Raw genomic sequence first — 94,341 nt, 5'->3', positions numbered from 1 at the left:
CTTGGTTAACATAATCACCATCCAGTTTTGTTAAAACTGAATGATACCAAGTGGATCAATTTTCAATTGGTGTTAGTGGATCATTTTTGCACTGGTGGTGACAGGTATGGCTTACCCGCCTTAAAATATCTTTCACGTTATTTATATCGTGGTGTTTTAGCCGATAAAGACATCATAAAAATTACCGACACAGACGTGACATTTAGGTATCAAAGTGCCCAAGAGCAACGCTGGAAGCAAAGGACCTTACCTGTTCTCAAATTCTTATGGTTGATATTGCAGCATGTCCTTCCGAAAGGATTACAACGCGTGAGGGATTATGGTTTTTTACGAGGTAATGCCCGAATATTACGATGGAAAATCCAGCTATTATTTATACCTAATTTAGCTTCATCATTTCCCGAATCAAGTGTCTTACGGAACAAAGCCTTTCGGCTTTGACCTTGCTGTCAGCATGAAATGTCATGCGTTGGGATCAGTCGAACGAGTTAGCCGAAAGGCTAAAATATAAAGATAATGGCGACCACTATAGAATGGAGAGTCAATCAAAGAAAGAAACCAGAAATAGAATCTAAACAGCTGATAGTATTGAATTTTAATATTGTCAGGGTTAAGGTCGCCTAAAGAAAAGCAAGATCCAATACCTACCTAAAAATATTATCGACCAATTTACAATAATAAGCAGCTTCGGGCTTGTTCAACACCCAGATAAGGTGTCGGCTGCGCGACACCTATCCTTATTTGTTATGTGCGTTTTTACAACTTGCGACCTAAACGCTTTTCAATCTGACGCCTTTCCCATTTTGCACTAAAGAGATTAAATACTTCAAAGGCGTTTAAACCATGATTTATAATTCCTATTCCCCAACCCATTGCTGGCCACCAAGCCCAAATATAGCTTGAATCGGTTAATAAGTTTATTGCGAATAGTAAACCTATTACCAACACGTATGTCATTAGGTGTGAGTAAAACCCTTTGATAGCCCTTACTTGGTCAATAACTGTTTGCTCTTCGTCGGTGATTCTTACTTCATTTGTCATTTCCTGCTCCTGCTGAAGTTCTGAGACACTTGTTTCAAAGACAGCAGCTAAACATTTTAGTGACTCTAGACCAGGCTTTTGACCTCGCTCTATTCTCTGAATAGTACGAATGCTCAAGCCACTTAAGTCAGCCAATTGCTCTTGGGACCAACCGCGTTTTAGTCTGAGTTTTCTTATAATCATTACGAAAATCCTTTCTGCTGTACCGACTTAGAAACTAACAATATCCTATCAAAGAAATAACGTCACGAACGCGACACGTATATGACAATCTAAATATTTCAATAAGTTACAAAAGCACATAACGCTAAGCTCAGCCGCAGTTTGTAAGTTGATTTTTTGTGGAATACTTTTGCGCAGCAAAACCACAAAAAATCAACTTACAAACTGTCGAGCACACGAAGTGTGCGGTGCTGCAGCGCCTTGTTAGAGTTTTAATTACCTTTTTTTGCCTGTTCCATAGCTTCCTGGAAGCCTAGCCCATGAATCAAGCATGTCTATTTTTTTAGGTTTCGCCTTTTTTTTCTTTTGTTCAGTAGACTTTTTGGTGTTTGCAGGCGCTATAAATTTAGTTTCTTCTTTTGCTGGTGTTGTTGACTTTGTAAAAATAACAATTCCATTTCCAGATTTAAATTCAAAGCCGCAACGAACACAAAAGAACTTTATAAGGCTTTCATGTGAGCGTGTTCCTTTGAATAATTTAAGTATATTATCTATGTTGGTTTTGTCTCCGTGCTGGACTGCATGAAGAGCACAATATTCCAATATTTCAGAAAATAATTGCGACTTTACGAGTTCATTAAGGTCAACGAACTCTTTAAATTTTGTATTCATTATCCGGTATAGTAAATTCAATTCTTCCTTCATATCAAATAACTCTACCATATGTTTATAAGTTGCGACGCTTTACTCTAACGCCGCGTTAAGCGGACAAAAATTGTGGGTTATAATGTGTAGCGAAGCGAAACGTAACCCACTGTTTTTGTTCCGTTTAAACGCCTTGTTATGCCTGATATTGCGCTAACTTATGAATACCTTTTTGTGAACCTTTAACAAAGTATTTTTTACCCAAAACATCTGTTAAATAGTACTTTTTATAAGTTAAACAACCCTGATTTGTGTCGTAAAGCTTTGTATAATCATCGTGCTTAATACGATATTCATAGATTTCAGCATCATTTAACCGTATGCCTACATCATGGACAAACCCACTTGAAAAAAGAGATGGAATGCCATTTTCGTCAAAAACTATAGGTTCATCTTTCAAAGCCCAAGAGCTTGATGACTTTCTTGAAATATAACCACAGAGCTCGGAAAGGAATATTGGTCTTTTCCCAGTGTTTACAACATATATTCTCAAAAATGGAGGGGGATTATCAAGATTTTCAGATTGATCTTTAGAGCAATCGTAAACAACCTTGCAAAAGACTTTCACCTTACTTTTATCTCGATAAATCGAATACACACTAGCAAGTAAGCTGACACTTGAAATCAGTAAAGCAAACCATGGTAAAATATGTGTAAAACTCATTAACTTACCTCATTAGGCATAACGCCTAAATAAATGGCTTTTAACAGTGATAACCCAAACTTAAATACAACACAAAACCAGCCAAACTGTTAAAAGTCCATTTGATTTACTTGTTATATATTTTTTGAATAATTTAGCTAAACCTGCCAGTTAAAATAATGTTTGAAACTATAACTGCAACACTACCACAACGTAAACCAAAACCTGATTAACAGGAATTAATACAAAACTGAGTTTTAAAAACTAATGGTTAAATGCATACCAAACCAAAAGAATTACACACCAAGTTGTTTGAAATACACAAATACCCAGAAACAATTAAAACAGAATTAGTTGTGGTATATAACGCCCAATTAAATGAGCGCCTTGATTAACTTACAACGCATACAAAACTCCGAACCAAAAATGCCAAGCTTTATGCGTCCATTTAAATTGTTTGTTATGTCACGTTACTAAAAACGAGGACCATACCCGCCTTCAGGATAAGGAAGATGTTTATTAACACACCGCATAAATAGTAAATATTTCTCAACTGACTCATTAAATTCATCTTTATCACCAATAGAACGATCTTTATAAGAATGAATTGCATTACGTCGTTGTTGTACTAACTCAATATACGGATACCATTCTTCACCAAACAGATCCTTTTTTCTTATAAATTGCTTTAGATTTTCTAAAGTTAATGAATCTGGATCTACTTGTTCTCCTTTGCGGATTATTTTGTTGAGATCACTCGAATAGTCTTCATAATAAACACTTAGAAATAATTTTAGTGTACCTTCAATTAAAGCGCCTAAGTTAGCCCACGCAAGAATTAAGTCACCGTCAGAACACTCTGAATCAAAATTCCATTTTAATAATGTTTTTGATAATGATAATTGCCTATCCAGTCGTGATTTAGACATTAAGTCTGCTGCAGAATCAGGCGCCCAGCCATGACAATTACTCCAAAAATTTGCTAATTGTTCATTACCTGAAATGATGCTTTCAACGTTTGATGTATGCATATTTAATCCTAGTGACATAACGCCGCCAACACGCGCGTATTTTTTGTGGAGCCGCAGGCGCAACGAAAAATACGTCGGGGTGCTTGGCCTTGTTAGCTTTCATTTTTTGCAATAACTATTAACTGCTTGCGCCACTCTGATACTAAATTTGTGATTTTACTATAACCATAGTCAGCCTCAATCAGTTGCTGCACATCATTAATTGGAAACTCTCCTGTTACAGAGAATGCCTCCAAAACTTTAGTTGTATAATTTTCAGGCCAATCATCACCCCACTCATCTCGGTGTTTGAAATAATTAGCGGCTGAATTAACTAGCTCTATCAAAGAGTAGTTTTGTGCAGTTATATTATGAACTTTATATGCGGCCTCTTTAGTTAGAGTGCCAAGTCCTAGGCTCTTTCTAATTTCATTAATATCTCTAAGGCTTCCGATAAAATAAGCTTGAGCTGCAACAAGTAAAGAACCATAAAGAACTTCTCCATACTCATTCATCCACAACCCATCAAACCCTGGCTCCTGCCGATTTCTTTCAAAGAGCTTTTCGATACCTTTATTGATTGTATCCTCTACATCCATCAAGGGGCCGATGCCGTAATCTGCTTCATAAATATTCACGGTGCCTCCTTGAAAGCTAACGCCCAATTAAGGGGTGAACAACGCCTCCACCCAAACCTAAAACATTGTGCCATAAACACTAAATTTGAAGTAGAAGCAAAAATGCCGAGCGTTGTGAATCCCTCTTAAATTGCTTGTTATGTCACTTCTCGAAGTCAATACCGACTGCCTCATTAAGAAGCTGATAAAATCGCTCTTTACCATATTCTCTTTGTTTAGAGATAAATTCATCGGGTAGTATGTAATTAGTTGTCAGATATGGTGCATATTCAAATTTTATACCTCCAACACTAACTGGATTTCCCCACTGAAGTTTTTTATGAATCTCTTCTAAACGAGAACTAATAGTATTTATTGTATCTTCATGGTCATCAATCAACGGAAGTCTCGCTAGATTTTCACTTAACTCTCTAACGAACCATATATCAAACTCTTGTTCATTCTCAGTTGAGTACACTGAAAAAAAAGCTATACACGCCGCTAACATTGAGAGCACTCGATATTGGCTAGTGGGGTAAGTTAAACTTGTATTATTAACAAATACTTGATCATTTAGAGAAAAAATAGCATTGATTATAGTTTTAGGTTCTATTCCTTTGTTTTCATTATTTAGATTATGTTTTTGCAGTAAACCATGCATACTTTTACCAAAAGTCATCAGTGTTAAAGCTATTTGTGCGCCAAAAAAATCAGCACGAGATTCAATAGATACACTATCTAATTTCTCTTTGTCATTATGCATGTGGTGAAAGCTAATAAAATGTGCGATTTCATGTGAAATAATAAATAAAACGAACAGAAACCGTTCTACGTTATCAATTTCAAAATTACACAGATCATTAGAAAAGCATACTCGCGCTTGATCACCAACACTACGAACAGCTGCAATTGCTAGGTCACTACAATTTAACTCATATTTCATAGTAAACTCAACTTCATCATAGAAGAAGGTATCAGTATCTTCCATGGCTGAGATAATAAGGTTTTTAGCCAACATACTTTATTATTTCCTCTTGTGACATAACGCCTCGTTAAGAGGCTAAAAATTGTTGGCTAAAATGTTGAGGAACGAAAACAGCCAACTGTTTTTTGTCCTTTTAAACGACTTGTTATGCGTTTTTTACTATAATTTCAATATCTTGAACTTCACTTGCTTCAGGTTCTTCAAAATACTGAGTAACATGGTGAAACATTTCTTCCGTATCAAATGCAGCCCTTGATGGTTGTTCAATACTTCTTTGTGCGATCTGTTTTAGACACAATGCATTGTTTACTTTTAAGTAAATAAGCTCAGCTTTTGACTCCGCTTCAATAGATAAACTATTAAACCATTTTCTCTGTCTCTTTGTATTGGCTGGAAAGTCCATAACCACACTTGTTCCAGTTCTTAATATATTTTGGACATGAATCTTTATTAAAGGTCTTAGCAGCCCTGAAAATTTAATATAATCATCAAAAGATGTAACTTGATCAGGGTAAAGCTTTGCTAGCCATTCGTCTTCAGAAATAAGCACAGCATTGCGCTCAATCGCAACTGATTTAGATTTAGTTGATTTTCCTGCACCCATCTTACCGCAGAAAAAAATCAAAGTACCTCGATGTGCCATGAAACCTCCTGAACGCATAACGCCCAAATAACGGGCTAATAACGCTAAGCTAAGTGGCTAACAAACTTACCACCCAACCCAATTTGAGCACCTTAATCACAAAACTAAACCGAACTGAAAATGCCGAGCGTTTGTTAGTCCGTCTTAAGCGTTTTGTTAGTTTGCTACCGCGATAAACCAAAGGTTTAGCGCCAAGGTGCTGAATTGACTACCAAACTACTGGCTTTGAACGCAGATGTAAAATTGAAAACTACAAATATCAAATTCACACAACAAAACGGGCTTGGCTAAGAAGATTTTCATAGATGCCGACAACCGCAAATGCAATTTTCAATGCTCACACTTAACTTTCAAAACCAAAGAAGCAGCGCGCAAGAACATTGAGAAATGAACTTTACTAACACGGAAGAAATGAGTAACACAGAAGCTAATTAACCGAAAAACAGGCTACGCGAGATGCCTATTTCGATGAGAAGTCTTTGGGAAATAACAGGTGTATAGCTAGAACGAAGAACCCAGCTTTTAGACCAAAACGCTTTTCTGCCCTTTGCAAACTAACGCCCAATTAAGGGGTGAACAACGCCTCCACCCAAACCTAAAGCATTGTGCCATAAACACTAAATTTGAAGTAGAAACAAAAGTGCCAAGCGTTGTGAATCCCTCTTAAATTGCTTGTTAGCCGTACATTGCCCAACGGAAATACGGACGCTGACCATCCATACGCTCGACTTCTGCACCTAACTTTTTGTAGAACTCGTGTGCTCTAGTATTGTAAGGGCTAGCAGTCCATGAAATGTGAGAAGTTAACGACTCTTCAGCAACCATTTTCAAAGCATGCATAAGTTCAGCACCGTACCCCTTTGAGCGATTCTTACCAACAACTAGAAGGTCATCAAGCCAAATAGACGGCTCACCACGAAAGGAGGAATAACGATAATGAAATAAGGCGAACCCCTGAACTTCGCCATCAACCTCCAATAACAAAGCGTGAGCAAACGGACAATCACCAAATAAGGTTCGTTCAATCTTCTGTTTAGTCGTGGAGATTTCGCCGTCGAACCCTTTCATACTTCGGTCAAACTCTGCTTTGTATCCAATGAGTTCTAACAACTTACCGGAGTCTTGCTTGATCGCTTTCCTTACGTTCACTTTGTTCTCCATAACTAAAATTTGTGCTTGTCGGCTAACGCTTATTAGACGGAATCAATCCACCTATCCAATCCGTCTAGTTTTTATCACGCATTAGGTTAACACAAGCTTTTATTTCTAAAACAAGCATTTACTTTGGTGGAGCTTGTGAACATACGGAAACTATCCATCTAGCCTAACGATCCAAAATAATGATATAAAACAGGCTATGCACACAGGTATTTTGGTTACTTACCCAAAACAGATAGATGCAGCCTAATCGCTCATTTTTTGGTTATATAGTAGGTCATCAACTCGCTTATATAACTCATCGAATGTCTCATTGGGTAACATTTGAGCCACAGCTGTAGCAATAGAAACATTGACACCAACATCATCTATAGCGCGACTTTTCACAACTATGCTTAACCGTTCAGAGATGCTTTCAGATTTATCTATATCTAGATTCGGAAGAACAACTAAAAACTCATCACCACCCATGCGGATACAGAAATCAACTGAGCGAGTATATAACTTTAAGCAATTTGCGATATGTTGAATCGCTTTATCCCCAACTTGATGTCCATGCGTATCATTAATTTCTTTAAATTTATTGGCATCAATAGCTATCACACAAACAGGTGATTTATTATGATTAAATTCATCAATAATACCGATAACTTGCTCATCCAATATCCGACGATTATATAAACCTGTCATTGAATCATGCGTTAACTGCTCGCGTAGTTTGATTTTTTCTTTATTATTCATCTGATTATAAGCCCAACCAATATGAAAAATGACAGATAAAAGGATTAAAACACAAAGCAGAGGAAATAGCTGAATAACAAAATATGATACGTCATAATTAGCGATTAATTGACCAACATATGAAATATCATATTGGTAATCAAAAACACCTAAAAATGAATATTTAGCATTACTTACAGGGACAAACACCTCAGAATGATGGAACAAAAAGTTAACTTGAACCGATTTTTTTATATCTGGGTACAAGTGGATGATATTTTGCAAATCATTTAAAGTTAAATCTGTGCCCATATCGGCAAAATGTACACCTTTGCTATACAAGGGTGTCATCACTGAAAACACGTCCGTGTTCCCCAGTAAATTCGGGTACGGTAAAGTAAAAAAGTAACCTGCTTTTTCTAAATCTTTTTCATAATGACTTTCCAACCCAGCTCGAAATCTTTCTGGTGAGATCAACCCATCAGTTAAGAAGCGTACTCGACTAGAGTGATTGCGAATATTAGATGTATAAACATATTGATATTTATAATTGGTCACGAAGTGGTTATGAAACAGATTTGCCTTTCTGAAATTATTCCAAATCTTATCTACAATCAAAAACCGTTTACTATTTTCTAGAATTTCAACTGGCGGCTTTCCATATCCGATCAAGGTACCGTTGGCCGCTACACTTGGGTAAACACCTTGGTTAAAGCCATACTCGTTACGATCAGCATAGTAATGAATATCATCGCTATTGAGCCCATTAAGGTTTATATCAATATCATATTGATTCTCTAAAACAGACTGTGCATATTGAGCATCTGAGGCATTATCTTCAGCGATCTCTTGTAACGTTCTAGCAAATCGAGAAAACGTAGAATCTAAATAATCTTTAGACTTTGTTATTTCATAAGAAATACTGGAAAGTAAAATTCCAATGATAATAGAGACATTTACCAAAAAACGAAGAACAAACTTATTTTCCATTTCCATTATTCCAAACAAACATCATCTATTAGACAAAGAGAATCAAGCGGCATTAGCATACTCTCTATTTAATAGCGTGAAAAATTTAATTAATCTCAACACACCATATAGAACAAGTATTCATAATTAATACAAAAGCCATATACACAATCGGAATTAATATAGCCATTAGCATTCAAAAAAATTATGGGTGTGGCTAATTAAATATAATTCATCTATTTACATAAACGTTAAATCTAAAGCCTGATTCATCAATGCTCGGAAATAGCACAGCATTACCGCCTTTAATGACTAAATTTCTACTACGTTTTCCCTGGCAATGATAGAATCTCCGCATCAGAATTATCGAGAAACTCTATGTTTATCCATCATGTTAACGGCATCGACTGGCTGGTGATTACCGCTTTTGAAGAACTGAAAACTCTATTTATAGAAGAAGCAGGTGCGATCCCCTTATGCTTTTCTACCGCTAGCGAATTGAGCCTAATTGATCAAGCCAAGCGCACTTATGGATATTTACCTACACTCAGCGGCGTAATCACCGATACAGGCACTTTTCAACGTCAGGATAACGAAGAAGATTTTAACCCACAGCTTGCCTGCCTAGTTGAGGGACGTGGTCGGGTGTTTATTTATCACGGCGGCTTTGTGGCTTTTGTGGATGACGAGCAAACTTGTATTACCCGAATGGACTGAAAATTATTCAGTAAGTTGACATTGGTGAATTGGCATCCCTAACCGTTCATCCGCAAGCGTTTCATTTGTTAATAGAGTGCTTATTGAATGGGGCTCTATCCTCGCTTCATTGATGTAAAAGATTCTGAACTACGCTCCTTCGTCGCTATCCAGAATGACAACTTCTAGAGCAGAATCATGATTGAATAACAACAACCAAAGCCCACTACTCCCAAATCAGTACACGACTATATTCTTCTTAATCAACCTGATCATTTTATCTAGCTCTTTCTTCACACTTTCATCCAATGCAAACCCCATATTGATTCGAATGCAGTCTTGATATCGATTCGATGAAGTGAATAAAGGCCCGACTCGAATATCCAGTGTTTCATCCTGAACGGATTCTTTAAATTGAGTAATGTCCAGGTTTGATACTTGTATCCATAGCACTAAACCGCCATCGGGCTGAGTGACTCGGCTGCCTTCTGGTAAGTGTTCAATCAAGTAATTTAGATACTCTTGGTACTGTGAAGCCAACCGATAACGAAGATGTTTTAAGCGTTTTGTATAAGCTCCTGAGTCAATAAAATCGGCAATCGAAAATTGAATCAAGGTAGGTACACCAAACGACCGCTTGAGGATTAAATCGAGATAACGCCCCGGTCGACACCAACCGACACGATAACTTGGTGATAAAGTTTTCGATACCGAGCCGCACCAAATCATATAGCCATGCATATCGTAATAACTGGCTGGTAATGGCATTTGATTATGATGTGACAATTCAAGGTACACATCATCTTCAATCATTGGGATTTGATATTGGTTAGCAAGGTTTGCCAGTTGTTGTTTTTGTCGCATCGACATGGTGATACCTTGCGGATTCATGTGCGTGGTACAAAATAAACCGGCTTGTATCGTGCCAAGACGCAAGTGTTCTTCAAGTTGCACCAGATCGATGCCATCATTTAGCGACGGAATCTCAAGAATATTCAATGACAATTGAGAAAGAAGATCCAATAAGCCATCATAACAAGGAGAACTAACCGCCACGGTATCACCCGCTTTGGTACAGGCTTCTAGCGCTATTTTTACCGCATCGATACAACCATGCGTGACCACTAATTCATCTGAATTTAAACCAAATCCATTATGAGTGAAATGGTTAGCTAACGCCTCACGCAGAACTTTCTCACCTTGTAATTCTGGGTAATCTTCTATTTTTTGAGCAGAGCGTTTCATGGATCGCCTAAAACTATTCTCTAGCGCCGTACGAGAATCTTGATCTAATGACGACCGGGAACGTCCTAAAGGGCCAGATAACTTAGGGCTAGAAAAACGTTGTGGTGCTAACGTTGAAACTGAACTAGTAAAAGGATGCCATTCTGGAGATTGAATTTCACTTTGTTGCGAAGAAACATAAAAACCCGCTTGTGGTTTAGAGATAAGCCAACCTAAAGATTCCAACTCTTCATAACAATTCACTGCCGTCGATAAGCTTATATTATGCTGACGAGATAATTGACGCAGCGACAACATGCGATCGCCATACGACAACTTTCCTGTTTGAATATCCACAATAAACTTTTCTGCTAGCTGTTTGTATTTCGCCATGCGCTCTCGTTCCTTATATGCTCTAGGCTGCCATATGATCTAAGGTTCATATGTTCTAAGGTGCAACTATTAAATTGTACCTATAAATTATCATAAAATTGTATCTGTACCCTTTCAATATAACAAGACACACTGTTTGTTCATCACATATGAAAGGAATCAATATGAAAACCAGAGACATACTCATCACCGTGCTCGTCATGGCTATTTGGGGATTTAATTTCTCCATGATCAAACTTGGGGTTAACGATGTTGACCCATTATTGGTGGCCGCTTCTCGCTTCTTATTTGCCACCTTTCCTATTATTTTCTTTATCCGAAAACCGAATGTGCCTTGGCGCTATTTACTTGGCTACGGCATTGTTTTTGGAACGGGGATTTGGGGAATGGCATCAACATCCATCACCTTTGGCTTATCCTCAGGAATGGCGGCAGTGTTATTGCAAATCGATGTGATCACGACCGTTTTCGTTGGTGTTTGGCTGTATAAAGAAACCATTTCCTCACGCATGCTCAGTGGGATTTTGATTGCTTGCGTTGGGATCATCGTCTCGATTATTTATACCAATGGTAATGTCAGCTTGGCGGGAACCGCATTTATTTTAGTGTCTGCCATGTGCTGGCCAATTGCAGGTGTAATCATGAAGCAATCTGGTTGTAAGTCCCCTTTTGCGTTTAATGTTTGGGGAATGTTATTCGCTCCAGTGCCTTTGGTGGCTTTAAGTATTCTGATTAATGGCTTTGATGTTTTAGAGATCACTTATCAACATTGGAATTCAAACACATGGATTTCAGTACTATTTCAAGCCTACCCAACCACGGTCTTTGGTTACTGGGTTTGGAATAAAATGATCTTACAATACCCAATGAGCCAGCTTGCACCTTTAACCTTATTAACCACGGTGTTTGCTTTATTAAGCGGTTACATATTATTTGGGGAATCGCTCTCAAATGCACAATGGATCTCGTGCAGCGCATTTTTAATTGGGATTGCTTTAGTGATCATCAAACCTAAGAACAAAGCAGTGAATCTAACTCAACCTATTAAAAGCCCGCATTAGATTTCTTGCTTATTGTTCGTTACTGCGGCTTCAAGTAAGACGTGATATAAATTCCGCCTATTACCAACATCACATGGTAATAGGCTCACCTTTTATTAGCTTTATTTTTTACTCATCGAAGCCATCATCACACTGATAAAAATAATGCCACCGCCTAGCATTTGGATCATCGATAAAGATTCGTTTAGCCAAATAACGGCAAAAATAGCGCCAAACATCGGTTCGCTACCCATAAGAAGAGACACTTTAGTCGGTGATAATTGGCGTACGGCATGATTTTGGACAAAAAAAGCAAATAAGGTGCAGCACAAAACCATATAGATAATGATCAACCAAAAATCGGAAGATGTCGGCAGTGAAAGATCCACATTATGACTGAAGATCATCACGCAGATTGCACTGGCGGCGACAACAAAAGATTGAACACAAGTAAGAGTGATGTTAGATATCTGTTTACCTTGAGTGATTTTTTTCGTCGTAGTTACCATTACCGCCCTCAGCATCGCAGCGACTAAAATAAAGTAATCACCTCGATTTAACTCCATCTCAACGCTATTTGAACTTGTTAATAAGAAAACACCGATAACACTTGATATAATAAGCATAAACAATGTCTTACTGATTAGTTTTTTATTCATACACATTTCAAGTAAAGCCGTAAATATCACTGACAAGCTAATAAGAAATGCAGCTTTACTCGCTGACGTATTAAACACACCAGCGACTTCAAATAAGAAAATTGTTGCCAGAATAATTCCTGTTGGCAGCGCTACTTTCCAATCTTTACTGCGCCCTATTTGTGCATCTCTAACCGCTATAGGAAGTAATGATAGAAATGTGATCGAAAACCGTAAGGCAATAAACATCATTACCGACGTATACACTAGAGCTTGCTTGGTTAAGCCATAACTGGTTCCCCAAAAGATGGCCACTAATAACAATAAAATCTCTAATGTGGGAAAAGAAAAGTGCCTTCTTCCACCTTTATTTAACGTTTGTTTTTTTACTGCCATATCATTCATAACGAATCCTTTCATTTATCTTGCTGACTTCACATTGAAGACCACCATATTTTGACAGGACTAGTATCAATGAGTAACTTAACCGTAACAATATGGTGATAAAGCAAAGGATAGTTGCGCTGTGAACACAAATAGAATCATGCATTTAATGCCAGAAATGGCCACTTTCGTCACTATTATTGAAGAGGGAAGTTTTTCAAAAGCAGCAATAAAACTGGGCGTAATGCCATCATCAGTAAGTCGTTCAATCAGTAAATTAGAAACCCAGTTGCAACAGAAGTTAATCGAAAGAACCACGCGTCAATTGCGTTTGACCTCCGTTGGAGAAGAAGTATTTCAACTTTGTCTTGATATGCTTAACTCAGCCAAACAGGCGGTGAATGCTGCACAGTCAAATCAAAATGATGTATCGGGTGACTTGAGTATTGCTGCCCCTAAAGCCTTATCTCGTCAGATTCTAATGCCCATAATATTGGCGTTCATTAAGCAATATCCCAATGTGTCATTGAAATGGAAAGTAGCCGATCACTACATTGATCCCATCGGCGGCGAAGTCGATGTCGTTATCCATATTACAGATAAGCCAGTGGAAGGTTTAGTGGCAAAAAAATTAGGATCGGTGAAAAGAGTTGCTTGCGCTAACTAAAATAAAAACGCCAACCGTGATACCGAAATTCACGATTGGCGTTATATTTTGATGTAAACAAATAAAATATAGATATTAAAACGTGTAGCTTACATCGTTCTTGAGTATTAGAATCTTATTTTAACGATTACTTAAACTTTGCAGCTTCTAATTGAAGTTTATTTAATTCTTGCTCATCTTCTGTGATTTTATCTTGGTATTTCTTAATTTTATCGGCTTTATTATCTTGCATTGCTTCTTGTAAGTCAGCTTTATGCTCTGCCATATCTTCTTGTGTATCTTTGATGTCATCGAAAAGATCAGACTGTAAACCCTCATCTGTACAATGCAGTTTTGCTTGTTCTAACGCTGTATTTAAACCGGCTTCTTTATCTTGATTATCATGCAGTTTTGCCATTTCAAGTTGAGTTTCAATATTACAAATTTTAGCTGCACAACCTACTTTTTCACTGCAATCTTGAGCCCAAGAAATACCACTGGTTACTGTCAACATTACCGCTAATATGCCTTTATAAACTTTCATTTTGATTCACTCTCTCTATAATTATGTCGTTGATAAGTATAATCCACCTCACTAATATCCCCAAAATAATTAACGTTGCAGTAAGGCGACAAGCAAGTGACATGAAATGGCTAATATTTTGTTTTAATCTGAAAGTAAGCTAATATTCACGCCCGCTAAATCTAGCTACCAATTGGAGTTTTTATGTTTTCTGGCAACCCTCAAAAAAAATACGGTTCAAAGCCCTCTCATCAGCAGAAACGCACTCCAAGCAGAAACGGAAAACCTCAGCATAAAAATAATCCAAGTACTGAGGCCAAACCCGCGGGCTTACATCCAAATAACCTGCATCATGGTCGTTATGATTTCAATGTATTAGAACAAGCTCATCCAGCCTTAATACCTTATGTAATACTAAATCCACATGGTGATCGCTCGGTTAACTTTAGCGACCCTAAAGCAGTACTAGCCTTAAATGAAGCGCTATTAAAAGCTTATTACGGTTTAGATTTCTGGCAGATTCCACCAAACCATTTATGCCCACCGATCCCAGGTCGCGCTGATTACATTCACTATTTAGCGGATTTATTAGCCGAAGAGCAGCAATTACAACTCGATGAATTACAGTCTACATCACCCGATCCTGAAGACGGTGAATCCGAACCTCGCGGCAATTCAAATCGCGCGCCAGTAGTTCTCGATATTGGTACGGGCGCGAACTGTATTTACCCGATCCTTGGCACTACATCTTATGGTTGGAAGTTTGTTGGTACCGATATTGATCCCGTTTCAATTAAATCAGCACAATGGGTGATCAAAGCTAATAAAAATCTGAATGGCAAAATAAAGCTACGCTTACAACAAGACAAAGCGTCTATTTTCCATGGTGTTATTAAGCCACAAGATCAATTTATGATGACCATGTGTAACCCTCCCTTCCACGCATCAATGGAAAAAGCGAAAGAAGGCAGCCTGCGTAAAGTGAATAACCTAAATAAAGGCAAATCTGCACCATTAAAATCAAGCGAACAACCGGTGTTAAACTTCGCGGGCACGGAAAATGAGTTATGTTATGAAGGCGGTGAAATTGCCTTCTTAGAAAAAATGGCCAGCGAAAGCACCCAATTTGCTTTGCAAGTTACTTGGTTCACGACCCTAGTTTCTAAAACTGAAAACGTGGAAGCATTACGTGAGATCCTACAAAAATTGGGCGTAAGAAAAATCAAAGTGGTTCCAATGGCGCAAGGACATAAAGTAAGTCGTTTTGTGGCTTGGAAATTTTAACTAGCCTAACGCATTACAAACAATACTGCCCTTAAAATCACAAAAAGCTTACCGAATGAGAGTTCAGTAAGCTTTTTTCCGTTTCATGCGGACTATTTAATCTGAATTCTGGATAATTTAGATTACTGCTTATCTACTTTGACAAAAATAACAGTCAAGATAAACGATAAAACAAATACGCCTATAACCCCTAATATTGCTTGAATAAAGTTCTGTGTGCCGCCCGCTAAATAAGCCGGCAAACTAAACACTGATGAAAGAATATAGCTGGTTAAGTGAGTATCCATCGTGACGGATATCGCTCCAAAAATCCCCGTAGCTAAACTTGCGGTGAACAGTGCTTTAGTGTACTTAGTCAAAACACCAAACAAAGCAGGTTCTGTGATGCCTAAAATGGCAGTAACACCTGAACCAATGGTAACGGACGATTGCTCTTTTGACATGCTCTTACGCTGCTTATACCAAAGGGCGAACGTTGCACCAGCAATACTCATGTTTCCTAAGCACATGATTGGCATTAATAAATCTTTACCGTAAAGGGCAAAGTTGTTCAAACTAATTGGCGTCATACTGTGGTGAATACCAAACACGATGGTAATAGGTCGAGTTAAACCAAAAATGAAACCCGTTAATGTTGGAGAGAATTCTAAAAGCGAGCTTACGATCCAACCTGCCCCATTGCTCAACCACATTCCCGCCGGAGCGACAAACGACAGCACAAGAGTAGCAGTAACAGAGAATGCCAATAATGGCGTAATAACTGGCTTAGCTGAAGATGGAACCAGTTTATCTACCATTGGGGTTATTTTTGATAATACCCATACGGCTAAAATCGCAGGAACAATTGCGCCACCATAATTTAGTAACTCAATAGGAACAACGCCAAAAACACTCAACTCAGCCGTACTACCTAGATCTTTAAGCTGCGCAGCCCTTTCCAATAACTTAGGTGCTAGCATTGCCGAAGCAACCGCTAGAGCTATATATTCATTAACTTTAAAAATCTTTGCTGCGGAGAAAGAAACCAACATTGGTAAAAAGAAGAATACCGCAACAGAAATCGATCTAAAGAAAAATACCGTATCCGATGATTCAGAAATAACGTCAGTTGCAATCAGGCCTGACAACAAGCCCATCAGCATACCAGCACCCGCAATAGCAGGAACGACAGGGCCAAAAATGCCAGCCACAATACGCATGGCATTTTGGAACAGTTTTCCGTTATCCTTATCGGTAACACTCTCATCGGTAGCCGAACGGATCCCTGCTAATTCGTTGTACCATGCCTCTACTTCAACACCGATAACGACTTGAATTTGTCCTTGAGCAAGCACGACGCCTTTCACGCCGTTGATGCTTTCTAATGCTGCTTTATCGACAAGAGATTCATCCACCAACTTAAATCGTAAACGCGTCATGCAATGAGTAATGCTAATAATATTTTCATTACCACCCAATGCATTTACTAAACTTTCTAAATGCTGGCTAAGACTATTTTTTTTAAGAGAAGCAGTATCATTGATACTCATCTTTTTTTCTGTCAATTCCATCATATCGTCCGTGTTTTTTATTATTTATGCCGCTCATCTTATCGAGCAATAATATAAATCCAATAGACAAAATAGTGATAGACATCACGCAAAGCATCTAAAAATATTAATTTTCAACTCATTTCATCAATTGGTCTGTTTTTATCGCGTAAATGAAACAACTAACGAACCAATTAAATATTGATAAAATTTACCTCTTGAAATCTCTATTTTTTCACGGTTATATAGAAAAAAATCAGCAAGACAAGAGATGATATCCAGTGAATAAGAACCCTATCTCCAATGTAATATGTATTATTACCAAACCTGACCGTCATAATCTTATTACCGTTATTATTGAGACGGCTCAAGGTGTTACTGGTTATGGTTGTGCGACTTTTCAGCAACGACCTTTAGCGGTTAAAACCGTGGTGGATGAGTATCTCAAACCACTATTAATAGGCAAAGACGCGAACAATATCGAAGATCTTTGGAAGATGATGATGGTGAATGCTTATTGGCGCAATGGACCGGTTCTTAATAATGCTATATCTGGTGTTGATATGGCACTATGGGATATAAAAGCCAAATTAGCCAACATGCCTTTACATCAATTATTTGGCGGAAAATCAAGAGATGCCATTGCTGTATATACTCATGCTGCCAGTGACACATTAGAAGGATTATTTGAACAAGTAGATAAATATTTAGGTCAAGGCTATAAACATATTCGATGCCAACTTGGATTTTATGGTGGTGTGCCAGAAAATATTCATACCGCAGAAAACCCAACCGAAGGTTCTTATTATGATCAAGACCAATATATTGAAAATACTGTTGAGATGTTTAAACAACTCAGAGAGAAATATAAAAATAAATTCCACATTCTGCATGATGTGCATGAACGTTTGTTTCCAAACCAAGCAATACAATTTGCAAAAGCAGTAGAACCCTATTCACCTTATTTTATCGAAGATATCCTTCCACCAAATCAAACCGAATGGCTTGATAACATCCGAAATCAATCATCGGTTTCATTAGCTTTGGGCGAGTTATTTAACAACCCCGAAGAGTGGAAATCGATGATCTTAAATCGCCGAGTCGATTTTATTCGCTGTCATGTTTCTCAGATTGGTGGCATTACACCAGCATTGAAATTAGCTCACTTATGTGAAAATTTCGGCATCCGATTGGCTTGGCATTGCCCACCGGATATGACTCCTATTGGGGCTGCAGTTAATACTCACCTAAATGTGCATTTACATAATGCCGCGATTCAAGAGCACGTTGCTTACAATGCTAATACTAAACGAGTATTCCCAAATTCAGCCGAACCTAGAAATGGTTATCTGTATGCATCCGAATTAAGTGGTATTGGTGTTGAAATCGATCCTATTGCTGCCGAGGAGTTTCCTGTGATGTATCGTCCTCATGAATGGACGCAAAGTCGTCTTCCTGATGGTAGTATCCACACACCATAACAAATAAAATAACGGCAGCCATTAGCTGCCGTTATCATTTCTATACTGCAAGCTCTCATTATTGAATTTAGTGTAATAAGTACATTGATAGTTAATGTCAATAATATCACTCACAACGAAGACCTCTCCCGATTTTAAAAAACCTCTATTGGTAATATTCATCGCCGAAGTGGACTTTTTACAGCTTAATAAAAGTGCATCATCATGATTTAAATTAACAGCTTTATAGGAAGTAATATAGCTATCAATTTCCAACCCCAATGATAGTACATGTTTTTGTAAAGAACTTTCGATAATATCATCAGACATTTTAGGGAATATATAAACAGGTAATTTGGCTTCTTCTATTTGAATTATTTTGTCATGAACTAGTCTCAATCGTTTAACATTCCAAATATAATCATCGCTTTTAATTGAAAAAACTTGCATCTCATGAGCTGTAGGTAAACGCTTATTTAGTTGTATTTTTTTATACGAAATCTCACCAAATTTATTCTCTGTAATAGAATTATAAATTAAAGGCGTTCCCATAATAGAAGTATTAACAAAATAACCAGAACCGACTTTAGATTTAATCATTCCAATCGCTTCAAGTTTTGACAGTGCTTTCCTAACCGAGAAACGCGAGAGCTCATATTTTTCGGCTAATTCTCTTTCCGAGGGCAACTTAAAATCAATAATATTTTGAAAAATTTTGCTCACGATATCTTGCACAAGTGCTTCATGTTTTTTCATAGCAAACTTAACGATTAGAAATGATTCGATGCCACTAGATTACATTATCCACCATACATAATCACCCTATCTTGTCATTACACACGACGCCCTAATGAGATTTAAAAGCCTCTAAAAATCATACACAACTTTGCTGGAATAAAGGTAATGCTTCCGATGGTTTTCATCGCTCCAATGCCAGCACTGAAGATGGTGTCATAATTGAAATTCCTCATTATCACGGCCTAACTGAAAATCACCATTAAACGCCTCTGGATTCTGCATAGCCCAGCATTCCAATTCATGGCTAATATGAATCAAACGGGTAGTTTTAGGCTGAATAGCGGCAACAATATCGAGCACATCATTAAAATTATTATGGTTTCTCTTGGCTAAGTTGTACTCAGGAGAATAGTTGCAATCCACCAGCAAAATATCGATTGGATGCTGGATTAACCACTCTTTAGTTTCCAGTGGTAATCCAATGGTGTCGGTTAAATATGCCAAACGTTTGGTTATCTGTTTGATGGGATTATCACTCTGGTTTTTAACGCTGAAACAATATCCGAAACAGATTTTAGAATGTTGCATCGACAATGGCGTGATCTCAATGTTTTGCCATTCAAACGACTGGAATGCAGTTAATGGCAGCTGAAAATCCAATAAGCCAGAGTGTTTGAATAGATCATCACAACCTTGCTCATCTGGTGGGCCACAAACCGCGATTTTATCTCCCACTCCCCAACGTAAATCAAACAAACCATGTACATGATCCATGTGATAATGGGTCAATAAAATTCGGTCGATCGTGCCACTAGGAAAGCGTTGTAATAAATCATCACAATTAGCATCCAGCAACAATTGTTTGCCATTACCTTCAATCACAGCAGAAGTTTTTTGACGGCGGTATTGTGGCTGTTTCGCCGCCCTTTTGCACGCCATACAACCGCAACCATAAACAGGCGACATCCCGGTATTACCCGTGCCTAATAAGGTGAGTTTCATGATTGATCCTCTATCTATTTCAATAATAAAACTCGTTCTAAGTGAGTTTTATAATAATCATTAAAAGGCAATATAGTATCGGATAAATCGCCGCTGTTATTTAGCATGATCGCCCCTTCTATATTTTGTTGTTTTAATTTTTCAGCGCGGATCAATCGCAATTCAATATCTTCATGGCTCTCTCTACCTCTAGCCGCTAAACGCTGTTTCAAAATATCAGTGGCAACCTCAATCACCACTGGGATCAAAGCATCACCATAACGATCCCGTGCTTGCTCTAAATAAGCACGCGAACCATTCACCATCACATCCACGCCTTTGGCTAGCCACGCATCCACCTCACAACCGATACCATAACAATGGCCATTAGCTTGCCAATCTAGAGCGAAAAAATGCTTATTCTGCCGTTGTTCAAACTCTTGCGCCGATAACGCAATGTGATTCTCGCTGCCCGCACTCGCATCTCGAGTAATGTAGCGATGGGCAATCACTATATGTTGTGACCATTGTTCGCGGATCAAGCTCATCACGCTGTCTTTACCTGAACCTGAAGGCCCAATCACATAAAATAGTCGCGCTGAATGAACAGACAAGATCGGTTGGCTATTCATTAAAAAACCTTTTTCCCTTCACGCCATACGCTATCAATATAAGCCTGACCATGCTGATAATGAGTTAATAATAAATCTGCACGTTTGCCTTCTTCGATCACGCCACGATCATGCAATTGCAACGATTGAGCAGGATTAAAGGTGGCAAGTTTCACCGCATCGGCAAGGGTCAACTTATTTCGTGGATCGTGTGCCAGAGTAAAAATGGCATCCAATAAGCTGACCGGATAATAATCAGAAGACAAAATGTCCAAAGCCCCAGTAGTTGCCAATTCATGAGCCGCAATATTGCCCGAATGCGAGCCACCACGAATCACGTTGGGCGCCCCCATTAAAACGTGTAAACCTAAATCTCGTGAGGCTTTTGCCGCTTCCATGGTGGTTGGGAATTCGGCGATCACCATACCCAGATCTTTCGATTCTTCAGCATGGGCTTGCGTTGCATCATCATGGCTTGCCATTGGAATATTACGAGAGCGACATTGACCACAAATTTCTTCACGATTAGGCGCTGACCAACGCTCAGAATACTCACGCTGTTGCGCTTCAAATTCCGCCATTTGAGCATCGTTATAACCATATTTACCTTGATAATAGGTTCGATACTTTTCTATGTTTACAAATTGGCGCTGCCCAGGAGCGTGATCCATTAGCGAAACAAGCTGAACTCCCGGAGTATTAATATAACGCTCGAAAATCCCTACCGTGGTGTTATGTGGCACTTCACAACGCAGATGCAAACGGTGATCAACTCGATTGGTGCCATTCTTTTGGCTTTGCACCACGGTATCAATTTGGCTATCTAAAATCTCATGACGCAGTTTACCTCGATGATCTCCCAAAGAAAGTGCATTTAAAACCGTAGTGATCCCTGCACCAATCAGCTGAGTATCATGGGCTTTCATTGCCGATAATGGTGGCCAATCGACTTTGGGCCTTGGCGCAAAATACTTCTCAAGATTATCAGTATGCAGCTCAATTAAACCTGGCATCAAGAAACCATCATTACCATCAATCGCTTGTGGCAACTGACTTAAGGTATTCGACATACTACGAATTTCACCATCAATAACCTCGACCGAACCTTTCACCACTTCATTTGGCAATACTAAATTAACGTTGGTAATAATCATGTTAGTTTTTCCTTAAGCAGAAGCAGTAATGTCGTCGGTTATTGGGGTACTGTCCGAGTCTGAATTGACTTGAGCGCTCATGTGATACAAACGATCGGCGACTTGGGTACGGTGAATTTCATCATGGAAAATCCCCACAATAGCAGCGCCTCGTTGCTTGGCTTCTTGAATTAACTCCACCACCACCGCGCTATTTTTGGCATCCAGTGACGCGGTCGGTTCGTCTAATAATAGAATGGGATAATCCCAAATAAAGCCACGCGCAATATTGACTCTCTGCTGTTCGCCACCAGAGAAGGTTGCTGGTGCTAAATGCCACAAATGCTCACCTACATTCAAACGGCTCAATAAAGTTTTGGCTTTTTGCTCGGCTTGTTGACGATCGCCGCCCATCTCAATCATCGGCTGCATCACCACTTCTAATGCACTGATGCGAGGGATCACCCTTAAGAACTGGCTCACCCATCCAATCGTATGACGGCGAATGTTTAAAATCGATCGTGGCGTTGCTTGAACCATATCAACCCATTGATCTTGATGCTTTACTTCAATCGAACCACTGTCGACCAAATAATTGGCATATAACGCGCGCAGTAAGGTCGACTTTCCCGATCCGGAATGTCCATGTAACACTACACATTCACCTTGATGAACCTCTAAGTTGGCATGGCTCAACACTGGCAATTGAATACCACTTTGATTATGTAAAACGAAGGTTTTGCTCACACCTCGCACTTTTAGCATTAGCTTATGTAACGAATTTGGTTGCTGATTATTCATCATGATTTATCCTTGTAAAACCGAAGAAACAAGCAGTTGAGTATAAGGATGCTGCGGATCGTCTAGCACTTGGTCGGTTAAACCACTTTCCACCACTTTGCTTTGCTTCATCACCATCAATCGGTGGGCTAATAAACGTGCCACGGCTAAATCGTGCGTCACAATGACGACTGCGAGATCCAATTCATTCACTAAACGGCGCAATAAATCGAGCAACTTAGCTTGTACCGACACATCCAATCCGCCAGTCGGTTCATCCATGAAAATCAACTTTGGGTGCGTCACCAAATTACGAGCAATTTGTAGCCTTTGTTGCATGCCGCCAGAAAACGTTGTTGGCATGCCATCAATACGATCCGCTGGAATTTCGACATCTTGCAGCCATTGCAATGCTTTATTTCGAATCTCACCATAATGACGCTCACCGACTGCCATTAAACGCTCGCCAATATTGCCACCAGCCGATACTCGCGCGCGCAAGCCATCCATTGGGTGCTGATGCACCACGCCCCACTCGGTACGCAATAAATGACGACGCTGACTCTCTGCCATCTCGTACAAACTTTCTAGCTGCGTTATGCTGTTTTGATTTGCCTCATCACTGCCGGTTTGCAGATACAACACTTCACCGTTATCGGGCTTTAAACGCCCTGAGATCGATTGCAGTAAGGTGCTTTTTCCAGAACCAGACTCGCCGACAATACCCAAGACTTCGCCCGGATATAGCTCAAAAGACACATCACTAAAACCTTTACCCAGAGCATAAAGCTTGCTCAAGTTCTGGACTTTCAATAACGCTTGCTCCACCCCAGATTGAGTGTTTTGTATTGAACTTAACATTGGGTGTTCTCCCCATTTTGGCGGCAATAATCAGTATCAGAACATACAAAAGTACTGCCACCTTGATCATCGATAATAATTTCATCTAAGAAGGTATCAGTCGCGCCACAAATGCTGCACGGTTCATCCCACTTCTGGATCTCAAAAGGATGATCGTCAAAGTCGAGACTCTTCACTTTGGTAAAAGGCGGAATGGCGTAAATACGTTTTTCTCGCCCTGCGCCAAACAGTTGCAACGCAGGCATGTTGTCCATTTTTGGGTTATCAAACTTAGGGATCGGTGACGGATCCATAATGTAGCGGTCATTGACTTTGACTGGGTAGGCATACGCGGTAGCAATATGCCCAAAGCGCGCAATGTCTTCGTACAGTTTTACTTGCATCACACCATATTCTTGCAGTGCATGCATTTTGCGCGTCTCCGTTTCTCTTGGCTCAATAAAGCGTAAAGGCTCGGGAATTGGCACTTGATAGACCAAAATCTGCCCGGCTTGCATTGGCGTTTCAGGAATGCGGTGACGAGTCTGAATAATACTAGCCTCCGCAGTTTTTTCAGTGGTGTTGGCATCGGCAATATTTTCAAAGAATGAGCGAATCGAGACTGCGTTGGTAGTGTCATCTGCGCCTTGGTCGATCACTTTTAACGTGTCACTTCGACCAATAATGGTGGCGGTGATCTGTACTCCTCCCGTTCCCCAACCATAAGGCATCGGCATTTCACGCCCTGCAAATGGCACTTGATAACCGGGGATAGCCACCGCTTTTAATAATGCACGACGGATCATTCGTTTGGTTTGCTCATCGAGATAACCGTAGTTGTAGCCAGAGTCGTTTATTCCGGCACTCTTTCTATCGACTTCATAGATAACTGATTCATTTGAAGCCAGTCCGTTTACATCTGATACTTTTAAAACAGATGCATTAGCGGTTACTTGATTAGTCATTTGCGCAGCCTCCATGTTGCTCTTCTCTCGCATCATGCTCTTTGTGCATTTCTCGTAATAACGCTAATTCAGATTGGAAATCAACGTAATGCGGCAGTTTCAAATGCGAAACAAAACCAGAGGCTTCCACGTTATCGGCATGAGCTAATACAAACTCTTCATCTTGCGCTGGGCCATCGACCGCTTCGCCATATTCAGGTGCTTGCAAAGCTCGATCCATTAATGCTACTGACATCGCTTTGCGTTCCGTAAAACCAAAGGTCAACCCATAACCACGGGTCAGTTTGGCTTTGTCGCTTTTCGAGCCCACAAAACCATTAATCATTTGGCATTCGGTCAGTTCAATATCGCCTATCTCAATGCTAAAACCCAATTCTTCAGGACAAATAGAAAGCGTCACTTCACCACTGCGAATTTCGCCAGCAAACGGATGATTGCGACCATAACCACGCTGGGTGGAATAACTCAAAGACAACAGAAATCCTTCATCGCCACGCACGAGATTTTGCAAGCGCGCAGAACGATCACTTGGGTAATTCACAGGCTGCATAGTGATGTCTTCTGGCGCTTGTTGGTTATCGGCTTCCCTCACCATCAAGTCTAAGTTTTCTAGCATCGATAGCACTTGTGGACTCACCGTGCTTTCTTCTTGTTCACTCTGTTCAATATCCGAATCGGTGACTTTTAATTGCTGAACAGATTGAGAACTTTCTCCCTCCGCCATTAAAGTAAAATCCAATAAACGATGAGTATAATCATAAGTTGGGCCGAGAATTTGCCCTCCTGGTACATCTTTATAAGCGGCAGAAATACGACGCTCAATTCGCATCTCGGTAGTATCGGCTGGCTCACAAATCAAAAACCGAGATAATGTGGTGCGATAAGCGCGCAATAAGAAAATCGCCTCCACCAAATCCCCCGCCGCTTGTTTAATCGCAAGGGCGGCGAGATCTTTATCGTAAATACCGCCTTCATTGATCACGCGATCCACTGATCCGGATAACTGTTCACGAATTTGCGCTACTGATAACTCTGCGAATGCGGTATCACCACGACGCTTTTGTGCTTGCAATTGATGGGCAGCTTTAATCGCTTTTTCGCCCCCTTTCACCGCTACATACATGAGAAAATCTCCACTTTTGTTGAACGCGGTAATGCCACCACTTTCGAACCACACACCAAGATAAAATCTAGTCCCAATGGAAAGCGGCTATTTTTTCGATGAGATAGCATCGCTTGCAGTGATTGTGATGAATTCGACTCAATCGATATAAGAGATTCACCTTCAATCCCCGAGCCAGATAAGCGTAAAGTCATGCAAGGTGAAGATGATTGACTGGATAACTGATGATTAGTTGCTTGATCCGACAGCCCTGAAACTTCGACAATGACAGTCGTACTACGATCGGGATACTCTTCATTGCCCACATAGAACTGCGCTTTAGCCCAATCAAATTCAGCCATATCTTTTAAGCCAATTAAGGCAAAACTGGCTTTCTTCTGAGGATCCCCTTGCTGAGATATCAATAATTCAGCGCCTAGATGAAAACTGAGATTGGCCTTCGCTACCTCATCATGTTCAAACTGCGTCGACAGCCATACCGGCGTACTGCTATCCGCTAAGGCGAGTAATATTTGAGTCGATGCGTCCATCATGTCACCGAAACCTTGTACTAAATTAAGATCTACAAAGGTTCCGGGTTGTGACATTGCGGTCAGTAATTGTCTAAAACAGTATTGGCTGTCGTGTATCGTATCGCCAAATCCAGCGTGTATTGCGCTCATGTGGCCTCCTGAATAATCCGTAAATGAGGAAAATGTGTGATTAAAATAAACACTATTCGTTAATCGTCGCCACGTACCAAAGTAAAGAAATCCACTTTACTGCTCGCCACTTGTTGTTGACGTTGCTGATGCTTTTGATCGCGAAGCGTTTGCAGCGGCTCAATAAGACTCAGCATTAATTCGTGTTGGTAGGTTTGCGATTGCATCAAAGCATCAATCACCGCCGCCAACTCCGCATGGGCTTTGTTTCGACCCGATAAGTAGCTGTAACCTAGATCCCCATTCGCTAACTTCACCACGCAACGCGTTACCGTAATATCGCCCACATTGAAACGATTTCCCGTTCCTCCCATTCGAGCCTGAACTTGAGCCAACCCGATTTCTGGTGCACGGATTAGCTGGTAATCAGGCGTAAAAGATTGAGCTTGCCAAAGATCCGATAATCGTTCGAAGTCCGTGGTCGCGAGTACCGACATCCAATATTGGCGCAACGTTTTGGTTTTATTGTTTAATTCATGAGTATTCATTTAGTGATCCACAACCAGTTCCATCAGATCAGAACGAGTACTGGAGCTGGAATATTCCGCTACCGTTTCCGTTCCACTGATCACATTGAGAGTTTTTACCGTGAGTAACGGCAATGAAGGGGTAATTTGCAATAAGCGGCATGTTGAATTATTTGGGGAGTGTGCGCCGATTCGAGTGTTACTGCGTGTTAAGGTCACTCCTAAATGATCACGTAAAAATTGATGCAATGATCCCGATTTAAAGTTCTGTAGCACTGGCCACCAATTAAGATTGGCAAAGTACTGTTCAATGACCGCAATCGGACAGCCATCAACTTTACGTAGAGTACGAATATGAATAATGCGACTATCCAGATCCACATTAAGCTGCTTGGCTAAATCGAAATTAGCATGAATCAAGTGCGACTCTAATACTTCACTGCGAGGATGCGAGCCTTGCTCTAACAAGTTACTGGTAAACGCAGCTTGCGCATGCAGCGGATAAGCCAAAGGTTGTGATAACACCATGCAACCTTTCCCTTGTTGTCGATGAACCTTACCCACCACTACCAATTCATCTACCGCACGACGAATAGTATGACGGTTCACAGCAAAGCGTTCCGCCAGCATTTTCTCCGATGGCAGATAATCGCCACCTAAGTATTCGGTGGTAATTTCTTGTTCTAACGTATGGGCGATCTCTAAATATACCGACATAGCATTCCTGCTCCCTAATCACTCATCTAGACAAACCAAGAAATTCACTCCTTAGCTTGTAACTAGAGCCCATATTGATGGTGAAATGTGACAGTTACATGGCTGTTTTATGTCGTAAAAGTGTAGAGAAACAACTTGTTGTCAGGTTAACCAATTGATTTTATTTGTCTATATGGTAGGAAATGGTCTTTGTAGTTAACTTGTCTAGACCTGTTTTTCATAGAAGATTCATGGAGTGTGTTTACAAGAGAAGATGGTGATAAGTGATAATTTAAGTTTCAATAGACAGCGAGAGATCCTGAACTACGTTCGTACCTCACTATTCAGGATGACGATTATTTCCTTTGAAAGTGTCGACCTGACCTTATTTAGGAGGGAACAAATGTCTCAAAAAAAAGCCAGCACCTTTTCGATTACTGGCTTAACAAGAATCGTCAACATATTTTAGGGCGAGGCAATACATTAAACGCCGAGCTTAAGCCCTACAATCCATTGTAATACTGCTGATTAGTCGACTCAGGCACCATGTCAAATAACGCCTTACTTGCTTGAGCTTCACCGCTTAATACCGCTTCAAATTGCTTAATCAATTCAACCTTTTCTGGCATTTGTTTACCACCAGCACCGATTTCGGTTAAATCAATCATAAAGCCATCAAACAAGTCGCTTAAGTCATCAATAATATCGGTATTCAAGAATTGGTCTTGGTTGTAGATACTCGGGTAACCACCCTTTTGCTTATCGATAGAAAACGACACACCTTTCAGGTTTTTAATGCTCGTTTTCTTATCACACGACAGCATACAGCCATTATCTATGCGAGGTTTTTCACAGCCAACACTTTGTTGGAAGAAACACTGACGGCTCGCCATCAACAAAATTGGGTGATAGATGCTGTACATCATTTTGAAGTTCTTTGGTCTAGCAATCTGTTTGATTTGCTGCTTGCTTATCTCGTTAGAAATAAACGCGCCGCTACAGTTAAAGTTTTGTTGCAGAGACTGCAGAACATAAGAGTTGGTGGTATTAAGCATTGGGCCAGCAATCCACTTAATACCCAACTGTTCAGCATGATAAGCAATACCAGTGTTATTGGTAACGATCCATTCAGGCTTGACTTGTTGCAAGATATTCAACGCGACATCAAAATCTTTACCAATTAATACCGGCGGGAACCACGGAATTAAACGCGGATTCTCTTGGAAGAATGTTACGAATTTTGTGCAACCACGTTTGTAGGCGTCCGGTAGTTTAAAGTAAACATCCGCATCAGTGAGATCCACAAGCAATGCATCAGCTTCATCACAAATCAGGATTGAAAGCTCTGGCTTTTCACCTTCAGTCTTGGCGTGTCGCTCCAGCTTCGGTAATGTCACTTCAGCAATGGCCTCAATACCATCATTTAAATACGCCAGTAATTCATTTTTTAATGTGGTGATTTCACGATAAGGGATGCTCAAACCATCAAGGACTTGCTCGGTATCAAACTCGACCAATTCATAGTTAGCATTATTGATATTTTTAAAGCGTTTTTCGATCGCCTCTTTATCAACGCTTAACTTCTCGCTCACCGACATTAAACTGCTTGATGTAAATACAGCGGTTTTAGGTAAAATGGCATCATCATTAACCGAATTGCTATTTTCATGCGTGGTAACAGTTAACAATAATGGCTTACCTTGCTCACTGGCAAAATGTAATTTGAGCTTTATTTTTTCAATACTTAAATGGGCGATTTTTTCATCGACAGAAGCATTAATTTGCTGTTTATCTGAATGCAATTGTTGGGTGGCATCAAAGATCTGTACTACTGAAATAGTTTCGCCGTGGTCAGCTTTCAACTTATCGACAATGTGATTTTTAGAATTATCACGTGGGTTATCAATAAACATCGATTGATTTAAATCGCCACGCAAAAAGGCATTGGTGAAATCACGATTGAAGACTTTGTACAGACGTTCGCCATCTTGAGTCAATTCACCCGTTTCCACATAACCGTCAATTTGTTTACGGAAGCTATCAATCACCGTGTGAACATAATTAGCGCCTTTAATACGCCCTTCGACTTTAAACGAATATACACCCGCATCGATCAAGGCCGGTAAATCAAAAAAGGCCGAATTATCTTTAATATTAAGAGGGAAGTTATGGCCCGATTCTGTAGTTTCATATTCTTCACGACATGCTTGACTGCAACGACCACGGTTGCCTGAATTGCCAGCAGTAGCAGATGTTGAATAACATAAGCCTGAGAACGCCACACACAATGAACCATGCACAAACACCTCGAGCAACGTATCATGCTCGTGGGCAACGGCTGCCATTGCTGTAATTTCACGCAAGTTCATCTCACGCGATAAATTCACACGACTTGCGCCAAGTTTTTTCAGGAATGGGATTTGCCCTGAATTATGAGTGGTTAACTGAGTCGATGCATGAATATCCAACGTTGGGAAATATTCACGTAATACGTACAATAAGCCAATATCTTGTACAATCACGCCATCAAGAGTGGTGTTAACTAAACGGTTAAGCAGCTTCACCACCGTTTTAAACTCTTGCTCTAAAATAACAACGTTAAGCGTTAAGAATATTTGGCAATCGTATTGATGAGCAAGTCTGATGGCACCAACCAATTGATCGAATGAAATATTAGAAGCACGGTTACGAGCATTAAAAGTATCTAGGCCACAGTAAACGGCATCCGCACCAGCAATAATGGCGGCTTTGATGGCGTCAATATCGCCACCGGGGGCTAATAATTCAATCTTTTGGTTCATCACAAGAGTCTCGGTTAACATTTAAAGGCGGCATGATACCTGTATATGTTGCAGATGAGTATCATTGAGGTAAATTAATCCATTTCAGAGTACATTTAAGCTTTCATTTAAGCGTAGAGGAAAAAGAAAATTCATGCATGAAAATAATCCGTTGCCCATCCTCTATTCATTGAGAAATTGCCCGTTTGCCATGCGCGCCAGAATGGCAATTTATCAATCTCAACTGCCAGTGTTACTACGCGATATTGTCTTACGCGATAAACCAGCTGAAATGCTAGTCGCTTCGCCTAAAGGCACAGTACCGGTATTAGTAACAAGTAATGGAGAGGTAATTGAAGAAAGTCTTGAGGTGATGTTATGGGCGTTAAGTGAAAGTGATCCAGACGGCTTATTATTAGCCAGTGCTCCCGAAATGCTCGTCAGCATGTTGGCATTAATTCATCAATTTGATAGTGAATTCAAACCTTGCCTTGAGGCTTATCGAGCCGCTAAGCGTTACCACGAACCCAACCTTGTAGAATGTCGCCAAGCTTGTGAGGGCTATATTTCTGAATTAGAAAACCGTTTAACTCAACATTCCTTTTTAATGGCCGCTCAAGAAAGCCTTGCCGACTTGGCATTACTTCCTTTTATTCGCCAGTTTGCCAGGGTAGAAAGGCAATGGTATTTACAATCTCCCTACCCGAAGTTGAGACACTGGCTAGATCGTTATTTACAAAGCAGAATGTTCAGTAAGGTAATGACAAAGCATGAACTATGGCTGGTCAATCGTAGTGATGTGCTGATGGAATCAAAAACGAGTTAAGTTTGAGAGAGGAACATTCTTCTCTCAAACTCTGTTGTTTACCCTTTTTTTCTTTCAAATAAAGGCACGTCTTCGCCAATAATATATTTTTGTCTCAATTTGGCTGAGATCATATCCATTACCATGACAATCACGACAAGGTTTAATGTAATGAAAGTCACCACATCCCAATTCCATAAGCGCATGTTCTCGGCATAAACCAATCCAATGCCACCTGCGCCCACAAAACCAAGCACCGCCGCAGAACGAGTATTAGATTCTATTTGATATAGAGTTAGTGCTAGGAAAGTTGGAAATGACTGAGTAAAGATGCCAAAGCGATGCTTCTGTAAGCTGCTTGCACCTAAGGCTGATAAGCCTCTCGAAGGTTTTTTATCCGCAGCTTCATGACCTTCTGCATACAAACGTCCAAGTAATCCTAAGTCTTGGATGAAAATAGCCATGATACCCGCCAATGGTCCCATCCCAATCGCACGGACGAAAATCATTCCCCAAATCGCCATATCAATGCCACGTAGTACATCAAAGAGTTTACGCACCGCAAAAGCAACAATAGAAAATGGCCCCGTCATAATGTTGCGAGAAGCAAAGAAAGACAAAGGAAGCGCCACTAATGAAGCGGTAATGGTGCCGCCAAATACAATCGCTAATGTAATCAAAATTTGACTGTAGTAATAACTAAATGGCCAATTTGATACATCTTTCCAAATAAACATATTAGAAAAATAGCGTAACAATTGCTGACTACCACTAATGAACACTTGCTGATTTACACCATATTGATGAAAAAAGAATACATAGAATAAAACGATCGCTACGCCTATCTTCACCAATTTAAATAAATAACTTTTTTGTTGAGCAAAAATCTCATGATATTCATTTCGCAATGTATTGAGATCATTATCTGTCACTGTGTTAGTTAATATCATTAGACTTGCCCTACTACTTTTTTACGTAAATAACCAGATAACGAATCCAAAATAGCTACCACGATTATAATCAACAATAACGTCATGCTTACTTGATCATAGCGGTCAAGTTTAATGTTAGTCATGAGTTCTTGCCCGATACCACCGGCACCAACTAGGCCCAAGATAGTCGAAGAGCGGAAATTCACTTCCAATCTCAAAAAACTGTACGATATAAAAATAGGTTTCACTTGAGGCCAAATACCAAAGCGGACATTTTCCCAACGGTTGCCACCACAAGCGCGTAAGCCTCTGACTGATTCCATCGACGTGGTTTCTATCGACTCATAGAATAACTTGGTTAAGCTACCAACAGTGTGCAGCGCCAATGCGATGAATCCAGGCAAAGCCCCTACTCCATAGGCCATCACAAACATAACTGCCCACGCCAACTCTGGCATTGTGCGTAAGAATGCAACAAAAGAACGAACAATCCAGCGCAGACCTGCTGGCGCGTAAGTATTATTGGCAGCAAAAAATGCGAGAAAACTAGCAATAATTGCCGATAACACCGTAGCGGCCATTGCTACACAAAACGTTTCCCACAAAAGTGGTAATTGAATGGGTAATCGATAACCCCAATAGATGAATGAACCAGGAATCGCATGCCCTTGAGCGTCACGTCCGTCAAATAATACATCCCATTTTAATACCGGAATGGTTTCCGTTAAGTAATCAAAAAAATGAGGTGCACTGGTAATAATTTTCGTCAGACTAAATTCAGCAAAATAACCAGAAGTAAAATACAACACCATCAGTAAGCCAGACCACATCAACGCATCACGCTTTTGCTTGGATCTTACTTGATGATAATAATGTTCAAATTGATTATCCAAAATTATCTATCCGATTTTATTTAGTTCGTAATAAAATAAATCAGCCACTTATATTTGTATTTTGAAGTCCAAATAATAAGTGGCTAAATAATGTTTAATTAACGTGTTGTTTTCTGTTGAGACTTAACTAAATCAATCACAGTTTGGTATTCACTCACAGATGTATCCGTTAAATGTAGCTTGCCACCTGCTGCTTGTATGAAACAACTATGGTCTTCTTTATCCAGCTTTTTCACCGCCATCACTAATTTTTCTTTCAGTTCTGGATCCATATTGCCACGTACAATCGTTGGGCCATTTGGAATAAGCGGTGATTCCCAAATAATACGAAGATTAGACATTAGGTCATCAAAACCATTCTCTTTCACCTTACGTAATGCGCCAGCTGAATAACCATCTTCACGCTTGCCCACCATTGATGTCCACGTAACTGCGCCATCAAATTGACCGTTCAATACACCTAAAATATCTTGTTCATGACCGCCAGAAAAACCAACTTTACTAAAAAAGCCATTGAACTGATTATCCATATTCCCACCCAACTTCTGCTCGAACTGATTATTTGGGATCAAGAAGCCAGACGTTGAATCAGGATCGGCGAACGAGAATACTTTCCCTCTTAGGTCTTCTAATTTCTTATATGGGCTATCTGCTTTCACTAGAATAACCGAGTGATAACCTTTTGAATTATCGGTATCGTCTGTTGTGATCCCAACAAGCTCAACTTTACTCTTATCTTTTAAGTAAACCGATGCATAAGATTTAGGTGACATATTCAACACTAAGTCCACTTGGTCGCCCAATAAACCTTGGATCACCGCGCTATAATCAGAGGCATTACGAATATTAACTGTGGCACCTGTTTGTTCTTCAAGAAATGATTTTACACATTGATTATTACCAATTTGTGCCGTTGAATTTTCACCACCAAGGACACCAAGATTGATCTCTGGTGCCGCTTGTGCTGCCGCAGTAAAGAGTCCAGCAGTGATCGCGACAAGGCTTAGTACTTTTTTCATCATCGGTTCCTTTCCAATTAAATATATACGTTGTTATTTATGTAAATAAGCGGCTGAATCAGCTTAATTGATCAACTTCATCGCCATAAAGGGTATGTAAAATGTCATCAGTTAAACCGTCTGGCGCTCCGTCATACACAACTTTTCCTTTTTCAAGTCCAATTACACGGGTGCAATATTGTTTTACTAATTCGATAGAGTGAAGATTGACCATGACTGCAATACCGTCATTACTCACCTTTTGTAAGGCTTCCATAATACGAGTGGTATTTTTAGGATCGAGTGAGGCTACAGGTTCATCTGCAAGTAAAATTTTTGGCTCTTGCATCAAGGCTCGACATATCGCAACACGTTGCTGTTGGCCGCCAGATAAGTTTTCAGCACGCTGTAGTGCATGAGGAAGTATTTTTAACCACTTCAATAATTCAATCGCTTTAGCACGATCTTTATCATCAAAGATTTTCAGAAGAGATTTCCAGGTTGGGGTATAACTCAATCGACCAAGCAGAACGTTGGTCATCACATCTAAACGAGGTACTAAACAGAAATTTTGAAATATCATACTGCATTGACTACGCCAAAAGCGCAGTTGCTTACGTGGCATCGTCACTACGTTATCGCCATTTCCGCTGACATCCAAAATATCACCAGAGCTCGCATCAATAGTTCCATTTAACGTGTGTAACATGGTCGATTTACCGGCACCAGAACGACCAATCACAGCAACAAATTCGCCTTCGTATAAATCAAAACTGATGTTATCAAGTACGTTTTTGCCACCTTTGTAGGCTTTAGTTAACTGTTTAACTTGCAACACCTGCGTTTTCTGATCAACGTTTGACAACTTTCTATCTGTCAAATCTTGCTCAAAGAAATGCTCAGGAGCAAAATAATTTACAGCAGTATTGTCATTTGATAGATACATAATTTAATTCTTCTTCATGCTAAATCGAATAATCAGAAACCTCACAATGTTATTTTATTTTTACCGCAAACATCATTTTGAAGTGACTTAGTTAGTAAGCATTAAGACGAATAAGTGTGACAATTTGAATACAAAAAAATGAACACATTGAAATAATTGAAGTGAAAGAAGTAGATGAAATACAGACAAGTGGGTGGAAAAGGATGAATTTAAACATCAAAATAGATAGACGTATTATTTATACTGTCTATGAAAATAATCGAATAAATTGATAATAATTAAACAAAAAAAGCCTAATGATCCATTGAGAAAGGATGTCATTAGGCTTTGTTCATATTCACTGTAATGGCTTACTGGTATTTATCACACCTTGGGAAATAAGCCTTCAAATAAAATTATTTAGATGCTCGGCGAGCAGTGACAGCATCAGACAGCTGACGTAAAACTTTTTCGGTATCATCCCAACCAATACAGGCATCGGTAATACTTTGACCGTAATTTTCGACTTTACCATCGACTAAGTCTTGACGACCTTCGTTGATATGGCTTTCGATCATTACGCCAAAAATAGCGTCTTCACCCGATTTTAATTGCGCACAGACATCATCAGCTACCACCATTTGGCGTTGGAACTGCTTGGAGCTATTTGCATGGCTAAAATCGATCATCACTTTCTGACGCAAACCTTGTCCTGCTAATTCAGCTTTAACCGCTGCCACATGTTCTGCGCTGTAGTTAGGCTCTTTGCCACCACGTAAAATAATGTGACAATCAGGGTTACCTGCAGTTTCAATAATGGCTGAATGACCGTATTTAGTCACCGATAAGAAATGGTGAGAAGCACCCGCAGAGCTGCAAGCATCAGTCGCGATTTTAATATTGCCGTCAGTACCATTTTTGAACCCTACTGGGCAAGAAAGGCCTGAGGCTAATTCACGGTGAACTTGGGATTCAGTAGTACGCGCACCAATCGCGCCCCAGCTGATCAAATCCCCCATGTACTGTGGCGTGATCATATCTAAAAATTCACTTGCGGTTGGCATGCCTGCATCAGTTAAATCCAACAACAATTTACGTCCAATGCGTACGCCATCGTTTAATTGGTATGTATCATCAAGATATGGGTCATTGATCAACCCTTTCCAACCAACTGTTGTACGCGGTTTTTCAAAGTAAACACGCATGACCACTTCAAGGTTGCCTTTCAGCTCTTCACGTAATACAGCAAGGCGTTTACCATATTCTAATGCTGCTTCAGTATCATGAATAGAACAAGGACCGATCACGACTAATAAACGGTCATCTTTATCTTCAAGGATATTATGAATAGCGCTACGTGATTCAAATGTCGTTGTACTCGCGGTTTCCGTCGCTGGAAACTTTTCAAGCACAGCAACAGGTGGTAATAATTCTTTTACATTTTTAATTCTTACATCATCAATTTGGTACATAACTACTTCATCCTGTGCATATTATTTCGCAACCAACTGTTTATAATGGTAAAAATAAAATTACAACTAAAACGTTAATCGCTATTTTTATCATTCTTGACTTAACTTATCCTTACAAAATGAGAACTTCAATCATTAATTACGGAAATCTATGAATTAAATGTGATCTGTTGCACGTAGGCGATCGATCCGAAGTAAAAAATAGCGCTAAATATTTACAAATATGCTTATTAAAAAACAAAAAAGCACACCATAAAAATGATGTGCTCTATTTTCTTCAAAAGAAGAGTGTACCTATAATCGGTACTGTTTAATCCAAGTGTAGGTTATTTACTTACTTGAGATTGATCGCGTTTGTGTTGGAACCAAAAACGCTTTCTGCCGCTTGAACGAGACATAATTTATCCTTTTTATTTTAATTATAATGGTCTGATCCAATCGGTGTTTTGATGATGTGCATACACAATCACCCACCAAATATGGAGACCCTATGATTAAGCCGGGATAAGCAGAATTTATCTTTTTGAGCTGAGGTCGAGGAACACTTATGTGGGTTTGTCGAGGAAAGCTTAGTGAACCGAATACAACATGAGACATTTACGATAAAGCAGATGCTTGAGATGTTTTAATTTTTCACATTCTCTTCAAATTATTTATTGAAGATTATAAATTGATTATCTTGGCTTATTCTTATTACTTTTTATTTCAAACCACTACTATTGGTAAGAAAATTTACTAGTCTTCAAATGAAACAAACGCTGACCGAGGTCAGCGCTTATATATCTTTCAGCTTTGGATTAAACCAATAGCTAAAAAATCAATTATTAAGCAGGAACTACGTTCGCAGCTTGAAGACCTTTTTGGCCTTGCTCTACTTCAAAAGACACTTTTTGGCCTTCAGCAAGAGTTTTGAAACCCTCAGAAGCGATTGCACGGAAATGTACGAATACATCAGCACCACCGTTGTCTTGAGTAATGAAGCCGAAACCTTTTTCTTCGTTAAACCATTTAACGATACCAGTTGTTTTAGACATATTATGTCCCTTATATTTTTATATGCATTACATGCAATTTATGAAAATACCGTAACATTACGGTGCACTTTAAAGCATGTTATTAATTTTGAAGCTAAGGGAAATACAGAGGACAAAAACAGTTACGAAATTTATCTAAGGATTCTACTTTTACTTTGTTGCAATTAATAACTCTTTAGAGCGAGGTAGATAATACCCGATTTAATTCAGATGTACACCCCTTTCGTTAAAAAATTAAAAATAATTCACATTAATTCATTAACAGATTGAAAAACAAACAATTTAAAACTGCATAACCTGTTTATATCTAGTCTATCTACTTACAGATTGTTCTAAAAGAAACGATGTCATTGAAATTGAACTGAAAAATACAATCAACAAAAATTTCACTTAAGTACATGCGTAGGAGAAATCCGTATTCACCATACTACGCTAACTGGATCAACAACCAGTTTTTAACCTGATCCATTTCTTTAACACTTTGGGGATACAAATTTATTACTGAATAAATAGCATCATTGATCCCTTCTTGGTTATACATTTGCCCCTTCATCGCTAACTGTAACGCTTCTAAAGGTGCAGGATCTAAGCTATCAGTAAATATTTGCACATCATCTATATAAGCTTTTTTGATATTGAAGTGCACTTCTACTCCACCCCAAGTAAATCGCTCATCAATACGATGACTAAATTCTGGCGTATTACCAAAATTCCAATGCCAATCTTTCTGCTTGCTATACGTCGCCTCAAAATTAGGTAAATCAGGCATTACATCTGGTGAAATAAATTCAGGTTCGACGGTTTCACCATAATAATCAAAGAAAGCCTGTGATATAGCATCACATAATTTATCATGCGTTAAGGATTCATCTAACTGCTGTAAATTGATCACCCGCGAGCGAACTGAAGTAATCCCTTTGGCTTGCAGTTTTTTAAGATCAGGGTTGAGGTAATTAGCTAAGCGACTCATATCCGCATTCAATAAAATGGTACCGTGATGAAAACCACGATCTAATGTTTCTCGATAAGCAGAGCCAGAAAACTTACGTTCTCCTTCTGGAGTATCTACAACAAGGTCATTACGTCCCGTTGCCTTACCAGCTATTCCTAACTTAGTTAGTGCGTCTAATACGATTTGAGTTGAAGTGGTTTTATCGTAACCAGGCTTACCTGCCATAAAGGTAAAATTACTATTGCCTAAATCATGAAATACCGCACCACCCCCACTCTGACGCCTAGCTAAAGTCACACCATCTTGCTCCATCCGCTGAGTGTTGCATTCTTTCCAAGGATTTTGCGCCCGACCAATCACCACCGTATTATCGTTTTGCCATAAAAATAGAACTTTCTGCGTCGATGACATTGAACGAAAAATAGTATCTTCTACTGCTAGATTAAATAGTGGGTCAGTGGACGTTGAAAATAGTAATCGTATTGATGACATGCAAGCCTACTTAATGGATGATTAAAGTTGATAACAGAAGTGGTAATTTTTATTCATAATCGATTAGTGATGAAGTTATCACTTTTTATCTATCTTTTCACGATTCAAATTTTCCGGGCTCTATTGATTTAATATAGTACCGTGTTTATCTATGCATTAACTTGGAGTTCGTCGTGCCATATCCTTCTGAAATTTTATCCTCTTTTATTGATCAAGGTGTCCATTACCAATCTCACCTATTTACCTTGCCATTAAACTATAAGAATACCGATGGTGAAACGATTCAAATCTATGCTCGTGAACTACGATTATTAGGAAATAAAACCAATGACTTGCCATGGTTAGTTTATTTTCAAGGTGGACCAGGTTTTCCGTCCCCTCGTACCAGCGGTCAATCTGGTTGGTTAAAAGCTGCATTACAACAGTATCGAGTGCTATTACTTGACCAACGCGGTACAGGGCTAAGTACGCCTATTACGCATCAAACTTTGGCAGAAAAAACGCCGCAACAACAATGTGATTATTTAACTCATTTTCGCGCCGACAATATTGTCAACGATGCGGAAGCTATTCGCACTCAATTCAACATAAAAAAATGGGCAATTTTAGGCCAAAGCTTTGGGGGCTTTTGCTCTCTCACCTACCTATCCTTATTTCCTGATAGCTTAACGCGTTCACACATTACTGGAGGCGTTCCCTCCATTACTCAGCATGCCGATACGGTCTATCAAGCTACTTATCAACGAGTGAAACAAAAGAACCAAGCTTTCTTTCAACAATTTCCACAAGCTCAGCCTTTGTGTCAGCGTATTGCCGACCATTTACTCGATAACTATATTACTCTGCCGAATGGACAGCGCTTTACGGTTGAACAATTCCAACTGATAGGCATTAATTTTGGTCGTAGCGACGCAACATTGCCTATGTATTATCTGCTAGAACGCGCCTTTATTGAAGTAAATGGAAAACTAGATCTAAGTTACGAGTTCTTAAATGCTATGTTGGCTGAACAGGCTTATCAAACCAACCCTATTTATGCGATTTTACACGAATCAATTTACTGTCAGCCTTTTGCCAAAAACACTAACAATGACACAGCCTCACTTTGGTCTGCGCATCGAGTACGTCAACAATATCCAGAATTCAATTATCAAAAAGGACAACCATTCTTATTTACAGGAGAAATGGTATTTCCATGGATGTTTGAGCAAATGGAATGCTTGAAGCCACTCCAGCAAGCGGCGCAATTAATAGCAGAAAAGTCGGATTGGCCAACGCTTTATAATCCAGAAGTATTATCGCTGAATAAAGTGCCTATTGCTTGTGCAGTGTATGTAGACGACATGTATGTTGAGTTTGATTACTCACGTGACACATTAGGTAAAATACCCTACAGCAAAGCATGGATGACCAATGAATATGAGCATAATGGCATCGGCGTTGATGGGGAGCGTATATTCAACCAACTTGATAGCATGTTGAACGATTTAAGCCAGCTGCCTATTTATAAATAAGCAATTAGCTTATAAATGAGTAACTAGCGCTTGAGATCACACTTTAATTAAATGGTTACAATAATCCAGTAAATGCATTTTATTTACAATTACACACACTTTTTGTGAGTGCTATGATTTTTCTCATAATTACATTAAGACGAGAAATATCATGCACTCACTTATCAATAAAGACCTAGTTTGCTTGGATTTAAAGTCCAATAACAAGCAAGATTTACTCAATGAAATGGCTGAAATTCTGAAAGAGAATCAGTGTATTTCAAATAAAGATGACTATTTAAAAGACGTGTGGGCGAGAGAAAAATTGGGCTCGACAGGTTTTGAAGATGGCATTGCAATACCACATGCAAAAAGTGCATCTGTTATCAAGCCAGCTTTTGCCGTCGGTATTCACCGCACTGGAATTGAGTATGGTGCAGACGATGGTGAGTTATCGAATATTTTCTTCATGCTTGCCTCGCCAGCCGGTGGTGATAATCACCATATTGAAGCATTAGCACAAATTTCCAGTAAAATAATAGAAGATGGGTTCTTAGATTCACTTAGATCGGCCACTAGCCGTGACGAAGTAGTAAAATTATTAATTGGTGAAGAAGACAACAAACCTTCCATCTCCAGTCTAGCAAAGCAAACTCAAATGAACTTATCCGAGAAAGAACAACCCTCTGCATGGAAAGCCACTCTCTCTCGTATGAAGCAGCATCTATTGTTCGGCACATCACATATGATCCCATTTATTGTGGCTGGTGGTGTATTGCTTTCCCTTTCGGTCATGATTTCCGGTAAAGGCGCAGTACCTGAAAGCGGTATATTAAAAGATATTGCGACCATGGGCATTGCCGGTTTGACACTATTTACAGCTGTGCTCGGTGGCTACATTGCCTATTCTATTGCTGATAAACCGGGGCTTGCGCCTGGCATGATTGGCTCTTGGATTGCAGTGCAACAGTATAATACTGGTTTCCTAGGTGCGATTGTTGTTGGATTCTTAGCAGGCTTTATTGTCTTACAGCTTAAGCGAATTAAATTCCCAGACAGCATGGCTTCACTTGGCTCCATCTTCATTTATCCTCTCATCGGCACATTAATCACATGTAGTATTGTTATGTGGGTTATTGGTGAACCTATTGCCGGAATGATGGCAGCCATGAACCATTGGTTAGCAAGCATGGCGGGCAGTGGCAAAGTGATGCTTGGCGCAATATTAGGTGGTATGACAGCCTTTGATATGGGCGGTCCTATCAACAAAGTAGCAACTCTATTTGCTCAAACACAAGTAGATTCTCAACCTTGGTTAATGGGTGGCGTTGGCATTGCGATTTGTGTTCCACCACTTGGAATGGCGTTAGCAACTTTCCTTTCTCCAAAACGCTATAAAAGAGAAGAACGTGAAGCAGGTAAAGCCGCAGCCATTATGGGAATGATTGGTATAACGGAAGGAGCCATCCCTTTTGCTGCTGCCGATCCTATCCGCGTAATTCCCGCTATCGTCGTTGGTGGTATGGTTGGTAACATCGTAGGTTTTATGATGAACGTAATTAACCACGCGCCTTGGGGCGGCTGGATTGTTCTTCCTGTTGTTGACGGAAAAATTGGCTATATTATTGGTACTATCGCCGGTGCTATTACAACGGCAGTTATCGTTAACTTCTTGAAAAAACCAGTCACCGAAGATGATTCTACAGAGGTGGATACTTCTCCTGTTGAGTCTATTTCAGAAGAAGGCATCGCCCAAGTTCTCGCAATTACCGCTTGTCCATCTGGTGTAGCTCACACCTTTTTAGCCGCTAGAAGCCTAGAAAAAGCAGCAGCGAAGATGGGCGTAAAAATAAAAGTAGAGACCCAAGGCGCTAACGGTATAGTAAATCGTATAACACCAAAAGATATTGCTAATGCTGAATTCGTAATATTTGCTCATGATGTCGCTATCAAGGATCCTCAGCGCTTTACCGGAATGAATATTGTTGACACTCATACCAAACACGCAATGAACGCACCAGAAGAATTAATACGTTCTAAATTGACCGAGACATCAGGCTCTCCATTACCTATTTAAACGTAATTCATTGATTTAAAGATAAAACCCAGAAATTATTCAATTAAATCAATTTCTGGGTTTTATCTTAGTTTCATATTAAAATTGAACCTACTCCTAATTTACACTGTAAACTACTTACCATCAAGGTTGTGACAGCGTCACAATTTTTAAGTATTATTTCTTATCGTCTCGTTCGAAAAATTTCACTCTTCACCACTTTCAATATCCTCTATACTCCAAAGAGAACTCAATTAAATTGGGTTTAATCATTTGTTATTTCAGAATAAAGAGCAAAATATGTCGGACACTATTCGTATTCGCGCACTAGAAAAAGATGACCTTCGATTCATCCACAGTTTAAATAATAATCGCAGCGTCATGTCGTATTGGTTTGAAGAACCTTATGAATCCTTCATGGAGCTTGAAAGCCTTTATACAAAGCATATTCATGATTTAAATGAGCGACGCTTCATTGTAGAAAATGGTGACAAAGAACATGTTGGTCTAGTTGAATTAGTTGAAATTAACTACATTCATAGAACCGCAGAATTTCAGATTATTATTGCACCTCACTTTCAAGGTAGACGTTATGCTCGTTCTATTATCGACCGTGCGGTTAACTATGCGTTTAAAATTCTAAACATCAATAAATTGTATCTGCAAGTTTCTGATGAAAATGAAAAAGCCGTCTATCTATATGAGAGCTTTGGTTTTAAACGTGAAGGACTGTTAATTGAAGAGTTCTTTATGAATGGTCAATACAGAAATGCAATTCGAATGTATATGCTACAACGCGATTATATAGGTCAGCAAGATAAGCCAAGCGCAATAAATGCCATCGAATAACACTACAGACTAAATTTAACACAAAGGCACAATATCCCTAATTTTTGTAAACAGGTATATTGTGCCGTCGTCTCTATTAATCGATTTATCTCATCTAAGCGCTTTATTTCATACCTTCACTCATCGCTTCGACTAATTTATTGTCTGCCGTATCACCCGTGAGCTCCCAAGCAAAAATACCCGCTAAACCTTTTTCCTCCACCCATTGAGTTTTGGCTTTAATCGAACGCTCATCATCAAAAGAAATGAATACTTTTTTATCTGGATTCCACAAAAATGGGGCTTCTGATTGTGCATCATAACCATATTGATAACCTTGTTTTTTACCGTAATTTTCCATGAGATCCCAATACATAAAATAGCCCGGTTCACCGGTACCAAAGCTTGCACCTTTGTCTGACGTTAAATCTCCCATAGGTAATTTACCATCAAAATCTTTCGTACCTTCCCAGCCTCGTCCATAAAAAGCAGCCCCCATTACCAATTTATCCGCAGGGATACCGAGTTTTAACATTTGCTCAAGAAAAACATCTGCGCCCATTCCCCACCAACTACGGTCAGTCGCATGTAAATTGGTCAAGTGTCCCGTTTGCTGCCCCCAACCGCCTAAGAAATCATATGTCATTGCAAACATGTTACTCAAATACGGCGCAGCTGACTTCCAATCTATTTGTGATGCTTTAGGGCCAACTCCAACCGCAGAAGACAACTCATACTTTCGGTTAGTTCGCTCTTGTAATTGATCTAAATCATGACGAATCGTTTTGACTAAATAAGTAAATGCTTCTTTTTCTTGTACTTTTTGTTCATCGGTTAACTTGCCTTTTTCATCCCAAGGCGAAGTAGTTAGGCCACCGCCACCAGGATATTCCCAATCCAAATCAATGCCACCAAAAAAGTCATATTTCGCAATAAGCTCTACCGCCGTTTTGGCGAAATGGTCCATTGATTTTTTATCTTTGGCCATTGCATGGAATGGTTCCGACATTGTCCATCCACCAAATGATGGCAAAATAGTGATGCTAGGGTGATCTTTTTTCAATTGGGCAAGTTGCGCAAAGTGTCCTTTATAATTCACATCGACATCGACTTTGCCAAAATCGACTTCTAACGCCGCTTTCTGATCGATAATAATCGCGGTATAAGGATCTTTCCCCTTACATTGTTGTTCGACTTGTTTGATTACTTTTTCCCCTGCACCAGTATGAGGTCCACACATAGATAAAAAAGCATAAATAATATGAGTGAGTTTATCCGCGGGGATATCTTTGACGGTATAAGGATGTTGCTTATTCTCATATTGCCAATCAGCAAAATATCCAGCAACAATTGGTTTAGATAATCTAGGTTTTGGATCATCATTCGCTGATGACGAATACGACACTAGACTCGATAGAAATAAAGCAACCGTGGATGCTTTTATCTTATTTTGATTATTCATAACCTTCTCCCATAAAGAGCAACATGACTCACTTTAATGAAAGTAACCAAATAAACTGACTTATCAAGTGACGACTCTGAAGATTACGAGTTAATGCCCAATTTGTTTAAGTGAGATAGGAAGATTCATTACTCTTTGCATAAATCCGAAATATGCCTCGCAAAAAATATTTACGGTAAATAAAACCCTCAAAGAAATTCCACATTTCTTTATGTTTTTTATTTTCAGTTTTACGCTTTTTTATGCCAACGATTACGCAAGCGGTTGCTAAAAAAAAAGTGAGACCTAGTGGCACTTTTCTAAATTTATATTTGACTTCTTTGCTCGTTATTTCGATGATGAAGCCAGTAAAGGTAAGGCATTAAGACCAGAATAAAGAATATCACCACTTATCTTTTTCTCACTATGGTTCATTCACTTTTAAAGGTCCTAAAATGAGTAGCAAATTAAAACAACTTCGCTCGCTAACCACCGTTGTTGCCGATACTGGCGACATTGAAGCTATTGCTAAATATCAACCAGAAGATGCCACAACAAATCCTTCTTTGATTTTAAAAGCCGCTCAAATAGAAGACTACGCACCTTTAATCGACCAATCTATTGCTTATGCAAAAACCCAAAGCCAAGACAAAGCTCAACAAGTGCAAGACACGTGCGATATGTTGGCCGTAACAATTGGTAAAGAAATTCTAAACGTAGTACCTGGTCGTATTTCAACCGAAGTCGATGCTCGTCTTTCGTACGATACAGAAAGCAGCGTAAAAAAAGCGCGTCAGCTGATCAAAATGTATAACGATGCTGGAATTTCAAATGACCGTATTTTGATCAAACTAGCTTCAACATGGGAAGGTATTCGCGCCGCTGAAATTTTAGAAAGCGAAGGTATTAATTGTAACCTCACCCTACTATTCTCTTTTGCTCAAGCTCGTGCTTGTGCTGAAGCTGGCGTTTTCCTGATTTCACCATTCGTGGGTCGAATCATGGATTGGCATAAAGCGAAAGAAGGTCGTGACTTTGATGCATCGGAAGATCCTGGCGTGAAATCAGTGACCAGCATCTACAACTATTACAAACAACATGGTTACAATACTGTGGTAATGGGTGCGAGCTTCCGTAACGTCGGTGAAATCTTAGAGCTTGCAGGTTGTGACCGATTAACTATTAGTCCGCAGCTTTTACAAGAGTTAGAAGATAGCCAAGGTGAAGTCATTCAAAAACTAATTGCAGATCAAGACGTTCAACCACAGCCTGAAAAAATGACTCACGCTGAATTCTTGTGGGAGCATAACCAAGATCCAATGGCAGTAGAAAAATTAGCGGAAGGTATCCGTGCATTCGCCGTTGATCAAGGTAAATTGGAAGCCATGATCGAAGCGAAATTATAAGCACTGCAAAGCCTTATATTACAAATACAAAAAAGGTCACTTCTAAAGTGACCTTTTCTCATTTCATGTATTCGTAAACGACAGTTTTAATCACGCTGCTAGCAATAATAATTACACAACAAACAATACTTACACTGCCAACAATGCTTACGCAGCGAAAATCACTATCGCTTCAAATTTGAAAACGACTTTATTCGCCGTCTTGATATTCGTGAGTATCCGTTGGACGCAATTGCAACTGGACTCCCATTAAGAAGTTACGCAAAATTTGATCTTTACATTCACGATAATGTTTATTATCTGGCTTACGGAAAAACGCACTGAGTTCATGTTTGCTTAAACGAAAGTCTGCTGCTTCCAGTGCTTCAATGATATCTTCGGCTTTCATATTAAGTGCAATGCGCAACTTCATAAATACCATGTTATTGGTTAAACGATTTTCGGGCACTGGTTGCTCACCTTCACGCTTACCTCGTTTAGTATTAATCAAACCATTGAGAAAGATGGCCAATTCCGTATCGCTGCATTTTACAAATTCGCTATCGTCTTCTTTTTTTAGCCAATTGATCACCTGTTGTCTGGTAACACTCAAATCGGCAGCGTTAAATATATCCACCATGTTGGTGTCTTTAAAGTCAAAAGTGTAGCGAATGCGGCGTAAGATATCGTTATTGGTCAAAATAATTCCTAGTGTTAGGTGTGATTGTAATTTAGCGAAAATCATCTTTTATTCAAGCTTAAAAATGAAAAGCTCGCCACTTTAACAGAGTTAATAACGATTAAGTACAACTAACCTGAACTATAGATAATGATATGCCAAGCTTACTTGAGGATCGAAATAATTTAGCCATCAATAGATATATCGTAAGAATGTCTTGGTCTATTGCTAAACCTTTGAGACAATCTACGTCAACACCTTATATCAAACGGTTTATTATGAAAATTTTAGTTCGAAATCTTGCCCGTACCATGACTGAACACGAAATCCGCACCTTATTCTCTGAGCATGGTTCTGTTGGTGCATGTAACCTTGTTTTAGATACCGAAACAGGCCAATCAAAAGGTTTCGCTTTTGTCGAAATGCCAAATGAAGATGAAGCCAAAAAAGCAATTGAGAGTTTAAACCAAGCATTAGTGGCAAAAAGCAAAATTCGAGTAAAAAAAGCTGACGTTTAATTCTAGTCATAAATAAGACATTTAAAACCAGCCTATCGTGATAATGTGGCTGGTTTTTTACTCTGCAATTTTATCCCTCTGCCGCCAAGGAACTTGAGATGGACCAACAATTCGTTAGTATAAAACTAAAATTTGGGATCTTCTTTTTACCACTCATCTTTGTTTGGTTCGTTTTTAAACCTGTCTACCCTATTTTCACCAAAGTGATCAGTTTTTCATGGCTCTGTTTTCTTTATACCGTTTCATATACCACTCCGACCGATAGTGCAGCCGGTGAAATGGGTGTAATGGGAGGCGTGCTTACACTTTGTTTCGTCCCATTTTTGATCTCTTTATTGGTCAATAAACGCAGTATTAAGAAAGCTTCAAAATAATCAGCATTACTATTTCCCAATAGCTCAGGATTAGAGTCTGGGCTATTACGCTTCCATTAATTCCCCCATAACCGCTTCCATTGAAAGCTCTTCATTCTTATAAGCCGGTTGCAGTAATTGTTTGCGTAAGGTTACCACTTCACCAATGATGATTAGAGCGGGGCTTAAACCTTTAAGATCATTGGCAAGCCTGACAAGATCTGAAATTTGACTCACATGAACTTGCTGATTTTCACTGCATCCGTTGCCTATAATGGCTAATGGAAAATCTGCATTTAGCCCTTCGCTCATTAACCCTTGTTGAATATTTAAAGCTTGCTCTAATCCCATATAAAAAACTAACGTTTGCCCACTAGACACCAAACCTGCCCATGATGAGAATGCGCCACTAGTCACATGCCCAGTCACAAGGGTTACGCTACGAGAAATATTCCGATGCGTAAGTGGTATTTTAGCCGTTGCAGCACATCCAATCGCCGCCGTAATACCTGGGATCACATCATATTCAATATTCTCTGCAACTAAGGCTAAAGCTTCTTCACCACCTCGGCCAAAAATAAAAGGGTCTCCTCCTTTTAAGCGTACGACTTGTTTTCCTTGTTTCGCCTGCTCTATTAATATTTGATTAATCTGATCTTGCTTTAAACTCGGTTGACCACAACGTTTTCCAACATAAATCTGCTGACAATCATCTGGGATCAAATTTAAAATATCTTGTCCAACTAAACGGTCAAAAACGACAACATCGGCCTGTTCGATTGCTTTATAAGCTTTTACTGTTAGTAATTCAGGGTCATTAGGGCCGGCGCCCACAAGAAGTACACGGCCATATTGTCTTTTTAGACGGCAATGAATATCACCCGTTATCGTTTTTATTCTATTTATTTTACTTATGGCATCTAATGCTGAGCAATCCATTATCATAATTTATCCTTACTATTCAGTTTATTACATCAGCCTCACACTAACCTTTACAACAATTTTGTGAGTAGCAGTTATTGAACCGCCGTATTACTTCACTGTCATCACATCTATCGTTTTAGATTTCAAATAACGATTCACTTCTGGCAAACATGAACCGCAATTGGTGCCACACTTCAAGGCACTTTGTAAATCACTCAATGATACTGAGGGGCGAGTTTCTAATACTTGTAGAATATCCAGTTCAGTCACTCTAAAGCAGCTACAAATCAACGTAGACTGCTGATCTTGAGAAGACGACAGTGCACTCAGTACTTGGGTTAATTTTAACTTTTGATTGATTAATGGAATGAGAGATTCTGACGATAAGGCCACAGGCTGATCACTAATTGAAACGACGCAAACTATAGTATCGTTAACGAGGGCGACCATGCCCCAACCCTTTTCATGATCTAAGCTTAAAAACTTACATCGAGGATGCTCTTTTTTTATCTGTGCTTGAATTTCGAGCTTAGTAATAGTGGCTCGATGGGCAAATCGCCATATACCTTTTTGATAACTGGATGTAATGGCTTTGTCTTGATAATTAACATGCTGTAGGCTGAGGTAATCCCAACGATTGAGAGTCAAATTAATGCCCACAGATATACCGTAACTAGCAACCTCCATCGCGGTAATATCCACAATTTGGGATTTAAACGCTGGCTGACCCGAATGCGGATCGACAATTCTTTGCATGGCCGCATTCACTTGACTGGTTTTACCGTATTCTCCAGCCCAATGCATCGACATGAAAACTTGTGAATGCGTTAAGTTATCGTCAATAGACAGCTTAGCGGTGACACTTTTTTTATTATCATTTCCGCCTTGATGAACGCAAACCAGATACCCAATTTTTAACTTAGCTTGCTCGGCATCAAGGCTATTCATATATATCGTCGGCTCAACTTCTGTTGCCGATAAATGAGCAATATGTCCTGTGCGAGTCATGGTGTGCCATTGATCACGTTGACGACCAGTATTTAACCAATAGCGCCCCTTATCCAAAGCACGATGAAAATTTGGCTTGGTTAATACAAAATTGGCTTTTCCTGAATCGGTCGGAAAAGCAATGCCCTCATTAGATTTATTACGGAATACATCAGTTTTATGACGTAATACATCAATATTTTTTGGATCATTTTTATTTGATTCTGATTTCAGGGTGATAATTTTAGGAAGAGGCCAGCGCTGGGGTAACCAAGATTGGTATTCAGGATCGGTTAAGGTTGATAGTGCAGAAATATCAAGTTGTAACGGTGTATGTTGATTTAAACCAGTCATCGCTGCATATTCACGAAAAACATCTGCTTCGCTGGCAAACTCAAATCCTGAATCAACCTCCATTAACTCGCATATTTTTTTACCTACTTCAGTAACCATCCACCAATCAGGCTTGGCTTCACCGGGAGGTTGAATAAACTGCCGTTGACGAGTTAAGCAACGCTCTGAGTTTGTTACCATACCTTGCTTTTCACCCCAACCTGCTGCAGGAAGAAGGATATCCGCATACTGAGCAATATCCGCATTCGCAGTAATATCGGACACAACTACACATTCACACTTTTCTAATGCTCGGCGTATTTTGTCACTATCCGGTAATGACACCACGGGATTAGTAGCCATTATCCAAATAAAACGAACCTTGCCTTGCTCAATTGCATCAAATAAATCGACCGATTTCAACCCTGCTTTTTTAGCTATGTTTGGCGCTTGCCAGAATGCTTCAACTTGTTTAATTGATTCATCGTCAAACCCACGGTGAATGGCTAACTGATTCGCTAAACCTCCCACTTCTCGTCCACCCATCGCATTAGGTTGCCCTGTGATAGAAAAAGGACCACAGCCTGCTTTGCCTATTTTTCCTGTTAACAAGTGGGCATTAATAATAGCATTCGCTTTATCTGTACCCGATTCAGACTGATTAACGCCTTGGCAAAATAAAGTCACGGCTGTCGGTGTCGCCGCAAACCATTGGTAAAAAGACGCTAAAATGTTCAAATCAATATTTAAGGATTGGCTAACGTGGCGGAGTTGGTATTGTTCCGACTTCACTTCTTCAATAATGTCATCTACACCTTGGGTAAATTGATCAACAAAGGAAAAATCGATGGTTTGATTTTCTGTAGTTTGATTATCCAATAGATAGCGTAATAGCCCGTTAAAGAGCAAAACGTCCCCATCATTAGCCACCGCTAAATGCAAATCAGCTTGCTCTGCGGTAACGGTTTTACGTGGATCGATCACGACTAATTTGAGGTTAGGGTTCGTTTCTCGCGCTTGCTGTATACGACGAAATACAATGGGATGCGTCCAAGCGGTATTAGCCCCCACAATGACAATTAAATCCGTCTTAGATAGATCGTCATAACTGACTGGTACTAAGTCTTCACCAAAAGATCGTACATGAGCGGCCACCGCAGATGACATACATAAGCGAGAGTTGGTATCGATATTACTGCTGCCAATAAATCCTTTCATCAGTTTATTCGCGACATAATAATCTTCAGTGAGCAACTGGCCTGAGACATACATTCCAATCGATTCAGGACCGCTTTCTTGAGCAATACGATGCATAGTCGAGCTGATCATTTCGATCGTATGCTCCCAACTCGCTTGTTCACCATGAACACGAGGATACAGTAAACGTGAAGGCATATTTAAGCTCTCAGCTAATGCTGAACCTTTAACACACAATGCACCTTGATTGGCTGGATGATTTCTATCACCCACAATAGCGCCATCCTTTTGAATACTGACACCACAGCCAACGCCACAATAGGGACACGCTGATTGAATGCATTGCTTTGTCATCGACTATTCCTCTTCTTTATTCTTCTAATCTGGTGGTTCTTTTAAAAACAAAAACGCCTCTTTACATTTAGCTCATTGGCGAATGAGTCAAATGTAAAGAGGCGTCTTTGCCTGGTGCGAATCAGATTTTATGAATAATGAAACCATTCATATGCATATATAAAGCGAATATCATGCCAAGTTATTTCCGGCGTAACCCTTTGATCTCCCGTAAAATAAAAAGTGCAAACTGGAATTTACTCCAGTTTGCACTTATTTAGGTCACCAATATGTATCATTGCCCTTTTTAAGAAATATGGTCCACTTTAAAAACATCATGGGCAAATAAACTATTCACCAAATCAGCAGAAGAAGAACCAGACCCTAAATCAGCGGCACTGACATTATCTATTACAATATTCTGACTTAAACTGCCATCTTCCGAGGTCACTTTTAGATTGATCTTACCATCGACGTCTGAAGCTTGTAGGTGGCTAAGCATTTCATCCATTTGAATTCCTACATGACCATCAGAGTCACTAAAGAGATCCCGAATATCAATCTTATCAATGCCAATTTCAAAATCTTTAATCACATCGGTACTGGCTACTGCGGTAAGATCGCCTTTATGCCAAGTGAATGTATCTTCGACACCGTCACCCAATACACCATTAAGAGCATTACGTTCACCGCCCCACAATTCATCATTGCCTTGGCCGCCAGTTAAAATATCCGAACCTAAACCTCCAACAAGAATATCGTCTCCAGCCCCACCAATAAGAATGTCATTACCATCGCTACCCAGCAATAATGAATCTTTATCACCATCCACCACCATCGAAACTTGTGAAGAATCATGCGCCTCTAACGTGGTTTGGCTGCTTGGTTGAATATCAACGTCAACAGTAACGGATTGAGAAGTAACCGAAGTACCATCATCACTATCATTGTTGTCGGTTACTGTAACTACATTAAAGGAATGCTCGCCTTCAGACATATCTTCAATATATGCATTATCCAAGTCTTGTGATGATATCATCCAAGTTCCATCATCTTGCTGTTCGCCAAGTTGCTCTCCATACGAATTCACAATTTTGCCTGAATCTAGGTTTTGTACTTCGACATGCGTATTTTCAGCAGCTTGAACATGCTCACCGAGCAAACCAAGTAATGGAATAAGCGCTAATTGTGAAGCCGTGACCGACATAGTAGGAATTAATGGCTTAAGTGCCACACTTGACATCATTCTGGAGAATGGAGCATCCGAAACTGCCACTTGGATTTGATCCACATCCGTCAACGCACCACCGGAACCTGTATTTCCCATATCATCAGTGGTCATGGTAATAGTCGCCTCACCACTCGTCGCCGGTTGATAATTTATTCCGCCATTTAATAGATCATTAATCGCATCTAATGAACCTGTCAGTGTTAACTTTCCATTATTATCTTCAATTGTGACACTTCCCGAATAGCCATCAGGTATAGATAAACTACCATTGCCATTCGGATCAAGCGTCACTTTCATTTGGCTGCCATCGGTATCATCTGCGTCCACATCAGAAATGGATAATCCAGTAATGAGAATAGGCGTTCCTTCAACAGCATTGATAACAGCAGGGTTATTCTCATCAATAATTATGCCGTTATAACTATTTTCAGGTGCATCATTCACCGCGCTCACATTTACATCGATACTGGTTATAACAGCAAGATCATCACCAGCTACCACACCATTATCAACCGAACGAATATCCACACCTAATTGACCATCCCAATTGGTACTGTTTGCATCACCCGGATTAAAAATCAAGCTATCTAATGTTCCAGATTCTGTCGTGATCGTCCCGCTATTACCACTCCGAATATGGCCGTCGAGGATTTAAACCAGTTAGCGGAAAAAATCCTTAATCTCGCGACGGAGTTACAACCTGATCCATTTGGCGTAACACCCGATCAAGCTATGGTGGGTATCGTTTCCATTCAACAAAGTGATAACACTGACCAGCTGTTACATAAAGCCCGCATTGCCATTCAAGAGGCCCGTATAACGTCTGAGGGAACTATTGCTTTATTTGACCAAGATGCAAATCCTGAAGTAGAAATTAGGACGCAAAAACAATGGCAAAAGCTCATCAAACATGCAGTCGCAAACAGGCAAATAGGGTTAGATACACAAAAAGCCATCGATAATACCTACCGTACAATACACAATGAAATATTCCCTTACATCCAACAAGACGAGAGACAATTATTAACCAAACAATTTATCAACGCTATTTCATATGAGCCGGAAGGTTTACTGCTTGATATGCACGTTCTTGAACTTGTCTTTGCTCAACTTAATGCTGAACTTACACTTCAACCCGTTGCCGTGAATATCACGATCAATAGTATTAATAGTGCTAATTTCTTGCGTTGGTTACACAATAAACTGCACAGCCATCCCCATCTATCAGAACACCTTATTTTTGAGATCCCAGAAAGTGCTTTCATTCGACACCATGAAAATGCTCGTCAATTCTGCGATATTATCCACCAATATAATTATCATTTTGGAATCGATAATTTTGGTAATAATTTTAGCGCGATCGGGTATTTGAATGAATTTAAACCAAGTTATGTCAAATTAGACTTTGCTTATACTGTAAAAATTGAAAATCAAAATAAAGCCGATGTACTAAATGCTATTTTACAGATAGCAAATAACCTTGAGATTAAAACTATCGCAACAAAAATTGAAACACCTGAACAAATAGAACAGCTCACCAAATTTCATTTGCATGGCTATCAGGGTTTAGTTACCGATAAAATTCTAAATAAGGATAATTTGTGAAAGATCCCTTATTACAATCATTGATTTACATTAGTCGATTTTATGGCCAAACCAATTCATCTCATGCCCTAGTTTCTGACTTACCTCTTTCTAACGGGCTATTGACGCCTTATTTATTACCTCGTGCTGCTGAAAAGGCAGGGTTGCAAGCCAAGCTAACGAATATGAAATTAACGGAGATTTCTCCTCTATTATTTCCCGTTATTACTATGCTTGAAGGTGGTGATACTTGTGTCGTACTTGGAATTGATAAAGAAAAACAAGAAGCTGAAATTGTTCTTTCTCAATCAGAAGGTATTGAGCAATGGATCACGCTGGAAGAACTCAATAGCCAATATACTGGACAATTATTTCTAATCAAAAAACGCTTTCGTTATGATGAGCGCTCCCCTGAAATATTAAAAACTCGTGAAGGTCATTGGTTTTGGAGTACCTTATGGGAATCGCGGAAAATTTATCGTGATGTTTTTCTCGCTTCTATCCTCATAAATATTTTTGCGATTGCCACCCCGCTCTTTACACGCTTAGTTTACGATAAAATTGTGCCTAATTTGGCCTTTAATTCTTTATGGGTGCTTTCCATCGGTATCACGATTATCTTTAGTTTCGATTTAGTGCTTAAACTAATGAGAAGCTACTTCATTGATATTGCTGGTAAAAAATCAGACATACTTATCTCGGCTAAAATATTCAGCCATGTAATGGGGATTCGTTTAGAGTCGAAACCTCCTTCTGTCGGCGCTTTTGCAAGGCATATGCAAGAATTTGAATCTATCCGCGAATTTTTCACATCAGCGACAGTCGGTGCATTAATTGATCTTCCTTTCGCTTTAGTATTCTTATTTGTTATCTATTTAATCGCTGGACCTATCGCCCTGATCCCACTAGCTGCCGTATTGATCCTCGTCATTTATAGTTTACTAATTCAAAGGCCTCTAAGAAGAAGTATTGAAGAAGGTTCTCGTCTTTCTTCACAAAAGCACGCTAACTTAATTGAGAGTTTAAGTGGATTAGAAACCGTTAAGATATTTGGCGCTCAAAACCAATTTCAATATAAATGGGAAGAAGCCGTTGCTCACATGTCTAATTGGAGTCTAAAAACTCGCCGCTTAACCGATTCGGTTCAAAATACCGCAGGCTTTCTACAACAATTTGTATCTGTCGCCATGATCATTGGTGGGGTCTATCTAATTGCCGATGGGCAACTCACTATGGGCGGATTAATTGCTGCCACCATGTTAAGTGGCCGCGCTGTTGGTCCATTAGTACAACTATCGCTTTTATCAACACGTTATAACCAAGCCAAATCCGCGATGACCACTATTGAACAATTAATGGCGATGCCAATAGAACAAGAAGAAGGTAAACGCTACATCCATCGCCCATTATTACAAGGCAAGATCGAGTTTGAGAATGTGAGTTTCAGCTATCCAAACACAAAAAGCTTAGCGATTAATAATGTTAGCTTCACCATTAATCCGGGTGAAAAAGTCGCTATTATTGGACGTATAGGCTCAGGAAAAAGTACTTTAGAACGTTTAATTATGGGATTGTACAAAGCCACTCAAGGCTCAGTTAAATTAGATAATACCGATGTTAATCAGCTACATCATACTGATGTACGTCATAATATTGGCTGCGTTTCGCAGGAATGCACGTTATTTTTTGGATCGATACGAGATAACATTATCTTAGGAAAACCACAAACCAACGATCAGGATGTTCTTTCTGCGGCTGAACGCGCTGGAGTCACTAATTTCACTCAGCAAGATGAAGCAGGGCTCGACAGACAAGTCGGAGAAGGTGGCGCGGCATTATCAGGTGGACAACGCCAAGCGATCACGATTGCACGTGCATGGTTAAGTAACCCACCCATTCTATTGATGGATGAACCCACCAGTAGTATGGATAACCGTTCAGAATTATTCATAAAGCGTGAGTTAAATCAATTAGAGGACAAACAAACACTGGTTCTCATTACCCACAAAACCAACATGCTAGATATTGTCGATCGTTTAATTGTGATGGAAAAGGGACAAATCGTAGCGGACGGTCCAAAGGATAAGGTCTTAAAGTCTTTACGTGAAGGCAAAGCTGCTATGCCGAATGTATCGCAGGAAAATGCATCACAAGCAAATCCATTACAAGCAAATGTAGCAAAGCAGAATGAACCAAAAGAAACAATAGTTAAGCTCAACACAGTTAAATCAGAAATCATAAGCCAATTAAAATCAAGTGACTCATAATTAATAACTTATGATCACTAAGATCTATCTCACCTTAAGCTTTAGAATATTTAGGGTGAGATAATTTAATTATCTAGAATGCAGGCTAATTAGCCGTGACTATCAATAAAATAAACGATACCGGGTATATAACTAGAATATCAACGGCTAAAGCAACGGGTGTGAACATGACTTTTTGAGCAACATCCGTTGCAGAGTCATCTACTCCAACAATGACATAATAAGGTTCTTTAAATTGTGTTGCTTTAGGGGTGTCAATTTTCAAATATCGGGTGCCATAAAGCGTTTGTTTATACTGCAGAATATTTTTCTCTCGCGTCATTTTAAAGCCTAAAGACTTCAGCTGATCCTTCTGTTTTAGGGTAAGCTTTTCCAGATTGACGTATAGAGTGATTTCACCAAAAATATGGTTATCCGTATTCAATTGAAAGTGATTAAACAACAGTGAGAATTCGATTGTTCGACTCAATTTGAAGATCGTTTTAGTTTTTGCTTCCAGATTAAATAAATAGCTGTATTGACCACCCGATGCAATCACTTCATTTTTATGTTCAACTAAATAGAAGCCCATCAGCTCTTCATAATAATCATCTTTCTGATCCCAAACGATTGAAGTCATACAGCCCGATAATAAAGAAATAAATGGCAGCCAAAATAGTCTCATGAACAGAACCTGTTGTTCGTATTTGATCTAAACTCTATGGAATTTATGCTGATGACTCAATTGAAGAGATATACACTGCGAGGCAAGAAACAATTGGTTAGTTCTGATTGAAATATCAATTCCACATGGATGCGATGAACCATACAAAAATGCCACCGATAGAAATCGGTGGCATTTGTTATTTATTACTATTTGTTTAAAAGCCTACCCTTTCACCCCACCGGCGGTTAACCCACCGACCAAAAACTTCTGCGCCATTAAGAACACAATGGTAATGGGTAATGCCGAAAGTACCGCCGCCGCTGCAAAATCACCCCATAAGTAGTTTTGTGGGTATAAGTATTGCTGCATGCCTACTGCTAAAGTGTATGAATTCACATCTCGTAGCAGTAATGAAGCAACGGGTACTTCGGTTACCGCAGCAATGAAAGACAAGATAAACACCACCGCAAGAATTGGTACGGATAACGGCAATAATACTAAACGGAAAGCTTGCCATGGAGTTGCACCATCGAGAGCGGCAGCTTCTTCTAACGAATTATCAATCGATTCAAAATAGCCTTTAATCGTCCAAACATGTAGTGCGATGCCGCCCATATAAGCGAACACCACGCCACCGTGCGTATTCAAACCTAAGAATGGAACGTAAGTACCTAAACGATCAAACAAGGCGTATAAAGCGACTAACGCCAGTACGGCTGGGAACATTTGGAAAATCAGCATTGAACGAAGAATTAAGGTTTTGCCTTTAAACTTCATACGAGCAAAAGCATAAGCACAGGTGGTTGATAACGTCACAATCCCAATCGCGGTTAAACCCGCCACTTTTACCGAGTTCCATAACCATAATAGAACGGGAAATGGCGGTTTGGTCACGCTGCCATCGGCGTGTACCACATCAAAGCCAAGTGCCAATTTCCAATGCTCTAATGATGGATTTCTAGGAATAAGATCGCCTGCGGCGTAATTACCTTCACGTAAAGAAATCGCAATCACCATCAACAGAGGAAACATCATCACCGCAAGAAAAACCCACATAGCAACGTGGGTTGCCCACAAACGGTATTTTAATGATTTTGGTTGAACCATCGCCATAGTCAGTACTCCTTATTCTGTTTCTAGCTTGGTGAATTTCATGTTCAGCAGTGACAAACCGCCAACCAATAAGAAGATCAAAGTTGCAATCGCGCCCGCTAAGCCAAAGTCTTGACCACCAGCACCTTCAAAGGCAATGCGATAGGTGTAACTTACCAATAAATCAGTGTGACCAGCAGGAACTGTAGTACCAATCATGTCGGGCGCACCGTTGGTTAATAATTGAATCAATACGAAGTTGTTAAAGTTAAATGCAAAACTGGCAATTAATAGCGGCACCATTGGCTTCACCAATAGTGGCAACGTAATTTTAAAGAAGTTATCGATTGGTCCTGCGCCATCCATTGCTGATGCTTCATACAAATCATCAGGGATCGCTTTTAACATCCCCATTGCCAAGATCATCATGTACGGATAACCGAGCCAAGTATTGACGATAATGATCATAGTTTTAGCGAGTGTTGGGTCGGTAAACCATGCAGGACTTAAACCAAATAAACCTTGTAGTAATTGATTAATCTCACCAAAGCTTTGGTTAAATAGACCTTTAAAGATCAAAATTGAAATGAACGCAGGCACAGCATAAGGAAGGATTAATAACACACGATATAAACCACGTCCTTTTAATGCTTCCCAAGAAACGATTTGCGCCAAAATCACACCAAAGGCAAGCGTTAACGCCACAGTGATTGCTGAGAACAATACCGTCCATACAAAGATTTTAAAGAATGGACCTTGAATACCCGGATCGTTAAAGATACGAGTGAAGTTATCAAAGCCAATATTCACAATAAAGCCGGGAGTCAACGGTTGGCCGATAAATGCGCCATTCGTATCAACCGTTTGGTAGTAACCAATCTTGTAATTCGGTTTTAATACTTCATCGGTTTTATTGTTCACTAAACTCTCACCATCTGCATCAAGCGTATACAGTGATTTCACTTGTGCAAACTTACGCAAACCCGACATTTTAAGATCGGTGCCATCTGGCGTTTCAACTACAAACTCACTTAATACATTACGATGTTGGATCACAGATTTTAGCGGTACTTTTTTGCCTGATAATGAATCTGAAGGTAATAATGCAATGTGCCCTACTGGCTGGTTTTCAGTGGCCTCGGTTAACGACTCTTTCGTTAATGATCGCGGCGCAGAAACTAACCAAGTGTCGCCTTGTTTTAAGGCAATGGAATAAAGGTTGTCGTGTTGACGTAATTCAAATGAATAACTGTCGCCACTTTGAAAAGTTTGATCCATTAATACGCTTTGAGCTCGTTCAAAACTTAACTGATTGGCTCCGCTATAGTTGGTAAACGCCAAACCAATGGTATAAATCAATGGGAAAATGATAAATAAGATCATCCCCGCTACACCAGGATAAATATAGCGATGGGCATAAGTACGTTTACGGGCAAAAACATAGACACCCATAGACGCTAAAATCAAAGTAAGCAACGCAAAAGCGAATTCACCGCGCGAATACATTAAAACGATCGCATAGCCATTGAGCAAAGTGACCGCAAACAACACCGCCATTTTAACCCAATGAGACTTAAGCCATGATTGAGAAACAGACTCTGGAATATGAGAGGGATGAGATGACACAAGATTCGAAGACATAATAGATTCCATTACCATATCGCATGATCTAAACAGAAGTTTTGAAAACACGTCAGCTTTTGAAACTGCATAAGAGATTGAAACATAGCCCAAACTCTAATCAAAGGCATCGATAAACGTTTCGTCTACCGTTACATAAGAAGCAAATAAATAAGTGAGAAAGAAGAAAGAGGCAGCTCTCTTCTTTCTCACACCGCTGGGCTGAATTAACTCACAAAGCGATAAACCAAGACCAGTGGAAAACGAAATATTATTTCGTCATGCGATCAGCAACCGTATCCAGTGCTTCTTTCACCGATTGACGACCATTAACCACATTACCAATTGCCGCTTTTTCCGCATACCAGAATGCCGACATTTCAGAGATATTTGGCATGATTTCACCATTTTGTGCATTACTCATGGTTGCCGCAATACGTGGATCTTTAGCTAATTCAGTCTGATAAGATTTCAATGCTACCGCGCCTAATGGCGTATCGTCATTGATAGCTTTTAAACCTTCTTTGGTCAGCATGTAATTTTCAATAAACTCAACCGCCAAATCTTTGTTTGGTGATGCTGAGCTAATGCCCGCGGTTAACACACCAACAAATGGTTTTGATGGTTTGCCATTAAACATTGGCAATGTCGTCACACCGTACTTAATACCAGCTTTATCAATGTTCGCCCAAGACCAAGGACCATTGATCGTCATGGCGACTTCACCTTTGTTGAAACCAGATTCTGCAATGGTGTAATCCACATCAGGTGAAATCACTTTTTGATCGACTAAGCCTTTCACAAAACTCATCGCATTCACTGCACCCGCGTTATTCACACCCACATCTTTAGGGTTGTAAGCACCATTTTCAAATTTAAACGCGTAACCACCGTCAGCCGCAAGAATTGGCCAAGTAAAGAAAGGTTCTGACAGGTTCCACATGATGGCGTGCTTACCCTCTTTTTGTAGCTTCTTATCAAGAGCAGCAATATCTTCCCAGTTTTTAGGTGGGGTTTTGATTAAGTCTTTGTTGTAAATAAGCGATAATGATTCAACCGCGACAGGATAGCCGATGTATTTACCATTATAAGAAACCGCATCCCATGTGAAATCAGAAAATTTAGACTTGAATTCAGCCGAAGGTTTCACTTCTGCCAATAGTCCTGCTTTCGCATATCCACCAAAGCGATCGTGCGCCCAAAGAACAATATCAGGGCCATCACCGGTTGAAGCCAATTGTGGGAATTTCTCTTCTAATTTATCAGGATGAGAAACCGTCACTTTAATGCCAGTGTCCGCTTCAAATTTTTTGCCCACTTCAGCAAGACCGTTATAGCCTTTATCACCATTAATCCATATGGTCAGTTGACCTTCTTCAATGGCAGCATGAGCACTCACACCACTTAACGCTAAGCTACATAAAATGGCAGTTTTGAGGATTTTTTTCATTTCCATGATCCTTTCTATTGTTCTTATTTGGCGGTTACAACCTGTAGGGTCGGTAACACAATAACGAGTCCTGAGCAGCAAGAGCTATATCCATTAGTTGCAAGATCTATATCCATTCACATTGACTAGACATCTCGGCACGGTTAAATCTTGCAATAATTAGAAATGATGAACATCCTCCTAATCTCTACGCCCCCACGCAGCAAGATAAAAACTGTGATTTAGATTCACAATAATTTGCTAATATACCTTAAAACCAAGCATAAACGTGATCGAACGCATACTGATTATTGAGTATTTACGCCAAAGATGATCTGAATTAAAAAGTGTGATCTATGCACTCCTCCCCCTTTGTCCACCAAAAATTAATCAAGCAAGGAGGAGGCAGCTTTGAAACACTCAAGTAATATAGATCCCATAGCAAATTATTTAAATTAAACGGCAACCTCTCATTATCAACTTGTTGCCAAACCAATAAAAAGAAAAGGAACGGACCAATGACGAGTGTAACGCTGCGAAAAGTATGTAAAGCGTACGGTGACAACCTCATTTCTCAAGATGTCGACTTGGATATTCAAGATGGTGAATTTGTCGTGTTTGTTGGTCCGTCTGGTTGTGGTAAATCGACATTACTACGCTGCATCGCAGGTTTAGAAGACATTACCTCTGGAGAGCTTTTCATTGGTGACAAAAAAATGAACGATGTGCCACCATCTGAGCGTGGCGTAGGCATGGTATTTCAATCTTATGCACTGTATCCGCACTTAAATTTATTCGACAATATGTCTTTTGGTTTAAAACTGGCTAAAGAAGATAAAGCCAAAATCAAATCTCGTGTTGATCACGCCGCTGATATTTTACAACTCGGTCATTTATTAGAACGTCGACCAAAAGCATTATCGGGTGGTCAGCGTCAACGAGTCGCGATTGGCCGTACGTTGGTGGCGCAACCTGAAGTATTCTTGCTAGATGAACCACTCTCTAATCTCGATGCTGCGCTGCGTGTCCAAATGCGTATCGAACTCGCCAAGCTGCACAAGAAACTCGGTTGCACCATGATCTATGTGACTCATGATCAAGTAGAAGCCATGACCATGGCCGATAAAATCGTGGTATTAGATGGCGGCAGTGTGTCACAAGTAGGTAAGCCATTAGAACTTTACCACTACCCAGAAAATCGCTTTGTAGCAGGATTTATTGGTTCGCCAAAAATGAACTTTATCAATGTACAAATCAAAGAAGTCGAAACCAATCGGGTGAAAGTAGAACTCGCGAGCCAAGCCGCTTTTTGGATACAAGTGGATGGTAGTACGGTCAAGCAAGGCGCTCGCATGTCATTAGGCGTACGCCCAGAACATTTACTGCCAGCAAATGAAGGCGATGTCAGTATTAAAGGCAAAGTGCAAGTAGTAGAAAAGTTAGGTAACGAAACGCAAGTCTACTTAAACCTTGATCACGTTGATGCTGATGTCATCTACCGTCAAAACGATACGTTAGATGTAGAGTCTGGAGATGCCTTTGAAATTGGCATTCCGGCTTATCGTTGCCATTTATTTCACAGCGATGGCAGATCATGCCGCCGCTTATATCAAGAACCTGGCGTATAAACTCAACACGATTAAGTTATTTTTCATAGTAATGCCCTTGCCCCATCCCTAACTGGTTTGGGGCTTTTTTTGGGTTACCATCACTTAGGAAATTTAATCAAAATCAGAATATAATGTTAACGGATCGACTGGCATTTCAATTGGTTGCCAACGGTCAGAGAAAGTATATCGGGCATACATCAACATATGATTAGGCTCATAAAAATCAGAGCGTTGGATATCCATTGATAATCCTAAATACCAACGTCGACTCACTCGTTTTTCAACCGCCGCCTGTAATGAATAACCAAATCCACCACCTTTTTCATCTTCCCCCTGAGAGCCATAAAGCGCATCTTCCGCGGTCCAAGAGTTAGATACCGAACCACTGACCAAGTAAGACCATTCATTGCCTAAACGTTGATACCAGTTAATCGGTAATGACATGGAGAAATATTGTTGTGGGCTGTAATAGCCACCGTAACCGTAAGCATACTCACTCAAGTTTTTATCATAGTGCAAATACATGCTGTTCACACCGACACTTAAATGACGATCCGACTCTGCAATCAACTTCCAATAAAGCCCACCGAGCAAGCCCAAACGAGTATTATCTTCAACATTGTTGCCTGTCATTTGATGGAATTGTGCACTAGTCCAAACGCCAACAGGTCCGCCTACATCGTAACTCCCACCGAGTTTCACACCGGTGCTAACGACATTTCCCCAGTGTTTACCTTTATTTGCTAAATCATCCTCAGGTACAACCATACCACCATAAGATAACGTGCTGCTGGTCTCTGGGCGACGAGAGGCGGTGGCTTTCCAACCAAGATCGCCTAAATCCCCAGACAGATTGAGTCCACCAACCCACGTCGTTTGATCAAACCCAATAGGTGTCGTGCCTATATCGGCAGACCAAGTGTTCGCTTTCCAGCCAATACCAAAAGCCACACCATTATTTTTTTGACTAAACGTTGACTCTGAACTGTGCCCTTCACTCTTATCAAAATAATTCAAATCACCAGAATCAAGCATCACCACATCGGTTCGGATCAACAAGTGACCATCGTATTTAGGCATTGGTATGCTGACTTCGATCGGTATTTGAGTGGCGCTATTTTCGCTGTCACGACCACTATAATCGACACCAAACTCGACATAACCATCATTACGATCATGTAATTTATCAATATCAGACTTAACGCTATTGGTTAACCAATTATCATCAGCATTATCGTACAACTGATGCAATGTTTGAGGTTGTGGCCCATGGTTTTGCGCTATTCCATCATCCACTTGTATTTGCGGATTTGCCTGTGCTTGACGATCCGTTTGATCGCTCAAAAGTGCTCGATAAGCTAACGACTCTGACAATGGATATTCTTTGTGTTCCATCGCAATACTCATGCTACTGCGATATTGGTAAGCTTCAAGGTCTGAATATTGCAAGGTACTATGCGTTAATACAAGCGCTTGTTGTGTATGTTCCTGCTCATTTAACACACTCGCCAACTGCACAATTTGAGAGCCCGATAGACTGTCCTTTTCTTTATATAATTGCTGCGCAAGCTGTTCGCTTTGTTGATTTTGACCACTGGTTTGATAGGCGGCAAGTAAACCAAACTGAGCCTCTTTTTGGTAAACGTTAGCTCCTTTTGATATCGGGTAATATAAGCTAATCGCCTCCGAATAATTATGTTGCGTCATCGCATATTGCGCAAACAACATATCTCGTTGTTGAGCATAATCACGCTGTTCACTATCAGATCCTTTTGGCGCTGGCAAAGTAGACTTCCAAATTTCAAAGTCCGAATAATTCTCTAATTCGAGTAACAAACTGCCATACGATAATTGTGTAGAATAATCCCAAGCAATCGACGGTTTTAAACGCTCAGCATCGTCTTTTGCATCTGATTCGAAACCTAAACGATATTCCATTCCAATTAGCCGAATTTGTGCTGCAGGATCGTTGCTATAATCTAACAACATCTGATCCAGCTTAGCTTTCGCTGCACTTCTATCGGTTTCAGCTAACTGGCTTAGAGATGCAAATGCTAAGCCCATTTTTAGACGTATCAGACTATTATCTATCGAAGCATTACGCTTGGATACAGGAACCGCTTCTAATACATCAATAGCTTGAGCCGTTTGTCCATGACGAGATAAATAAAGCGCATAAGAAAATTGGACTTCAGGTGCAGGACTCTTCGACCACTGCGCCATCAATTGATTGGCGCGTTCAGGGTTACCCGTTGTTTGATAAGCATCTGCGATATCAGCTCGACTCCAAGCAGATGTCGGTGGATTTTTCGCGAGTTGATCGAGTTTCAATGTCGCCGCTTTCATGTCACCTGCCGTGATATCTTTTTGGACTCCTGCTAGTAATAGCGTTGTATAGAGATCATCGGTTTTATCTTGCACTACATGTTGTTGCGCAGGCGTTAATGTTTTAGCAAATTGATAAGCGGCTTGATTGCCTTTTTGCTGTACGCGAATATCAATACGACCACGCAACGCCGTTTCATTTAACGGATCTTTGCTAATGGCGGTGACATAATACTTATCCGCTTGTGAATATTGCTTTTGTGGGGAATATTGCTTTTGAGCCAGAGCCAATTCTGCCAAATAGTTATAAGCATACGGATCTTCAGGCTCAATATTAACCGACTCCATATAGGCTTTTTGAGCATTGCTAAACTGCCCTTTCGCTAAAAATGCCTCGCCTTTATCCAAATTTGCCCAATAAGCAGAAGCATGAATTAACGAATCCCATTTATCGGTGAAACGTACATCAGGATCATTGGCTTTAGCTTGAGTGAAGAATTCAACCGCCTTTGCTTGTCGACCGGTTTTCATATACACAAACCCCAAACCCGCTAGAATTTCAGGATCCGTTGGACGCGCTGCATAAGCAGCATTGAGCTTAGGTTCGGCTTTTCGATACTGATCTGCATCCACCAATGCTAAGCCTGCTAGCTTATCCATGTAGGTTGGGTCTTTTCTTAAATCCGTTTCTTTCACTAAGCGTTTTTGAGCATCATGATAAGCATCTTGCATTTGCTCATTATGCGGCATATAACTGGCTAACACCGCGTATTGCTGCACTAAGTCTTTGGTGATGTATTGATCATCCAAACTTCCAAGCCAAGCGATGGCAGCATCACTACTGGTATTAGGGTTAAGCGTTAATTTTTGCACCATCAGCAAAGCATCGGGATCTTGCGAGTTTTCATCTAAAGTATGCTTTGCCCATGCAAGCTGAAAATCTGGCACGCCCGGATATTCTTTATTTAATACAACTAGACCTTCTTGAACCCGCTGCCAGTTTTCAGGTTTTTTATCTAATAATTTTAGATATTCAAGTTGCAGTGTCGGCGTTGGAGGCCCTTGGGGAAATAATTTTTGATATGCAGAAAGAGCTTGGTCTGTACGACCTGAACGCGATAATAGCTGGGCTTGTGAATAGCTCGATTTACGGGTGCTATAAATAGATAAATAAATTTCTAATCTTTTAGTCTCAGGATCGCTAGGCGCTGATATCTGCATTTTCTTCAAAATAGCTTGTGCTTTATCGATATGCTTAGTTTCAACATAGGATTGAGCCTGAAAAAAGAGCCCTGATGCATTATTTGGATCGATTGCAAATAAACGCTCCAATGTTGCCTCTGTAATATCAGGTCAATGCAATAATTGGGCGTAATGCAATTGTTTAATCAGCTGGGATTTAGAATTTATCGAGCCTAGATCTGTCGAAAAATGTACCGTTTCATAAGTCATCACATTGGCAGCTTGGCTTTCTAATGCATACGCACTTTGAATACTTAAGAGCGGTAATGACATTGCCGAAACAATAAAAGCCATGGAGCGATATTTTCCACTAAATTTTATTGACATGCATCGTCCCAATTTGTCATTAACTGTCCAGTTTTATCAAACTGATAACGCCCTTCCAGCCAACCTTGAGCAAATAATGCCAATACACTATTGTAATAACTTCCTGACGCAATCGTTGGTAAGGCTTGTTCGGTTTGATGCCTAAATTGAGACGCAAGCTGATCTTTACCCGAAACCTGCAGCAAAGGGATGACAGCGGCATTAATCCCTACACCACCTTGTCCTTGATAGTTTCCTGTTTGAGCATCTAGCTCTTCAGGCATTTTTCCTTCGTCTTGCAAGATTTTCACTAGCGGCTGCATTTTCTCAATCAGCGGTTTTTTATAAGGACTATCATTAGCCAACGTTGCAGCCCATAAATAGGTTCGAATTGCATTATAACTGCCCAAAGACTCGGTTTGACTATCCGGTTGAATGCCTTTCGTCGTCAGTTCTGCCCAATCAGGACTAATACCTTTAGGCATACTTTCAAGTAATAATTTATCGCTACTCTCAACCAATTCCTGCCATTGATAATCAGGGTATAAAGACTTCATTCGAGTCAAGATCTGCAAGGGGAAGTAACTTGGATTAAATCGAACATGGTTATCTCCAAGAATAAAACCCTCACGACCGGGTAATAAAACTTTGCCATAACCATCAACCGTCGCCGTTTCTTCTCGCAAAATACGACTCGCTAATAAGTGGCCGAGTGTCTGGTAATAATAGTTATCCCATTTTTGTCCGGCTTCTACCAAAGAATATGCGATCCATAAATCAGAATCTGAAGCGGTATTCGTGTCTAAAATACCCTTACTTCCATCGGGTTTCGTACCCCATAACCATGCAGGTAATCGTGCGGTTAAATCACCACCAGCAAGATACTCTTCCGTCCAATCCAACTGTTGTTGAAAAGCGGCTTTATCATTGGCAACTAGCGCAAAGAACATGCCATAAGACTGACCTTCCGAGGTAGTGATATTGCGCTCATCACTGCTATCCACCACTCTTCCATCTTCAATATAATGTGCTTTAAAACTTTGCCATTGACTCCAATGACACTGTGAAGCCGACACATTATTTGAAGCTTGAACCGAAGTTGAAGTCTCAACAGGAATTGAAGACTGCGTTGACGCTTGAGCAGACCAAGAAATAAATATTACAGAAGATAAAACACATAATATTGTTTTCATTAGTCTTCTTTTCCTTTTAAACGGCTACGGGCAATTCTGCTCAATATTCGCCACAGAGCAATGGTCACTAAGATCACCAAAAACATAGCCGCTAGTGCCATCAAGATGGGATATTGAGAGAAATGATATGAGATTAACTGCCAAACAGGTAAGCTGCCGACATAATAATGCTCACCAACGTTAAAGCTAGCAACACTACCATCACGCACACTCACAACTGATCCAAACATGGCATCCACTTTACCGCTATCATTTAATGCTGAGTTAATTAACGCTAATGATTTAGGTGATTCTGCTAATAAATTAACAACCGTACGTTGTTTATTAAAAGGAGATTGGTAACTGGTTAAAGAGGCAAAGTCGCCTGTCGCAGACACTTCGATTTCATCGGCTGGATCAGGTGCATGAGTCGATGGATTCACCCAATTTTTGCCCTGTTGCCTTTCATTTCTATTCGGCAATTTAGCGAAGCGTAATCCATCTTTTAACAGCATATTAGGCGGATTATTTTCACTCACATCGTGAAGACCTGCCATCACACCAATGGCTAAGATATCTTTATCTTTCAACGCTTCTTTTGACCAATCGCTAGTTACTTGTATGCCAATCGCTGGGTACCCAGAGTTAATACCAAATCGTCCCATCATATTAATGAAAGCGCCAATTTCAGCATCAGAAGGCTGCTTTGATAATACTACGGCAGTTTCAGATAAATCAGCCATGCGGGTAAATGGGAAACCAGAACTCGCAAACGCCCTCATATTCGGCATTTCGATGTAATGTGGGTAGCCTGAAAAATCTAAGCTAGAATTTCCATCAATCGCTGCGTATTGCTTACTTGGTTGAGAAGTTTGGCAAATTGAGTCCCCTGAAGTTGAAGATGAAAACCCAAATTCAAACTTGAGATCATTGCGACTGCCGACTTTAAAAGCAGGTATTCTGATTTGATCGCCAGAACCAAGTACGCCATCGTCCAGCATTGGTACTCGAATACGGGAATTATTCTCTGATTCACCTTTGGTGTTTAAATTAAATGCTTGGACAAACTGATTATTAATACTCAAGCTCATGCGAGAGCCGGAGTTATCCGTTTGAGGTGGAGAATAACGATAAGATAAATCAAATGGGATCCCACGACTTTGCCAAGTAAATAAATCAGGCGGTAGGCGGAAGCTAACATTCATCGGAGGTGGTGTTTGTCCTTCTACTTGAAGATTGCTCGCATATTCAACCATTTCAGACAGCAAAACAGGACGCTTGGTATTAATCCAATTAGGCGCATCATAAGGTTTCCGCGGCATAATTTGTTCTATGCGGGTAATTTTCGCGATAGGACCAGTTAATAAATGCTGCCCAAACGCTAACCCTTTGATGGCTTGGGTTAAGTCTTTACTGTCGTGACCACTGACAATCAGTAATTTCACGAACGGTTTGGTTGGGTGGGAGATAATTTGTAAGCGTGGGCCATCCGCCATTGGGTAATCTTTTAAAAAATCTGGCCGGCTACTATCAGTAACAAACACAATTGCATTTTGATCGGGAATTTTATTACGTAAAACCGGGAAGTCTGTCCCACGAGTATCGGCCAACGAACCAAAATAGGAAGAAGCGATACCAGCCGCTTTGATCTCTTCCATATCAATATCTTGACCAAACACCATCGGTAATTTGAGTGGGCTAAAATCACGGCTATCAAAAAAAGGAGCTGGTAATAAACTCAAGTCATTATTTAACTGAGTCTTATGCACACTAAGATCGATGTGGCTTTCTTGCCCAATTTCCGCCCAAATACTGCCATCATTAGGGTTGCCACAACCTTCGCTCGCATTACCAATTAGTTCAAAGCGTAATTGATTATAGTTACTAAATAAACGCGGCTCTAAAGGAATGGTCGCTTTTATACGTTTACCTTGAGAACCTGAAGTAATCGCGACTACGCCCATCAATTCATTATTAAAATAAACTTTCACGTGAGACACTTGCGCCAACAAAGCTGGCGATGGAATGAAGTTAAAAGAAACCGATCCTTGAGACACAATTTCATCTAAACGTGAACCAAATCCAACATACACATTGCTTTCTGTACCTTGCATTCGAATCGAGCTTGAATAGCCAAGTTGATTGAACAGAAGCGTTCTTTTTTCCACCACAGGTGAAACAGCCGATAACTTCGCAGTTGGTGAAGTCACTACTTGCGCAGCAGTATCCATCGTAAAAGCAGCATTGCTTACACTGGCTAAACTCATTGCGCAAGCTAACGCCTTCATTTTCTTATTCATCCACATATCATTCGCCCTTTATTGGTGCATTTTGTGGTTTTAATGAGTAAATCACGCGCCAAGAATTCATACACATATGACTCAACACGCGAGTTAATAACGGTCCATTAAATAAAATACGGCGGTACCCTTCACCACCAATTTGCAATACTCGCCACATACTTAATAATGGTTTGTCTGCATTATATTCACTCTGCCATTGAGCCCACGTATCGGCTCTGGCAAAAGTGCATTGAACATAATCAACTTGTTGCTGATTATTGAGTTCCATTACTTTCAAACCTAATATATCGCCTTGATTATAAACGGCTTGCATAGGGAAAACATACGATTTATCCCCTCTCTGCAATATCACGTCCATAGCATAACCATAAGGTAATTCAACAGGTTGAGGCAGCTGAATTCGCACGCCTCCGAGTGAGAAATCTTTCATAGTACAGCGAATAATATGGCCAGATTTAAGAGCAATACTCATTGGAATATCCACACTGACTCGGTGATTTTCTCGCACTTGTTTAGCCTCTTCTGCCACCGCCACTGCCCCACCTAAAATCAGCAAATTATAAAAAACCCAGAACATATTCACAATAACACTGGCAATTTCTTGCTCAGGCCCATAAGCAAACCGGTATATTCCAAATAATAAACCAAGTACATTCAATCCAACCAAGACCAAGTAAGGCGCTGAAATATTCCAATCAAAATACTCATCTTCAATCAAGCCACCTTTAGCCGTCACATTAAAGGTACCTTTGTGTGGCGCAAATAAAGCCACGGTAGTTGGGCGTGCGATATACCATGACAACACGGTTTCGTAGACTTCTCCCCAAAAAGAGTGACGATATTCACCTTGCATACGAGAGTTTGTCATACCCGCATGAACCATATGCGGAACCACATATAAAATAATGGCAAGTGCTGGCGCAAAAATAACGTAAGTATGCAGCACCAAGAATGCCAATGGTGCAAGCAGATAAATGATCCTTGGAATACCGGATAAAAAATGCAGCATAGCATTGGCATAACACAATCGTTGTTGCCATTTAAGCCCTTTGCCCGTTAAAGGATTATCGACTCTAAATATCTGAGCCATCCCTCTCGCCCACCGGATCCTCTGACCAATATGAGCCGATAATGTTTCCGTTGCCAGACCCGCAGATAAAGGTTTACGCAAATAAGCTGAACGATAGCCTAATCGATGCATACGCAATGACGTGTGAGCATCTTCAGTTACTGTTTCAACCGCAATACCGCCCACTTCTTCTAATGGCTCACGACGAAGAATGGCACAAGAACCACAGAAAAAAGCACTGTCCCATAAATCGTTACCATCTTGAATCAAACCATAGAAAAGGTTTCCTTCACCAGGTACATCACGAAAGTTAGACAAATTACGTTCAAATGGATCGGGTGAGAAAAAGTGATGTGGCGTTTGAATAAGTGCGAGCTTTGGATCATGAATAAACCAACCCATGCTCATTTGAAAGAAAGCGCGAGTCGGAATATGGTCACAATCAAAAATGGCCACAAACTCAGCAGAAGTTTGCTTTAATGCGTAATTGATATTGCCCGCTTTCGCATGTTCATTAGTCGGACGGCGGATATAACCAACACCAACATCAGCGGCAAAATCACGAAAGCTATCGCGTTTGCCATCATCAAGAATGAAAATTTGTAGCTTATCTTTTGGCCAATCAACCCCTTGGGCGGCATAAACGGTCGCCCGAACAACATCAAGATCTTCATTATAGGTTGGAATGAACATATCAATAGTTGGCCATTCATTAAGATCATCAGGCATCGGCACTGGTTTTCTATTAAGCGGTCAAATATTTTGAAAATAACCGAGTAAAAGTACGATCCAAGAATAAGTTTCAGCGCACAAAAGAATAATGCCGAGTAGCAAGCCAAGGGAATCATCCCAGTTCAAAGTTGAGGTATATCGCCACCAAAGATAACGGCAAGAAACCGTCACCGATAAAGTAATCATCAACATGGTCGCAAACCGGCCGATCATGCGGCGAAACATCATTGAAATAGCCCAAAGCACCGCAAGAAATATCGCTTGCGCCGTTAAATCAAATGGAACCGTAAAACAAAAAATCGCCAGTACAATGATCAACGCCACCATCAAAATGTTAAGTGCGAGATGGAAAGGTTGCTTAGTTTTTTCGTTTAGCGCTTCGTTCTGACCATCATCTTGGTCATCCTTTTCAGCTTTACTGATTATCGCTTGATGGACGAGTTCCTCTGCACGTTTCTCCAACCAATGCGTTCCACTAGAAATCAGATTAAATGGCAGATAAAAAATACGCTGGATAGCCTTAAAGCACCACAGCCCTATAGCCATTAATGACAATGGTTTTTGAGTAGGTTGATTTTGAGGAACAATTGTTACCCATAAGCCTTGAATCATAACTCTCAGTGGATCAAGTAAGCTCGGGCGTGAAAAATTGACTTGAGGAAACCAAAAATAAAGCAACTTCCAACTTTCTACACCTGAGATTTTAGGTTTAAAAACAACAAATGCAAAAACAAACCATAGCGATAAAGTCACTTTCCCAGCTTTACTGCTTGGCATGTCATGACTATAAAAATCAAGTTGCTGGCGAAACTGCCGTACAATTTCGGGTTGAAAAAACCACGATAACCAAGAGAACATATGATTAATCCTGCGAAGCTTGGTTTAAATACGACAAGCACCAAAATGCCAATGCATGATAATCTTGAGCCGCTTGGCTATACGGCGCTTTTTCTAATACCGAACCTAAATTTGTGATAGCTTCAGATATTGCTGTATCTTCGTGCATAGCAATAGGAACTGCACATTGTTGATACTCATTTTGCAGAACCAGTAGCATGTCTCGACTGACATCACTCACAGGCATAAAGCGATTAATCAGCAATTTGGGTTGGCAATGAGACATCAGTTTCGTAAAGTGAACATCTTGTTGGAGGCTAATATAATTCTGAATATCAGGATTGGTCACACACAGCACCATATCCGCGCTAGCTAATATCGATGAATGCATTGAAGTTAGACATTTTACTTCTGGTAATAAAATAATCTGCCAATTTGTTGACGCTTGACCTTCCTCATCCTTAAACACACTATTTAAACCATTAGGTAATTCATTGATTAAACTTGATAAATTATCCCGACCTTCTAGATCAAGCGCACCAAACGGGACAAAAGAAATTTGACGAGAATTTTGATAACCAGCGGATTTCCATATTTGAGAGTTAAGCATACGCTGCGCCCAACCATCAGTATTATTCGGCTCCATGCAAAAATACAGGCGTAATAAATTACTCGAGTTGGTATCAATAGCATATGTTTTTTGTTCGATTGAATTTAAGGCTATCGTTAAATTTGCCGCGATAGTGGTTGCGCCAACACCACCACGAACACCCGTGATTACAATACGCTTCATTAACGCCTAACCTTTATTTATCTATTTTAACAATATCCGTACTGTGGTTTTTCAATTGGCTATTATTGCCTGAAAGCTCACTTACTCCTTGTAAAGCTTGCCATTTTTGTTTTACTTGTTGATAGCGTTCCCTTTCCGTCAACTCATTATATTTGGGGTTTTTCACATCAAAAGATTGAAATAAGCTGTTGATGTCTTGGCTTAATCGCTCACTCATATACACTCAATATTAATAGAGGGGGTAATTCAACAGTTTCATTTAATAATGGTTTCGGATAATATCCCCACGCATAAAAATAGTCAAAAATCGTTTAAAGTAGAAAGTTAAAAACTGACACCTAATTATAATAAACATCTATTATTATCAATAATAGCCCAAGGTTGAACATATGTTTGGAATAGTTAACTTACACCAAAAACATCAAGTAACCGCTACTGCTGGCCTATATGCCCTTACTACAAAAAAAGAAGAACTATCAAATGCTTATATAAAAACATTACTTGAATCATCCCCAGATTGTACATTTGTATCTTTTCGTAGTTTAGAACAAATATTTAACAATAAAGATCGCCAGAAAATTAATGCCTTAAAAGAACTATTTTCCAAACAGAACACTTATTTCTTATCGAAAAACAAAGAATCTTTATCATTAACCAAATTAATCAAAGATTTTAATAAAATCACTACATTTAAAAAACAAAAATTAGTTATTTTATTACCTGATAGCCATATATTAATGAGTAACGAGTTAGATCGTCAGATTTTCTTTAGTTTATTAAAAAAGTTTAGTCATGATAATAAATTACTTGTCTCAATTATCATCCAAGGTCAAGAATCTCATATTGTTGAGCACTGGCTTACTGAAAACCCTGAATATTTTTTAGGTTTAACCAGTATTCATCAAGTCGATTTGTCTAAATTTATTTACCAGATTCATTATTGGATCTCTGGACAATCCATTTCAACAAACTATGAATATGATATTCTATTCACTGATGCTGGCGTTTTAACTGTGGATGTCGATTCACAACAAAACGATACAGACAGCACTCAAAACCTGCATGATAATCGCTTCTTATATATCGTAGACTCAGCGATAGATACTAATCAATCTAGCGATACCACTATGGTTACATTTACGGATAACCAAAACCTATTTGATACCCTCAAAAACATCACATCCGGCACTGTTATTCTGACTATTCATCAACAAACTGAAATTCATCTTCTTGCTTTGAACTGCTATCGCTTGCGTCGACAATTTGGCTATAAATTTAAGATTGTATTAAGGGAAATGCAGCAATGCTTGCGTTATTCCGATGAAACCTTTTTAGCCCATGCAGGTATCAACTTAATTGTACCCGCGAATGTCCGCTACGCTCGCTTTCTAAGTATGGTCGAAACACTACAAAAGCAAGATATCACCACCAACCCAGTCGACACCGTTGAATCGCTATTGAGCTTAGAAACCAATACCGCGTACGGCTATAAAGGCTATGTTGATAATCAACGATTTGCTGAACGATGCTATCACTTGATTCAACAATATGAACACAATCAATTACAGTTTGCATTGATCAAGTTGTCTTTATTGCCGGGAATGAATATTAATACATGCCTTAGTATGTCCCATATCAAAAGAGAAGGTGATTTAATCACCGCATGCAGCGATGCTTTGTATGTTTTGCTTTCTTCCGTTCGCCATAATGATGTTCAAATCGCACTTAGCCATATTTTCAATCTGCCTATCATGGATATATTTCAAAGCCATACTATCTATACCACAACAGGCAGAATGAAAGATCAATTACCAGAAATCATCACGAATGCAGTCATTATTGATGAAAATAGTGCTCAATTAAGTACTCAACATTCTATTTTTTCCTCTAATGAACAAAATACAGCAAGCTCATCGGTTACCTATGCCACTCATAAACCTATCGAGGTGTAATCATGAATATAAGTGATTTTATTCTAACCATTATTGTCAGCGGAGTTGTTGGGATCATCGCTGGGTTTCTATTACGTGATGTCGTAAAGTTCAGCTACAAACAATATTGCCAACGAATTAGAAAGCCTAAATATTTTCAGAGAGTTATCTTCGAAAAACAGCCACCACAGAAAAATAAATAAGCAGAGTTTAACCTCATGAAAAATATTAATAAAACCAAAGTGCAAAACCAACAATTAGGATTAGGTTGGTGGAATTTATATTTCATCATCAAAATTGCTTTATACCTGAAAGGGGTTATAGGCTTTCATCCTGTAGAAAATTTTGCGTTTGTTGCTTATTTGCTCGTACCAATCAAAAATCGTTACCTGCGATTAGTCAAAAACATTGTCGCCTTCCCTATCGCATTTTGGCTAGGTCATTTTGATTCATTCCTACCACCTCTTGACAGATTATGGGCTCAGATTGGCTCACTAATGAGCTTCAAACTCGATTACCTTTTTGAGTTGATGATGCGCTTTATTTCTTTGCAGGACATTTTAGCGATAGCCGTTGTAATTTTTGCTTATTATTTCTTTAATCGTTTTTTACGTGTTTCTATCTTTGTTGTTGCTGCCATGGTTTACATCAGCATTCCTACGGCCACACCTCAAGCGCCAACAGCCATCGCAGTAAGCCCCGCTCAAACTCAATCTGCGCAAACAAACTCTAATAATTCTGCTGCTGACGAAAGCGGCCCCGTAAACGATGCTGTATTAAATCAAGCAACTCAAAATTTCTTTGCTAATGAAGCCACCCGCACCTCAACGTTTCCACCGAATGGCGCTCAAGCACAACCATTTGATGTGCTCTTTTTGAGTATTTGTTCGGTTGCATGGGATGATGTGAAAATTGCAGGCTTAGAAGACCACCCATTATTTAAACAGTTTGACATTATGTTTGATAATTTCAGTGCGGCAACGTCTTACAGTGGTCCTGCGCTTGTTCGTTTACTGCGTGCAAGTTGTGGGCAGGAACAACACAGTGAACTATTTTCTGATGCACCAAGAAAACAATGTTATTTATTCGATAACTTGGCAAAACTTGGTTATGGCGAAAACTTAATGCTGAACCATAACGGCTCATTCGATAATTTTACTGGTTTGCTCAAAGACTCTGGCCATCTAACTGCACCTATTATGAATAAAGATGGCTTGAAACCTTATCAAGCAGCATTTGATGGTTCCAATATTTATCGAGACAAAGAGGTACTGGATCGCTGGCTATCTAATCGAGAAAAAGATCCTCAAGAAAAAGTGGCCGCGCTTTATAATACAATCTCGCTGCATGATGGAAATCGTATATTATCGAATACTGGCGAAACGGGCTTACCAAGTTATAAACATCGCTTAAAAAATCTCCTCGATGATCTCAATGCGTTTTTTGAAGAAATTAAAAAATCAAAACGCAATGTAGTCGTCTTTCTCGTGCCTGAACATGGTGCTGGAATGCACGGCGATAAAATGCAAATTCCTGGCATGCGAGAAATACCATCAAGTTCTATCGTCCATACTCCTGTCGGCATGAAGATATTTGGTTCAAATATAAAGCGCACGGGTGAAACCTATCATGTGAAAGAACCATCAAGCTACTTAGCGGTGTCTACATTAGTGAGTCGATTACTGGAACAAAACACCTACTCTAAAGATACTTTTGATCCAAAAGCATTAGCGCAAGATCTACCCCAAACTAAGCTTGTCGCTCAGAATGAAGGAACGACTGTGATTGAATATAATCACAAACCTTATGTTTCTTTAGATGGTCAAACGTGGGAAGCGTATCCTCAATAAACTTAATACCATTACGCTGCCTTTAACTAAGTACATTTAAGTCACTTAAGACCTAAGCCAATCGGTATCAATAACAGATATCGGTTGGCTTTTAGCTACTGCTTAGCTTTTTATCTATTGCTTAGCAACTATCGACTCATCCTCCTGTCTGGCAGTAGAAGCTACCTTATATTTAAAATATTCAAACGCGGCGCCAACTAAATTCTTCTCTAATTTCAAAATAAAGCCCAGATCACAAACCCGTATAATTCGTGATAGTTCTCCCATATTTTCTCACCAATCTTAGATAAAAAACTGCCCGCTTCACATTCGGTTCAAAGCTTCTCTGCCCCAAGTGTGATCACCACACTCATCCTTTAATTCTACTCCCCCTACGCCTCTCTTTTAGGAGGATGTTGAGTTAACGCATTTCTCGCAAGATAGCTCCATCACTGAATGACTAAACCAAAGAAAGTTATACGCATTCAGCGAACATCAACCCATTGGCATGCAAGTGAGTCATAGCATGAATCGGGTAACGGGAAACAATATAAAGGATTGTAATTATGAAAACGCTAAAGGTTTGTTTAACAGCTGCTGCGGTATCTTCTGCTCTTCTTGCTTCTTCTGCCATGGCAGTTGAAGCTGACTTCCATGGTTATATGCGAGCGGGTGCTGGCGTAAGTGCTCATGGTGGCGCCAATGAATCATATGAAAAAAATAAAGTCGGTCGTCTTGGCAATGAGAATGATGTTTATGGTGAAATTCAATTAGACACCAAACCAATCAAAGCAGGTGAAACGGCAGAATTTATTGTTAGCTCAATGATTGCTTATGGCTCTGATGGCTCTAACGGTTGGGAATCAGCACGTGATGATGACAACGGAGCAGATGTTGCTTTAGCGCAATTTAACGTGCAAGCAAAAGGCCTATTCGATGCGGATCCAGATGCCACTCTTTGGGCAGGTAAACGTTACTACCAACGTCAAGACATCCATATCACTGACTTCTACTATTGGAATACTTCTGGTGGTGCGGGCGGCGGTATTGAAAATGTCACAGCAGGACCTGGTAAAATCTCATTTGCTTTCATGCGTGATGATGCTGGTACTGATATTGGTGTGGATCTTGATGGTAACGGTAAAACTGATAACCAAAACGTTAACGTGAATAACTTTGATTTACGCTACGCAGGATTAGGTCTATGGCAAGATGCGTCATTAGAGCTTGGCGTAAACTACTACATGGTTAATGAATCGGATGATCAAGAAGACTTCAATCTCGATACTAAAGACAGCGTAATGGCGACTGCAGTGATCACCCAAGGTAACTTCTTCGGTGGCTTCAACAAAACGGTTTTCCAATTTGCAACCAACGGCGCAGCATCGGGCATGGCTGGATTAGGCTCAGGTAGCTGGGTCCCTGCAGTTTCCGATGGCGATACAGGCTTCCGTGTGATTAACTTCGGTGTGGTAGATTTAAGTGAGAACTGGGATTTCGGTCACCAAGTGATGTACGCTCAAAGCTCTTATAAGGGCGATAAAAAAGACCATACTTTTGCCAACATTGTTGTGCGTCCAATCTATAACTGGTCTGAAATCATGAAAACCGAACTTGAAGCCGGTTACTACACCGAAGACAATCAGTGGGGAACCGATGGCGCCGATAATGAAGGGACTAAATTTACCGTCGCTCAAGCATGGTCTGCGGGTTCTGGCTTCTGGGCTCGCCCTGAAATTCGCGTCTACGCCTCTTATGTTGATGACTTTAAAAATGATGACCGCTTCGGAAAAGGCAACTCATCTGAAGTATCTGTCGGCATCCAAGCGGAAGCATGGTGGTAATGCCATCGTAGTCGCTTAAATGCTAACGCCGGCCTTTGCTGGCGTTAGTTGTTTTCTCTCAATTTTTTTTATTAATATTTAAGGGGCATTATGTCTGTATTCACACAAAAGCCAGCCGTATTTCAAGCTGATGTGATTTTACATGCCTTTGATTGGCCATATAACAAAGTCACGGAAGAAGCCGAACGTATTGCACAACTAGGTTATCAATCCGTCTTAATTTCACCGCCAATGAAGTCACCAGATGAAGATAAATGGTGGATGCGTTATCAGCCGCAAGATTATCGCATTATCGATAATCCATTGGGTAATACACTGGATTTCATAACCATGATTGAAGCGCTAAAACAACAGCAGATCAAAATCTATGTGGATGTCGTCTTTAACCACATGGCGAATGAAGCCTATCTACGAAGCGATCTAAATTACCCCAATCAATCGATCTTAGCGCAATATCAAGCTCAACCAGAGTACTATGAACAACTTCGCTTGTTTGGTGATTTATCTCAACCGCTATTCACCGAAATCGATTTTGAAGCCGCTTTTCCAATTAAAAACTGGCTGGATGCAAAAGAAGTACAAACAGGTCGCTTAAGTGGTAGTGACACCGATCCGGGATTGCCCACGCTTGCGCCAACCGACAACGTGATAAAACAGCAACAACATTATATCTGTGCGCTAAAAAATCTGGGTGTAAACGGCTTTCGCATTGATGCAGCAAAGCACCTCTCTCCTCAACATATCGAAAAGGTTTGGACACCCAATATTTGTACTGATGTCAAAATTTTTGGCGAGATCATTACCGATGGTGGCGTGGGTAAAGCCGAGTATGAAATATTCTTGCAACCTTTTGTTAAGCACACCAGCTTTGATGCGTATGATTTTCCACTGTTCCACTCTATTTTGAATGTGTTTGAACATAACGCCAGCATGAAGTCTTTATTATCGGCAGCCGAAAATGGTCAATGTTTAGCGCCTGATCGTGCGATCACCTTTGCTGTCACTCATGATATTCCTAATAACGATATCTTTCGTGATCAGTTAATGTCGCCGCAACATGAGCAACTCGCGTATTGTTACTTACTCGGTGCTTGTGATGGTTCACCGCTCATTTATACCGATTTAAACACCAGTAATGATTACGACGCATTAGGTCACCCTCGTTGGATGAGAAGCTGGTACGATAATAACTTAGTTAAGATGATTCATTTTTATAAGCATGTTCATGGCGAACCGATTCATGTTCTTGCCTGCGGTAATGAATTATTAGTATTGCTGCGCGGCAGTATTGAAGCGGCTAAAGGTATTATTGCTATCAATAAAAGTAATGAAGAATTTCAAGTTAACCTCCCCGTCGCGCAATATAGTGTGCTGTTGGGTGGGGATGATTTACTCTCCCAACATACCTTAACCATTCCTGCCCAATCAGGGTTAATGTTAATGGCTTAACTGTAAACTCAAGCTCTCTATTCATCCTTTTAATCTTCCCTATAAGTTTTTATTATTTAAAGAGAAGATTGGAAGGTTTATTTTGTTTTTCTCATCGAGATACCGCTCTAATTTTGCTATATTAATCCCCTTCCAATATTCCTTTCTTTTACTTTTTTGGATATAGCATGACTCACACTAATAATGAATTTTTCACCCGACCATTAGTTGTTTTTGGCCTTGCGATTTTATGTACTTTTCTTTGGGGGAGCGCTTATCCCGCCATTAAAACTGGCTATGCTTTACTGGAAATTGGGCAACACGATACCGCATCACAAATGGTGTTTGCTGGGCAACGTTTTTTATTAGCTGGTATATTTTTACTTATTATTGCTCGTGTGATGGGCAAGCATAAGTTTGGCATGACTATTCAAAAATTTCGCCAAATTGCACTACTTGGACTCACTCAAACCACACTGCAATATATCTTTTTCTACATTGGGTTGGCGTACACGACAGGCGTAAAAGCATCCATCATGAATGCGACAGGGACATTTTTTAGTGTGTTACTTGCGCACTTCATTTATCAAAATGATCGCCTAACGCATAGGAAAGCACTTGGGTGTGGAATTGGGTTTTTAGGCGTATTTATCGTTAACTTTGATTCATCTCTACTTGATTTCCATTTCTCTTTAGCGGGTGAAGGTTCCATTGTATTAGCGGCATTTTTACTGGCTTCGGCTTCTATCTATGGCAAAAAATTGTCACAGAAAATGGATGCGATGTTAATGACAGCTTGGCAGCTAAGCATTGGCGGTGTTTTATTATTAGTCATTGGATTTAGCTTTGGTGGCAGCAGTGGTGAATTTGATTCATCATCTACTTTACTCATGATTTATTTAGCACTGTTATCTTCTGCCGCGTTTGCGTTGTGGAGTGTTTTATTGAAGTATAACTCAGTCGGCATGATCACTATTTTTAACTTCTTAATTCCTATATTTGGCAGCTTGCTATCGGCCTTATTCCTCAATGAAAATATTCTAGAATGGAAAAATCTCGCCGCATTAATTCTAGTATGTAGTGGGATTTACCTCGTAACGAGAGTTCGCCGAAAACCTGTTGAATATAAAGTTTAAACCTAAACGCCAAGATCAGTTCGGATATTATTTATCCGAACTGATTATCCCGAACTTAAGACAAATTCTGATGCAGCAGTGATGCCAGTGATAATAGCTCATTGCGTGTATTCTCTAAGTCGGCAATATGGTGATGGACAGTTTTAGAATTAAGCGTCATAAACGGCGTGGTTACCACCGCAATAATTTCACCAAACACACCAAAAATGGGCACTGAAATATTGGTCACACCGGATATTTGCGGACTCTCACCAACATAATAACCTTGCTGTTTGGTTTTCTCGATTTGCCCTAATGCGTGCTTCACTTCTTCTTTCGTTGCATTTGCTTCACGCGATATCATCATCTCTCGTTGTGACTCTTCACTAAAGCTTAATAAAACAATCCCTGAACCTGATGAACAAATATCTAACTTTGCTCCCAATCGTAAACTAAAACCCATTTTATACGGGCTTTCATGACTAGCGATCACAATTAATTCGCCATTACTATAGCGACTTAAATGGCAGGATTGATTTACTTTCAAACATAACGCTTCCATTAATGAAACCGCACGTTTTAGTAAAATAGCCACGGGTGGTGATTGGTTCGACAAGGCAAACATTTTAAGGGTTAATACATAGCCCGAGCTGTCTGCATCATATTGAATATATTGTTTTTCAACCAACACCGACAACATGCGAAAAATTTCATTCACACTGCGATTCAGCCGTTCTGAGATTTGTTTTTTGGTAAGAGGCTCAGATTGAAGTGCCAGTAATTCTAAAATCTCCAACCCTTTTTCTAAAGCAGGCGCTCGATATTCCGTTTTCTTATTTATTTCCATTCTACGTCCAAGCTTATCGACTATGCATTGATTAATCTTATCATCAAGATAGAAAAAAGCCCCAAACATGTTCTCTTTCGAGTTGAGGGGCTTAAATCACATTTTATATATCGTGGAACTATGATTAGCCCACAAGTCCCATCGCTTGTGGAATTGCCATCGAAATAGCCGGAATGTAAGTCACCATCATTAAGACTAAGAAAATCACAAAGAAAAATGGCAACAGCGTTTTAATTACACTATCGATACTTATGCCACTGACTTTGCAGCCGGTAAATAATATTGGCCCCACAGGAGGGGTAATCGTACCCAGTGACAAGTTGAACACTAATAAAATACCAAACTGGACTGGATCCATTCCTAATCCCATACAAATCGGTAGGAAGATAGGCGTAAAGATCAAGACAGCTGGCGTTGGGTCCATAAAGGTTCCCACGAACAACAACACGATATTGATGATCAATAAGATGATGATTGGGTTATCAGTTAAAGATAATAAACTGTCTGCGATCATCCCCGGAATTTGAGTAAATGCCATTACCCAAGACATAATTGAGGAGGTTGCTAGCATAAAGATAACAATGGCCGACATTTTTGCCGTATTTAGGAATATCTGTGGCAGTGTTTTAAAATCAAGAGACCGATAGCAACCGCTCAAGAATAATGAATACACTACGGCAATCGCCGAGGCTTCTGTAGCAGTAAATATACCACCTAAAATTCCACCAATAACGACCACAATCAAAGATAAGCTTGGAATTGCATCAATCGCCACTTTTCCACATTCAGACAGTGTCATTCGATGCTTCGCAAGATAACCACGACGTTTAGCCATAATGCCAGCCACAATCATCACGCCAACCCCCCATAAAATACCCGGTAAATATCCGCCCATAAATAAAGCAGAGATAGACACACTACCGGCGACCGTTGCATAAACAATCAAGGTATTACTTGGTGGGATCAACATTCCCGTTGGCGCAGAAGCTATATTGACTGCCGTACTAAAGGCCGGATCATAACCTTCTTTCTTCTGAATTGGTGACATAATGCCACCGACCGCCGCCGCTGATGCCACGCCAGAGCCACTGATAGAACCAAACAACATGTTTGATACCACATTGGTTTGCGCTAAAGATCCAGGAAAGAAGCCACTGATAATTTTAGAGAAGTTAATTAGGCGGATCGCGATCCCGCCGTTATTCATAATATTACCTGCAAGGATAAAGAAAGGTATCGCCAGTAAAGCAAAGGAGTCAAGGCCCACAAACATACGTTGAGCCGAAGTTAACATCGCCCCTTTCATTGGCAAAATGACCAGCATCGCAGCAAAAGATGAAATCCCAACACTAATACTAATTGGCGTACCAATAATCAGGAAGAAAACCACACCACCAAACATGATCAATGCGGCAAGAATTGCTAAATCCATATCAATCACTCCTATTTATTAGATTCGTGGTTTATTTCTTTTAAACGAGCAAATAGATTGATCTCGTTACAAATGAAATAAAATAAAATACATAACCCACTAATCGGAATAGCAGAATAAATAACCCCCATAGGGATTTGTAATGCAGAATCTAATTGCCACATTTGGCGCATTGCGGTGTTATAGCCACCAAAAATCATGATGCAATATGTAAAGACTATAACCACCAATTCAATGAACATATCGGCGATAACTTTCATTTTTGGTGAAAATTTATCTTTAATAAAAGAAATACTCATGTGTTCTCTTAAACCAAACACATAAGCGCTACCAAAAAAGATCAACCAAATAAACAAATAGCGAGATAACACCTCACTAACACCACTTGGACTATTAAATAAATAACGCGAAACCACTTGATAAGTAACAAGTAAAGTCATTGCTCCGACAATCGTAATACATGCCCAAGAAGCAATAAAATCGACCGCAGATTTAACCTGATTGACTCTCTTTAGAAAGTTAGATTGATTGTTTACCATTTCACTTAGCCCCAAAAAAGTTGGGCACTACTACGATGCCCAACTTCCTTTTTGTGTTTACTGCATTGATACCACTTTGTTGTATAGATCTTTTTGCGCTGGAGTTTCAACTAACTCATCTTGCAACTTCTTACAGCTTTCTTGGAACGGTTTGATATCAACATCCGTAAACGTTGCACCATGGGATTTAGCATTGGCTTTTGCCGCAGAAATTTGCTGATTCCAAATATTAAATTCTTCCACCGTACTTGCTTTGATCAATTTTCTCAGTGTCGCTTGGTCTTCTTTTGACATCGTGTCTAAGAAGTCGGTACTGATGACGACTAAGTCAGGCACCATTAAATGGCGAGTGCTCGAAAAGAAAGGCGCGACTTCGTATTGTTTTAAGTCAGAATAAGTAATTTCATTGTTTTCAGCACCGTCAAGAACACCTTGCTGCACAGCACTGTATACTTCACCTTGCCCCATCGGAACGCCTGTCCCACCCATGCATGACAACATTTTGATCATGGTATCTGATTGCATCACACGAATTTTTTCGCCTTTCATATCGGCAATGTTTTTTACTGGGCCACTTTTGGTGTACATGCTGCGAGCACCTGCGGTATAGGCCGTTAATACTTCAAAACCAAATCGTTGAGTTGATGCAAATAGATTATCTAAGATGCCAGAAGTAAATACTTTTTCTTGATGCTCAGGGCCTGAATAGATATATGGCATTCCGATCACGCGGAAAGTCTTATCGTAATTTTCAACTAATGGATTAGCCACAACGGCCATTTGAATCGAACCCGTTTGAACTAGCTCTAATGCTGCACGTTGATCACCTAATAGTTCATTAGGAAAAATGGAAACTTTATAACGACCATCTGTTTCTTTCGTTAACTTTTTACCGAAGTCTTGTAACGCAAGGTATTGTGGGTGCTTATTTGATTGGTTAAATGCCGCTTTAATTTCAGTCGCTGCACTCGCCACCGATGACATAGCCAGTGAGCCGCCAATGACAGCTGCAAGAGTCGCAAGTTTTAACGTTTTATTTTTCAACATACTATTCATCTCCATGAGAATAATTATTTTAATATTCGATTACTTAATGGTTTCCATATCAATGAAATCCATATCATCAAACGTTTGGTTTTCACCGACCATTCCCCAAACAAAACTATAATTCTGCGTACCGCAACCAGAATGGATAGACCAACTAGGTGAAAGTACTAGTTGTTTGTTTCGTACCACGATGTGACGAGTTTCTTTCGGCTCACCCATAAAGTGGAAAACCACTTGCGATGGCTGAACATTAAAATATAAATACGCTTCCATACGACGTTCATGCGTATGCGCGGGCATGGTATTCCATACACTGCCCGGTTTTAGATGAGTCACCCCCATACAAAGCTGACAAGTTGGCAGTACATCTGGATGTAAATACTGAGTAATCAAACGTGCATTAGCATTTTCTTGCGTGCCTAAATCCACCTGTTTAGCTTCAGAGCGACGGATAATACGAGAAGGATATGTATGGTGCGCAGGCGCACTCAAGCAATAAAAGGCAGGTTCCAATTCAGAATCGAGTGAAATAAATTCAATACCTTGTTCGCCTTTACCCAAATAAACGACATCTAAATGTTCCAATACATAAGAAACACCATTACAACGAACTTCAGCTTTACTGCCTAAATTTAAGATGCCTAGCTCACGTCTTTCTAAGAAAAAATCCGTACCGAATGCCTTCTTTTCCACTAAATCATCAAGCTTTAACGGTTTATCGGTTGGGCAAACCCCCATCGCCACAATACGGTCAATATGGCTATAAACAATCGTTAGCTCATTTGGCTTAAATAGGTCTTCAGTTAAGAACTCATCACGTAAACGAGTGGTGTCATATTGCTTCGCATCGATAGGGTTACTGTTGTAATTAATGTGCATGTCGTTCTCCTCAGTAATGTACTCAGAGTAACCGTTATTTATATACAAACAATAGCATTCATATACGAACAATCCATTCTGTGATCAAAGTTCATATTATTTTTGAAACGATGTTTCTTTATATGATCAAGATCAATAATGAACAATAAAGGTGCAAAACATGGAGGAACTGCCTCTTTTTGAGGAAGAAATGTACACAAAATCTTTTTCACTGACTCAATACTTTCTTTTTGCACCATGAAACCGCACCGATCTTGATTCATAGCACATCGAATTTTGAGAGTTCTTCCACGCTTATTTAGCTCAACTTCTACTTTATGTGAAAGCAGTCAACCTTTATGAAATTGAAACTGTAACCGCTTACTGTAACCGGTTACATTTTAGGTGTGGATGACCTACAGATACTCAAATTAATTGAAATTTCAGCTTCAAATAAAACGGGTATAGATAAAACTATAATAAGAAACTGCATAGTCAGGGGGAAATAATGGATAACAAAACAACCGGTATTATCGACAACATCTTGCCGAAAGTACTTAAAGTCGTCACATCAAAACCAATCACTGCCATTAAAGATGGTTTTCTGCTCACCATGCCACTGACCATTATTGGCTCGGTATTCCTACTTATTGCTTTTGTGCCAATTCCGGGATATGGCAGTTTCATGTCGAGTATTTTTGGTGATGCTTGGGCAACGCCATTATTCCAAGTGGTTGGAGCGACGTTTGATATCCTAGCCTTAATCGCCGTATTTGGTATTGCGTATGCTTATGTGAAAAATGAAGGTCACAACGGTGCCAATGCTGGCATTTTGGGCATTGTTGCTTTTCTGATTGTAATGAAAGCCTTTGTTCTTGCACCTGATGGCGTAACTCAAATCGGTGGCGTTATTCCGAAAGCCTATCTTGGTGGTAAAGGAATGATTGGTGCCATTGTTATTGGTCTGATCGTAGGTAAGATTTATGCTACCTCCCTTGAAAGAAACTGGGTGATTAAGTTGCCTGAGCAAGTACCTGAAGGTGTATCTAATGCCTTTAAATCATTGATTCCAGGTTTCGTTATCGTCGTCCTCGCTTTCTTAACCTATATTTTCTTTGAAGTAGTGTTCGATAAAACCTTCATTGAAACCATTTACTTCCTTATTCAAACCCCGCTCCAAAACTTATCTGATTCTTATTTTGGAGCCCTTATTGTCGCAATGATCATTTCATTACTATGGTGGTGTGGTGTGCATGGTACGGCGATTATCAGTGGCATCATGGGCCCTATTTTTGTGGCTAACGCATTGCAAAATCAAGACGTTCTCAATGCAGGTGGCACATTAGTCGCCGGTGAAAATGCAAAAATTGTTACCCAACAATTCATTGATCAATACATTACGGTTGGCGGTGCTGGCCTTACCTTTGGTTTGGTGATTTGTATGCTGTTATTTTCACGCTCTGTGCAAATGAAACAAATCGGTAAAATTGCGGTAATTCCAGGTCTATTTAATATTAACGAACCCGTTATTTTTGCGACACCAATCATCTTTAATCCAATAATGTTAGTGCCTTTCTTACTGGCACCAATGCTCTCCGTCACGATGGTTTATCTATCCATTGATGTTGGTCTAGTTGGCCCATTCAGCGCGATTCAGGTGCCTTGGACCACACCAATTATATTGGGTGGATTCATCATCGGTGGTTGGAGCGCGGCAACACTTCAAGTCGCAGTGTGTGCAATGACCGTGGCGGTGTACTACCCATTCTTTAGATACCAAGACAAATTAGCTCTGTCTCAAGAGAAAGAAAGTGGTGCTCAAGAAGAACAGGAAGAACAAGGTATCAAAATAGCGGCAGAATCAGCCTAGATAGCTTGCAGGTGCTGTGATTTGTCTCAGTAACAACATCAGAACTGACATAGAGAAAAGGAATTAAATATGAAAAAAATATTATTACTTTGTAACGCTGGCATGTCGACCTCCATGGTGGTCAAAAAAATGCAAGCCTCAGCACAAGCCAAAGGAATAGAAGTCGAAGTACAAGCTTATGGGGCTGAAACATTCCAAGAGCATCTAAACAGCTACGATATTTTCTTACTTGGGCCACAAATTCGCTTTAAACAAGCCGAATTTCAGAAAATCGCCGATACGGTGGGCAAGCGTGTAGAAGTCATCGATATGATGGATTACGGCATGTTGAAAGGTGAGAAAATTCTCGACGATACCTTGAAGCTCATGAATTAAGACTCCTTTCGTCATTTTCCTCAATGCTCAAATAGCATTGGGGAACTACTACCCCAAATTCAGTTAACAAACAAACGGACAATAACATGAAGTTTGCAAACGATTTTTTATTTGGTGCAGCCACCGCTTCATATCAAATTGAAGGTGCATGGAACGAAGATGGTAAAGGTCCAACTAACTGGGATGAATTCAGTAAAATTCCCGGAAAAACCTTTGAAGGAACCAATGGTGATGTCGCGGTCGATCATTATCATCGCTATAAAGAAGACATCGCATTAATGGCAGAAATGGGCTTAGAGTCTTATCGCTTCTCTATCTCATGGGCGCGTATTTATCCTGAAGGCACGGGTGAGATCAACCAAAAAGGCATCGATTTTTATAACAATATCATTGATGAATGCTTGAAGCATGGCATCGTCCCTTTCATCACGCTTTATCATTGGGATCTTCCTTTACCACTTGAAAAAGCAGGCGGCTGGTTAAATAAAGCCACTGCAGAAGCCTTCCTAACTTACGCCAAAACTTGTTTTAACGCTTTCGGGGATCGTGTTAAACATTTCATCACATTTAATGAAACCATTGTATTTTGTGGGCACGGTTACTTAGAAGGTGCGCATCCTCCGGGCATTCAAAACGATCCCAATAAATATTTCCAAGCGACACATTATGTGTTCTATGCGCATGCTTTGGCCGTGATCGCCTATAAGGAACTCAATCAATTTGGGGAAATCGGATTAAGCAATGTGTTCTCACCAGCTTTTCCAATTGATGAACATGAAGACAATATTTTTGCCGCCAATCACGCGAATCAATATCAAATGAACTGGTATTACGATCCTATTTTATTAGGTGAATATCCACAGTATGTGGTTGATCGTTTAGAGAGCCAAGGCTACTTACCGAACTGGACTCAACAAGAACTCAATATTTTAAAGCAAGCCGCACCACTCAATGACTTCATGGGGTTAAATTACTATCAACCCGTTCGAGTCGAGAAACTAATCGGCCCTATCGCTTCTTTTGATCTAAATCGTGAAAATGCAACCGGTCGGCCAGGAAAACCAAGCTTTGACCATGTTTATCGCAGTGTAATGATGGATGATAAACGCTATACCAAATGGGGCTGGGAAATATCCCCAGACGGTTTTGTCGATGGCTTGAAGATGCTCAAACAACACTACGGTCAAATCAAACTATTTATCACTGAAAATGGCTTAGGCGATGAAGACCCAATCATTGATGGAGATGTGCGCGATATCGCTCGAATTGACTATATTGCTGAGCATTTAAGTGCCGTCAAACAAGCGATTCAACACGGTGTGCACATTAAAGGTTATTTCGCATGGTCGGCGATTGATCTGCTCAGTTGGTTAAATGGCTATAAAAAACAATATGGTTTTATTTATGTTGATCACAACAACAATCTAGCCCGAAAAAAGAAAGCTTCTTTCCATTGGTATCGCGAGATCATTCAATCTCGTGGCGAAGATTTATAAGCTGTGAAATTCAATATCTCAGAAACACCTTAAACCGAATATAAAGAGAACATTATGTCAAACAGCCAAGATGTACTTAGTGGTGAAGCACTAGAATCTGCCGTAATGGAGCTGATTATTAACGCAGGAGAATCAAAATCTTGCTCCATGGAAGCTCTATTTGCCGCCAAAAAAGGGGAATGGGAGAAAGTAGATGCTTGTTTATCTCAAGCGTCTGAGGCATCCAAACGTGCTCACGACGTACAAACCGGCCTTATTGGTTTAGATGAAGGTGAAGGCAAAGTACCCGTTAACCTCATTATGGTACATGCACAAGACCATATTATGACGGCAATGCTAGCTCGAGAATTGATTGAAGAACTGATCCACCTTCACAGAACGATACAAAATCAATCACTTTAAGGTTGCTATTAAATACCAATATTCTAGGATCGAGCTACTCAGCACGATCCTTTTATTTTTCGATCCCATCGTTTAGACGATAGTAATCAATAACACCAAAATACGAGAAGACTATGGCCACTATTAATGATGTAAGTAAGCTTGCTGGTGTATCAAAAGCGACCGTCTCTCGGGTGATCAACAGTAAAGGTCAGGTTAAGGAATCCACCAGAAATGCCATCTTTCAAGCCATGAAAGATCTGAATTACAAACCAAACAGCTTAGCTCAAGCGCTTGCAACCAATAGCTCAAACAGCATAGGTTTAGTCGTCTCTTTTTTTGATGGCTACTACTTTGGTATCCTATTAAAAGAAGCAACACGTATTAGCTACGAAGCCGGGAAACAGCTAATTGTTACCGACGGGCATAATGAAATTGAACGCGAAATTGAAGCAGTTCATGCGTTAGACGCTAGAAAATGCGATGTGATTATTATTTATAGTCGCACCATGAGTACACAAGATTACCTTGAACTACAACAATCTATTTCTGTTCCCTTAGTGGTCATTAATCGGAGTCTACCCGATGGGCTTGGTCATGCCGTGGCATTCGATCAGTATCACGCCGCAGAGCTTGCCATTAATTATTTAGTGGAACAACACCATAAAGACATTGCCATCATCACTCTATCATTAGATACGCAAACTGGCCGAACTCGCTTACAAGCTGCAACCGAAACTTTATCTAAACACCAAATTTTGTTCGACCAAAGATTGTTAATGGAAACATCGGGGAAATTGCACGATGGCTATAACGCATGCAAAGCCTTGATTAAAAATAGAGCTAGTCAGCCATTTAGTGCCATTTTTTGCTTTAATGATGAGCTCGCGATTGGTGCAATTAAAGCCTTAAAAGAGGCCAATATTGAAGTGCCTGAAGAGGTTTCTGTTATTGGGATTGATAATGAAGAGATCGGCACATTCTTCACCCCAGAACTCACCACCATCGATATTCCGATTCACCAAGTCACCACTCTCGCTATGGAAAAAGCGCTGACCTTATCCTCTGGAAAATCACTGACGCCAAGTACTGAAATATTAAAAAGTAAATTAATTATTCGTAATTCTGTGAGAGCAATGAAATAGACACTAGATTCCAATTCCCCGTTAGAACTTACGAGCGAAACAAGGTATTTGGACTACCTCGGTGTAGCCAATTACCAATTACGCGGTATGAAAAAGAAGTTTCTATTTTCCTTAACTGAAACTCAATATTTACGAAAAAGGTATCTCACTTACATAAGCGGAAAATTAGTGAGACTTATGCATTACTAACTCAAGGAGCAAATTCTTCAAACTGCGGTAAGCCATCAGTGATCTCGAACCATGGCGCCTTTGACCCGACAAAAATATGCGCGGCTGGCTTAATTGAGGGATTGTCCAACAATGTCCCAAGCGGAACATGCACATATTCACCGTCTCGAACCAATGAATAGATAAGAGATCCGCAAATCTTACAATGTGTATTGTTAGTTTTGTTATCACCGTATACAAGCAACTTATCAGCTCCGCAAACAATGCTAAGCTTTTCTGTTCGGATTCCAGCAAACGGCTTGAAGGCTGATCCAGTGGTTCTGCGACAGTTAGAGCAATGGCAATTTAAGGCATACTCAAATTCATCAGCTACCTCATATTTCACTATTCGACAATAGCATGATCCATTCAGCATTCTATTTCCTTAGTGTTTGATGTTTTAACGCCTAGCTCACCGAGTGAGCGTTAGCGAGTCCGGTGCTGCTATTTGTTATAGGCAATTATTGACGCTATTCATGTTGAAGCACGTTGATTAGCGTACCAAATGGGTCACGAATATAAAATCTACGAACTCCCCAAGGTTCCGATACTGGGCCATACTCAATTTCAATATTTCCAGCTTTAATTCTATTTAGAACCGTATCAAGATCATCCACTTCTATGGACAGGTCTGGCACAGAAGTCCCTGAACCACCCTCAGATGCCACACTAATTTGTGTAGTCACTTCTTCACCTGAACTATAGGTTTTAATCCATCCGTGATCCATAACAAGCTCAAGACCAAAAATAGACTCATAGAATGCTTTTGCATCCTCTGGATTTGATGCATCTATATTTGAAACGATTCGTTTTACTTTCATTGGGCGAGCCTCAGGATATGAGCTTTGCGCTATAACGTCCACTTAAGGGGTGAAGCACGAAATGACCAAGCTGCTGCATTGCACTTAAACACCAAAACCAACGCATAGTAAAAATGCCACGCGTTGGCTGTCCCTCTTGAAGCGTTTGTTAGCATTATCAACGCGATTGTGATGAATAAACTTTAAAAATTGAACGACCAACTTTAACAATTGCATCATTTCGATCTGCTATTGAAGCCTTTGTTTGTGCTAGATAAATACTAACTATGATTGGGGATTGATCTTCACTCCAAACAACGGCTGTAATACTTCGAGCACCAAATCCGCCAGCACCTGAGCGATCTGCAATATTCCATCCCACTGGCAGTACTGACCGCAATAAATTACCAGTGACTTGATTATTCACCATCCAATACTCTAATTTTTTTTGGCCATCTTGAGACAATGTGGAACCAAATAATAATTCATTTAAAGTATTCACTATTGCCTTAGGAGTTGTCGTATCCCTAAAATCACCAAGCTTGCCTTCATTTAATTCAGGCTCAATACGGTCTAGACGAGTTTCTTTGTCTCCGATTTGTCTCAGGAAATCCGTCACGCTTTCAGGACCTCCTAGGGCATTTAGGATGATATTTGCTGCTGCATTATCACTTGTCGTCATAGTTGCAAAACATGCATCATCGAGCGTTATTGCTTGCCCTACTTGCTTTTCTATTACGGGAGAATAGGTCACAAGATCTGCTTTTTTGATCTCAACTGTACTCTTAGGGTTTATTTCCCCTTGCTCGGCATCATACAGTAATTTAGCACAAGCTATTGTTTTAAAAGTACTTGTTAAAGGAAAACGCTGATTACCATTGTAATCCCAATATTCTCCAGTTTGAGTATCAAGAACAGAAATCCCTATATGCGCAGAAAGAGAAGCTTCAATTACCTTAGCATCTTGTTCAACCAGTTGAAATTTTGAACTATTTGCAAACACCATAGACGGTATTAAAAGCAAAAATACCAGTAAAAGCTTCATGTAATAACCTCATCATTTCGATTGGCTTACATCTTATATCAGAGTGTGAAGTATTCAAATAAGGCTAACGCCGCAATAAAAGGCGAGCGTTAGCGAGTCCCGCCCACGTTTTTTGTGGGCTATTTTCATTGCCTTGTTATACGCTGTACGTGCCATCTTTAATTTTTCTAGTATCGGACATCCACCACTCACACATATCCCAAAAATCTAATTTTGTGGCTTCATTGCCCATGCTCTTACGAATCTCTATGAGAAAATTACCTAACAGCTCCATCATATCTTTGAGAAAGTCCATTTCACCTGATGTTTGAGCCTCTTCCATGTTGTAGAGGTACTGCATTAAATTATTGTAAGCTTTCACAACAGAGTCATTTGCCATTAGGGCAAGTTTAAAACCGTGGCGTCTATACTCTAGAGTTAGCATGGTGCTAGTTGCGAAAGCGCTTTTATCTTTGCCTTTGTTTTTCTTATCAGATTGTAGTGGTCAACTAAAATTGGCCACAGTTTTAGAGTTTTTCCAATAAAGCTGTTCTGATTTATTGGGTGTTAACCCACCATTATATTGATGGGGTCTGAGCT

At 39.9% G+C, this 94,341-nt stretch carries 80 protein-coding genes and 4 pseudogenes; 27 read left to right on the top strand and 57 right to left on the bottom strand.

The window, feature by feature from the left end:
* Positions 1 to 108 precede the first annotated feature (108 nt).
* A pseudogene (locus HC725_RS12960) lies at positions 109 to 441 on the top strand (transposase); the annotation flags it as partial.
* Between the two features lie 315 nt (positions 442 to 756).
* Here the strand turns inward: HC725_RS12960 and HC725_RS12955 are convergent.
* The 9 genes from HC725_RS12955 to HC725_RS12915 form a co-directional block, all read right to left on the bottom strand.
* Positions 757 to 1,224, bottom strand: a complete 468-nt coding sequence (locus HC725_RS12955) for a helix-turn-helix domain-containing protein (protein ID WP_190332236.1) — start codon at positions 1,222 to 1,224, stop codon at positions 757 to 759.
* Positions 1,225 to 1,479: 255 nt separating this feature from the next.
* Positions 1,480 to 1,908, bottom strand: a complete 429-nt coding sequence (locus HC725_RS12950) for a hypothetical protein (RefSeq protein WP_190332235.1) — start codon at positions 1,906 to 1,908, stop codon at positions 1,480 to 1,482.
* A gap of 136 nt (positions 1,909 to 2,044) precedes the next feature.
* Positions 2,045 to 2,572 (bottom strand): hypothetical protein, encoded by a 528-nt coding sequence (locus HC725_RS12945; RefSeq protein ID WP_190332234.1) that lies wholly within the window; start codon positions 2,570 to 2,572, stop codon positions 2,045 to 2,047.
* A 452-nt stretch (positions 2,573 to 3,024) separates the two neighbouring features.
* Positions 3,025 to 3,582, bottom strand: coding sequence for a hypothetical protein (locus HC725_RS12940; protein ID WP_203219080.1), 558 nt, complete (start codon positions 3,580 to 3,582; stop codon positions 3,025 to 3,027).
* Between the two features lie 92 nt (positions 3,583 to 3,674).
* Positions 3,675 to 4,199 (bottom strand): hypothetical protein, encoded by a 525-nt coding sequence (locus tag HC725_RS12935; protein WP_190332232.1) that lies wholly within the window; start codon positions 4,197 to 4,199, stop codon positions 3,675 to 3,677.
* Positions 4,200 to 4,341: 142 nt separating this feature from the next.
* Entirely contained in the window at positions 4,342 to 5,196 is an 855-nt protein-coding gene (locus tag HC725_RS12930; protein ID WP_190332231.1) for a hypothetical protein, read from the bottom strand.
* 112 nt (positions 5,197 to 5,308) lie between these two features.
* Complete coding sequence (locus HC725_RS12925; protein ID WP_190332230.1) at positions 5,309 to 5,806, bottom strand: AAA family ATPase; 498 nt, start codon at positions 5,804 to 5,806, stop codon at positions 5,309 to 5,311.
* A gap of 675 nt (positions 5,807 to 6,481) precedes the next feature.
* Positions 6,482 to 6,955 carry a GNAT family N-acetyltransferase gene (locus HC725_RS12920; protein ID WP_190332229.1) on the bottom strand — a complete coding sequence of 158 codons (474 nt, stop codon included), beginning with the start codon at positions 6,953 to 6,955 and terminating at the stop codon, positions 6,482 to 6,484.
* A gap of 255 nt (positions 6,956 to 7,210) precedes the next feature.
* Positions 7,211 to 8,674: a GGDEF domain-containing protein gene (locus tag HC725_RS12915; RefSeq protein WP_190332228.1), complete on the bottom strand. Its 1,464-nt coding sequence runs from the start codon at positions 8,672 to 8,674 to the stop codon at positions 7,211 to 7,213.
* Positions 8,675 to 9,031: 357 nt separating this feature from the next.
* On the opposite strand from HC725_RS12915, the gene HC725_RS12910 reads away from it, so the two are divergent.
* Entirely contained in the window at positions 9,032 to 9,370 is a 339-nt protein-coding gene (locus tag HC725_RS12910; protein WP_190332227.1) for a cytosolic protein, read from the top strand.
* Positions 9,371 to 9,586: 216 nt separating this feature from the next.
* Here the strand turns inward: HC725_RS12910 and HC725_RS12905 are convergent, their stop codons facing one another.
* Positions 9,587 to 10,966 carry an aminotransferase-like domain-containing protein gene (locus HC725_RS12905; RefSeq protein WP_190332226.1) on the bottom strand — a complete coding sequence of 460 codons (1,380 nt, stop codon included), beginning with the start codon at positions 10,964 to 10,966 and terminating at the stop codon, positions 9,587 to 9,589.
* Between the two features lie 164 nt (positions 10,967 to 11,130).
* Between HC725_RS12905 and HC725_RS12900 the strand changes: the two genes are divergently transcribed.
* Complete coding sequence (locus HC725_RS12900; protein ID WP_086960236.1) at positions 11,131 to 12,027, top strand: EamA family transporter; 897 nt, start codon at positions 11,131 to 11,133, stop codon at positions 12,025 to 12,027.
* A 101-nt stretch (positions 12,028 to 12,128) separates the two neighbouring features.
* Here the strand turns inward: HC725_RS12900 and HC725_RS12895 are convergent, their stop codons facing one another.
* Entirely contained in the window at positions 12,129 to 13,040 is a 912-nt protein-coding gene (locus HC725_RS12895; protein WP_190332245.1) for a DMT family transporter, read from the bottom strand.
* A 130-nt stretch (positions 13,041 to 13,170) separates the two neighbouring features.
* On the opposite strand from HC725_RS12895, the pseudogene HC725_RS12890 reads away from it, so the two are divergent.
* Positions 13,171 to 13,692, top strand: a pseudogene (locus HC725_RS12890) (LysR family transcriptional regulator); the annotation flags it as partial.
* Positions 13,693 to 13,822: 130 nt separating this feature from the next.
* Here HC725_RS12890 and HC725_RS12885 read toward each other — a convergent pair.
* Positions 13,823 to 14,218, bottom strand: a complete 396-nt coding sequence (locus tag HC725_RS12885; RefSeq protein ID WP_190332225.1) for a DUF1090 domain-containing protein — start codon at positions 14,216 to 14,218, stop codon at positions 13,823 to 13,825.
* 183 nt (positions 14,219 to 14,401) lie between these two features.
* Between HC725_RS12885 and rlmF the strand changes: the two genes are divergently transcribed.
* Positions 14,402 to 15,481, top strand: a complete 1,080-nt coding sequence (gene rlmF / locus HC725_RS12880; protein ID WP_190332224.1) for a 23S rRNA (adenine(1618)-N(6))-methyltransferase RlmF — start codon at positions 14,402 to 14,404, stop codon at positions 15,479 to 15,481.
* Between the two features lie 122 nt (positions 15,482 to 15,603).
* On the opposite strand, the gene HC725_RS12875 is transcribed toward rlmF, so the two are convergent.
* A complete protein-coding gene (locus HC725_RS12875) occupies positions 15,604 to 17,010 on the bottom strand; it encodes a PTS transporter subunit EIIC (protein ID WP_446751369.1) in 1,407 nt (468 codons plus the stop codon).
* A gap of 281 nt (positions 17,011 to 17,291) precedes the next feature.
* Between HC725_RS12875 and HC725_RS12870 the strand changes: the two genes are divergently transcribed.
* The gene (locus tag HC725_RS12870) at positions 17,292 to 18,491 is read left to right on the top strand and encodes an enolase C-terminal domain-like protein (protein WP_190332223.1); all 1,200 of its coding nucleotides are present in this window, start codon (positions 17,292 to 17,294) and stop codon (positions 18,489 to 18,491) included.
* A 21-nt stretch (positions 18,492 to 18,512) separates the two neighbouring features.
* On the opposite strand, the gene HC725_RS12865 is transcribed toward HC725_RS12870, so the two are convergent.
* From HC725_RS12865 to HC725_RS12810, 12 genes are all read right to left on the bottom strand, one after another.
* The gene (locus HC725_RS12865) at positions 18,513 to 19,226 is read right to left on the bottom strand and encodes a GntR family transcriptional regulator (protein WP_190332222.1); all 714 of its coding nucleotides are present in this window, start codon (positions 19,224 to 19,226) and stop codon (positions 18,513 to 18,515) included.
* A gap of 195 nt (positions 19,227 to 19,421) precedes the next feature.
* Positions 19,422 to 20,210, bottom strand: a complete 789-nt coding sequence (gene phnP / locus HC725_RS12860; RefSeq protein ID WP_190332221.1) for a phosphonate metabolism protein PhnP — start codon at positions 20,208 to 20,210, stop codon at positions 19,422 to 19,424.
* A gap of 14 nt (positions 20,211 to 20,224) precedes the next feature.
* Positions 20,225 to 20,821 (bottom strand): ribose 1,5-bisphosphokinase, encoded by a 597-nt coding sequence (gene phnN / locus HC725_RS12855; RefSeq protein ID WP_190332220.1) that lies wholly within the window; start codon positions 20,819 to 20,821, stop codon positions 20,225 to 20,227.
* A complete protein-coding gene (gene phnM, locus HC725_RS12850; RefSeq protein WP_190332219.1) occupies positions 20,821 to 21,954 on the bottom strand; it encodes an alpha-D-ribose 1-methylphosphonate 5-triphosphate diphosphatase in 1,134 nt (377 codons plus the stop codon). Before phnM ends, phnN begins: the two co-directional genes overlap by 1 nt.
* A gap of 12 nt (positions 21,955 to 21,966) precedes the next feature.
* Positions 21,967 to 22,737, bottom strand: a complete 771-nt coding sequence (gene phnL, locus HC725_RS12845; RefSeq protein ID WP_238928499.1) for a phosphonate C-P lyase system protein PhnL — start codon at positions 22,735 to 22,737, stop codon at positions 21,967 to 21,969.
* Positions 22,738 to 22,740: 3 nt separating this feature from the next.
* Positions 22,741 to 23,574 carry a phosphonate C-P lyase system protein PhnK gene (gene phnK / locus HC725_RS12840; protein WP_190332218.1) on the bottom strand — a complete coding sequence of 278 codons (834 nt, stop codon included), beginning with the start codon at positions 23,572 to 23,574 and terminating at the stop codon, positions 22,741 to 22,743.
* Entirely contained in the window at positions 23,568 to 24,518 is a 951-nt protein-coding gene (locus HC725_RS12835; RefSeq protein ID WP_274601405.1) for an alpha-D-ribose 1-methylphosphonate 5-phosphate C-P-lyase PhnJ, read from the bottom strand. The genes phnK and HC725_RS12835 overlap by 7 nt, the downstream gene beginning before the upstream one ends.
* Positions 24,511 to 25,641 (bottom strand): carbon-phosphorus lyase complex subunit PhnI, encoded by a 1,131-nt coding sequence (locus tag HC725_RS12830; protein WP_190332217.1) that lies wholly within the window; start codon positions 25,639 to 25,641, stop codon positions 24,511 to 24,513. Before HC725_RS12830 ends, HC725_RS12835 begins: the two co-directional genes overlap by 8 nt.
* On the bottom strand, positions 25,632 to 26,303 hold the full coding sequence (gene phnH / locus HC725_RS12825) for a phosphonate C-P lyase system protein PhnH (protein ID WP_190332216.1): 672 nt from the start codon (positions 26,301 to 26,303) through the stop codon (positions 25,632 to 25,634). Before phnH ends, HC725_RS12830 begins: the two co-directional genes overlap by 10 nt.
* A 59-nt stretch (positions 26,304 to 26,362) precedes the next feature.
* Entirely contained in the window at positions 26,363 to 26,830 is a 468-nt protein-coding gene (gene phnG, locus HC725_RS12820) for a phosphonate C-P lyase system protein PhnG (protein ID WP_190332215.1), read from the bottom strand.
* A complete protein-coding gene (phnF, locus tag HC725_RS12815) occupies positions 26,831 to 27,526 on the bottom strand; it encodes a phosphonate metabolism transcriptional regulator PhnF (protein WP_190332214.1) in 696 nt (231 codons plus the stop codon). It lies immediately after the preceding gene.
* A gap of 482 nt (positions 27,527 to 28,008) precedes the next feature.
* A complete protein-coding gene (locus HC725_RS12810; RefSeq protein ID WP_190332241.1) occupies positions 28,009 to 30,306 on the bottom strand; it encodes a peptidase U32 family protein in 2,298 nt (765 codons plus the stop codon).
* Positions 30,307 to 30,439: 133 nt separating this feature from the next.
* On the opposite strand from HC725_RS12810, the gene HC725_RS12805 reads away from it, so the two are divergent.
* Positions 30,440 to 31,111: a glutathione S-transferase gene (locus HC725_RS12805; RefSeq protein ID WP_190332213.1), complete on the top strand. Its 672-nt coding sequence runs from the start codon at positions 30,440 to 30,442 to the stop codon at positions 31,109 to 31,111.
* A 38-nt stretch (positions 31,112 to 31,149) separates the two neighbouring features.
* Here HC725_RS12805 and phnE (HC725_RS12800) read toward each other — a convergent pair whose 3' ends face one another.
* From phnE (HC725_RS12800) to HC725_RS12770, 7 genes are all read right to left on the bottom strand, one after another.
* Entirely contained in the window at positions 31,150 to 32,040 is an 891-nt protein-coding gene (gene phnE / locus HC725_RS12800; protein ID WP_194687954.1) for a phosphonate ABC transporter, permease protein PhnE, read from the bottom strand.
* On the bottom strand, positions 32,040 to 32,915 hold the full coding sequence (phnE, locus tag HC725_RS12795) for a phosphonate ABC transporter, permease protein PhnE (RefSeq protein WP_190332212.1): 876 nt from the start codon (positions 32,913 to 32,915) through the stop codon (positions 32,040 to 32,042). The genes phnE (HC725_RS12800) and phnE (HC725_RS12795) overlap by 1 nt, the downstream gene beginning before the upstream one ends.
* A gap of 98 nt (positions 32,916 to 33,013) precedes the next feature.
* Positions 33,014 to 33,934, bottom strand: a complete 921-nt coding sequence (phnD, locus tag HC725_RS12790) for a phosphonate ABC transporter substrate-binding protein (RefSeq protein ID WP_190332211.1) — start codon at positions 33,932 to 33,934, stop codon at positions 33,014 to 33,016.
* Between the two features lie 58 nt (positions 33,935 to 33,992).
* Positions 33,993 to 34,859 carry a phosphonate ABC transporter ATP-binding protein gene (phnC, locus tag HC725_RS12785; protein ID WP_190332210.1) on the bottom strand — a complete coding sequence of 289 codons (867 nt, stop codon included), beginning with the start codon at positions 34,857 to 34,859 and terminating at the stop codon, positions 33,993 to 33,995.
* 395 nt (positions 34,860 to 35,254) lie between these two features.
* Entirely contained in the window at positions 35,255 to 36,310 is a 1,056-nt protein-coding gene (aroG, locus tag HC725_RS12780; RefSeq protein WP_190332209.1) for a 3-deoxy-7-phosphoheptulonate synthase AroG, read from the bottom strand.
* An 824-nt stretch (positions 36,311 to 37,134) separates the two neighbouring features.
* On the bottom strand, positions 37,135 to 37,344 hold the full coding sequence (gene cspE, locus HC725_RS12775) for a transcription antiterminator/RNA stability regulator CspE (RefSeq protein WP_017025742.1): 210 nt from the start codon (positions 37,342 to 37,344) through the stop codon (positions 37,135 to 37,137).
* Positions 37,345 to 37,771: 427 nt separating this feature from the next.
* Complete coding sequence (locus HC725_RS12770) at positions 37,772 to 38,788, bottom strand: lipoate--protein ligase (RefSeq protein WP_190332208.1); 1,017 nt, start codon at positions 38,786 to 38,788, stop codon at positions 37,772 to 37,774.
* 173 nt (positions 38,789 to 38,961) lie between these two features.
* On the opposite strand from HC725_RS12770, the gene HC725_RS12765 reads away from it, so the two are divergent.
* From HC725_RS12765 to speG, 3 genes are all read left to right on the top strand, one after another.
* Entirely contained in the window at positions 38,962 to 40,302 is a 1,341-nt protein-coding gene (locus HC725_RS12765) for an alpha/beta fold hydrolase (protein WP_446751368.1), read from the top strand.
* A 151-nt stretch (positions 40,303 to 40,453) separates the two neighbouring features.
* The gene (locus HC725_RS12760) at positions 40,454 to 42,358 is read left to right on the top strand and encodes a PTS fructose transporter subunit EIIC (RefSeq protein ID WP_190332207.1); all 1,905 of its coding nucleotides are present in this window, start codon (positions 40,454 to 40,456) and stop codon (positions 42,356 to 42,358) included.
* A 279-nt stretch (positions 42,359 to 42,637) separates the two neighbouring features.
* Complete coding sequence (gene speG, locus HC725_RS12755) at positions 42,638 to 43,186, top strand: spermidine N1-acetyltransferase (protein WP_190332206.1); 549 nt, start codon at positions 42,638 to 42,640, stop codon at positions 43,184 to 43,186.
* A 103-nt stretch (positions 43,187 to 43,289) separates the two neighbouring features.
* On the opposite strand, the gene HC725_RS12750 is transcribed toward speG, so the two are convergent.
* Positions 43,290 to 44,627: a glycoside hydrolase family 18 protein gene (locus HC725_RS12750; RefSeq protein WP_190332205.1), complete on the bottom strand. Its 1,338-nt coding sequence runs from the start codon at positions 44,625 to 44,627 to the stop codon at positions 43,290 to 43,292.
* Between the two features lie 434 nt (positions 44,628 to 45,061).
* On the opposite strand from HC725_RS12750, the gene tal reads away from it, so the two are divergent.
* Positions 45,062 to 46,012 carry a transaldolase gene (gene tal, locus HC725_RS12745; protein ID WP_190332204.1) on the top strand — a complete coding sequence of 317 codons (951 nt, stop codon included), beginning with the start codon at positions 45,062 to 45,064 and terminating at the stop codon, positions 46,010 to 46,012.
* A 190-nt stretch (positions 46,013 to 46,202) separates the two neighbouring features.
* Here tal and HC725_RS12740 read toward each other — a convergent pair whose 3' ends face one another.
* Positions 46,203 to 46,691, bottom strand: coding sequence for a DUF1456 family protein (locus HC725_RS12740; RefSeq protein WP_190332203.1), 489 nt, complete (start codon positions 46,689 to 46,691; stop codon positions 46,203 to 46,205).
* A 257-nt stretch (positions 46,692 to 46,948) separates the two neighbouring features.
* Here HC725_RS12740 and HC725_RS12735 point away from each other — a divergent pair, with 257 nt between their 5' ends.
* Complete coding sequence (locus HC725_RS12735; protein ID WP_190332202.1) at positions 46,949 to 47,188, top strand: RNA recognition motif domain-containing protein; 240 nt, start codon at positions 46,949 to 46,951, stop codon at positions 47,186 to 47,188.
* Between the two features lie 98 nt (positions 47,189 to 47,286).
* Positions 47,287 to 47,562, top strand: a complete 276-nt coding sequence (locus tag HC725_RS12730) for a hypothetical protein (RefSeq protein WP_190332201.1) — start codon at positions 47,287 to 47,289, stop codon at positions 47,560 to 47,562.
* Between the two features lie 45 nt (positions 47,563 to 47,607).
* On the opposite strand, the gene cobA is transcribed toward HC725_RS12730, so the two are convergent.
* The 3 genes from cobA to HC725_RS16815 form a co-directional block, all read right to left on the bottom strand.
* Positions 47,608 to 48,486, bottom strand: a complete 879-nt coding sequence (gene cobA / locus HC725_RS12725; protein WP_190332200.1) for a uroporphyrinogen-III C-methyltransferase — start codon at positions 48,484 to 48,486, stop codon at positions 47,608 to 47,610.
* 87 nt (positions 48,487 to 48,573) lie between these two features.
* Positions 48,574 to 51,336, bottom strand: coding sequence for a nitrate reductase (locus tag HC725_RS12720; protein WP_190332199.1), 2,763 nt, complete (start codon positions 51,334 to 51,336; stop codon positions 48,574 to 48,576).
* A gap of 286 nt (positions 51,337 to 51,622) precedes the next feature.
* Positions 51,623 to 53,128 (bottom strand): M10 family metallopeptidase C-terminal domain-containing protein, encoded by a 1,506-nt coding sequence (locus tag HC725_RS16815; RefSeq protein WP_274601404.1) that lies wholly within the window; start codon positions 53,126 to 53,128, stop codon positions 51,623 to 51,625.
* Between the two features lie 150 nt (positions 53,129 to 53,278).
* On the opposite strand from HC725_RS16815, the gene HC725_RS12710 reads away from it, so the two are divergent.
* Both HC725_RS12710 and HC725_RS12705 read left to right on the top strand, forming a co-directional pair.
* Positions 53,279 to 54,151 carry an EAL domain-containing protein gene (locus HC725_RS12710; protein ID WP_190332198.1) on the top strand — a complete coding sequence of 291 codons (873 nt, stop codon included), beginning with the start codon at positions 53,279 to 53,281 and terminating at the stop codon, positions 54,149 to 54,151.
* A pseudogene (locus tag HC725_RS12705) lies at positions 54,148 to 56,244 on the top strand (type I secretion system permease/ATPase); the annotation flags it as partial. The gene HC725_RS12710 and the pseudogene HC725_RS12705, both read left to right, overlap by 4 nt.
* A gap of 238 nt (positions 56,245 to 56,482) precedes the next feature.
* On the opposite strand, the gene HC725_RS12700 reads toward HC725_RS12705, so the two are convergent.
* The 4 genes from HC725_RS12700 to malE all read right to left on the bottom strand — a co-directional run bounded on the left by HC725_RS12700 (position 56,483) and on the right by malE (position 61,205).
* The gene (locus HC725_RS12700) at positions 56,483 to 57,061 is read right to left on the bottom strand and encodes a hypothetical protein (RefSeq protein WP_190332196.1); all 579 of its coding nucleotides are present in this window, start codon (positions 57,059 to 57,061) and stop codon (positions 56,483 to 56,485) included.
* A gap of 204 nt (positions 57,062 to 57,265) precedes the next feature.
* The gene (malG, locus tag HC725_RS12695; RefSeq protein WP_190332195.1) at positions 57,266 to 58,156 is read right to left on the bottom strand and encodes a maltose ABC transporter permease MalG; all 891 of its coding nucleotides are present in this window, start codon (positions 58,154 to 58,156) and stop codon (positions 57,266 to 57,268) included.
* A gap of 12 nt (positions 58,157 to 58,168) precedes the next feature.
* Positions 58,169 to 59,788: a maltose ABC transporter permease MalF gene (gene malF, locus HC725_RS12690; RefSeq protein ID WP_190332194.1), complete on the bottom strand. Its 1,620-nt coding sequence runs from the start codon at positions 59,786 to 59,788 to the stop codon at positions 58,169 to 58,171.
* 238 nt (positions 59,789 to 60,026) lie between these two features.
* On the bottom strand, positions 60,027 to 61,205 hold the full coding sequence (gene malE, locus HC725_RS12685; RefSeq protein WP_190332193.1) for a maltose/maltodextrin ABC transporter substrate-binding protein MalE: 1,179 nt from the start codon (positions 61,203 to 61,205) through the stop codon (positions 60,027 to 60,029).
* A 497-nt stretch (positions 61,206 to 61,702) separates the two neighbouring features.
* Between malE and malK the strand changes: the two genes are divergently transcribed.
* The gene (gene malK / locus HC725_RS12680; RefSeq protein WP_190332192.1) at positions 61,703 to 62,812 is read left to right on the top strand and encodes a maltose/maltodextrin ABC transporter ATP-binding protein MalK; all 1,110 of its coding nucleotides are present in this window, start codon (positions 61,703 to 61,705) and stop codon (positions 62,810 to 62,812) included.
* A gap of 93 nt (positions 62,813 to 62,905) precedes the next feature.
* On the opposite strand, the gene HC725_RS12675 is transcribed toward malK, so the two are convergent.
* From HC725_RS12675 to bcsR, 7 genes and pseudogenes are all read right to left on the bottom strand, one after another.
* Positions 62,906 to 66,451, bottom strand: a complete 3,546-nt coding sequence (locus tag HC725_RS12675) for a cellulose synthase subunit BcsC-related outer membrane protein (protein WP_190332191.1) — start codon at positions 66,449 to 66,451, stop codon at positions 62,906 to 62,908.
* Between the two features lie 21 nt (positions 66,452 to 66,472).
* Complete coding sequence (locus HC725_RS12670) at positions 66,473 to 66,688, bottom strand: hypothetical protein (protein ID WP_190332190.1); 216 nt, start codon at positions 66,686 to 66,688, stop codon at positions 66,473 to 66,475.
* Complete coding sequence (bcsZ, locus tag HC725_RS12665) at positions 66,679 to 67,860, bottom strand: cellulose synthase complex periplasmic endoglucanase BcsZ (protein ID WP_190332189.1); 1,182 nt, start codon at positions 67,858 to 67,860, stop codon at positions 66,679 to 66,681. The genes HC725_RS12670 and bcsZ overlap by 10 nt, the downstream gene beginning before the upstream one ends.
* A complete protein-coding gene (gene bcsB, locus HC725_RS12660; protein WP_190332188.1) occupies positions 67,860 to 70,145 on the bottom strand; it encodes a cellulose biosynthesis cyclic di-GMP-binding regulatory protein BcsB in 2,286 nt (761 codons plus the stop codon). The genes bcsZ and bcsB overlap by 1 nt, the downstream gene beginning before the upstream one ends.
* 1 nt (position 70,146) lies before the next feature.
* Positions 70,147 to 72,801 (bottom strand): annotated as a pseudogene (bcsA, locus tag HC725_RS12655) (UDP-forming cellulose synthase catalytic subunit).
* A 4-nt stretch (positions 72,802 to 72,805) separates the two neighbouring features.
* Entirely contained in the window at positions 72,806 to 73,573 is a 768-nt protein-coding gene (bcsQ, locus tag HC725_RS12650; RefSeq protein ID WP_190332187.1) for a cellulose biosynthesis protein BcsQ, read from the bottom strand.
* A 13-nt stretch (positions 73,574 to 73,586) separates the two neighbouring features.
* A complete protein-coding gene (gene bcsR, locus HC725_RS12645; protein ID WP_190332186.1) occupies positions 73,587 to 73,790 on the bottom strand; it encodes a BcsR/BcsP family cellulose biosynthesis protein in 204 nt (67 codons plus the stop codon).
* A gap of 172 nt (positions 73,791 to 73,962) precedes the next feature.
* On the opposite strand from bcsR, the gene bcsE reads away from it, so the two are divergent.
* The 6 genes from bcsE to HC725_RS12615 all read left to right on the top strand — a co-directional run bounded on the left by bcsE (position 73,963) and on the right by HC725_RS12615 (position 81,741).
* Entirely contained in the window at positions 73,963 to 75,525 is a 1,563-nt protein-coding gene (bcsE, locus tag HC725_RS12640; protein ID WP_190332185.1) for a cellulose biosynthesis protein BcsE, read from the top strand.
* 2 nt (positions 75,526 to 75,527) lie between these two features.
* Positions 75,528 to 75,707 carry a hypothetical protein gene (locus tag HC725_RS12635; protein WP_190332184.1) on the top strand — a complete coding sequence of 60 codons (180 nt, stop codon included), beginning with the start codon at positions 75,528 to 75,530 and terminating at the stop codon, positions 75,705 to 75,707.
* A gap of 15 nt (positions 75,708 to 75,722) precedes the next feature.
* The gene (gene bcsG / locus HC725_RS12630) at positions 75,723 to 77,354 is read left to right on the top strand and encodes a cellulose biosynthesis protein BcsG (RefSeq protein WP_190332183.1); all 1,632 of its coding nucleotides are present in this window, start codon (positions 75,723 to 75,725) and stop codon (positions 77,352 to 77,354) included.
* A 545-nt stretch (positions 77,355 to 77,899) separates the two neighbouring features.
* Complete coding sequence (gene lamB, locus HC725_RS12625; RefSeq protein WP_190332182.1) at positions 77,900 to 79,177, top strand: maltoporin LamB; 1,278 nt, start codon at positions 77,900 to 77,902, stop codon at positions 79,175 to 79,177.
* A gap of 90 nt (positions 79,178 to 79,267) precedes the next feature.
* Entirely contained in the window at positions 79,268 to 80,626 is a 1,359-nt protein-coding gene (locus HC725_RS12620; protein WP_190332181.1) for an alpha-amylase family glycosyl hydrolase, read from the top strand.
* A 167-nt stretch (positions 80,627 to 80,793) separates the two neighbouring features.
* The gene (locus HC725_RS12615) at positions 80,794 to 81,741 is read left to right on the top strand and encodes a DMT family transporter (protein ID WP_190332180.1); all 948 of its coding nucleotides are present in this window, start codon (positions 80,794 to 80,796) and stop codon (positions 81,739 to 81,741) included.
* 55 nt (positions 81,742 to 81,796) lie between these two features.
* Here the strand turns inward: HC725_RS12615 and HC725_RS12610 are convergent, their stop codons facing one another.
* The 5 genes from HC725_RS12610 to kduI all read right to left on the bottom strand — a co-directional run bounded on the left by HC725_RS12610 (position 81,797) and on the right by kduI (position 86,464).
* Complete coding sequence (locus HC725_RS12610) at positions 81,797 to 82,567, bottom strand: IclR family transcriptional regulator (RefSeq protein ID WP_190332179.1); 771 nt, start codon at positions 82,565 to 82,567, stop codon at positions 81,797 to 81,799.
* A gap of 124 nt (positions 82,568 to 82,691) precedes the next feature.
* A complete protein-coding gene (locus HC725_RS12605) occupies positions 82,692 to 83,999 on the bottom strand; it encodes a TRAP transporter large permease (protein ID WP_190332178.1) in 1,308 nt (435 codons plus the stop codon).
* Positions 84,000 to 84,010: 11 nt separating this feature from the next.
* Positions 84,011 to 84,538, bottom strand: coding sequence for a TRAP transporter small permease (locus HC725_RS12600; protein ID WP_190332177.1), 528 nt, complete (start codon positions 84,536 to 84,538; stop codon positions 84,011 to 84,013).
* Between the two features lie 57 nt (positions 84,539 to 84,595).
* Positions 84,596 to 85,585, bottom strand: coding sequence for a TRAP transporter substrate-binding protein (locus HC725_RS12595; RefSeq protein ID WP_190332176.1), 990 nt, complete (start codon positions 85,583 to 85,585; stop codon positions 84,596 to 84,598).
* Between the two features lie 39 nt (positions 85,586 to 85,624).
* The gene (gene kduI, locus HC725_RS12590; protein WP_190332175.1) at positions 85,625 to 86,464 is read right to left on the bottom strand and encodes a 5-dehydro-4-deoxy-D-glucuronate isomerase; all 840 of its coding nucleotides are present in this window, start codon (positions 86,462 to 86,464) and stop codon (positions 85,625 to 85,627) included.
* Between the two features lie 487 nt (positions 86,465 to 86,951).
* Here kduI and HC725_RS12585 point away from each other — a divergent pair, with 487 nt between their 5' ends.
* From HC725_RS12585 to HC725_RS12565, 5 genes are all read left to right on the top strand, one after another.
* The gene (locus tag HC725_RS12585; protein ID WP_190332174.1) at positions 86,952 to 88,313 is read left to right on the top strand and encodes a PTS sugar transporter subunit IIC; all 1,362 of its coding nucleotides are present in this window, start codon (positions 86,952 to 86,954) and stop codon (positions 88,311 to 88,313) included.
* Between the two features lie 69 nt (positions 88,314 to 88,382).
* A complete protein-coding gene (locus HC725_RS12580) occupies positions 88,383 to 88,688 on the top strand; it encodes a PTS sugar transporter subunit IIB (protein WP_190332173.1) in 306 nt (101 codons plus the stop codon).
* Positions 88,689 to 88,774: 86 nt separating this feature from the next.
* Entirely contained in the window at positions 88,775 to 90,184 is a 1,410-nt protein-coding gene (locus HC725_RS12575; RefSeq protein ID WP_190332172.1) for a GH1 family beta-glucosidase, read from the top strand.
* A gap of 54 nt (positions 90,185 to 90,238) precedes the next feature.
* Positions 90,239 to 90,586, top strand: a complete 348-nt coding sequence (locus tag HC725_RS12570) for a PTS lactose/cellobiose transporter subunit IIA (RefSeq protein WP_190332171.1) — start codon at positions 90,239 to 90,241, stop codon at positions 90,584 to 90,586.
* 113 nt (positions 90,587 to 90,699) lie between these two features.
* The gene (locus HC725_RS12565) at positions 90,700 to 91,710 is read left to right on the top strand and encodes a LacI family DNA-binding transcriptional regulator (protein WP_190332170.1); all 1,011 of its coding nucleotides are present in this window, start codon (positions 90,700 to 90,702) and stop codon (positions 91,708 to 91,710) included.
* Between the two features lie 190 nt (positions 91,711 to 91,900).
* Here HC725_RS12565 and HC725_RS12560 read toward each other — a convergent pair whose 3' ends face one another.
* The 4 genes from HC725_RS12560 to HC725_RS12545 all read right to left on the bottom strand — a co-directional run bounded on the left by HC725_RS12560 (position 91,901) and on the right by HC725_RS12545 (position 94,141).
* The gene (locus HC725_RS12560) at positions 91,901 to 92,293 is read right to left on the bottom strand and encodes a GFA family protein (protein ID WP_190332169.1); all 393 of its coding nucleotides are present in this window, start codon (positions 92,291 to 92,293) and stop codon (positions 91,901 to 91,903) included.
* A 94-nt stretch (positions 92,294 to 92,387) separates the two neighbouring features.
* Positions 92,388 to 92,738 (bottom strand): VOC family protein, encoded by a 351-nt coding sequence (locus HC725_RS12555; protein ID WP_190332168.1) that lies wholly within the window; start codon positions 92,736 to 92,738, stop codon positions 92,388 to 92,390.
* 157 nt (positions 92,739 to 92,895) lie between these two features.
* Positions 92,896 to 93,762 carry a PSE family carbenicillin-hydrolyzing class A beta-lactamase gene (gene blaPSE / locus HC725_RS12550; protein WP_190332167.1) on the bottom strand — a complete coding sequence of 289 codons (867 nt, stop codon included), beginning with the start codon at positions 93,760 to 93,762 and terminating at the stop codon, positions 92,896 to 92,898.
* Positions 93,763 to 93,898: 136 nt separating this feature from the next.
* Entirely contained in the window at positions 93,899 to 94,141 is a 243-nt protein-coding gene (locus HC725_RS12545) for a hypothetical protein (RefSeq protein WP_203219079.1), read from the bottom strand.
* Positions 94,142 to 94,341: the final 200 nt, after the last annotated feature.

This window comes from Vibrio sp. S17_S38, from assembly GCF_014694375.1.
GTDB lineage: Bacteria > Pseudomonadota > Gammaproteobacteria > Enterobacterales > Vibrionaceae > Vibrio.
This window is presented reverse-complemented; position numbering and strand designations above follow the sequence as displayed.

Coding starts and splice junctions, on each gene's coding strand:
- HC725_RS12955 (WP_190332236.1), bottom strand. CDS start 1,224: ATGATTATAAGAAAACTCAGACTAAAACGCGGTTGGTCCCAAGAGCAA.
- HC725_RS12950 (WP_190332235.1), bottom strand. CDS start 1,908: ATGAAGGAAGAATTGAATTTACTATACCGGATAATGAATACAAAATTT.
- HC725_RS12945 (WP_190332234.1), bottom strand. CDS start 2,572: ATGAGTTTTACACATATTTTACCATGGTTTGCTTTACTGATTTCAAGT.
- HC725_RS12940 (WP_203219080.1), bottom strand. CDS start 3,582: ATGCATACATCAAACGTTGAAAGCATCATTTCAGGTAATGAACAATTA.
- HC725_RS12930 (WP_190332231.1), bottom strand. CDS start 5,196: ATGTTGGCTAAAAACCTTATTATCTCAGCCATGGAAGATACTGATACC.
- HC725_RS12925 (WP_190332230.1), bottom strand. CDS start 5,806: ATGGCACATCGAGGTACTTTGATTTTTTTCTGCGGTAAGATGGGTGCA.
- HC725_RS12915 (WP_190332228.1), bottom strand. CDS start 8,674: ATGGAAAATAAGTTTGTTCTTCGTTTTTTGGTAAATGTCTCTATTATC.
- HC725_RS12910 (WP_190332227.1), top strand. CDS start 9,032: ATGTTTATCCATCATGTTAACGGCATCGACTGGCTGGTGATTACCGCT.
- HC725_RS12905 (WP_190332226.1), bottom strand. CDS start 10,966: ATGGCGAAATACAAACAGCTAGCAGAAAAGTTTATTGTGGATATTCAA.
- HC725_RS12900 (WP_086960236.1), top strand. CDS start 11,131: ATGAAAACCAGAGACATACTCATCACCGTGCTCGTCATGGCTATTTGG.
- HC725_RS12895 (WP_190332245.1), bottom strand. CDS start 13,040: ATGGCAGTAAAAAAACAAACGTTAAATAAAGGTGGAAGAAGGCACTTT.
- HC725_RS12885 (WP_190332225.1), bottom strand. CDS start 14,218: ATGAAAGTTTATAAAGGCATATTAGCGGTAATGTTGACAGTAACCAGT.
- rlmF (WP_190332224.1), top strand. CDS start 14,402: ATGTTTTCTGGCAACCCTCAAAAAAAATACGGTTCAAAGCCCTCTCAT.
- HC725_RS12875 (WP_446751369.1), bottom strand. CDS start 17,010: ATGAGTATCAATGATACTGCTTCTCTTAAAAAAAATAGTCTTAGCCAG.
- HC725_RS12865 (WP_190332222.1), bottom strand. CDS start 19,226: ATGAAAAAACATGAAGCACTTGTGCAAGATATCGTGAGCAAAATTTTT.
- phnP (WP_190332221.1), bottom strand. CDS start 20,210: ATGAAACTCACCTTATTAGGCACGGGTAATACCGGGATGTCGCCTGTT.
- phnN (WP_190332220.1), bottom strand. CDS start 20,821: ATGAATAGCCAACCGATCTTGTCTGTTCATTCAGCGCGACTATTTTAT.
- phnM (WP_190332219.1), bottom strand. CDS start 21,954: ATGATTATTACCAACGTTAATTTAGTATTGCCAAATGAAGTGGTGAAA.
- phnL (WP_238928499.1), bottom strand. CDS start 22,737: ATGATGAATAATCAGCAACCAAATTCGTTACATAAGCTAATGCTAAAA.
- phnK (WP_190332218.1), bottom strand. CDS start 23,574: ATGTTAAGTTCAATACAAAACACTCAATCTGGGGTGGAGCAAGCGTTA.
- HC725_RS12835 (WP_274601405.1), bottom strand. CDS start 24,518: ATGACTAATCAAGTAACCGCTAATGCATCTGTTTTAAAAGTATCAGAT.
- HC725_RS12830 (WP_190332217.1), bottom strand. CDS start 25,641: ATGTATGTAGCGGTGAAAGGGGGCGAAAAAGCGATTAAAGCTGCCCAT.
- phnH (WP_190332216.1), bottom strand. CDS start 26,303: ATGAGCGCAATACACGCTGGATTTGGCGATACGATACACGACAGCCAA.
- phnG (WP_190332215.1), bottom strand. CDS start 26,830: ATGAATACTCATGAATTAAACAATAAAACCAAAACGTTGCGCCAATAT.
- phnF (WP_190332214.1), bottom strand. CDS start 27,526: ATGTCGGTATATTTAGAGATCGCCCATACGTTAGAACAAGAAATTACC.
- HC725_RS12810 (WP_190332241.1), bottom strand. CDS start 30,306: ATGAACCAAAAGATTGAATTATTAGCCCCCGGTGGCGATATTGACGCC.
- HC725_RS12805 (WP_190332213.1), top strand. CDS start 30,440: ATGCATGAAAATAATCCGTTGCCCATCCTCTATTCATTGAGAAATTGC.
- phnE (WP_194687954.1), bottom strand. CDS start 32,040: ATGATATTAACTAACACAGTGACAGATAATGATCTCAATACATTGCGA.
- phnD (WP_190332211.1), bottom strand. CDS start 33,934: ATGAAAAAAGTACTAAGCCTTGTCGCGATCACTGCTGGACTCTTTACT.
- phnC (WP_190332210.1), bottom strand. CDS start 34,859: ATGTATCTATCAAATGACAATACTGCTGTAAATTATTTTGCTCCTGAG.
- aroG (WP_190332209.1), bottom strand. CDS start 36,310: ATGTACCAAATTGATGATGTAAGAATTAAAAATGTAAAAGAATTATTA.
- cspE (WP_017025742.1), bottom strand. CDS start 37,344: ATGTCTAAAACAACTGGTATCGTTAAATGGTTTAACGAAGAAAAAGGT.
- HC725_RS12770 (WP_190332208.1), bottom strand. CDS start 38,788: ATGTCATCAATACGATTACTATTTTCAACGTCCACTGACCCACTATTT.
- HC725_RS12760 (WP_190332207.1), top strand. CDS start 40,454: ATGCACTCACTTATCAATAAAGACCTAGTTTGCTTGGATTTAAAGTCC.
- speG (WP_190332206.1), top strand. CDS start 42,638: ATGTCGGACACTATTCGTATTCGCGCACTAGAAAAAGATGACCTTCGA.
- HC725_RS12750 (WP_190332205.1), bottom strand. CDS start 44,627: ATGAATAATCAAAATAAGATAAAAGCATCCACGGTTGCTTTATTTCTA.
- tal (WP_190332204.1), top strand. CDS start 45,062: ATGAGTAGCAAATTAAAACAACTTCGCTCGCTAACCACCGTTGTTGCC.
- HC725_RS12735 (WP_190332202.1), top strand. CDS start 46,949: ATGAAAATTTTAGTTCGAAATCTTGCCCGTACCATGACTGAACACGAA.
- HC725_RS12730 (WP_190332201.1), top strand. CDS start 47,287: ATGGACCAACAATTCGTTAGTATAAAACTAAAATTTGGGATCTTCTTT.
- cobA (WP_190332200.1), bottom strand. CDS start 48,486: ATGATAATGGATTGCTCAGCATTAGATGCCATAAGTAAAATAAATAGA.
- HC725_RS12720 (WP_190332199.1), bottom strand. CDS start 51,336: ATGACAAAGCAATGCATTCAATCAGCGTGTCCCTATTGTGGCGTTGGC.
- HC725_RS12710 (WP_190332198.1), top strand. CDS start 53,279: ATGGTGGGTATCGTTTCCATTCAACAAAGTGATAACACTGACCAGCTG.
- HC725_RS12700 (WP_190332196.1), bottom strand. CDS start 57,061: ATGAGACTATTTTGGCTGCCATTTATTTCTTTATTATCGGGCTGTATG.
- malG (WP_190332195.1), bottom strand. CDS start 58,156: ATGGCGATGGTTCAACCAAAATCATTAAAATACCGTTTGTGGGCAACC.
- malF (WP_190332194.1), bottom strand. CDS start 59,788: ATGGAATCTATTATGTCTTCGAATCTTGTGTCATCTCATCCCTCTCAT.
- malE (WP_190332193.1), bottom strand. CDS start 61,205: ATGAAAAAAATCCTCAAAACTGCCATTTTATGTAGCTTAGCGTTAAGT.
- malK (WP_190332192.1), top strand. CDS start 61,703: ATGACGAGTGTAACGCTGCGAAAAGTATGTAAAGCGTACGGTGACAAC.
- HC725_RS12670 (WP_190332190.1), bottom strand. CDS start 66,688: ATGTCAATAAAATTTAGTGGAAAATATCGCTCCATGGCTTTTATTGTT.
- bcsZ (WP_190332189.1), bottom strand. CDS start 67,860: ATGAAAACAATATTATGTGTTTTATCTTCTGTAATATTTATTTCTTGG.
- bcsB (WP_190332188.1), bottom strand. CDS start 70,145: ATGTGGATGAATAAGAAAATGAAGGCGTTAGCTTGCGCAATGAGTTTA.
- bcsQ (WP_190332187.1), bottom strand. CDS start 73,573: ATGAAGCGTATTGTAATCACGGGTGTTCGTGGTGGTGTTGGCGCAACC.
- bcsR (WP_190332186.1), bottom strand. CDS start 73,790: ATGAGTGAGCGATTAAGCCAAGACATCAACAGCTTATTTCAATCTTTT.
- bcsE (WP_190332185.1), top strand. CDS start 73,963: ATGTTTGGAATAGTTAACTTACACCAAAAACATCAAGTAACCGCTACT.
- HC725_RS12635 (WP_190332184.1), top strand. CDS start 75,528: ATGAATATAAGTGATTTTATTCTAACCATTATTGTCAGCGGAGTTGTT.
- bcsG (WP_190332183.1), top strand. CDS start 75,723: ATGAAAAATATTAATAAAACCAAAGTGCAAAACCAACAATTAGGATTA.
- lamB (WP_190332182.1), top strand. CDS start 77,900: ATGAAAACGCTAAAGGTTTGTTTAACAGCTGCTGCGGTATCTTCTGCT.
- HC725_RS12620 (WP_190332181.1), top strand. CDS start 79,268: ATGTCTGTATTCACACAAAAGCCAGCCGTATTTCAAGCTGATGTGATT.
- HC725_RS12615 (WP_190332180.1), top strand. CDS start 80,794: ATGACTCACACTAATAATGAATTTTTCACCCGACCATTAGTTGTTTTT.
- HC725_RS12610 (WP_190332179.1), bottom strand. CDS start 82,567: ATGGAAATAAATAAGAAAACGGAATATCGAGCGCCTGCTTTAGAAAAA.
- HC725_RS12605 (WP_190332178.1), bottom strand. CDS start 83,999: ATGGATTTAGCAATTCTTGCCGCATTGATCATGTTTGGTGGTGTGGTT.
- HC725_RS12600 (WP_190332177.1), bottom strand. CDS start 84,538: ATGGTAAACAATCAATCTAACTTTCTAAAGAGAGTCAATCAGGTTAAA.
- HC725_RS12595 (WP_190332176.1), bottom strand. CDS start 85,585: ATGTTGAAAAATAAAACGTTAAAACTTGCGACTCTTGCAGCTGTCATT.
- kduI (WP_190332175.1), bottom strand. CDS start 86,464: ATGCACATTAATTACAACAGTAACCCTATCGATGCGAAGCAATATGAC.
- HC725_RS12585 (WP_190332174.1), top strand. CDS start 86,952: ATGGATAACAAAACAACCGGTATTATCGACAACATCTTGCCGAAAGTA.
- HC725_RS12580 (WP_190332173.1), top strand. CDS start 88,383: ATGAAAAAAATATTATTACTTTGTAACGCTGGCATGTCGACCTCCATG.
- HC725_RS12575 (WP_190332172.1), top strand. CDS start 88,775: ATGAAGTTTGCAAACGATTTTTTATTTGGTGCAGCCACCGCTTCATAT.
- HC725_RS12570 (WP_190332171.1), top strand. CDS start 90,239: ATGTCAAACAGCCAAGATGTACTTAGTGGTGAAGCACTAGAATCTGCC.
- HC725_RS12565 (WP_190332170.1), top strand. CDS start 90,700: ATGGCCACTATTAATGATGTAAGTAAGCTTGCTGGTGTATCAAAAGCG.
- HC725_RS12560 (WP_190332169.1), bottom strand. CDS start 92,293: ATGCTGAATGGATCATGCTATTGTCGAATAGTGAAATATGAGGTAGCT.
- HC725_RS12555 (WP_190332168.1), bottom strand. CDS start 92,738: ATGAAAGTAAAACGAATCGTTTCAAATATAGATGCATCAAATCCAGAG.
- blaPSE (WP_190332167.1), bottom strand. CDS start 93,762: ATGAAGCTTTTACTGGTATTTTTGCTTTTAATACCGTCTATGGTGTTT.
- HC725_RS12545 (WP_203219079.1), bottom strand. CDS start 94,141: ATGGCAAATGACTCTGTTGTGAAAGCTTACAATAATTTAATGCAGTAC.